At 64.8% G+C, this 114674-nt stretch carries 104 protein-coding genes and 1 tRNA gene (1 of these 105 running past the window's edge); 62 read left to right on the forward strand and 43 right to left on the reverse strand.

Annotated features, from left to right (window positions below):
* The first annotated feature begins 230 nt into the window (after positions 1-230).
* Complete coding sequence (gene gmhB / locus ACGTN6_RS03565; protein WP_394589886.1) at positions 231-797, forward strand: D-glycero-beta-D-manno-heptose 1,7-bisphosphate 7-phosphatase; 567 nt, start codon at positions 231-233, stop codon at positions 795-797.
* A 143-nt stretch (positions 798-940) separates the two neighbouring features.
* Here gmhB and gyrB read toward each other — a convergent pair whose 3' ends face one another.
* The 4 genes from gyrB to dnaA form a co-directional block, all read right to left on the reverse strand.
* A complete protein-coding gene (gyrB, locus tag ACGTN6_RS03570) occupies positions 941-3361 on the reverse strand; it encodes a DNA topoisomerase (ATP-hydrolyzing) subunit B (RefSeq protein WP_394589887.1) in 2421 nt (806 codons plus the stop codon).
* Between the two features lie 11 nt (positions 3362-3372).
* The gene (gene recF, locus ACGTN6_RS03575; protein WP_394589888.1) at positions 3373-4488 is read right to left on the reverse strand and encodes a DNA replication/repair protein RecF; all 1116 of its coding nucleotides are present in this window, start codon (positions 4486-4488) and stop codon (positions 3373-3375) included.
* Positions 4489-4506: 18 nt separating this feature from the next.
* Complete coding sequence (gene dnaN / locus ACGTN6_RS03580; protein ID WP_394589889.1) at positions 4507-5610, reverse strand: DNA polymerase III subunit beta; 1104 nt, start codon at positions 5608-5610, stop codon at positions 4507-4509.
* A 70-nt stretch (positions 5611-5680) separates the two neighbouring features.
* Positions 5681-7150 carry a chromosomal replication initiator protein DnaA gene (gene dnaA, locus ACGTN6_RS03585; protein ID WP_183388125.1) on the reverse strand — a complete coding sequence of 490 codons (1470 nt, stop codon included), beginning with the start codon at positions 7148-7150 and terminating at the stop codon, positions 5681-5683.
* A gap of 516 nt (positions 7151-7666) precedes the next feature.
* Between dnaA and rpmH the strand changes: the two genes are divergently transcribed.
* From rpmH to mnmE, 4 genes are all read left to right on the forward strand, one after another.
* Positions 7667-7801: a 50S ribosomal protein L34 gene (gene rpmH / locus ACGTN6_RS03590; RefSeq protein WP_008959105.1), complete on the forward strand. Its 135-nt coding sequence runs from the start codon at positions 7667-7669 to the stop codon at positions 7799-7801.
* Positions 7802-7812: 11 nt separating this feature from the next.
* Positions 7813-8205, forward strand: a complete 393-nt coding sequence (gene rnpA / locus ACGTN6_RS03595) for a ribonuclease P protein component (RefSeq protein WP_183388124.1) — start codon at positions 7813-7815, stop codon at positions 8203-8205.
* 206 nt (positions 8206-8411) lie between these two features.
* Positions 8412-10091 (forward strand): membrane protein insertase YidC, encoded by a 1680-nt coding sequence (yidC, locus tag ACGTN6_RS03600; protein WP_394589891.1) that lies wholly within the window; start codon positions 8412-8414, stop codon positions 10089-10091.
* 114 nt (positions 10092-10205) lie between these two features.
* Complete coding sequence (mnmE, locus tag ACGTN6_RS03605; protein ID WP_394589892.1) at positions 10206-11576, forward strand: tRNA uridine-5-carboxymethylaminomethyl(34) synthesis GTPase MnmE; 1371 nt, start codon at positions 10206-10208, stop codon at positions 11574-11576.
* A 134-nt stretch (positions 11577-11710) separates the two neighbouring features.
* Here the strand turns inward: mnmE and ACGTN6_RS03610 are convergent, their stop codons facing one another.
* The 4 genes from ACGTN6_RS03610 to rdgB form a co-directional block, all read right to left on the reverse strand.
* Positions 11711-12553: a 23S rRNA (adenine(2030)-N(6))-methyltransferase RlmJ gene (locus ACGTN6_RS03610; protein ID WP_394589893.1), complete on the reverse strand. Its 843-nt coding sequence runs from the start codon at positions 12551-12553 to the stop codon at positions 11711-11713.
* 82 nt (positions 12554-12635) lie between these two features.
* The gene (locus ACGTN6_RS03615; protein WP_394589894.1) at positions 12636-13307 is read right to left on the reverse strand and encodes an OmpA family protein; all 672 of its coding nucleotides are present in this window, start codon (positions 13305-13307) and stop codon (positions 12636-12638) included.
* A gap of 37 nt (positions 13308-13344) precedes the next feature.
* On the reverse strand, positions 13345-14517 hold the full coding sequence (gene hemW, locus ACGTN6_RS03620; protein ID WP_394589896.1) for a radical SAM family heme chaperone HemW: 1173 nt from the start codon (positions 14515-14517) through the stop codon (positions 13345-13347).
* Positions 14514-15122, reverse strand: a complete 609-nt coding sequence (rdgB, locus tag ACGTN6_RS03625) for an RdgB/HAM1 family non-canonical purine NTP pyrophosphatase (RefSeq protein WP_394589897.1) — start codon at positions 15120-15122, stop codon at positions 14514-14516. Before rdgB ends, hemW begins: the two co-directional genes overlap by 4 nt.
* Before the next feature lie 380 nt (positions 15123-15502).
* Between rdgB and ACGTN6_RS03630 the strand changes: the two genes are divergently transcribed.
* From ACGTN6_RS03630 to ACGTN6_RS03640, 3 genes are all read left to right on the forward strand, one after another.
* Positions 15503-16177 (forward strand): LuxR C-terminal-related transcriptional regulator, encoded by a 675-nt coding sequence (locus ACGTN6_RS03630; RefSeq protein WP_394589898.1) that lies wholly within the window; start codon positions 15503-15505, stop codon positions 16175-16177.
* A 127-nt stretch (positions 16178-16304) separates the two neighbouring features.
* Positions 16305-17747, forward strand: coding sequence for a sigma-54 dependent transcriptional regulator (locus tag ACGTN6_RS03635; protein ID WP_394589899.1), 1443 nt, complete (start codon positions 16305-16307; stop codon positions 17745-17747).
* Positions 17748-18024: 277 nt separating this feature from the next.
* Positions 18025-19101 (forward strand): transporter, encoded by a 1077-nt coding sequence (locus ACGTN6_RS03640; protein WP_394589900.1) that lies wholly within the window; start codon positions 18025-18027, stop codon positions 19099-19101.
* A gap of 87 nt (positions 19102-19188) precedes the next feature.
* On the opposite strand, the gene ACGTN6_RS03645 is transcribed toward ACGTN6_RS03640, so the two are convergent.
* From ACGTN6_RS03645 to ACGTN6_RS03685, 9 genes are all read right to left on the reverse strand, one after another.
* A complete protein-coding gene (locus ACGTN6_RS03645) occupies positions 19189-19965 on the reverse strand; it encodes a hypothetical protein (RefSeq protein ID WP_394589901.1) in 777 nt (258 codons plus the stop codon).
* Between the two features lie 23 nt (positions 19966-19988).
* Positions 19989-20702 carry a C39 family peptidase gene (locus tag ACGTN6_RS03650; protein WP_394589902.1) on the reverse strand — a complete coding sequence of 238 codons (714 nt, stop codon included), beginning with the start codon at positions 20700-20702 and terminating at the stop codon, positions 19989-19991.
* Between the two features lie 94 nt (positions 20703-20796).
* Positions 20797-21189, reverse strand: a complete 393-nt coding sequence (locus ACGTN6_RS03655; protein WP_394589903.1) for a hypothetical protein — start codon at positions 21187-21189, stop codon at positions 20797-20799.
* 108 nt (positions 21190-21297) lie between these two features.
* Complete coding sequence (locus tag ACGTN6_RS03660) at positions 21298-22491, reverse strand: hypothetical protein (protein ID WP_394589904.1); 1194 nt, start codon at positions 22489-22491, stop codon at positions 21298-21300.
* A gap of 541 nt (positions 22492-23032) precedes the next feature.
* Positions 23033-24274 (reverse strand): AAA family ATPase, encoded by a 1242-nt coding sequence (locus ACGTN6_RS03665; protein ID WP_394589905.1) that lies wholly within the window; start codon positions 24272-24274, stop codon positions 23033-23035.
* A gap of 35 nt (positions 24275-24309) precedes the next feature.
* Positions 24310-25599, reverse strand: coding sequence for a glutamate-1-semialdehyde 2,1-aminomutase (gene hemL, locus ACGTN6_RS03670; RefSeq protein WP_394589906.1), 1290 nt, complete (start codon positions 25597-25599; stop codon positions 24310-24312).
* A 199-nt stretch (positions 25600-25798) separates the two neighbouring features.
* A complete protein-coding gene (thiD, locus tag ACGTN6_RS03675) occupies positions 25799-26626 on the reverse strand; it encodes a bifunctional hydroxymethylpyrimidine kinase/phosphomethylpyrimidine kinase (RefSeq protein ID WP_394589907.1) in 828 nt (275 codons plus the stop codon).
* Between the two features lie 11 nt (positions 26627-26637).
* Complete coding sequence (gene hemJ, locus ACGTN6_RS03680; protein ID WP_394589908.1) at positions 26638-27069, reverse strand: protoporphyrinogen oxidase HemJ; 432 nt, start codon at positions 27067-27069, stop codon at positions 26638-26640.
* Between the two features lie 9 nt (positions 27070-27078).
* The gene (locus ACGTN6_RS03685; protein WP_394589909.1) at positions 27079-28854 is read right to left on the reverse strand and encodes a chloride channel protein; all 1776 of its coding nucleotides are present in this window, start codon (positions 28852-28854) and stop codon (positions 27079-27081) included.
* Between the two features lie 106 nt (positions 28855-28960).
* Between ACGTN6_RS03685 and argC the strand changes: the two genes are divergently transcribed.
* From argC to ACGTN6_RS03810, 25 genes are all read left to right on the forward strand, one after another.
* On the forward strand, positions 28961-29995 hold the full coding sequence (argC, locus tag ACGTN6_RS03690; RefSeq protein WP_394589910.1) for an N-acetyl-gamma-glutamyl-phosphate reductase: 1035 nt from the start codon (positions 28961-28963) through the stop codon (positions 29993-29995).
* Positions 29996-30121: 126 nt separating this feature from the next.
* Positions 30122-30475, forward strand: coding sequence for an iron-sulfur cluster insertion protein ErpA (gene erpA / locus ACGTN6_RS03695; protein ID WP_394589911.1), 354 nt, complete (start codon positions 30122-30124; stop codon positions 30473-30475).
* A gap of 114 nt (positions 30476-30589) precedes the next feature.
* Positions 30590-31351: a transporter substrate-binding domain-containing protein gene (locus ACGTN6_RS03700; RefSeq protein ID WP_394589912.1), complete on the forward strand. Its 762-nt coding sequence runs from the start codon at positions 30590-30592 to the stop codon at positions 31349-31351.
* A gap of 146 nt (positions 31352-31497) precedes the next feature.
* Complete coding sequence (locus ACGTN6_RS03705) at positions 31498-32169, forward strand: amino acid ABC transporter permease (protein ID WP_394589913.1); 672 nt, start codon at positions 31498-31500, stop codon at positions 32167-32169.
* A gap of 12 nt (positions 32170-32181) precedes the next feature.
* A complete protein-coding gene (locus ACGTN6_RS03710; RefSeq protein WP_394589914.1) occupies positions 32182-32955 on the forward strand; it encodes an amino acid ABC transporter ATP-binding protein in 774 nt (257 codons plus the stop codon).
* Positions 32956-33483: 528 nt separating this feature from the next.
* A complete protein-coding gene (mnmG, locus tag ACGTN6_RS03715) occupies positions 33484-35379 on the forward strand; it encodes a tRNA uridine-5-carboxymethylaminomethyl(34) synthesis enzyme MnmG (RefSeq protein WP_394589915.1) in 1896 nt (631 codons plus the stop codon).
* Positions 35376-36020, forward strand: a complete 645-nt coding sequence (gene rsmG, locus ACGTN6_RS03720; RefSeq protein WP_394589916.1) for a 16S rRNA (guanine(527)-N(7))-methyltransferase RsmG — start codon at positions 35376-35378, stop codon at positions 36018-36020. The genes mnmG and rsmG overlap by 4 nt, the downstream gene beginning before the upstream one ends.
* A 56-nt stretch (positions 36021-36076) precedes the next feature.
* Complete coding sequence (locus ACGTN6_RS03725) at positions 36077-36847, forward strand: ParA family protein (protein ID WP_394589917.1); 771 nt, start codon at positions 36077-36079, stop codon at positions 36845-36847.
* A 37-nt stretch (positions 36848-36884) separates the two neighbouring features.
* Positions 36885-37808: a ParB/RepB/Spo0J family partition protein gene (locus ACGTN6_RS03730; protein ID WP_183388097.1), complete on the forward strand. Its 924-nt coding sequence runs from the start codon at positions 36885-36887 to the stop codon at positions 37806-37808.
* A gap of 222 nt (positions 37809-38030) precedes the next feature.
* Positions 38031-38417, forward strand: coding sequence for a F0F1 ATP synthase subunit I (locus tag ACGTN6_RS03735; protein ID WP_183388096.1), 387 nt, complete (start codon positions 38031-38033; stop codon positions 38415-38417).
* Positions 38418-38431: 14 nt separating this feature from the next.
* Positions 38432-39295 (forward strand): F0F1 ATP synthase subunit A, encoded by an 864-nt coding sequence (gene atpB / locus ACGTN6_RS03740; protein ID WP_183388095.1) that lies wholly within the window; start codon positions 38432-38434, stop codon positions 39293-39295.
* Positions 39296-39365: 70 nt separating this feature from the next.
* Positions 39366-39614 carry a F0F1 ATP synthase subunit C gene (gene atpE / locus ACGTN6_RS03745; protein WP_071943354.1) on the forward strand — a complete coding sequence of 83 codons (249 nt, stop codon included), beginning with the start codon at positions 39366-39368 and terminating at the stop codon, positions 39612-39614.
* A gap of 64 nt (positions 39615-39678) precedes the next feature.
* On the forward strand, positions 39679-40149 hold the full coding sequence (locus ACGTN6_RS03750; RefSeq protein ID WP_183388094.1) for a F0F1 ATP synthase subunit B: 471 nt from the start codon (positions 39679-39681) through the stop codon (positions 40147-40149).
* Between the two features lie 11 nt (positions 40150-40160).
* Entirely contained in the window at positions 40161-40700 is a 540-nt protein-coding gene (locus tag ACGTN6_RS03755; RefSeq protein WP_183388093.1) for a F0F1 ATP synthase subunit delta, read from the forward strand.
* A 16-nt stretch (positions 40701-40716) separates the two neighbouring features.
* Positions 40717-42261, forward strand: a complete 1545-nt coding sequence (gene atpA / locus ACGTN6_RS03760; protein ID WP_394589918.1) for a F0F1 ATP synthase subunit alpha — start codon at positions 40717-40719, stop codon at positions 42259-42261.
* Positions 42262-42333: 72 nt separating this feature from the next.
* Positions 42334-43215 (forward strand): F0F1 ATP synthase subunit gamma, encoded by an 882-nt coding sequence (gene atpG, locus ACGTN6_RS03765; protein ID WP_394589919.1) that lies wholly within the window; start codon positions 42334-42336, stop codon positions 43213-43215.
* Between the two features lie 66 nt (positions 43216-43281).
* Complete coding sequence (gene atpD, locus ACGTN6_RS03770) at positions 43282-44658, forward strand: F0F1 ATP synthase subunit beta (RefSeq protein WP_394589921.1); 1377 nt, start codon at positions 43282-43284, stop codon at positions 44656-44658.
* Between the two features lie 24 nt (positions 44659-44682).
* A complete protein-coding gene (locus ACGTN6_RS03775; RefSeq protein ID WP_394589922.1) occupies positions 44683-45111 on the forward strand; it encodes a F0F1 ATP synthase subunit epsilon in 429 nt (142 codons plus the stop codon).
* 87 nt (positions 45112-45198) lie between these two features.
* Entirely contained in the window at positions 45199-46569 is a 1371-nt protein-coding gene (gene mgtE / locus ACGTN6_RS03780; RefSeq protein WP_394589923.1) for a magnesium transporter, read from the forward strand.
* A gap of 80 nt (positions 46570-46649) precedes the next feature.
* Positions 46650-47447, forward strand: coding sequence for an undecaprenyl-diphosphate phosphatase (locus ACGTN6_RS03785; RefSeq protein WP_394589924.1), 798 nt, complete (start codon positions 46650-46652; stop codon positions 47445-47447).
* Between the two features lie 110 nt (positions 47448-47557).
* A complete protein-coding gene (locus ACGTN6_RS03790) occupies positions 47558-48682 on the forward strand; it encodes an FAD:protein FMN transferase (RefSeq protein ID WP_394589925.1) in 1125 nt (374 codons plus the stop codon).
* A gap of 32 nt (positions 48683-48714) precedes the next feature.
* Positions 48715-50082, forward strand: a complete 1368-nt coding sequence (gene glmU, locus ACGTN6_RS03795; RefSeq protein WP_394589926.1) for a bifunctional UDP-N-acetylglucosamine diphosphorylase/glucosamine-1-phosphate N-acetyltransferase GlmU — start codon at positions 48715-48717, stop codon at positions 50080-50082.
* A gap of 10 nt (positions 50083-50092) precedes the next feature.
* Positions 50093-51928, forward strand: a complete 1836-nt coding sequence (gene glmS / locus ACGTN6_RS03800; protein ID WP_394589927.1) for a glutamine--fructose-6-phosphate transaminase (isomerizing) — start codon at positions 50093-50095, stop codon at positions 51926-51928.
* A gap of 55 nt (positions 51929-51983) precedes the next feature.
* Positions 51984-52814 carry a DUF72 domain-containing protein gene (locus tag ACGTN6_RS03805; protein WP_394589928.1) on the forward strand — a complete coding sequence of 277 codons (831 nt, stop codon included), beginning with the start codon at positions 51984-51986 and terminating at the stop codon, positions 52812-52814.
* 323 nt (positions 52815-53137) lie between these two features.
* Complete coding sequence (locus ACGTN6_RS03810; protein WP_394589929.1) at positions 53138-54478, forward strand: sodium-dependent transporter; 1341 nt, start codon at positions 53138-53140, stop codon at positions 54476-54478.
* Positions 54479-54606: 128 nt separating this feature from the next.
* Here the strand turns inward: ACGTN6_RS03810 and ACGTN6_RS03815 are convergent, their stop codons facing one another.
* Positions 54607-54816, reverse strand: coding sequence for a PA3496 family putative envelope integrity protein (locus ACGTN6_RS03815; RefSeq protein ID WP_394589931.1), 210 nt, complete (start codon positions 54814-54816; stop codon positions 54607-54609).
* A 193-nt stretch (positions 54817-55009) separates the two neighbouring features.
* Between ACGTN6_RS03815 and hexR the strand changes: the two genes are divergently transcribed.
* The 3 genes from hexR (at position 55010) to ACGTN6_RS03830 (ending at position 59578) form a co-directional block, all read left to right on the forward strand.
* A complete protein-coding gene (gene hexR / locus ACGTN6_RS03820; RefSeq protein WP_183388080.1) occupies positions 55010-55867 on the forward strand; it encodes a transcriptional regulator HexR in 858 nt (285 codons plus the stop codon).
* A gap of 216 nt (positions 55868-56083) precedes the next feature.
* A complete protein-coding gene (uvrD, locus tag ACGTN6_RS03825; protein ID WP_394589932.1) occupies positions 56084-58288 on the forward strand; it encodes a DNA helicase II in 2205 nt (734 codons plus the stop codon).
* Positions 58289-58480: 192 nt separating this feature from the next.
* A complete protein-coding gene (locus ACGTN6_RS03830; RefSeq protein WP_394589934.1) occupies positions 58481-59578 on the forward strand; it encodes a TRAP transporter substrate-binding protein in 1098 nt (365 codons plus the stop codon).
* Between the two features lie 46 nt (positions 59579-59624).
* On the opposite strand, the gene ACGTN6_RS03835 is transcribed toward ACGTN6_RS03830, so the two are convergent.
* On the reverse strand, positions 59625-60032 hold the full coding sequence (locus tag ACGTN6_RS03835; protein ID WP_394589935.1) for an acyl-CoA thioesterase: 408 nt from the start codon (positions 60030-60032) through the stop codon (positions 59625-59627).
* A 150-nt stretch (positions 60033-60182) separates the two neighbouring features.
* On the opposite strand from ACGTN6_RS03835, the gene ACGTN6_RS03840 reads away from it, so the two are divergent.
* The 6 genes from ACGTN6_RS03840 (at position 60183) to cysZ (ending at position 66409) form a co-directional block, all read left to right on the forward strand.
* Positions 60183-61130, forward strand: a complete 948-nt coding sequence (locus ACGTN6_RS03840; protein ID WP_394589936.1) for a phosphate ABC transporter substrate-binding protein — start codon at positions 60183-60185, stop codon at positions 61128-61130.
* 67 nt (positions 61131-61197) lie between these two features.
* Complete coding sequence (locus ACGTN6_RS03845; protein WP_394589937.1) at positions 61198-62424, forward strand: ABC transporter permease subunit; 1227 nt, start codon at positions 61198-61200, stop codon at positions 62422-62424.
* A complete protein-coding gene (pstA, locus tag ACGTN6_RS03850; RefSeq protein ID WP_394589938.1) occupies positions 62421-63983 on the forward strand; it encodes a phosphate ABC transporter permease PstA in 1563 nt (520 codons plus the stop codon). The genes ACGTN6_RS03845 and pstA overlap by 4 nt, the downstream gene beginning before the upstream one ends.
* Before the next feature lie 29 nt (positions 63984-64012).
* Positions 64013-64825, forward strand: a complete 813-nt coding sequence (gene pstB / locus ACGTN6_RS03855; protein ID WP_394589940.1) for a phosphate ABC transporter ATP-binding protein PstB — start codon at positions 64013-64015, stop codon at positions 64823-64825.
* A gap of 24 nt (positions 64826-64849) precedes the next feature.
* Positions 64850-65575 (forward strand): phosphate signaling complex protein PhoU, encoded by a 726-nt coding sequence (phoU, locus tag ACGTN6_RS03860; RefSeq protein ID WP_394589941.1) that lies wholly within the window; start codon positions 64850-64852, stop codon positions 65573-65575.
* Positions 65576-65659: 84 nt separating this feature from the next.
* Positions 65660-66409, forward strand: a complete 750-nt coding sequence (cysZ, locus tag ACGTN6_RS03865) for a sulfate transporter CysZ (RefSeq protein ID WP_394589942.1) — start codon at positions 65660-65662, stop codon at positions 66407-66409.
* A gap of 85 nt (positions 66410-66494) precedes the next feature.
* On the opposite strand, the gene phoR is transcribed toward cysZ, so the two are convergent.
* The 4 genes from phoR to ACGTN6_RS03885 all read right to left on the reverse strand — a co-directional run bounded on the left by phoR (position 66495) and on the right by ACGTN6_RS03885 (position 70214).
* Positions 66495-67841 carry a phosphate regulon sensor histidine kinase PhoR gene (gene phoR, locus ACGTN6_RS03870; RefSeq protein WP_394589943.1) on the reverse strand — a complete coding sequence of 449 codons (1347 nt, stop codon included), beginning with the start codon at positions 67839-67841 and terminating at the stop codon, positions 66495-66497.
* A 1-nt stretch (position 67842) separates the two neighbouring features.
* Entirely contained in the window at positions 67843-68532 is a 690-nt protein-coding gene (gene phoB, locus ACGTN6_RS03875) for a phosphate regulon transcriptional regulator PhoB (protein ID WP_394589944.1), read from the reverse strand.
* A gap of 85 nt (positions 68533-68617) precedes the next feature.
* Positions 68618-69511 carry a 4-hydroxybenzoate octaprenyltransferase gene (gene ubiA / locus ACGTN6_RS03880; RefSeq protein ID WP_394589945.1) on the reverse strand — a complete coding sequence of 298 codons (894 nt, stop codon included), beginning with the start codon at positions 69509-69511 and terminating at the stop codon, positions 68618-68620.
* A gap of 226 nt (positions 69512-69737) precedes the next feature.
* Complete coding sequence (locus ACGTN6_RS03885; RefSeq protein ID WP_394589946.1) at positions 69738-70214, reverse strand: chorismate--pyruvate lyase family protein; 477 nt, start codon at positions 70212-70214, stop codon at positions 69738-69740.
* Positions 70215-70361: 147 nt separating this feature from the next.
* On the opposite strand from ACGTN6_RS03885, the gene ACGTN6_RS03890 reads away from it, so the two are divergent.
* The 3 genes from ACGTN6_RS03890 to ACGTN6_RS03900 all read left to right on the forward strand — a co-directional run bounded on the left by ACGTN6_RS03890 (position 70362) and on the right by ACGTN6_RS03900 (position 72453).
* Positions 70362-71522: an FAD-dependent oxidoreductase gene (locus ACGTN6_RS03890; protein WP_394589947.1), complete on the forward strand. Its 1161-nt coding sequence runs from the start codon at positions 70362-70364 to the stop codon at positions 71520-71522.
* Positions 71523-71719: 197 nt separating this feature from the next.
* Positions 71720-71995, forward strand: coding sequence for an HU family DNA-binding protein (locus ACGTN6_RS03895; protein WP_394589948.1), 276 nt, complete (start codon positions 71720-71722; stop codon positions 71993-71995).
* Positions 71996-72096: 101 nt separating this feature from the next.
* The gene (locus ACGTN6_RS03900) at positions 72097-72453 is read left to right on the forward strand and encodes a hypothetical protein (RefSeq protein WP_394589949.1); all 357 of its coding nucleotides are present in this window, start codon (positions 72097-72099) and stop codon (positions 72451-72453) included.
* Positions 72454-72627: 174 nt separating this feature from the next.
* Here the strand turns inward: ACGTN6_RS03900 and recG are convergent, their stop codons facing one another.
* Both recG and ACGTN6_RS03910 read right to left on the reverse strand, forming a co-directional pair.
* Positions 72628-74709, reverse strand: a complete 2082-nt coding sequence (gene recG, locus ACGTN6_RS03905; RefSeq protein ID WP_394589950.1) for an ATP-dependent DNA helicase RecG — start codon at positions 74707-74709, stop codon at positions 72628-72630.
* The gene (locus tag ACGTN6_RS03910) at positions 74706-75626 is read right to left on the reverse strand and encodes a hydrogen peroxide-inducible genes activator (protein ID WP_394589951.1); all 921 of its coding nucleotides are present in this window, start codon (positions 75624-75626) and stop codon (positions 74706-74708) included. Before ACGTN6_RS03910 ends, recG begins: the two co-directional genes overlap by 4 nt.
* A 100-nt stretch (positions 75627-75726) precedes the next feature.
* Here ACGTN6_RS03910 and ACGTN6_RS03915 point away from each other — a divergent pair, with 100 nt between their 5' ends.
* Positions 75727-76599 carry an SDR family oxidoreductase gene (locus tag ACGTN6_RS03915; RefSeq protein ID WP_394589952.1) on the forward strand — a complete coding sequence of 291 codons (873 nt, stop codon included), beginning with the start codon at positions 75727-75729 and terminating at the stop codon, positions 76597-76599.
* Positions 76600-76618: 19 nt separating this feature from the next.
* Here the strand turns inward: ACGTN6_RS03915 and ACGTN6_RS03920 are convergent, their stop codons facing one another.
* The 12 genes from ACGTN6_RS03920 to ACGTN6_RS03975 all read right to left on the reverse strand — a co-directional run bounded on the left by ACGTN6_RS03920 (position 76619) and on the right by ACGTN6_RS03975 (position 89857).
* A complete protein-coding gene (locus tag ACGTN6_RS03920; protein ID WP_394589953.1) occupies positions 76619-77119 on the reverse strand; it encodes an acyloxyacyl hydrolase in 501 nt (166 codons plus the stop codon).
* Complete coding sequence (thpR, locus tag ACGTN6_RS03925) at positions 77086-77643, reverse strand: RNA 2',3'-cyclic phosphodiesterase (protein WP_394589954.1); 558 nt, start codon at positions 77641-77643, stop codon at positions 77086-77088. Before thpR ends, ACGTN6_RS03920 begins: the two co-directional genes overlap by 34 nt.
* A gap of 171 nt (positions 77644-77814) precedes the next feature.
* Entirely contained in the window at positions 77815-78204 is a 390-nt protein-coding gene (locus ACGTN6_RS03930; protein ID WP_183388059.1) for a RidA family protein, read from the reverse strand.
* 85 nt (positions 78205-78289) lie between these two features.
* Positions 78290-80422, reverse strand: a complete 2133-nt coding sequence (locus ACGTN6_RS03935; protein ID WP_394589955.1) for a RelA/SpoT family protein — start codon at positions 80420-80422, stop codon at positions 78290-78292.
* A 54-nt stretch (positions 80423-80476) separates the two neighbouring features.
* Positions 80477-80737 carry a DNA-directed RNA polymerase subunit omega gene (gene rpoZ / locus ACGTN6_RS03940; RefSeq protein ID WP_183388057.1) on the reverse strand — a complete coding sequence of 87 codons (261 nt, stop codon included), beginning with the start codon at positions 80735-80737 and terminating at the stop codon, positions 80477-80479.
* A 177-nt stretch (positions 80738-80914) separates the two neighbouring features.
* Positions 80915-81529 (reverse strand): guanylate kinase, encoded by a 615-nt coding sequence (gmk, locus tag ACGTN6_RS03945; RefSeq protein WP_394589956.1) that lies wholly within the window; start codon positions 81527-81529, stop codon positions 80915-80917.
* Positions 81530-81615: 86 nt separating this feature from the next.
* Positions 81616-82812, reverse strand: a complete 1197-nt coding sequence (locus ACGTN6_RS03950) for an MFS transporter (RefSeq protein ID WP_394589957.1) — start codon at positions 82810-82812, stop codon at positions 81616-81618.
* Between the two features lie 126 nt (positions 82813-82938).
* Positions 82939-83904 carry a glutaminase B gene (gene glsB / locus ACGTN6_RS03955; RefSeq protein WP_394589958.1) on the reverse strand — a complete coding sequence of 322 codons (966 nt, stop codon included), beginning with the start codon at positions 83902-83904 and terminating at the stop codon, positions 82939-82941.
* 97 nt (positions 83905-84001) lie between these two features.
* On the reverse strand, positions 84002-85468 hold the full coding sequence (locus ACGTN6_RS03960; protein WP_394589960.1) for an alanine/glycine:cation symporter family protein: 1467 nt from the start codon (positions 85466-85468) through the stop codon (positions 84002-84004).
* 333 nt (positions 85469-85801) lie between these two features.
* Complete coding sequence (locus ACGTN6_RS03965) at positions 85802-87232, reverse strand: sigma-54-dependent transcriptional regulator (protein ID WP_394589961.1); 1431 nt, start codon at positions 87230-87232, stop codon at positions 85802-85804.
* Positions 87229-88941: a transporter substrate-binding domain-containing protein gene (locus tag ACGTN6_RS03970; protein WP_394589962.1), complete on the reverse strand. Its 1713-nt coding sequence runs from the start codon at positions 88939-88941 to the stop codon at positions 87229-87231. Before ACGTN6_RS03970 ends, ACGTN6_RS03965 begins: the two co-directional genes overlap by 4 nt.
* A gap of 52 nt (positions 88942-88993) precedes the next feature.
* Positions 88994-89857 (reverse strand): YicC/YloC family endoribonuclease, encoded by an 864-nt coding sequence (locus tag ACGTN6_RS03975; protein ID WP_394589963.1) that lies wholly within the window; start codon positions 89855-89857, stop codon positions 88994-88996.
* Positions 89858-89970: 113 nt separating this feature from the next.
* Between ACGTN6_RS03975 and rph the strand changes: the two genes are divergently transcribed.
* Positions 89971-90708: a ribonuclease PH gene (gene rph / locus ACGTN6_RS03980; RefSeq protein ID WP_394589964.1), complete on the forward strand. Its 738-nt coding sequence runs from the start codon at positions 89971-89973 to the stop codon at positions 90706-90708.
* A gap of 134 nt (positions 90709-90842) precedes the next feature.
* On the opposite strand, the gene ACGTN6_RS03985 is transcribed toward rph, so the two are convergent.
* Positions 90843-91610, reverse strand: coding sequence for an exodeoxyribonuclease III (locus ACGTN6_RS03985; RefSeq protein ID WP_183386729.1), 768 nt, complete (start codon positions 91608-91610; stop codon positions 90843-90845).
* Between the two features lie 91 nt (positions 91611-91701).
* Between ACGTN6_RS03985 and pyrE the strand changes: the two genes are divergently transcribed.
* The 3 genes from pyrE to rep all read left to right on the forward strand — a co-directional run bounded on the left by pyrE (position 91702) and on the right by rep (position 95097).
* Positions 91702-92382, forward strand: a complete 681-nt coding sequence (gene pyrE / locus ACGTN6_RS03990) for an orotate phosphoribosyltransferase (RefSeq protein WP_394589965.1) — start codon at positions 91702-91704, stop codon at positions 92380-92382.
* Positions 92383-92491: 109 nt separating this feature from the next.
* Entirely contained in the window at positions 92492-93043 is a 552-nt protein-coding gene (gene trmL, locus ACGTN6_RS03995) for a tRNA (uridine(34)/cytosine(34)/5-carboxymethylaminomethyluridine(34)-2'-O)-methyltransferase TrmL (protein WP_394589966.1), read from the forward strand.
* Positions 93040-95097 carry a DNA helicase Rep gene (gene rep / locus ACGTN6_RS04000; RefSeq protein ID WP_394589967.1) on the forward strand — a complete coding sequence of 686 codons (2058 nt, stop codon included), beginning with the start codon at positions 93040-93042 and terminating at the stop codon, positions 95095-95097. The genes trmL and rep overlap by 4 nt, the downstream gene beginning before the upstream one ends.
* 147 nt (positions 95098-95244) lie before the next feature.
* Here rep and ACGTN6_RS04005 read toward each other — a convergent pair whose 3' ends face one another.
* Complete coding sequence (locus ACGTN6_RS04005; protein WP_394589968.1) at positions 95245-96030, reverse strand: c-type cytochrome; 786 nt, start codon at positions 96028-96030, stop codon at positions 95245-95247.
* 232 nt (positions 96031-96262) lie between these two features.
* Between ACGTN6_RS04005 and ACGTN6_RS04010 the strand changes: the two genes are divergently transcribed.
* A tRNA-Arg gene (locus tag ACGTN6_RS04010) sits at positions 96263-96339 on the forward strand.
* A gap of 162 nt (positions 96340-96501) precedes the next feature.
* On the forward strand, positions 96502-98184 hold the full coding sequence (locus ACGTN6_RS04015; RefSeq protein WP_394589969.1) for a sensor domain-containing diguanylate cyclase: 1683 nt from the start codon (positions 96502-96504) through the stop codon (positions 98182-98184).
* Between the two features lie 24 nt (positions 98185-98208).
* Here ACGTN6_RS04015 and ACGTN6_RS04020 read toward each other — a convergent pair whose 3' ends face one another.
* A complete protein-coding gene (locus ACGTN6_RS04020; protein ID WP_394589971.1) occupies positions 98209-100314 on the reverse strand; it encodes a putative bifunctional diguanylate cyclase/phosphodiesterase in 2106 nt (701 codons plus the stop codon).
* A 238-nt stretch (positions 100315-100552) separates the two neighbouring features.
* Here ACGTN6_RS04020 and ACGTN6_RS04025 point away from each other — a divergent pair, with 238 nt between their 5' ends.
* Entirely contained in the window at positions 100553-101296 is a 744-nt protein-coding gene (locus ACGTN6_RS04025; protein ID WP_394589972.1) for a sulfite exporter TauE/SafE family protein, read from the forward strand.
* Between the two features lie 75 nt (positions 101297-101371).
* Here ACGTN6_RS04025 and iolB read toward each other — a convergent pair whose 3' ends face one another.
* From iolB to ACGTN6_RS04040, 3 genes are read right to left on the reverse strand one after another with little or no spacing between them, the layout of a single operon-like run.
* A complete protein-coding gene (iolB, locus tag ACGTN6_RS04030) occupies positions 101372-102175 on the reverse strand; it encodes a 5-deoxy-glucuronate isomerase (RefSeq protein ID WP_394589973.1) in 804 nt (267 codons plus the stop codon).
* A gap of 17 nt (positions 102176-102192) precedes the next feature.
* The gene (iolG, locus tag ACGTN6_RS04035; RefSeq protein WP_394589974.1) at positions 102193-103188 is read right to left on the reverse strand and encodes an inositol 2-dehydrogenase; all 996 of its coding nucleotides are present in this window, start codon (positions 103186-103188) and stop codon (positions 102193-102195) included.
* A gap of 49 nt (positions 103189-103237) precedes the next feature.
* Positions 103238-104107 (reverse strand): MurR/RpiR family transcriptional regulator, encoded by an 870-nt coding sequence (locus ACGTN6_RS04040; RefSeq protein WP_394589975.1) that lies wholly within the window; start codon positions 104105-104107, stop codon positions 103238-103240.
* Between the two features lie 205 nt (positions 104108-104312).
* Here ACGTN6_RS04040 and ACGTN6_RS04045 point away from each other — a divergent pair, with 205 nt between their 5' ends.
* From ACGTN6_RS04045 to ACGTN6_RS04085, 9 genes are all read left to right on the forward strand, one after another.
* Entirely contained in the window at positions 104313-105251 is a 939-nt protein-coding gene (locus ACGTN6_RS04045) for a sugar ABC transporter substrate-binding protein (RefSeq protein ID WP_394589977.1), read from the forward strand.
* A 52-nt stretch (positions 105252-105303) separates the two neighbouring features.
* Positions 105304-106434, forward strand: coding sequence for an ABC transporter permease (locus ACGTN6_RS04050; protein WP_394589979.1), 1131 nt, complete (start codon positions 105304-105306; stop codon positions 106432-106434).
* 1 nt (position 106435) lies between these two features.
* The gene (locus ACGTN6_RS04055) at positions 106436-107293 is read left to right on the forward strand and encodes an ATP-binding cassette domain-containing protein (RefSeq protein WP_394589980.1); all 858 of its coding nucleotides are present in this window, start codon (positions 106436-106438) and stop codon (positions 107291-107293) included.
* Positions 107294-107309: 16 nt separating this feature from the next.
* Entirely contained in the window at positions 107310-108107 is a 798-nt protein-coding gene (locus ACGTN6_RS04060) for a TIM barrel protein (protein WP_394589982.1), read from the forward strand.
* Between the two features lie 97 nt (positions 108108-108204).
* Entirely contained in the window at positions 108205-110157 is a 1953-nt protein-coding gene (locus ACGTN6_RS04065; protein WP_394589983.1) for a bifunctional 5-dehydro-2-deoxygluconokinase/5-dehydro-2-deoxyphosphogluconate aldolase, read from the forward strand.
* The gene (gene iolD, locus ACGTN6_RS04070) at positions 110154-112001 is read left to right on the forward strand and encodes a 3D-(3,5/4)-trihydroxycyclohexane-1,2-dione acylhydrolase (decyclizing) (protein WP_394589984.1); all 1848 of its coding nucleotides are present in this window, start codon (positions 110154-110156) and stop codon (positions 111999-112001) included. The genes ACGTN6_RS04065 and iolD overlap by 4 nt, the downstream gene beginning before the upstream one ends.
* Positions 112002-112082: 81 nt before the next feature.
* Positions 112083-112985, forward strand: coding sequence for a myo-inosose-2 dehydratase (iolE, locus tag ACGTN6_RS04075; RefSeq protein ID WP_394589985.1), 903 nt, complete (start codon positions 112083-112085; stop codon positions 112983-112985).
* A gap of 18 nt (positions 112986-113003) precedes the next feature.
* Positions 113004-114506 (forward strand): CoA-acylating methylmalonate-semialdehyde dehydrogenase, encoded by a 1503-nt coding sequence (locus ACGTN6_RS04080; RefSeq protein WP_394589986.1) that lies wholly within the window; start codon positions 113004-113006, stop codon positions 114504-114506.
* Between the two features lie 74 nt (positions 114507-114580).
* Positions 114581-114674, forward strand: partial view of a Gfo/Idh/MocA family protein gene (locus ACGTN6_RS04085; protein WP_394589987.1) — the start only. 1031 nt of this gene lie beyond the right edge of the window; only the first 94 of its 1125 coding nucleotides appear in the window; it begins with the start codon at positions 114581-114583; its stop codon lies off the right edge, out of view.

Below are 114674 nucleotides of genomic sequence, written 5' to 3' on the forward strand. Positions count from 1 at the left end.
GGGCTGCGGGCTGCGGGCTGCGGGCTGCGGGCTGCGGGCTGCGGGCTGCGGGCTGCGGGCTGCGGGCTGCGGGCTGCGGGCTGCGGGCTGCGGGCTGCGGGCTGCGGGCTGCGGGCTGCGGGCTGCGAAGATCTTCCAGCGACGGACGCAGTCCAGGCAAGCTTGGCATTGCCTGTTCCACGTGAAACACTCCCGACTCAGACTATCTGACATCTAGCCTGGAGCGCGATATGCCGCTTGCCGAGAAACTCGTCATCCTCGATCGCGATGGCGTGATCAACCAGGATTCCGACGAGTACGTGAAGACACTCGACGAGTTCCTGCCCTACCCCCAGGCCATCGAAGCCATTGCTCGACTCTCCAAGGCGGGTTGGACGGTGGCGGTGGCCACCAATCAGTCGGGGATCGCCCGAGGCTACTACGACGAGGCGACACTGGCAGCCATGCATGACCGGTTAAACGCCCTCGTCGTCCAGGGCGGCGGCGAGATTGCCCATATCGTGCACTGCCCGCACGGTCCTGGCGATGGCTGTGATTGCCGTAAGCCGCTACCCGGATTGCTCAAGCAACTGGGTGTCGAGCTCGAGATCGAGAACCTCGCGGGCAGCTGGATGGTCGGCGACAGCCTACGCGACCTGGAAGCCGGCGAATCGGTGGGCTGCCGACCCGTCCTGGTTCGTACCGGCAAAGGTGAAAGGACCCTGGCCAAGCATCCCGAACTTGCCGACGACGGCAGGACGTGCCTGTTCGACGACCTGGCCGCTTTCGTCGATTGGCTGCTCGAGAAGCATCCGTAAGCTGCGGGCTGCGAATCAGCAGTATGAAATCGACCGCAGTAACAGAAAACCCCGAAGGCTGAACCTTCGGGGTTTTCTTGTCGCTCGACGCTTGCAGCCCTGTTGGGCTAGAAGCGTTTCACGTGAAACATCGCCTCGCCCGGTTAGACGTCGAGATTGGCGACCAGGGCGTTACGTTCAATGAAGTCGCGGCGCGGCTCAACCTCGTCGCCCATCAGGGTGTTGAACATCATGTCGGCGGCCACAGCATCCTCGATGGACACTCGCAGCATGCGACGCGTTTCCGGATCCATGGTCGTTTCCCAGAGCTGATCGGGGTTCATCTCACCCAGCCCTTTGTAGCGCTGAATCGAAAGGCCGCGCTGCGCCTCGCTCATCAGCCACTCCAGGGCATCGTAGAAGCTGGCGATAGAGTGCTGCCGCTCGCCGCGGGCCACAAAGGCTCCCTCCTCGACCAGCCCGTCGAGAGTCTCGCCCAGACTGGCGATGGCACGATAATCGGCGCTGGTGAAGAAGTCGACGCCCCAGACATAGTCGGTGGTCACGCCATGGGCGGTGAGGCTCACCGCGGGAAGATGGAAGCCGCGCTCGTTGTCTTCCTCAAGGCGGAAGGTATAGCGAGGGCCGCCCTCGTAGGCCACCTGGGCATCCATCTCGGCCTGGAGATGTTCGATCCAGCTCTGCATGGTAATGCGATCACGCAGGCTCTCTTCGCCCTCGAGGTGCGCCGCATGCACGATCTTGCGCAGCACCACATCGGGATAGACACGCGACAGGCGGTCGATCCGGCGCATGACGTCACGATACTGATCCACCAGAGCCTGTAACTGCTCGCCAGCGATTCCCGGGGCATCGGCATTCACATGGAGACGCGCGCCATCCATGGCGGTAGTGGTCAGATAGTCGGTCAGTGCCTGTTCGTCCTTGAGATAGCTCTCCTGTTTGCCTCGCTTGATCTTGTAGAGCGGCGGCTGTGCGATGAATACATGGCCGCGCTCGATCAGCTGCGACATCTGCCGGAAGAAGAAGGTCAGCAGCAGGGTCCGGATGTGCGAGCCGTCGACGTCCGCATCGGTCATGATGATGATGGAGTGATAGCGCAGCTTGTCGGGATTGAATTCTTCACGCCCGATGCCGCAACCGAGCGCGGTGATCAGCGTTCCCACCTCGGCCGACGACAGCATCTTGTCGAAGCGCGCTTTTTCGACGTTGAGGATCTTGCCCTTGAGCGGCAGGATCGCCTGGGTACGCCGATCGCGCCCCTGCTTGGCGCTGCCGCCTGCCGAGTCACCCTCCACCAGGAACAGTTCCGACAGGCTAGGATCCTTCTCCTGGCAGTCCGCCAGCTTGCCAGGCAGCCCGGCGATGTCCAGAGCCCCTTTGCGCCGCGTCATATCGCGCGCCTTGCGTGCCGCCTCCCTGGCCCGAGCCGCATCCAACATCTTGTTGACGATGGCCTTGGCTTCGTTGGGACGCTCGACCAGATATTCCGAGAGCTGGCGGCCCATCTCCTGCTCGACGGCGGTCTTCACCTCTGAGGAGACCAGCTTGTCCTTGGTCTGGGAGGAGAACTTGGGATCCGGCACCTTGACCGAGATGATCGCGGTCAAGCCTTCCCGAGCATCGTCACCGGATGTGTTGACCTTGGCCTTCTTGAGCAGCCCCTCGGCCTCGATGTAATGATTCAGACTTCGGGTCAGTGCGGCACGAAAGCCGGCCAGGTGCGCACCGCCATCCCGTTGAGGGATGTTGTTGGTATAGCAGAAAATATTCTCTGCAAAGGTGTCGTTCCACTGCATCGCCACCTCTACGCCGACCCCGTCCTCACGCTCCACATTGAAGTGGAACACCGGGTTGAGCACCGTCTTGTTGGTGTTCAGATGATCGACGAATGCCTTGAGGCCGCCCTCATAGTGGAACAGCTCTTCCTTGCCACTGCGCTCATCCATCAATCGGATGGCCACACCTGAGTTGAGGAAGGAAAGTTCGCGCAGTCGCTTGGCCAGCACATCGTAGTGGAACTCGATGTTGTGGAAGGTCTCGGGAGATGGCTTGAAGTGGACCCGACTGCCGGCCTGCTCGGTCTTGCCTACCACGCCGAGAGGCGCCTCCGGCACGCCATGGCGGTACACCTGCTCGTGAACCTGCCCGTTGCGCCAGATGGTCAGCTTGAGCTCTTCGGACAAGGCATTGACCACCGAGACGCCGACGCCGTGCAGACCGCCAGACACCTTGTAGGAGTTGTCATCGAACTTGCCGCCGGCATGCAGCACCGTCATGATCACTTCGGCCGCCGACACACCCTCTTCCTCGTGCACGTCGGTCGGAATGCCGCGACCGTTGTCGCTGACGGTGATCGACTCGTCTGGATGGATCACCACCCGAATCTCGCTACAGAAACCCGCCAGAGCCTCATCGATGGAGTTGTCCACCAGCTCGAACACCATGTGGTGCAGGCCTGTCCCATCGTCGGTATCGCCGATGTACATGCCGGGCCGCTTGCGTACCGCATCCAGCCCCTTGAGGACCTTGATGCTCGATGAGTCGTAAGCCTGTTCGCTCATTGACTACTCCGTCATGAAGTCTGTCTGTCCGTTGGCAGCAGCTGCCCCTGCCCCGAATCAGTGCGTTTCACGTGAAACATCGCTACCGGCGTCTGCGTGCTCCACGAGCCGGCCAGAGCCTCCGGGTCGACACTGGTGATGAATGCCTGGCAGCGCATTTTCTCCAGCCAAGCGCAGAAAACCCGGCGGTGCGTGTGATCCAGTTCGGCGGGAAGATCGTCGATCAGATAAACGCAGGACTGGCCAGTAGCCTGCTCCAGCAGCCTTCCCTGGGCCAGCTTGAGGGCACTCACCACCAGCTTCTGCTGGCCTCGCGACAGCACCTCGACGGCAGGTCGCCTGTCGAGGCGAATGCCCAGGTCGGCCCGCTGAGGGCCCTGCTGAGTGAACCCCATCTGACGATCGGTCTCTCTTCCCTGATGCAGCACCTCCGCCAGGCAGCGCTTGCGATCCCACCCCCGTGAATAACGCAGGCTCAGGCCCGGAAGCTCTATCAGTCCAGCCAGGGTCTCGCTGAATACCGGTTGGAAGTCCGCCATCCACTCACGTCGCAAGGCATCCATCCGTTCGCCCCACAGCACCAGTTCCTGCTCCCAGGCATTCAGTGAAGCATCGTGTATTCTACCATGCCTGAGCAGGGCATTCCGATGCTTAAGGGCTTGGCGATAGCGCCGCCATGCATCGAGAAAGTCGTGTTTCACGTGAAACACACCCCAATCGAGAAACTCTCGGCGGCCAGCCGGGGATCCCTCGAGCAAGCGAAATGCATCCGGGTTGATCAGTTGCAATGGCAGCACTTCGACCAGCCCGGAAAGGCGCTCCAGCCGCTCACCGCCCAGGCGCAGCTCGAGTTCGTCGGCCTCTCGGTGGCGGCGCACGCCGATCGGCAACGGTGGAGTGCCCATCAGGCGCCCATGGAGGGTCAGGCTCTCGGCCTCATGGGAGATGGCATGGCGCAGCCGCCTCGTGCGGAAGGAGCGCCCCATCCCCAGCACGTGAATGCCTTCCAGCAGGCTGGTCTTGCCGCTGCCGTTGGTACCCACAAAAAGATTGATCCCCGGCCCTGGACTGAGCTCCAGGGCCTGCAGGTTACGCAGACCCTGAAAGACGAGACGATCTAAGGGCATGCAGAATCGACGCTGGCGTCAAAGACGCATCGGCATGACGACATAGAGCGCGTCGCCACCACCCGGCTCTTCCATCACCGCACTGCTGTTAGGGTCGGCCAAGGTCATCTGCACCCGATCCTCGTCAAGCACGTTGAGCACGTCCACCAGATAGCCGACGTTGAAGCCGATCTCCATGGCCGAACCGGCATACTCGATGGCCACGTTTTCCTCGGCCTCTTCCTGCTCGGGGTTGTTGGCCATCACCCGCAGGTTGCCTTCCTCGAGATTGAGGCGCACCCCACGATATTTCTCATTGGAGAGAATGGCAGTCCGCGACAGCACCTGGCGCAATTCGGCACGCTCGGCGATGAATACCTTGTCGCCGCCACGGGGCACCACCCGCTCGTAGTCGGGGAACTTGCCATCAACCAGCTTGGAGGTGAAGGTAAAGTCGCCGGTATGGGCTCGGATGTGGGTGGCGCCGAGGGTCAGGCTGACCGGTTCTTCTCCGTCGTCCAGCAGTCGCACCAGCTCGAGTACCCCTTTGCGCGGCACGATCAATTTCTGGGACGGCTCCAATTGAATATCGGCCGGCCGGGAACAGACGGCCAGGCGGTGGCCATCGGTCGCCACGGTGCGCACCAGGTTGGTAGCGAACTCCAGCAGCATACCATTGAGGTAGTAGCGTACGTCCTGCTGCGCCATGGCAAAGGAGGTCGCATCGATGAGATGCTTTAGAGTGCCACGAGGCAGGCTCAACTCTACGCTGCTCTGGCCGTCCTCGATGCTGGGGAATTCGGCGACCGGCAGAGTCGACAGGGTAAAACGCGAACGGCCGCTGCGCAGAACCGCCCTGCCCTCTTCCACGGACAGCTGAATCTCGGCCTGATCGGGCAATGACTTGCAGATGTCCATCAGCTTTCGTGCCGGTACGGTGATGCCGCCGGGCTGCTCCACCTGGCTTGCCACGGTACGCCCGATCAGCTCGACCTCGAGGTCGGTGCCGGTCAACGAGACTTGGTCCTGCTCGACCTGGATCAGCACGTTCGACAGCACCGGCAGGGTCTGGCGGCGCTCCACCACGCCGGCGACCAGCGCCAGAGGGCGCAGCAGCGCTTCACGGGAGATGGAAAATTTCATGTCGACTCCACTTCTCTTGTCCTGGAGGAATTGAGGCCGGCGACCCGACCGGTCGATCGCATATGGAGAATCAGCTGGTCAGCAGACGCAGTAGATTCTTGTAATCCTCGCGGATATCCGCGTTCTCTTCCTGAAGCGCCTGCACCTTGCGGCAGGCATGCAGCACGGTGGTGTGATCACGCCCGCCGAAGGCATCGCCGATTTCCGGCAGGCTATGATTGGTCAACTCCTTGGCCAACGCCATGGCAACCTGCCGAGGCCGAGCCACAGAGCGCGATCGGCGTTTGGAGAGCAGATCGGCGAGCTTGATCTTGTAGTACTCGGCCACGGTGCGCTGAATATTATCGACGCCTACCTGCTTGTCCTGAAGGGCCAGTAGGTCCTTGAGTGATTCGCGGATGAAGTCCTGGGTGATCGGCTTGCCCATGAAGTGGGAGTCGGCGATGACCTTCTTGAGTGCGCCTTCCAGCTCGCGGACGTTGGAGCGGATCTTCTGGGCGATGAAGAAGGCCGCATCATGAGGCAGGTCGACCTTGGCCTGATCGGCCTTCTTCATCAGGATCGCCACCCGGGTCTCCAGCTCCGGCGGCTCGATGGCGACCGTGAGCCCCCAACCGAAGCGGGACTTGAGCCGCTCCTCGACCCCGCTGATCTCCTTGGGATAGCGGTCCGAGGTCAGGATCATCTGCTGCCCCCCCTCGAGCAAGGCGTTGAAGGTGTGGAAGAACTCCTCCTGCGAACGCTCCTTGCCGGCGAAGAACTGGATATCATCGATCAGCAGCGCATCGACACTGCGATAGAAGCGCTTGAAATCGTTGATGGCATTAAGCTGCAGCGCCTTGACCATGTCGGCGACGAATCGCTCCGAGTGCAGGTAGACGACCCGGGCATTCTCCCGCCGCCCTGCCAGGGCATTGCCAACCGCATGCATCAAGTGGGTCTTGCCGAGACCGACACCGCCATAGAGGAACAGCGGGTTGTAGGCGCCGCCGGGATTCTCCGACACCTGGCGCGAGGCGGCCCGAGCCAGCTGGTTGGACTTGCCCTCGACGAAGGTCTCGAAAGTGAAGTTGGGATTGAGGCCGCTATTGTGCTTGAGACTACCCTCGACCTGCACCTGGCGCTCACCACCAGGCCGTCGAGCGGGCTCCGCCCCTTCGTCACGAAGCCGTTCGATCTCACTCTCGTCGGCGACATCCCCGCGCGGAGGCGTACGCACCGCCGGAGCACGCGGCGCGGCGGACACCGGATCGCCCAGCTCGCGGGGCTGCGGGGCAGGCGCCGCAGCGGCTCGGCGACTCCCCACGGTCAACACCACCTTGGGGGGCTTGGCAGGGGCGAGCTCGCGCATGAGCTCGCTGATCCGCTTGGCATACTTGTCACTCACCCAATCGCGCACGAAACGGTTGGGAGCCAGCAGCCGCAGCTGGTTGGCTTCCCCTTCCTCCGCCTGCAGCGGACGGATCCAGGTATTGAACTGCTGGGAACTCAGTTCGTCCTGCAGGGTATCGAGACACTGTTGCCAGAGAGCGAGCGACACGCGACCTCACCATTGGGTTGAAGAACGACCGGGCATTGTATCGTGCGATTGCCAGGTTATCCACATGAACCCAAGATTCCACCACGCCTGTGGATAATATGGCCTGGAAGCGCGGGAGAGAATGCGTGACACCTGGGCACATCCTCCGGCCTGTGGATAATGTCCGCAGACGTACACCGCTCCTCCACGGGGCCTCCACCTTTTTCCAATAGCCTATCCACACCAGATTGAATCGCTTAATTATTTGTATTTTAATTGAAAATCATGCTTATCCACAAAATCCTTCCCCATTAATAATAACAGGGTTTAATAAAAAGACTTATTTAGTAACTGTAGTAGCCATATGGGCCGATCATGGCCGGTGCCGCCGCTGGCGTCGCCAAGGAAAAATTGCGCCGCGGGCACAAAATCACTACAATTTCCGGTCCTGAGCCGAATCTACCCGGATTCCCCACCGGAACCCGGGCGCCTCTGAATCGCCGATTTGTTCCAAAAACCACGTGGGAATAACGAGTTATGAAACGCACCTTTCAACCCAGCGTTCTCAAGCGCAAGCGCGCGCACGGCTTCCGTGCTCGTATGGCCACCAAGAACGGTCGTGCCGTCCTGGCACGTCGTCGTGCCAAGGGCCGCAAGCGCCTGAGCGCCTGATCGCGGACCTCGTGTCCTGTCAGGGCTTTCCCCGGCGGCTGCGATTGCTGACCGCCGGGGACTATCGACGTGTCTTCGAGACGGCGGCCTTCAAGGTCCATGGCAAGGGATTAATGGCCCTGGCCTCGCCCAACCCCATGGGACATCCTCGCCTCGGGCTGATCTTCAGCAAGAAGAACGTGCGTCGAGCCGTCGACCGCAACCGTCTCAAGCGCCTGGCGCGCGAGTCCATCCGCCTGAGCCAGCATCGACTCCCTCCTGTGGATATCGTGCTGCTTGCCAGACGCGGCGTTCATGAACTCGATAACGCCACCGTCCATCGCCAGCTTCATGGCATGTGGCGACGGCTGGAACGCGAGGCTGCCAAGGCGGCGAAACATGATGCCCCTACGGCAAGTCAGTGATAATGCGCCTGCACACTGCTGTCGGCACCGCCAGGAGCCAACATGCGCATGATCATGCCAGACGCCCCCCTGCTTGACGCCGCCGCGCTTCCAAGGGACGCTCGGCGAGCCGACGATAGCCTGCCCTCGGCAGGCTTTTGCGTATGTCGGACCGTCGAGTGGCATCGTGCCATCGGATTGTTCACCACCCATCGAGCAGACCCCTCATGGATGTAAAACGACTCTTACTGCTGATTCCCCTGGCGGTCCTCGCCTACCTGATCGTCGTGCAGTGGAATCAGGATTACGGTCAGGTGGCTACCGCCCCCGAGGCCCCGGCCATTTCAAGCGCGGGCCAGGCGCCCTCGGCGTCTTCCGGCGATGATCTTTCGGTGCCTGCCAACCAGCAGGCGACGGCAGACATGGCCGGCAGCATTCCCGGCCAGGCCCCGGTCAGCAACAGCCGCGACCTGGTGGCCGTCGCCACCGACGTCCTGGACGTGCGCATCGATCCCCAGGGCGGCGACATCGTTTACGCCGCCCTCCCCCAGCATCAGTACGCCCTCGATTCCGGCCAGCCCTTCGTACTGCTCTCCGACAACCAGTCGCGCAGCTACGTGGCCCGCTCCGGCCTGCAGCTGGAAGGCCATCAGGGCCGCCTGACCTTTACCCCCGAACAGACCGAATACCGACTTGGAGATGGCGCGAACCAGTTGCAGGTTGACCTTACTGCCCAAGTCAACGGCGTCGACGTCATCAAGCGCTTCACCTTCGATCGCGACAGCTACGCGGTGAAGGTCGACTACCTCGTGGACAACCAGGGCGAGACCCCGGTCACGGCACGCTTCATCGGCCAACTGGTTCGCGATAACAGCAGCGACCCCTCGACCGGCCCGAAGATGGGCATGCGCTCCTATCTGGGCGCCGCCTACTCCACGCCCGAGGACAGCTACCTGAAGGTCGACTTCGAAGACATCAAGAACGGCAACTTCGAAAACCGCGACGTCGAAGGCGGCTGGGTCGCCATGATCCAGCACTACTTCACTTCGGCCTGGGCGCCGCCCCAGGACCAGAAGAACCTCTACTATGCGACCACCGACTCACAGGGACGCAACGTGGCGGCGTTCGCCGGAGCCTCGCAGAGCGTGGCCCCGGGCAGCGCCGCCGACCTGAGCGCCACCCTCTACATGGGTCCCAAGGTCCAGGATCGTCTCGAGGCGGTCGCTCCCCATCTGGAACTGACCGTCGACTTCGGCTGGCTGTGGTTCATCGCCAACCCGCTGTTCTGGCTGCTGGACCACATCCAGGACCTGATCGGCAACTGGGGCTGGTCGATCGTCATCCTGACCCTGCTGGTCAAGACCGCCCTGCTGCCGTTGTCCGCCAAGGCCTACAAGTCCATGGCACGGATGCGCAAGCTGGGTCCGGAGATGCAGCGCCTGAAGGAGCAGTACGGCGACGACCGCCAGAAGATGTCCCAAGAGATGATGAAGTTCTACCAGAAGGAGAAGATCAATCCTCTGGGCGGCTGTCTGCCGATCGTGGTGCAGATGCCGGTGTTCATCGCCCTGTACTGGATGCTGCTCGAGTCCGTGGAGCTGCGCCACGCACCCTTCATGTTCTGGATTCAGGACCTCTCGGTGAAGGATCCCTACTTCGTGCTGCCGATCCTGATGGGCGCCTCGATGTTCGTACAGCAGCTGCTGAACCCGACGCCGCCGGATCCGACCCAGGCGAAGATCATGAAGCTGCTGCCGGTGGTCTTCACATTCTTCTTCCTGTGGTTCCCGGCCGGTCTGGTGATCTACTGGGTGGTGAACAACATCACCTCCATTGCCCAGCAGTACTTCATCACGCGTCGGATCGAGGCCGATCCCAACGTCGGCAAGGGCATGAAGACGAAGTAACGGCAAGCCCCGTAGCGGCGTCTTCGCTCCTGCTCCAGACCCCCGCCTCGGCGGGGGTCTGGCGTTTGAGGGGCCGGATACGGACAATAGCGACGTCTCACCGAGGAGTCACCGATGGCCGAAAGCCTCTATCCACAGGACACCATTGCCGCCCTGGCTACGCCTCCCGGTCGTGGCGGCATAGGCATCATTCGCGTCTCAGGGCCCGCCTGCCGAGCGATCGCCGCCAGCCTGCTGGGGCACTGCCCAGCCCCGCGATACGCCCTCTATGGCCCCTTCCGGGGCGAACACGGCATGATCGACGAGGGGATCGCGCTGTTCTTCGAGGGACCGAACTCATTCACCGGCGAGGACGTACTGGAGCTGCAAGGGCATGGCGGCCCGGTGCTCATGGATCTGCTGCTGGAGCACTGCGTGCGGCTGGGAGCTCGCCTCGCTCGTCCCGGCGAGTTCTCCGAGCGCGCCTTCCTCAACGACAAGCTGGACCTGGCCCAGGCCGAGGCGATCGCCGACCTGATCGAGGCCAGTTCGCGGGGCGCCGCCGAGAACGCCCTGCGCTCGCTGCAGGGTGAGTTCTCGCGGCGAGTCGAGACACTGGTCCAGCGTCTGATCGAGCTGCGCATGTACGTCGAGGCGGCCATCGACTTCCCCGAGGAGGAGATCGACTTCCTGGCCGATGGCCATGTGGCGGGCAAGCTGGCCGAGGTGCAGAACGAACTGGGCGAAGTGCGCGCTGCGGCAGCACAGGGGGCGCTGATGCGCGAGGGCATGAGCGTAGTGATTGCCGGTCGCCCCAACGCCGGCAAGTCCAGCCTGCTCAATGCCCTCACCGCCCAGGAAACCGCCATCGTCACCGAGATCGAAGGCACCACCCGGGACGTGCTCCGCGAGCACATTCACCTGGACGGCATGCCGTTGCACGTCATCGACACCGCCGGCTTGCGCGATACCCCGGACGCCGTGGAACGCATCGGAGTCGCCCGAGCCTGGGAAGAAATCGCCAAGGCCGATCGAGTACTGCTGATGGTCGATGCCGCCACCACCGAGGCGCTCGATCCCATGGCCATCTGGCCAGAATTCGTCGAGCGCCTGGCGGACCCTTCTCGCCTGACCCTGGTTCGCAACAAGGTGGATACCAGCCACGAAACGCCCGGTCTCGACTTGTCCACAGCCACCCCGGTGGTGCGGCTGTCGGCGAAGACCGGCGAGGGTGTGGATAACCTGAAGGAGCATCTCAAGGCGATAATGGGATACTCGACGACCACCGAGGGACGCTTCTCGGCCCGGCGGCGTCATTTGGATGCCCTGGACCGCGCCGGACAGTCACTTTGTAACGGTGAGGCGCAGCTATCGGGTTACGGGGCCGGGGAGCTGCTCGCCGAAGACCTGCGCGACGCCCAGCAGGCGCTTGGGGAGATCACCGGCGAGTTCAGCGCCGACGACCTGCTGGGGGAGATCTTCGGCAGCTTCTGCATCGGCAAATAGGGCGCAGAAGTCGGGGCCTGGCACCGGCTTTCCGCCCCCCGCCGGGCGAGATCCGCGACAGCTCCTGCCTCGGCAAGCAAGCGAGTCGCTAGCGCCCGGCACACGCTCCGGCGTCGGGCATGCTCGCCACAATACTATTCTTCCACCCACCAGTCGCCGCGATGCCGGGCGGTGGGTCCCCACAGCGGCAGCAGCGCACCCATGGCCTCATTGATCCGCTCGCCGAGGCCCCAGGGCGGATTCACCACCAGCATGCCGCTGCCGTACATGCCGTGCCGCTCACCGGGATCGTCCAGCGTCAGTTCGCTGCGCCAGATCTTGCGCAGCCCGCCGTCGCGCAGGCTTTCCAACAGCACCTGATGGCGTCCGGCGGGCAGCAGCGGGTACCAGATCATGACTACGGCATGGCGCGCCTTGCGCATGGCCGAGAGCACGGTCTCGGCCACCTCTTCATACTCCGCCTTGCGCTCATAGCTGGGATCGATCAGCACGCACAGCCGCGGCGTCTTGACGGGCAGTGCTGACAGCAGACCCGCCAGGCCATCCCCATGGACATACCTCACCCTGCTGGCAAAGGCCTGACCGGAAAGATGCTCGTGCTCTCCGGGATGCAGTTCGAACAAGCGCAGCTGGTCCTGTTCCCGAAGCCGATGCGATAACCACCAGGGAGAGCCAGGGTAGTGATCGAGCGAAGCACCGGATTGGGCTTCGGCCAGTGCGGCCAACCAAACATCCAGCAGAGGGGTGCCGGCAAGCCTCGAGCGGGCCTCCCATAGACGCGCGACACCGTCCTGGTACTCCTGTAGCCGTGCCGTCTCAGCTGCCGCCAACGGATAGAGCCCGCGACCCGCATGAGTATCCATATACGTAATGGGTGTTTTTTTACGTAAAAGGTACTCGCCGACGGCATAAAGCGTCAGATGCTTGTGAACGTCGGCGAAGTTGCCGGCATGGTAGGCGTGCTGGTAGGAAAGCATGGCGGATATCGGGTATTCAGCAAGGAAAAGGCCCGCCCCCACGAGGGAGACGGGCCGGCGACGGGCGGCATGTGAGGCCTGATCAGCCCTGGTTGATGGGCGTCAGGGTGATCTCCACACGACGGTTCTGGGCCCGCCCGGATTCGGTGTCGTTGCTCGCTACCGGCTGGTTTTCGCCATAGCCGTTCATGTAGAGACGGTTGGATGCGACACCGGATTGCGAGAGGTAGCCGCCGACAGCCTGGGCACGGCGCTCAGAGAGACGCTGATTGTAGGCTGCATCGCCGGTGCTGTCGGTATGGCCGGCGATATTGACGCGCGTCTCCGGATATTGCGTCAGCACCGAGGACACGTCATTCAGGGCATTGCGCGCCTGCATGGTCAGCTCGCTGGAATCAAAGCCAAAGGTCACGCTGCTCGGCATGTTGAGGATGATGTCGTTGCCCTGTCGTTCGACACCGATACCGGTCCCTTCCATGCTTTGCCGCAGCTGCTCTTCCTGCTTGTCCATGTAGGCGCCGATACCGCCACCGGCGGCGGCCCCAACGGCGGCGCCGATCAGCGCGCGATCGCGTCGACTGGTGCTGCCGTCGCCACTGAGGGCCCCGGCGGCGGCACCGACCACGGCGCCGATGGCCGCTCCGGTACCGGTCTTGCTGCGCTGGGTCTGGCCGGAATAGGGGTCGGTGGTGGTACAGCCGACCAGGAGGACGGCGGCCGCCAGCGGCGCGATCATGCGAACGGTCTTGGTCATAATGTCGTCGACTCCATGTTGACGTATGGCAACGCGTCTAGCCCGTCTCATCGATCAGGGCCAGCAGTTCATTCAAGAATAATAGACCCTGAGGTGAGGCTCGAAGCCATTCCTCGTCTTCCACCAGAAGTCCTTTTTTTCTCGCCGCCTGGAGACAGGTCAGCAGCCGATCGACAGGATGCCCCGTATGGGCCTTCCAGATCGACAGTGGCACACCTTCAACTAGCCTGAGCGCGTTCATGGCGAACTCCAGCGGCAGCTCCCTCGGCGCGATGGCTTCACGCCCGGCCAGGAAACCACGGGGATCATGCTGTCGACGCAGATAGGCATCCGGCTGCCGGGTTTTCCACCGCCTCTCCATGTCAAGGCCTGAATCGCCCCAACGGCTAAGCTTGCCATGAGCGCCGGCACCGATTCCCAGGTAGTCACCGAAGCGCCAGTAGTTCAGGTTATGCCGCGCCTGACGACCAGACCGGGCGTAGGCGGAAATCTCGTAGCGTTCAAGCCCCGCCGCTTCCAATCTCTCGTGGCCCAGATCCTGAATGTCCCAGAGGATCTCTTCCTCGGGCAGCCGAGGTGGGTGCGAATGAAATTCGGTGTTCGGCTCCAGGGTTAACTGATACCAGGACAGGTGCTCTGGTGCCAACGACAAGGCTGTCTCCAGGTCTGTCATGGCCAGCTCAGGCGTCTGCCCCGGCAGGCCATGCATCAGGTCCAGATTGAGGTTGTCAAAGCCCGCCGCACGAGCTTCACCAACTGCGGCAAGCGCATCATCACCGCTATGGATACGACCAAGAGCGGTCAGTTGGGCGTGCTGGAAGCTCTGTACTCCGATCGAAAGGCGATTGATACCTGCCTCGCGATAGCCGGCAAAGCGACCGCGCTCCAGCGTTCCGGGATTCGCTTCCAGAGTAATCTCCATGTCCGCTGCCCACGGCAGTCGCGCCGACACGGCTTCCAGCAATCGTCGATAGAAGCTGTCCGACATCAGGCTGGGCGTACCACCGCCGATGAAGATGCTGACCAGCTCTCGACCCTCGGCCAGGGCGAGATCAGCGTCCAGATCGGCGATCAGCGCCGACAGATAAGCATCTTCCGGCAGATTCGCCGACGCACCCACGCCATGTGAATTGAAATCGCAGTAGGGGCATTTGCGTACGCACCAAGGAACGTGAACGTAGAGGGCGAGGGGTGGCAACGGCATGTTCATGCTGATAGCGACTGAGCATCGAGCTGAGTGACCAGGGCACGCAGGGCACGACCACGGTGACTCAAGCGATTCTTCTCTTCGCCAGGAAGCTCGGCGGCCGTCATGCCCCGCTCCGCTACCCAGAACAGCGGGTCGTAACCAAACCCACCATCACCACGGGCCTCAGTCAAAATGCTGCCATCCCAGCTCCGTTGAACGATCAGCGGGACGGGATCCTCCGCATGACGCAGCAGGACGAGGACACACCAATAGCGAGCCGTGCGTCTGTCGGCGGAGACTTCACTCAGGGCCTCGAGCAGATACGCGTTATTGCGCTCGTCATCCTTCGGCTCACCGGCGAAGCGTGCGGAATAGATTCCGGGACGCCCCTGCAAGGCATCAACGGCCAGCCCGGAATCGTCGGCCAGTGCCGGCAATCCACTGACACGGCTGGCTTCTCGAGCCTTGAGCAAGGCGTTCTCGACGAAGGTCAGCCCGGTTTCCTCGACGTCGGATACCGCGTAATCGGCCTGGGGCCGGACCTCGAAGCCCAACGGTTCGAGCAAGCGCCCGAATTCGCGCAACTTGCCAACATTACCACTGGCTAGCACCAGGGGAGTATTCATTCGTGCACCTCGCCCATCATGTTCATGGGGGCACATTCTAGGGCGAGGGGAGGAGGTAGAGGAAGGGAGTCAAGCTGGCATTGCTCAGATGGCTGGTGGATTCAAAGGCAAACGAGCCTGCACGGTGTGCAATTCTTCATATTGCAGGAATGAATAACTTCATACACCACTAGGACAAATCGCCTATAACACACTGATAATGCTGAGATGATTTATCAAAAACAGTTAATATTATAAAAAATATTGTCCATATAGCTAAAAGTTAGTAACAAAAGCTTACATTACGTCCGACACTTGAGATCAGAAGAAAATGAGCCATGAGCGGCAATGCTCGTGAAGGAGCATGAGCTACCTCAAACTCAGCCCCTTGAGGTTACAAAATGGTACAAGATAAGCGCCTGATCTTGCTGGTGACCGAGTCGAATCCGCAGTCACAGCTATTTGCCGACTATCTACGCCAGCAGCTAGGATGCTCGGTCAGCATCACTGCGCCGGGAACCGCCTGGAAGCCGCGCGATACCAACGATGTGCTGGTGCTTCTCGACGTTGACCATATGGCGGATACAACCATGCAGGCATGGCAGTCCCGTGCTGCAGAAAGGCCTCATACCTCACTGGCCGCATTCAATCTTCGTAATGAAGATCATGGCGTTGAAACGCTGTCCTGCATGCATCTCCAGGGCATTTTCTACCGTGATGATCCGTTGCCACTGATCTGCAAGGGGCTAAGCACGTTACTGGAAGGCCATCTGTGGATGTCGCGCTCGCTCATGGGTCGCATGCTGGAATTCTATCGCCAGCACCAGATCAATGCCTACCGCCCGGCATGCGGGCTCACCCAGCGGGAACTAGAAATCATAGGGCTACTCGGCTCAGGGGCTTCGAACATGGAGATCGCCGATCGCCTCTTCGTCAGTGAGCATACGGTCAAATCTCATCTCTACAATATCTTCAAGAAAATCGATGTTCACAATCGATTACAAGCTGTCAATTGGGCTCGCCAGAACTTGGGGGCACCGCCGCCGCTAACGGCCAGGAGGGCCAACGGAGAATGAGAGAGCCCAATGAGAAAAACCATCTGATGACATTTATCCAGCGATGCTAGCTTATCACGCTGGAGAAAGAATATTCTCAGATTCCATTTTCACTAATCAATCAAAGCCCTCATTCCAAGGTTATGCTATGAAAGCGACAAACGATTTGATCGTTGTTGGAAAAATGGATGGCCACCTTGATGAGATAGTCTCAGGACTCAAGGACAGAGACTGGAATATCACTCACGTCGAAAACATACAGAAGAGCCAGCGCACCCTGCACAATAAACAGGGTTTTCTTGTCGGTATCATTTACTTGGATACGGCATGTTTCGAAACACTATGGAGCATAGAGGGGATCCTCAACGAATTTTCTACTCGCTGGATTGCCGTCACTCCAGAAACGGTGATCAAGGATGCGTCGGCCTGCAGGATGATAAGCCGACTATTCAGTGGTTATCACACCATCTCGACCGACCTGGACAAGCTACATCAGTCGCTTTCCCATCAGCATTCGTTTGCCAGCCTGGTACTTGCACACCACGATGACGATAGGCTCGAGGAATGCCAGGATTGCCATATGGTAGGTGCTAGCCCTGCCATGAAGGCCCTGTATCGCACTATTCATAAGGTCTCCACGGTCGATGCCCCGGTTTTCATCCAGGGAGAATCGGGTACCGGCAAGGAATTAACGGCGCGAGCGATTCACGAAGAGTCTCTCAGGGCCAGTGCTCCTTTCAATGCTATCAACTGCGGTGCTCTGCCAGCCAATCTGATTCAGTCGGAACTCTTCGGGCATGAAAAGGGCGCCTTTACCGGTGCCAGCCAGCGCAAGGTCGGGATCATAGAAGGGACTGAAGGTGGGACCCTATTTCTCGATGAGATCGGCGACCTTCCCTTGGATATGCAGGTCAATCTACTGCGTTTCCTTGAGAATCGGACGATTCAGCGTGTCGGGGGGTTAAAGGAAATTACTGTGGATGTTCGCGTACTGGCTGCCACTCATGTGAACTTGGAAGAGGCCGTCGAGAAAGGAACTTTTCGCGAAGACCTGTTCCACAGGCTGAACGTCCTTCATATCAAGATTCCACCGCTACGGGAACGTGGAGATGACATAGAGATCCTGGCGAGACACTTCTTCGATCAGTTCGCCAATGAAAAGTCCATACAAGTGCGGGGGTTCACCAGGGAAAGTCTGGCCATCATGCGCCTTTATGAATGGCCGGGAAACATTCGTGAGCTCATCAATCGGATTCGCCGCGCAATGGTGATGTGCGAGCATTCCTTGATCAGGCCGACAGATCTCGGGCTCGAGCGCCGGCAATCAGCCTCGCGGTATGCCGAGAGCCTGGAGGAAGCACGAGACATCGCCGAACGCAGCGTCGTGATGGCAGCGTTAGCGCGAAACTCGTTCAATATTCAGCATACCGCTCGTGAGCTTGGCATCTCTCGGGTCACCCTCTATCGTCTGATGGATAAGCATGATATCAACCGTGGTAACGAAGCCACTGGCGGCAAGGGAGAATCCTGGAGACGGCATAGCACTTCTTCGAAAATCTTGCACCTGTCCAGCGTCAGCAAGAGCCGATAATGCCTTTTTGACCACTGCTTATCTTTTTGAAAGCCAAGGGATTATCCAATAAACGGTACTACAACATCACGTCAACGGTCCCATATGCCAGACTTCGTTCGAGGGGGCTTCACTCTTCCAATTGGCATCATGTTCATGATCATTCGAAATAACTAAATTGCTAATGAACAAGATCCAAAATTTGTTCTAGTCTCCTACTGAGGGGGATGGCTCTTCGATTCAGACGGAGCCATGAGCGCCACTCGGTCTCATACCAAAGGGATAGAGGGACAGCATAATGAAGCTTATCCACAGGGGTTTCGCTCTAGCGTGCGGCCTAGTGCCATTCTCACTGGCAAGTCAAGCCTGGGCACAGAGCAACGCTGACAATGACATCCAACCCGTCGGGCAGCGTCCTCCGCCAGCGGAAGAGGCACCAGAGATACAGGCCATTCCGGACATCGGCGGGGTCCTGACCCCCAAGGGGCGCCTGGTCATAGAGCCGGAGTTTCAGTATTCCCATGCCAGCGTCAATCGATTGACGTTTCGTGGGGTTGAAATCCTGAGCACGCTGCAAATCGGTGTGCTGGCTGCCGAGGACATTGATCGCGACACCTTCACCGCTGCCGTCACAGGACGTCTGGGGGTCACGGATCGTCTGGAAATGGAGCTGCGCCTGCCCTATCTGTACCGCGACGACACAGCCAACTTCAGCGTCAATGAAGCCGACGAACCTTTCGATCTCGAGAGAAGCCAGTCCGGTGATGGGCTGGGGGATATAGAGCTGGCGGCGCACTATCAGATGAACAGCGGCCGCGGAGGCGGCCCCTTCTTCGTCGGTAACCTGCGTTACAAGTCCACCACTGGGGAAGGGCCCTTCGACGTTGATCGTGACGACAACGGGATTGAACAGGAACTCGCAACCGGCTCCGGCTTCCACTCCATCGAGCCCAGCGTGACCATGCTGTTGCCATCGGCGCCTGCGGTCTATTTCGCCAACCTAGGCTATCTTTTTAACCTCAAGGATGACATCAACGAAGATGTTGGTGATGTTCGCGTCAAAGAGGTTGATCCCGGTGACGCCGTACGCATCAGTCTCGGCATGTCCTACTCGATCAATCCAAAGTCGTCCTTTACCTTGGGCTACAAGAACGACTTCATTCAGGAGACGGATACCACCTTCGTCAATCCCGATACGGGTAATTCCGTCACCCAGAGCACCCGAAGCCTGAACGTCGGCTCCATGCTGCTGGGATGGTCGTACCAGATGTCCAACGACACGGTCTTCAACCTGGGGCTCGAATTCGGGGTCACCGAGGATGCGCCGGATACGACACTGACCCTGCGGACTCCCATCGGACTTAATGTTTTCTAGATATATCGCTGGAGTGATATACATGAAAAAGGCTGCCAGTGGCAGCCTTTTTCAATACGCTTTTACAACGCTTCCGGCACATTACTTTCAGCGAGGTAATCCTTGGAGCGAGTTGAGAATCATGGCACGCTGTCGGGAAGCCTTCACTTCGCCAATGTTCATGACGTGCACACTGACGTCAACATCATTGCTGATGCTCAGCCCACTGGCAGTCGTCGATAGGCTACTGACGATGGCATTGCGAGTGATACGATGGAGCGCAGCAGTCATCCCACCGTCGGGATCACTGAAAAGCACGCCTGAAAAATCCGACAAGCCCGCCAAGTTAAGCTGACCGCGAATATCGGCAGCATTAACGCTATTGCCGACAGCTGAACTGCTTCCCGCACTTCCTACGCCACCGGCTCCTCCACCTGAAGAGAAGCTACCCCCAGTACCTTGCCCCACTCCGGAACCAGGGGCACCATTTCCGCCACTCGTCCCAATCGGTGTTACGGTCCCGCTACCTAATCCAGATTTTTCCAGTGTGCTGGACAATATCCTTGTTCCAGCGTTGTCGAAAGCCACCTGAGTGATGTAGCGCACCCTGTCGTTGATCATGGTGGTCAGCGTGGCACCGAAGCTCATGTCCATCCCTGCCAGCTTGAATCCGCCACGCAGATCCATCATGCCATCATCAGAAAGGATTTCCCCCCGGTAATAAATATCATGAGTTCCTGCTGAAAGAATTCCCGGCATATCCTCGGATGCGTTACCCGAACCCGCCACGGATATCAAGGAACCAGTCAGCAGGAACACCGCCCACCAGCGACCTCTACCACTTACTTTTCCCGCTGATGGACCACTGTTCATGTACATGCTCATGGTCGGTAACTCCTGTGAGAATATTACCTACCCAACTCGTTGGCACCTGGCAATGTCAGCAAGTATGACCCCACACTTCTGCGTTGTAACCCTGATTCGATGGGAGAAGGGGGACGCACACGCCAGTCCTGCTGATTGTTGAAATTCGCCCGAGCCACTTCCACGTCATTGCGGACACCGAGCACCTTGTTGCTCCACAGGCCTTCGAAGATACTCTTGGGCACCACGACCGTCCCCGCTGCCGGGTCGCCCACCAGTACGTTCTCGGAATCCATCCCCTTAACGACGACAAAGTGCTTGTACCCCCCCGTATTGACCAGTGTAATGGCGGGAACGCCGATCCGAATGAAGTCGTCCAGCGTGATCTCGAAGCCATCGGCATTAAGCCCATGCGTATCAAGGTAGCGCTTCATATCCAGCATGGAGAAACCAAAGGTCTCGATCTGTTCACGATCACCATTGCGGATCATGGTCTCGAAGACATCGGCTTCGGTAGTAGGTCGGTCATAGTGATAGGTCAAAAGGGTAGCGACGGCGGCCGATCCACAGCTGAAATCGTACTGTTGACGAACCACACGTTCCCAACTGATTTCCGAGAGACTCTTGGCTTCAACTTCGAAGTTTCCAAAGGGATTGAAAATTCGAACTGTTCCCGCTTCAGCGGACATGACGAAGCCCTTTCCACTCGCTAATATTAGAGCGAACAGCAGGAAAGAGCCCTTCAATATCTTACGCATTATCACGGCCTCTGGACAAAGATCCATGCGAATGACGACACCCACTTCCCGTATTTAGTACGAGAGCATGACCATCGCTATCGGCTCTCCCACCTCATGGATTGGAAATGTAGACGCTGATGCCAATCGCATTATTGATGGCGTTGGCATTACCCGTCACGCTATTGAAGATGCCAGTACCGCTGTAATGCCCCATGGAACCACTCTCGAAGGTGATATTCCCGGTCGCCATATCGCCGTTGAGCACCTGGAAACTCGACCCGGCAGTAATCGCATCCATGTCCTGAACGCTCTGTACGTTGACGCGCTCCAGGTGAATATTGACGCCATCACGCCCGCGGGTCTGTTCCAGAGATTCCGTCGGCATGACCTCCAGTGCGCCAAAGCCCTCGCCCGGTGCCTCCTCGGCGTGTGCGGTCGACAGCAGACTGGCGGAAAGCACCATGACGCCGACGGCGAACCACTTGGTATGTTCTGAACGCTTCATCTCCCTTGCCTCCACTGACTGAAATCTGGCAGTGCAGGAACTGGCGGAGACCTTCTCCGCCAGTTCCCGGTTGGGACAAGCGGGCCTCTCTCGAGGCCCGAGCCATCATCAGTTGCCGATACTCACACCGCTGTGAGCAGAGATGCTGGTACCGGACAGCTGGGAGTTGTAGAAGCCGGTGGAGTTGTTCATGTTGGCCACGCCACCATAGACGCCTCCGGCCGCCACGGAGATGCTGGCCGCACCGGTACGCAGCACCGCTGCAGCACCGTTGCCTCCGTTGCCTCCGGCGCCACCATTGGCTCCAGTGGCATAGGCCGCACCGGCGACGCCTTGGCCGCCACCGCCGCCGCCGCCATAGCCGGCAGCACCGTTGCCTGCCACAGCGCCAGCCCAGCCAGTGCCGGTTCCGTCGCCGGCCGTGCCGGTGCCGGTGCCGGTGCCGGTGCCAGTCCCTGCACCACCATTACCCGCAGCCGAGGCGGCCGTTGAGCCTGACTGAGAAGCGGCGGTCTGCTCGCCATCCACGGCAGCGCCGATGCCAGCGCCATTGCCTTCACCGAGGCCGAGCAAGCCACCGAGACCCACCCCGGTGCCGGTACCGTCGCCTTCCCCCCAGTTATCCCCATGGTCGAAATTACCGGCCTTGGAACTTGAGGCGCTGAGCGCACCGGAGTCAGAGCTGCCGCCCTTGCCTGCGCCGAGGCCGACGCCGGCGCCGGTGCCGTCACCGCCCTGGCCTGCTCCAAGGCCCAGTGCACCGGCGTCACCGCCGCGTCCGCCATCGCCCTTGCCGCCATCGCCGCCGAGCCCGACACCGACACTGACGGCCGCATTCAGGCCACCATTGCCACCATGGGCGCCATTACCGCCGTCACCGCCAATGACCTTGATACCGCCGCCGATGACCACGGAGCTCATCTTCTGCTCGGAAATAACGCTGACCGCGGTGTTATACGACTCACTCATGGCCCAGGCATCGCCCCCACGACCGACCGGCCCACCGGCACCACCAGCGCCATAGCCAGTTCCAGTAGCAGTCGCATCACCACCATCGCCGTAGCCCTTGCCATAACCCAGGAAGCCATGGCCAGAGCCATTGCCACTGGCATCGGCATTAGCAGCACCGGCCCCTGTACCGTTGCCACCGATGCTATTTCCACCGGCTCCGCCGATGGCTTGCGCATCGGAGTCCACAGCCTGGAAAGCATTCTTACCGCTGTTGGTCGGGTTGGCCTGGGCGGTGGAAATTGCCATGACCAGCGCCAGCAGGGATGTACCCGCAATTGCATAAGCTTTCATGATCACACTCCCGTTCAGTTTCGGCTGAATCCCTTTCGTCCTGCCGGACGATCCGCAGATCGACACCGGCGTCGGTTCTCTCTGCCTGCTCAGCCGAAGGTCTGTCTTGAGCCCTCGAGGATCCCGCTGCAGGCATGTAACACAGAGCACGAGTCATGCCATGTTTTGTTAATTTTTTGATATAAAAGAGAAAATCTACAAAGAGAGGGCAAGGGAGGGGAGTTTTCGGCGGGAATATCGGTGCCATGGCTCAGGCAAGTGTTAGCCTGGTGAAACAGTCAGCGACTTGAAGGGTATGAATTATGGGTAAAAAATCATAAAAAACATAAAGTTAACTTATTGATACAAACAGTTCACAAAGTTGTTTCAGTCTTGACACTGTCGTCGGTGTTTTCTTTATTTCCTTTTTAATCAACAATTTGTATTAAATTCCCAAAAACAGAGATCAGATCGAAAATGACAAGTGGATGTAACACCGCGGCTAACACGAACCATCAGGGAGAGAACGCGGCCGGCATATAGAGACCGGCCACGCCAGGCATCAGCTCCAGTGCATGTGTTCCTGGATCAATCCGGCCAACGTCTCGGCGGCGTTGTCGGCGGTCGTGTCCAGGCGAACGAGGTGAAAGCGCTCCTCGTCAGAGAACGGCTCGAAGGCAGCTCGCTGGCGCGCCAACACGGCCAAGCCATCCTCGACCACGGTTCCCTGTCGTCTGGCACGCTTGGTGATACGTCGCTCGAGAGTCACCTCGTCGGCCTCGAAGCTGACCAGCAGCACCGGCAACCCACGGCTCTCAGCCTGATGCCTCAACCAATCGCGCTGTGAGCGGGTCAGGCAGGTGGCATCCACACAGGCCGGCAGGCCAGCATCCAGCAGGCTCCCCGCACACTGTGCGAGTCGATGGTAAGTGCGTTCGGTGGCCTCTTCGGTAAAGATATCCACAGCCTCATCGCCATCCCTGGCCTGTGGGTGAAGACCATGCTGGCGACGCCGCTCGACATCGGAACCGACTCGGACGGCCCCCAGCCGGGTCACTAGGTTACGGGTGAAACGGCTCTTGCCGCTGCCAGAGACGCCGACCCCGATCACCAACGGAGGAAAACGAAATTCGGCATGCCGTTCAGCCAACTCCAGGTAGCGTCGACAGGCACTCATGGTTTCCGCCAGCAGGGCAGGTCGCTCGTCGTCCCCCTCCACCGTCTCGAGGCGACGCAGGGCGCGCCGCGCGCCGGCCAGGCACTCCAACACCCGGAATGCAGACAGCAGCCGAGCAGCCTCATAGTCGCCGCTGAAACGTAGATAGAGATCCAGGAATTGGCGGGCGAGTCGCGCTTCGTCGCGAACTTCCAGTCCTACCAGCAATGACGCCAGGTCCGCGGCGGGATCCTGGACGACCTCGGCACCGAAGCCCTCGAGATCGCGGTCGATGGCGTTGGCCATCAGTACCCGCCCCTCGTCCAGCAGGCGGCTGTCACGGTGATCGCAGGCCCAGCTACGCGGCAGCCGCCGGGCCTCTCGGGCATCCAGTACAGGAGCTAATCGCTCGAGGTTCTCTTCCAGCCAGCGGGCCAGGACCCGAAGGCGATGACGATCCTCGTCACCGCCCATCAGCGACGCCAAGGCCTGCACCTCGTTGGTCACTCTTTGCTGCAGTGCCTCCCGAAGAGCGCCTGGTTCGGTCCGATCCGTTGCATGCTCGGCCTGCCAGGCACCTAACTCCTCGACCAGCGTCTCCAGGCCCAAATCGCGGCCTGAGCTTCCTGGGGCGTGTCGCTGATTCATCGTTGGTCTCCTTTACGCAGCCATCGCGCCGGCCCTCAGGCCTGTCGCATCGCGGCGAAGGCGGCCTCGGCCGCGTCCAGGGTCAGTTGAATGTCCTCGGGGGCGTGAGCGCTGGACATGAAGCCCGCTTCGAAGGCCGAGGGCGCCATATAGATGCCATGCTCCAGCATTGCGGCGAAGAAACGGCGGAAGGCATCCCCATCACAGGCGGTGGCCTGAGCAAAATTGTCGACCCGGCTCTGGCCGGTGAAGAAGACGCCAAACATGCCACCTGCTCGCTGGGTGATCATGTCGATACCGGCGGCATCGGCCCGCTCCTGGAGACCATGGCACAGGGTCTCGACGCGCTGCGCAAGGGCATCATGGAAGCCGGGCTCCTGCAGCTTGGTCAGCAGGGCGATGCCCGCCGCCATGGCCAGTGGATTTCCCGCCAGGGTACCGGCCTGGTAGACAGGACCCAGCGGCGAGATGTTCTCCATGATGCTACGGCGGCCGCCGAAGGCCCCTACCGGCATGCCACCGCCGACGATCTTGCCCAGGCAGGTGAGATCCGGCTCGATGCCGTAATAGGCCTGGGCTCCGCCCATCGCCACCCGGAAGCCGGTCATCACTTCGTCGAAGATCAGCACGCTTTCATGGCGATCACAGACTCGACGCAGGGTCTCGAGGAAACCCGGCTGTGGAGGAATGCAGTTCATGTTGCCGGCCACCGGCTCGACGATGATGCAAGCCACTTGGTCGCCGATCTCCTCGAAGCACTGCTCCACCGCGTCAGCATCGTTGTAGGCCAGGGTCACGGTGTGCTCGGCTAACGCGGCGGGAACACCGGGAGAGCTGGGCTCGCCATGGGTCAAGGCGCCGGAACCGGCCTTGACCAACAACGAGTCGGAGTGGCCGTGATAGTTGCCCTCGAACTTGACGATCTTGTCACGACCGGTATAGCCACGAGCCAGACGGATTGCCGACATGGTGGCCTCGGTGCCGGAGTTGACCATGCGCACCATCTCGATGCTGGGGATCATCTCGCAGATCAGATCGGCCATGGTGGTCTCGATGGCCGTGGGCGTGCCGAAGGAAAGCCCGTTATCGAGCCGCTCGCGGACCGCCGCCAGCACCTCGGGATCCGCATGGCCAGTGATCATCGGCCCCCAGGAGCCGACATAATCCACATAACGCTTGCCCTCTACATCGAAAAGGTAAGCGCCCTGAGCCCGTTCCATGAAGACCGGCGGGCGCTCCAGGCCCTTGAAGGCACGCACCGGCGAATTGACTCCGCCGGGGATATGTCGGCAGGCCCGTTCGAAGAGCTGGGCGGATGTGGTCATGTCAACCTCATTTGCTGTTGAAAGTAAGCGTCGTATCGTGCCGAAGTCCCGCCATGTGGGCATTCGGCCTGTGGATAAATCTTTGGATAATCTCTTGGCGAGCGGTGATTCCCCAGTGAATGTCGCCAAACGCCGCCGAAGGGCCGCCACTGATATTCCTCATTCTCGATGCTGAGCCCGAGGATGACCAGTCCATGGGCTAGGGCCAAACGGAACCGCGCTCGGTCGGCAACCGCCACAGCCGCCGCGGCAACCGCTGCCCGGCACCGGGATGCCAACCATGCGCCAGCGAATCCCAGGTGAAGGCCTGGGCCTGTTCGCAGGCCGTCACCAGACTCTCGCCCAGGGCCAGACGTGCCGCCAGCGCCGATGCCAGGGTGCACCCCGAGCCATGGAAATCACCGACCAGACGCGTCCAGCTCCACTGGCGATCGCCATCCGGCACATGCAGGGTATGCCGCACCTTGTCCTTGGGCACCCGCTCCTCCGGGTCATCGGTGCCGGTGACCAGCACCGCCTGGCAGCCCAGATGCATCAGCTCGACGGCGCGCTCGGTATCGTCCCGGCACGCCGGACCGGCCAGTCGGGCGAGCTCCAGGCGATTGGGCGTCAGGATATCCACAAGGGGAAGCAGCCGCTGGCGGAACGCAGCTTCCAAAGCAGATGTGGACAACTCTTTACCACCACCCGCCTTGAGCACGGGATCGACCACCACCGGCACCCCGGGACGTCGTCGCAGGATCTCCTCGACCGCCTCCAGCGCCGCCTCGGAGGCGACCAGGCCGATCTTGATGGCGGCGATCTCGATCTCTTCCAGTGCCAGAGCCGCTGCCCGGATCAGCTCGGCATCCACCGGCTGCACCTCACGAACGTCACGACAGTTCTGCACCGTCAGCGCCGTGGGAATCGTCAGCGCCCAGCCGCCGCAGGCTGCCACCGCTTCGCTATCGGCCACCAGCCCGGCCCCGCCGGTGGGGTCGTGCCCCGCCAACACCAGCACCGCCGGCAGATGAGGTTGGGTTTCCACATCGGCCCCCATCAAAACGGTTTCAACACGGCGAGAAGCACGATCGCCAGCAGCGCGAGCACAGGCAACTCGTTGAAGATGCGAAAGAAACGATGCGTACGCGTGCATCGATCGGCAGCAAACTGTTTCAGATAAATGAGGCAAACATGGTGATAGGCGACCAGCGCCGCCACAAGCGCCAGCTTGGCGTGCATCCAGCCCTGGGAGAGCCACCCGGGGTTCAGCGCCAACAGGCCGCCGCCCAGCACCAGCACGGCGATCATCGAGGGCGTCATGATGCCGCGATAGAGCTTGCGTTCCATGACGGCGAAATAGTCGCTGGCCTGACGCTCACCGCGGTCCCGGGCCATGGCGTGATAGACATAGAGCCTTGGCAGATAGAACAGGGCAGCGAACCAGGTCACCACGGCCACCAGGTGGAGGGCCTTGATCCAGAGGTACATATCGACTCCTCAGCCGGAGGGAACGTCGCTATAGCGATAGTAACGCTCGATGGCGTCGCGGGTGATGATACCGGAAATCCGCCGCTGCTTCGGGCGATGGCCGTGCTCCACGTAGAGGGCGTCCGCATGCTTGGTGTTGAGACGCTCGAAGGCTTCAGAGAGGGTCGCCTGGAGATGAATCGGGGCCAGGTCGAGACGCTGCCCGGGGATCTCGAGCAGATCCAGGCGGCCCTCCTTGTCGATCAGCTTGTCGTTGGCGTCGTGCTCAAGCATCCAGCGTGCCAGGTCGGCGGCCTTGAGGGCCAGCGTCGGCTTGGCATCGCTGGAGCGCTCGATCACGATCCATTCCGGCTTGGCCTCGAGCAGCGCGCTGGCCTGGTCGAGGCTGATCCGGCGGCGAGTGCGCACCAAGGCACGCTCCATCACCGCTGGTACCGACACCCGGCTGAGCGCCTGCATCAGCGGCTGTTGCAGGGGATGCAAGCCATGGCGGGTGACGCTGATGAAGAAGCCATCGCAACCGCACAGCTGGCGCGAGGTCAGCCCGGCCACCACCACCGCCAGCATGCCCGGCAGGATCAGGTTGGGGTTGTGGGACAGCTCCAGCAGGGCCATCAGTGCAGCCAGCGGCGCCTGTAGCACCGCGCCCATCATGGCGGCCATGCCCAGCATGGCGTAGACGGCAGGCCCCGAGGCGAGCTCGGGCATCAGTTGGGCGCCGAGCAGGCCGCACAGGGCTCCCGCCGCACCGCCGGCCACCAGTACCGGGCCAATGATGCTGACCGGAATGCCGCAGGCCACGGCGAAGGCGGTGATCAACAGCTTGCCGATGGCCACCGCCAGCAACACGTCCAGGCTCAGCGCTCCACCAATGGTCATCCCCAGGGTGTCGTAGCCCATGCCCTGCACCTGGGGATACCACCAGGCCAGGGCCCCCACCAGAGCGCCGGCCACGGCGAAACGGGCCGCGAAGGGCAAGCGCTTGAGTTGCCCTCCGGCGCGCGCCACCCGCACGAAGGCGCCGGCCAGCAGCCCGATGCCCAGTGCGCTGAGTACGATCCACGGCAGGTTGAACAGCGAGCCCAGGGCGATGCCGGTCTCCTCGAAGGGGCGCTCGAAGCCGAACACCGCCTGGGATACCACGGCCCCCATTGTCGAGGCCAGGATCACTGGCATGAAGCCGGTGATGGTGTACTCCATCAGCACCACTTCCATGGCGAAGATGACGCCGGCGATGGGGGTATTGAAGGACGCCGAGATCCCCGCCGCGGTACCGCAGGCCACCAGCACGCGCAGGCTGTTGTGGGGCAGGCGCAGGCGCTGGCCGAGCCCGCTGCAGGCCGCTGCCCCCAGATGGATGGCCGGGCCCTCGCGCCCGGCGGAGAGGCCGCCGAGCACCGAAATCAGGCCCACCCACCACTGGGTGAACCAATTGCGCATCGGGAAACGCCCCTGGTGGTAGGTCAGCCGTTCGATGACATGTGCCACGCCGATCTGGCGTCCCGCGGGGGGCAACCGCCATAGCCAGACGCCGATCAACGCCACCGCCAGCAGTGGCAACAGCGCCCGGGTCACCGGCGCCAGCCCTTCGAAGGCCTCGGGATCGCCATCGGGCAGGAACAGCGCGGCGCCAAGGATGAGCAGTAGTCGGAAGATCACCATCAGCCCACCGGTGATCAGCCCCGACACCACGCCCAGCACGCACAGCTGTGGCAGGGCATCCACGCTGGCCAGGCGCTGGCGGAAACGTTCCAGAGTGAAGCGGGATAGCGAGAAACGCGACAAGATGACCTTCCTGTTCGATCCAGCCCCCCTCCTAGGTGGGAGCCCTCTCCCTTGTGTATCATATCCGTACACATAGGTCCCAGCGTCCACCAATGAGGAGTCCATCGTGATCAAGGTCGGAATCGTCGGCGGCACCGGCTATACCGGGGTCGAACTGCTCAGGTTGCTGGCCCGTCACCCGGAGGTGAGCGTCGAGGTCATCACCTCGCGCAGCGAGGCCGGGCTGGGGGTCAGCGAACTCTACCCCAACCTGCGCGGCCACTACGACGAGCTGCGCTTCAGCGAGCCCGCCCCGGCTCGGTTGGCGGCCTGCGATGCGGTGTTCTTCGCCACGCCCCACGGAGTGGCCCACGCCCTGGCCAGCGATCTGCTCGAGCGCGGCACCCGGGTGATCGACCTGTCGGCGGACTTCCGCCTGCGCGACGCCGCCGAATGGGAACGCTGGTACGGCCAGCCCCATGGCGCGCCCGAGCTGCTGGATGACGCCGTCTACGGCCTGCCTGAGGTCAATCGCGAGCGCATCCGCCAGGCACGCCTGATCGCCGTACCCGGCTGCTATCCCACCGCGGTGCAGCTCGGCCTGCTGCCGCTGCTCGAGGACGGGCTGATCGACGTCGGCCAGGTCATCGCTGACTGCAAGTCCGGCGTCACCGGTGCCGGCCGCGGCGCCAAGGTGCCCTCGCTGCTGGCCGAGGCCAGCGAATCGATGAAGGCCTACGGCGCTTCGGGCCATCGTCACCTGCCCGAGATCCGCCAGGGCCTCGGCGACGCCGCGGGCGGCCCGGTGGGACTAACCTTCGTGCCTCACCTGACGCCGATGATCCGCGGCATCCACGCCACCCTCTACGGTCGGCTCACCGGCGAGGCGGGCAACCTCCAGGCGCGATTCGAGCAGCGCTTCGCCGACGAACCCTTCGTCGACGTCATGCCGGCGGGCAGCCATCCCGAGACGCGCAGCGTCAAGGGCGCCAATGTCTGCCGCCTGGCCATCCATCGCCCCGGCGACGGCGATACCGTGGTAGTGCTCTCGGTGATCGACAACCTGGTCAAGGGTGCCTCCGGGCAAGCCGTGCACAACCTCAACCTGATGTTCGGCTTCGACGAGAATGCCGGCCTCGACGCCCCGGCCATCATGCCGTGAAGTCATCGCCTGCCCCCTCGCCATTGCGTCGGGGCAGGGCGCCCGCCTAAATAGTTGACCCTTTTGCTGGGGGTTATGGATAATCGTCCCCTGCACGACATTCACCGAATTCCGGGGAGGTCACCCATGAGCGGTGCCGCATCCTTCGTACCTACTCCCCTGCTGCTGTCCGACAGCGCCAGGAACCGGCTCCAGGCCCTGATCGCCGAGGAAGGCAAACCCGAGCTCAAGCTGCGCGTCTACGTGACCGGCGGCGGCTGCTCCGGCTTCCAGTATGGCTTCGACTTCGCCGAGACAGTGGCCGATGACGACACCCTGGTCGAGTTCGGCGAGGTCGCGCTGGTGGTCGATCCCCTCTCCTACCAGTACCTGGTGGGCTCCACCGTGGACTACGAGGAGGGGCTGGCCGGTGCCCGCTTCCTGATCCAGAACCCCAATGCCACCACCACCTGTGGCTGCGGCTCCTCCTTCATGGTTTGACGCCAAGCGTTGAGACACCCCTAAATAGCGTCATTTGCCGAGACTTGACGCTCTCACGACAACTCGCCATGGTTGATTAGGTACTCCAAAACAAATCATGCCATGGAGAGTCACATGAAGCGTCAATTTCAGGCGGCATCGCTGGCGTCCTGCCTTGCCCTCGGCCTGAGCGCCACGGCCCAGGCCCAGGACACCACCCTGGACGTCGTCACCGACCCGAGTTTCGTTCCATTCGAGATGATGGATCAGGACTCCGGCGAGATGGTCGGCTTCGACATGGACATCATCGCCGAAGTCGCCGAGCGTGCCGGGTTCGACTACAACCTGCGCACCATGGACTTCAACGGCATCATCCCCGCCATCCAGACCGGTAACGTCGACATCGCCATTGCCGGCGTGACCATCACCGACGAACGTGCCGAGATCGTCGACTTTTCCGATCCCTACTACGACAGTGGCCTGCGTCTGCTGGTCAATGCCAACGACGACAGCATCCAGAGCGTCGAGGACCTGGAAGGCAAAAAGGTCGGCACCAAGATCGGTTCCACCAGCTACGACTTCCTCCAGGAAAGCCTGGGCGACTCCGCCGACATCACCCCCTATCCGGGCTCCAGCGACATGTACATGGCGCTTCTCGGCGGCAGCGTGGATGCCGTCTTCTACGATGCGCCAAACGTCGGCTATTTCTCCCAGACCCAGGGCGAGGGCCGCACCAAGGTCGTAGGCCCGCTCTACGAAGGCCAGCAGTACGGCATCGTGCTGGTCAAAGGCAGCGATTGGGTCGAACCTGTCAACGAAGCCCTGTCTACCATGAAAGAAGACGGCACCTACGACGAGATCCATAGCAAATGGTTCGGCAGCCCCAGCGGCGAATGAACCTCGCGCGAGGCTGACACGGGGTCGGGTCACTAGACCCGGCCCCGTTGCATTAGGCAAGGCCTGAAAAGCGCCTGCGCTCATCGACTTTTCAGACCGTGCCTCGGCCCCGCGTCTCCCCCTTTGTACCCTGACGGAGATCTTTCGTGGACGTCACCTTTCAATTCGACTGGCAGGCCGCCTTCGCCTCCATCCCCCACCTGCTGACGGGGATTCCCTATACCCTGCTGATCTCCTTCTCGGGCCTTGCCCTCGGTTTCATCATCGGCATCGTCTTCGGCCTGTTGCGCATCAGTCCAACGAAATGGCTGAGATGGCCCGCCGTGGCCTACATCGAGATATTTCGCGGCACCCCTGTGCTGGTGCAGGTACTGTTCATCTTCTACGGCCTGCCGCAGCTGCTCGGCGGCCCCATCAACGCCCTGGTGGCCGGTATCGCCGCCATCGCCGTCAATTCCGGAGCCTACATCTCGGAGATCGTGCGCGGCGGCGTGCAATCCATCGAACGCGGCCAGCGCGAAGCTGGACTATCCCTGGGCCTGTCCCGGCGCCAGACCTTTCGTTACATCATCTGGCCCCAGGCCTTGCGGCGCATGATCCCGCCGCTGGGCAACCAGGGCATCATCAGTATCAAGGACACCTCGCTGTTCTCGGTGATCGGCGTAGGCGAGCTGGTGCGTCAGGGCCAGGTCTACATCGCTACCACCTTCAACGCCCTCGAGGTCTACCTGATGGTCGCCATGCTCTACCTGGTGGTCACCCTGTCGCTGTCGGTGGCATTGCGCCTGCTGGAGCGCAAGGGTCTGGTCGGACAATAAGGAATGCGCGAGATGAACCAACAGACGTCCCAATCCGGCGGCGAGCCCATCGTGCGCCTGAGCAAGCTCAACAAGTCCTTCGGCGCCCTTCACGTGCTCAAGGACATCGACCTCACGGTCACTCCCGGCGAGGTCGTGGTAATCATCGGGGCCAGCGGTTCCGGAAAATCGACCTTGATCCGCTGCATCAACGGCCTCGAAGAATTCCAGCAGGGTGAGCTGGAAGTCGACGGCAACCCGCTGAAGCCCCATGGCAAGGCCACCAAGGCGCTGCAGAAGATTCGCACCGAGGTCGGCATGGTGTTCCAGCAGTTCAACCTCTTTCCGCATCTCAGCGTGCTGGACAACGTCACTCTGGCCCCGATGAAGGTGCGCGGCTGGAGCCGCCAGGATGCCACCGAGACCGCCGAACGGCTGCTGGAGCGAGTGGGCATCAGCGACCAGGCCGCCAAGTATCCCACCCAGCTCTCCGGCGGCCAGCAGCAGCGTGTGGCTCTGGCTCGAGCGCTGGCCATGGAGCCCCGGTTGATGCTGTTCGACGAGCCGACCTCGGCGCTGGACCCGGAGATGATCGGCGAGGTGCTGGATGCCATGCGCGAGCTCGCCAACGAAGGCATGACCATGCTGATCGTCACCCACGAGATGGGCTTCGCCCGCGAAGTTGCCGACCGGGTGATCTTCATTCACAAGGGCGAGATCGCCGAAGAGGGGCCACCGGAAACGATCTTCGACTCGCCCCAAGCCGAACCCACCCGAAATTTCCTGTCGCGGGTGCTCAAGCACTGACAGTGTCGCTTCTCCTGCGCGCCTCACCGGGCCCTGTCGTTATCGACAGGGCTTTTTTTTGGCCTGTGGACAAGATTTCTCGACAATGACCGCTGAGCCCCACCATGGCGGGGCCGAAGAGGAATCACCGAGGTTGTTCACAGCCACGGTGACAAGCCCGGTAGAAGCGCGTGGACAAGCCGTGCTCGAGCCGGGCTGTGGGTAACCCTCGCATTCCTCCACAGGCCCCGAACATGCCGTCCGCAGCTCGCGCGCCGCTTTTCCTTCCAGGGGTCAACAATGCAACCTGTTGATAAATAATCAGTAGTTATGGTTATCCACGAGAAATGTCCACACTAGTAGTTACAACCACAACAGAACTTCTTTTTATCTATTTGTTTATTGATTTAAGTGAGTGAAAGGATCGGTGCGCGGCGCTTCCGGGGTGTGGAAAACCCTGACGATTACCCACAAGGGCGTTATACTGGCGGGCTGATTTCATACCCTGATCCGCAACATTCGGCGCGACGGCGCCGATCGAGGTGAACCTTGGAGTATCCCGACCGCTTCGACGTCATCGTCATCGGCGGTGGTCATGCCGGGACCGAAGCCGCCCTGGCATCGGCTCGCATGGGCTGCCGAACCCTGCTGCTGACCCACAACATCGAGACCCTGGGCCAGATGTCCTGCAATCCCGCCATCGGCGGGATCGGTAAGAGCCATCTGGTCAAGGAGATCGATGCGCTCGGCGGTGCCATGGGGCTGGCCACCGACCTGGGCGGCATCCAGTTCCGGGTACTCAATGCCCGCAAGGGGCCGGCCGTGCGGGCGACGCGTGCCCAGGCCGATCGCGTGCGCTACAAGGCGGCGATTCGGGGTCTGCTGGAGAACCAGCCCAATCTGGAGATCTTTCAGCAGGCGGCCGGCGATCTGATCGTCGACGGCGACACCGTGCGCGGGGTGATCACCGAGACCGGCGTGCGCTTCATGAGCGACACCGTGGTGTTATGCACAGGCACTTTCCTTGGCGGCGTTATCCACATCGGGCTGGACAACAGCCGTGGCGGCCGGGCCGGCGATCCTCCCTCCAACGCTCTGGCCGAACGCCTGCGTGCGCTGCCGTTTCGTGTCGACCGGTTGAAGACCGGCACTCCACCCCGTATCGATGCCAAGAGCGTGGATTTCTCGGTACTCGAGGAGCAGCCGGGGGACGCCCCGACGCCGGTGATGTCTTACCTTGGTAGCCGTGACATGCATCCTCGCCAGGTCAGCTGCCATATCGCTCACACCAGCGAGCGCAGCCACGAGATCATCCGCGCCAACCTGGATCGTTCGCCGATGTTCTCCGGCACGATCGAGGGCGTGGGGCCGCGCTACTGCCCGTCCATCGAGGACAAGGTGCACCGCTTCGCCGACAAGGCGAGCCATCAGATCTTCATTGAGCCCGAGGGGCTGGATACCCACGAGCTGTATCCCAACGGTATCTCCACCTCGCTGCCGTTTGACGTGCAGCTGCAGGTGGTGCGCTCGATCAAGGGGCTGGAGAACGCCCATATCACTCGCCCGGGCTATGCCATCGAGTACGATTTCTTCGATCCCCGCGATCTCAAGCACTCGCTGGAAACGAAATTCATCCACAACCTGTTCTTCGCCGGCCAGATCAACGGCACCACCGGCTACGAGGAAGCCGGCGCCCAGGGCCTGCTGGCCGGGCTCAACGCCGCCCGTCGCGCCCGTGAGCTCGAGGCCTGGTGGCCGCGCCGTGACGAGGCCTACCTCGGCGTGCTGGTGGATGACCTGATCACTCTGGGCACCAAGGAGCCCTATCGGATGTTCACCTCGCGGGCGGAATATCGCCTGCTGCTGCGCGAGGACAACGCCGATCTGCGCCTCACCGAGGCGGGCCGTGAGCTGGGGCTGATCGATGACCACCGCTGGGCCGCTTTCAGCGCCAAGCGCGAGGCCATCGAGGCCGAGACCGCTCGACTTCGGACCAGCTGGGTCCAGCCCGGCAGCGAGGCTGCGGCACGAGTGGCCGAGAAGACCGGCCAGCCGCTGTCCCGCGAGTACAACCTGATGGATCTCCTGAAGCGCCCGGAGCTCGGCTACGACGATCTCGCCGATCTGGTCGGTCAGCCGGTCGACGACGAGCGCGTCGCCGAACAGGTTCAGATCCAGGCCAAGTATCAGGGCTACATCGATCGCCAGCAGGACGAGATCGACAAACTCAAGCGCCACGAAGCCACCCGGCTGCCCGATGACCTGGACTACGCGCGAGTCGAGGGACTCTCCAACGAGATCCGTCAGAAGCTCGGCGAAGCCCGGCCGGAGACCCTGGCCCAGGCCTCGCGCATCTCCGGGGTCACCCCCGCGGCGGTCTCGATCCTGCTGATTCACCTCAAGAAGCGTCGCCTGCTGGACGACAGCCGAGTGGCCAACGGATGACCCCGAACGAGACGATCCTCAGAGAACGCCTCGAGCGTGGCTTGGCCGAACTCGGCCTCGACGTGGTGCCGGAACGACGCGAACGCCTGTTGGCCCTGGTGGGCCTGTTGCACAAGTGGAACCGCGCCTATAACCTCACCGCGGTACGCGATCCCGAGGAAATGATCGCTCGGCACCTGCTCGACAGCGCCGCCGTGCTGCCCTTCGTGAAGGGGCCTAGCCTGCTCGACGTGGGGGCTGGCCCGGGCTTGCCGGGACTGGTGCTGGCGATTCTCGCACCGGAACTCGAGGTCACGCTGCTCGACAGCAATGGCAAGAAGGTGCGCTTCCAGCGCCAGGCGGTGATGGAGCTAGGCCTCGAACAGGTCACCCCGGTCCAGGCCCGAGTGGAGGCCTTCGAGCCCCCCGCCGAGGGCTTCGATCAGGTGATCTCGCGGGCCTTCGCCAGTCTCGAGGACTTCATCGCCCTGAGCCAGAGGTTGCCGGGGGAGGGCGGACAATGGCTGGCCATGAAGGGGCCCGCCGTGGAGGACGAACTCGCCGGCCTGCCGGAGGGGGTCGCAGCGGTGGCTTGCCACTCGCTGAGAGTGCCGTTTTCGGCCGGCGACCGCCGCCTGGTGATCCTCGAGCGTGCGCGCTGAGGCGGGATGCGCCGGACGCTGCCGAGAACCCTGTCTCCCAACGCAAGGATGTCGCCGTGACCAAGATTATCGCCTTGACCAACCAGAAGGGTGGCGTGGGCAAGACCACCACTGCCGTCAATCTGGCAGCCAGCCTGGCCGCCCTGGATCGTCGCGTGCTGCTGGTCGACCTGGACCCCCAGGGCCATGCCACCATGGGCAGCGGCGTCGACAAGCACGAGCTCGACGGCAGCGTGCTTGACGTGGTGCTCGGGGAGCGCCGCCCCACCGAGGTGATCCTCGACTGTCCCGAGGCGGGATATGCCCTGCTGCCGGGCAACGGCGACCTGACCGCCGCCGAAGTCGAACTGCTCGACCGTGACGAGGGCCGCGAGCAGAGCCTGGTCAAAGCGCTAAGCGAGGTGGCCGGCGAGTATGACGTGGTGCTGATCGACTGCCCACCGTCGCTCAACATGCTCACGGTCAACGGTTTGACCGCCGCCCACGGAGTGCTGATTCCGCTGCAGTGCGAATTCTATGCCCTGGAGGGGCTGTCGGCGTTGCTCGACACCGTCGAGCAGATCAAGGACAGTGTGAACCCGAGTCTCGAGGTCTTCGGCATCCTGCGCACCATGTTCGACTCGCGCAACAGCCTGACCCGAGACGTCAGCAAGCAGCTGCGCGACTACTTCGGCGACGCCCTGCTCAAGACCACCATCCCCCGCAACGTGCGGGTCGCCGAGGCCCCCAGCCATGGCCTGCCGGTCACCAAGTACGCGCGCTTCTCGCGGGGCAGCCAGGCCCACCGGGTGCTGGCCAAGGAACTGATCCGTCGCCTGTCGTTGTAGCCAACGCCGGCCTGCGCTTACAGATGAGGGAAAGCCGATGACGCGTAAACAACGCGCTCTGGGACGTGGCCTGGACGCCCTGATCGGTGCCGGCGCCCGCCGCCGCGAAAGTCTGGATCTGCCGGGAGGCGAGGCGCCGCCGGAGAGCGAGCTCAACGGTGCCGAGTCGCTGCCGCCTGCCGCCGACGAGCGGCTTGAACGCCTGCCGCTGGGCCAGCTGAGCCGGGGCCGCTACCAGCCGCGCCGCGACATCCAGCCCGAGGCCCTCGAGGAACTGGCCGACTCGATTCGCGCCCAGGGGGTCATGCAGCCGATCGTGGTGCGTCCGATCGGCGAGAAGCGCTACGAGATCATCGCCGGCGAGCGGCGCTGGCGGGCGGCACAGCTCGCCGAGCTGGACGTCATTCCGGCGGTGGTGCGCGAGGTCACCGACGAGGTGGCGCTGGCGCTGGCGCTGATCGAGAACATCCAGCGCGAGAATCTCAACCCCATCGAGGAGGCCATGGCGCTCAAGCGCCTGCTCGACGAGTTCGAGCTGACCCAGCAGCAGGCGGCCGATGCCGTGGGGCGCTCCCGGGCCCAGGTGGCCAACCTGCTGCGCCTGCTGGCGCTGGATCCCGAGGTGCAGACCCTGCTCGAGCGCGGCGATCTGGACATGGGCCACGCCCGAGCGCTGCTGGCGTTGTCCGGACCCAAGCAGCGCCAGGCCGCCCATGAGGTGGTCAACAAGGACCTCACGGTGCGTGCCACAGAAGCACTGGTGAAGCAGCTCGCCAAGGGCGAGCCGAAAAAGGCCGACAAGCCGACGCCGAGTCCCGATGTGGCACGCCTGGAGTCGCGCCTGGGCGACCTGCTGGGGGCTCCGGTCAAGATCCAGCACGGCCGCGGCGGCAAGGGGCGAGTGACCATTCGCTACTCGAGCCTCGACGAGCTGGACGGCATTCTGGGGCACATCAAATGAGTGGGATACGCTCACCGCTAATATTAGTCAGCTAAGCAAAGTGTCGCGGATTTCTCGACTTTTAGTCGTAAGCTGGGGGGATATCGCGCGAAATCGCTCCGTGATCGGTTGAAGCCATCGTGGGGCTTCCCTATAATCCCGCCGGGCCCGCCGTTGGGAAGTGTTCGCACGGCGGAGCGGAGGTAGCGGACGCCTGGCGTCGATATCGTGCACGGAGACCCCATGGCAGCCAGGATCAAGCGTCCCAGCGTACGACGACTGCTGCTGGTGCAGTTCGGCATGGTTTGTCTGGCGAGCCTTCTCGGTGCCTGGTCGGAGGGTGGTCCCGGCGCGCTCTCGGCACTGCTTGGCGGCGCGGTGGCCTTCCTGCCCAATGCCTTTTTCACCTGGCGAGTCTTCCGCTATCAGGGGGCTCGACATACCAGGAACATCGTCAACGGCTTCTATCGCGCAGAAGCCGGGAAGTTCGGTTTGACGGCGGCTCTGTTCACCTTGGTGTTCATCGCAGTGCCCCCCTCAAACCCCGCTTTCTTCTTTGGCGCTTACGTGGTGACGCTGTTCGTCCATTGGCTGGGACCCTGGCTGCTGCGGCGACCGTCACACACCTGAAATCGAGGCAGATCATGGCAGGCAATACCCCGACAGCGACGTCGTACATCCAGCACCATCTGCAGAACCTGACCTTCGGGCACCATCCGGAGCACGGCTGGAGCATCGCGCAATCGGCCGAAGAGGCCTCCGAAATGGGCTTCTGGGCCCTCCATCTGGACACTCTGGGCTGGTCCATCGCCCTGGGCCTGGTGTTCGTGCTGCTGTTCCGCAAGGTGGCTTTGAAGGCCACTACCGGCGTGCCCTCCGGGCTGCAGAATTTCGTCGAGCTGATGGTCGAGTTCGTCGACAACTCCGTGAAGGATACGTTCCACGGCAAGAGCCAGCTGATCGCGCCGCTCTCGCTGACCATCTTCTGCTGGGTCTTCCTGATGAACCTCATGGACCTGGTGCCGGTGGACTTCCTGCCCATGCTGGCGCAGAAGGTCGGCGCCATGTTCGGTGCAGACCCGGCCCACGTCTACTTCAAGGTGGTGCCCACCACCGACGTCAACGCCACCCTCGGCATGGCGCTGTCGGTGTTCGCGCTGATCATCTTCTACACCATTCGCGAGAAGGGCTTCTCCGGCTTCATCGGCGAGTTGACCCTGCATCCGTTCAGCTCTCCCAACAAGCTGGTGCAGGCACTGTTCATCCCGGTCAACTTCCTGCTCGAGACCGTGACCCTGATCGCCAAGCCGATCTCGCTTGCACTGCGTCTGTTCGGCAACCTCTATGCCGGCGAGCTGATCTTCATCCTGATCGCCATGATCGGGCTGTGGCAGCTGCCCCTGCACTTCGCCTGGGCGACCTTCCACATCCTGGTCATCACGCTGCAGGCCTTCATCTTCATGATGCTGACCATCGTCTATCTGAGCATGGCGGTGGAGAAGCACTGACGCTTCACCCTTAACCCTTACCATCAACCCTTAACCACAAACCTCTATAACCTAACTGGAGAGAACCACCATGGAAGCACAAGTTCTGGGTCTGACCGCCATCGCCGTGTCCCTGCTGATCGGCCTGGGTGCCCTGGGTACCGCCATCGGCTTCGGTATCCTGGGTGGCAAGTTCCTGGAAGGCGCCGCGCGTCAGCCGGAAATGATCCCGATGCTGCAGGTCAAGATGTTCATCGTCGCCGGCCTGCTGGACGCCGTGACCATGATCGGTGTGGGTATCGCGCTGTTCTTCACCTTCGCCAACCCGTTTGTCGGTTAACTCGCCGCGGTCGCAAGACCCGACGAGCCCTTAACCCCAAACATGTGACGCGAGAGGTGCTGGCGTGAACCTGAACCTTACCCTGATCGGCCAGGCTATCGCCTTTGCGTTCTTCGTCTGGTTCTGCATGAGGTTTGTATGGCCGCCGGTCATGCAAGCCCTGCGGGACCGTCAGAAGAAGATCGCCGATGGCCTGGACGCTGCCAGCCGTGCTTCACGCGACCTCGAACTGGCCGAACAGCAGGCCAGCGAGACGCTGCGTGAAAGCAAGGAGCAGGCGGCAGAAATCCTGGAGCAGGCCCATAAGCGGTCCAGCCAGATGATCGACGAGGCGCGTGAGCAGGCCCGCCAGGAAGGCGAGCGCATGATCACTCAGGCCAAGTCCGAGATTGAGCAGGAAGTGAACCGCGCGAAGGATGAGCTGCGTAGCCAGGTGTCACGACTCGCCGTCGTGGCCGCGGAGCGGATCCTGGAGTCCTCCATCGACGAGAAGCGGCACGCAGAGCTCGTTGACAAACTCGCCGAAGAGCTTTGAGGAGGTGACCCATGGCGGAACTGTCTACCGTCGCTCGCCCCTACGCCAAGGCGGCTTTCGAACACGCCGTTGAACGCAAGGCGCTCGAGGACTGGTCCGGCATGCTCACCACCGTGGCGCGTGTCGTCGACAACGACGACATGCGCCGTCGAGTGCTGGGCAATCCGCGGCTTTCCAGTGAACAGAAGGTGGCGGCCCTGGTCGACGTCTGCGGCGATGCCGTAAATGACGAGGTCGCCAACTTCCTGCACCTGGTCAGCCACAAGGGCCGTCTGATGGCCCTGCCGGCCATCGCCGCGCAGTTCGAGCTGCTCAAGGCCCAGCAGGAGAAGCGCATGGACGTCGATATCGTCTCCGCTTTCCCGTTGGACGACGCGCAGCAGGACAAGCTCGCGAGTGCTCTGGCCAAGCGTCTGAACCGCGAAATCTCCATTACCACTCAGGTGGATGAGAGTCTCCTGGGGGGCGTGATCCTGCGCGCCGGCGATACCGTCATCGACGGTTCGGTGCGTGGTCGACTCAACCGCCTCCACGAGGCCCTTTCCGTCTGAGCCTGAGGGACATGGCATGCAGCAACTGAATCCTTCCGAGATCAGCGACATCATCAAGCAGCGTATCGAAAAGCTGGATGTCGCATCCGAAGCCCGCAACCAGGGCACCATCGTCAGCGTGTCTGACGGTATCGTGCAGATCCACGGTCTCACCGACGCGATGTTCGGTGAGATGATCGAGTTCCCGGGCGGCATCTTCGGCATGACGCTCAACCTCGAGCGCGACAACGTCGGCGCCGTGGTGCTGGGCGACTACCTGCAGCTCGAAGAGGGCATGACTGCCCAGTGCACCGGCCGCATCCTCGAGGTGCCGGTGGGTCCCGAGCTGCGCGGTCGCGTGGTCGACGCCCTGGGTAACCCGATCGACGGCAAGGGCGAGCTCGGCACCGAGCTCACCGACGCGGTGGAAAAGGTCGCCCCCGGCGTCATCACCCGTCAATCCGTCGACCAGCCGATCCAGACCGGCTTCAAGTCCATCGACGCCATGGTGCCGATCGGCCGCGGCCAGCGTGAGCTGATCATCGGCGACCGCCAGATCGGCAAGACCGCGATCGCCGTCGACGCGATCATCAACCAGAAGGGCACCGGCGTCACCTGCGTCTACGTGGCCATCGGCCAGAAGCAGTCGACCATCGCCAACGTGGTGCGCAAGCTGGAAGAGCACGGCGCCATGGAGCACACCATCGTGGTCGCCGCCGGCGCCGCCGATCCGGCCCCGATGCAGTTCCTGGCCGCCTACTCCGGCTGCACCATGGGCGAGTACTTCCGCGACCGCGGTGAAGACGCCATGATCGTCTATGACGATCTGTCCAAGCAGGCCGTGGCCTATCGTCAGGTCTCCCTGCTGCTGCGTCGTCCGCCGGGCCGTGAAGCCTTCCCGGGTGACGTCTTCTACCTCCACTCCCGTCTGCTCGAGCGCGCCGCGCGCGTCAATGCCGACTACGTCGAGAAGTTCACCAACGGCGAAGTGAAGGGCAAGACCGGCTCGCTGACCGCGCTGCCGATCATCGAGACCCAGGGCGGCGACGTCTCCGCGTTCGTGCCGACCAACGTGATCTCGATCACCGACGGTCAGATCTTCCTCGAGACCGACCTGTTCAACTCGGGCATCCGTCCGGCCATCAACGCCGGCCTCTCGGTGTCCCGTGTCGGTGGCTCCGCCCAGACCAAGATCATCAAGAAGCTCGGCGGCAGCGTGCGTCTGGCCCTGGCCCAGTACCGTGAGCTGGCGGCCTTCGCCCAGTTCGCCTCCGATCTGGATGAGGCCACCCGCAAGCAGCTGGAGCACGGTCAGCGCGTCACCGAGCTGATGAAGCAGAACCAGTACGCGCCGATGTCCGTGGCGCAGATGGCCATCTCCCTGTACGCCGCCAACGAGGGCTACCTGGAAGACATCGAGGTCAGCAAGGTGCTGGATTTCGAGCGTGCCCTGCAGGACTACATGAAGTCCGAGCACGCCGAGCTGCTCGACAAGATCAATGAGTCCGGCGACTACGGCGACGAGATCAAGAGCGGCCTGAAAGCCGGTCTCGACACGTTCAAGGCCACTCAGAGCTGGTGACCCCGTCGGCCCGCTCTCCCCGGGGGGCGGGCCCTGGAGCTTTCTGAGGGCCACGAACAAAGGTAGATCGCTATGGCAGCTGCAAAAGAGATACGCACCAAGATCGGCAGCATCAAGAACACGCAGAAGATCACCAGTGCCATGGAGATGGTCGCTGCGTCGAAGATGCGCAAGGCGCAGGACCGGATGAAGGCCAGCCAGCCCTACGCCCAGCAGATCCGCAAGGTGGTCGGCCACGTCGCCGACGCCAATCCCGAGTACAAGCATCCGTGGATGCTCGAGCGCGAGGTCAAGCGGGTCGGCTACATCGTGGTGTCCAGTGACCGCGGCCTGTGCGGCGGCTTGAACGTCAACATGTTCAAGGCCGTCGTCAAGGAAGCCCGGGCCTGGCACGACAACGGTGCCGAGCTGGATTTCTGTGCCCTGGGCAGCAAGGCCACCGGCTTCTTCCGCAAGTTCGGCGGCAGCCTGGTGGCGGCCAAGAGCGGCCTGGGCGAGGCGCCGGAGGCCGACGACCTGATCGGCAGCGTGAAGGCGATGCTGGATGCCTACGACGAGGGCAAGCTGGATCGCCTGTACGTGGTGTTCAACGAGTTCGTCAACACCATGACCCAGAAGCCGGTGATTCGCCAACTGCTGCCCCTGTCGCCCGACATGGGTGCCGAAGAGCAGAACGAAGAACACAAGCGTCCCGCAAGCTGGGACTACCTGTATGAGCCGGATGCCAAGGAGCTGTTGGATAGCCTGCTCGTGCGTTTCGTCGAGGCGCAGGTCTATCAGGCGGTGGTCGAGAACGTGGCCTGCGAGCAGGCCGCGCGGATGATCGCCATGAAGAGCGCCACCGACAATGCCGGCAATCTGATCGACGACCTGGAGCTGGTGTACAACAAGGCCCGTCAGGCGGCCATTACCCAGGAAATCTCCGAGATCGTCGGTGGCGCCGCCGCCGTATAACGCCGAGGGAGGGTGCGGCCCTTCCGGCAACCGGGTTTCATTTGCAGGTATTTGAGAGGAACCAAGATGAGCGGACGTATCGTACAAATCATCGGCGCGGTGATTGACGTAGAGTTTCCGCGGGACGATGTGCCCAAGGTCTACGACGCGCTGAAGGTCTCCGAGAAGGAGACCGTTCTCGAGGTCCAGCAGCAGCTGGGCGACGGCGTGGTGCGTGCCATCGCCATGGGCTCCACCGAGGGGCTCAAGCGTGGCATGGACGTCACCAACACCGGGGCGGCCATCTCCGTGCCGGTCGGCAAGGCGACCCTGGGTCGCATCATGAACGTGCTGGGCGAGCCCATCGACGAGGCGGGCGAGATCGGTGAAGAAGAACGCATGCCGATCCACCGCAAGGCGCCGGGCTATGCCGATCAGGCGGCCTCCGAGGAGCTGCTGGAGACCGGCATCAAGGTCATCGACCTGGTATGCCCGTTCGCCAAGGGTGGCAAGGTCGGCCTGTTCGGCGGCGCCGGCGTCGGCAAGACCGTCAACATGATGGAGCTGATCCGCAACATCGCCACCGAGCACAGCGGCTATTCCGTATTCGCCGGTGTCGGCGAGCGGACCCGCGAGGGCAACGACTTCTATTACGAGATGGAAGAGTCCAACGTCCTCGACAAGGTGTCGCTGGTCTACGGCCAGATGAACGAGCCGCCCGGCAACCGCCTGCGCGTGGCGCTGACCGGCCTGACCATCGCCGAGAAGTTCCGCGATGAAGGCCGCGACGTGCTGCTGTTCGTCGACAACATCTACCGCTACACCCTGGCCGGCACCGAGGTCTCCGCTCTGCTGGGCCGCATGCCGTCCGCGGTGGGCTACCAGCCGACCCTGGCCGAGGAGATGGGCGTCCTGCAGGAGCGCATCACCTCCACCAAGACCGGCTCCATCACCTCCGTGCAGGCGGTGTACGTGCCCGCGGATGACCTGACCGACCCCTCCCCGGCGACCACCTTCGCGCACCTCGATGCCACCGTGGTACTGGCGCGCTCCATCGCCGAGCTGGGCATCTACCCGGCCATCGACCCGCTGGACTCCACCTCCCGTCAGCTGGATCCGCTGGTCGTCGGCGACGAGCACTACAAGACCGCTCGCGGCGTGCAGGGCGTGCTGCAGCGCTACAAAGAGCTCAAGGACATCATCGCCATCCTGGGCATGGACGAGCTGTCCGACGAGGACAAGCTGGCCGTGGCGCGGGCGCGTAAGATCCAGCGCTTCCTGTCGCAGCCGTTCTTCGTCGCCGAGGTGTTCACCGGGGCGCCCGGCAAGTACGTGTCGCTGAAGGAAACCATCCGTGGCTTCCAGGGCATCCTCGACGGCGAGTATGACGAGCTGCCGGAGCAGGCCTTCTACATGGTCGGCACCATCGACGAGGCCGTCGAGAAAGCCAACCAGATGAAGTAATCCCTCCACCTGGGAGACGTCATCATGACGAAAACCTTCAAGTGCGAGATCGTCAGCGCCGAGGCGTCGATCTTCTCCGGCGAAGCCGAGCAGGTCGTGGCAGCCGGACGTGCGGGGGATCTCGGGGTGCTGGCCGGCCACACGCCGCTGCTCACCGAGCTGGCCCCCGGCCCGGTGCGTATCGTCCGGGGCGGAGGTGAAGAGGATCACTTCTATGTCTCGGGCGGCTTCCTCGAGGTGCAGCCCGAAGTGGTCACCGTGCTCGCCGACACCGCCGTGCGCGCCGATGACCTGGACGAGGCCGCTGCCGAGGAGGCTCGCCAGCATGCCCTCAAGGTCATGCAGGACAAGTCCGCTGAAATGGACTACACCCGCGCCACGGCCGAGCTGGCCGAGGCCGCGGCGCAGCTGCGGACCATCCAGCAGCTGCGCCGCAAGGTGGGTCGCAGCTGACGCTGTTCCCGCCCTGTGCGATGATGGCGCCCCCCGATTCCGTCGGGGGGCGCTTTCGTTTGCGTTGGCACCGCAAGGAATTGGCCCATGCCGCTCGAAGATAGCCTGAATTGTCACAAGGACACTCTGCTCGCCGCCCTGGAGATCGACGACCGCGAGCGCCTGGGTTCCCTGCTGCCGGAGCTGCGCTCCGCGGACATTGCCGAAATCCTGCAGGACTTGCTCGAGGATGAGGATGCGCTACGCGCCCGGGCCTTGCTGGATTGTCTGCCGCTGGAGCGTCAGGCCAGCGTCATCGGCCATCTGCATGGCGAAGAGCAGCTGGCGTTTACGTCCGGCATGGGCGACGACCGCCTTCAGGCGATGCTCGAGGAGATGGGGGCCGACGAGCGGGCCGACCTGTTCAAGGTGCTCGATGATGACCGCCGTGAGGCGCTGCTGCGGCGGATGGCTCACCAGGAGCGCGAGGAGCTCAAGCGCCTGGCGAGTTACGAAGAGGGCACTGCCGGGGCACTGATGACCTCGGACTATGTAGCGATCCCCGCCGGCATGACGGTATCGCGAGCGATGATGCGGGTACGTCAGACCGCGCCGGATGCCGAGACGGTCTACCAGCTGTACGTGATCGACCCCGAGGGGCGGCTGGCCGGCACCATGTCGCTGCGCCAGCTGATGGTGGCACGGCCCGGCGCCCGGGTCGACGACCTGATGATTCACGACGTCATCCATACCACCGTGGACACCCCTCAGGAGGAAGTGGCGCGGATCGTGGCCCGCTACGACCTGCTGGCGTTGCCGGTGGTGGACGAAACGCGGCGTCTGGTAGGCATCGTCACCCACGACGACGCCCTGGACGTGGTGGAGTCCGAGGCCACCGAAGATATCCACAAGGGGATGTCGATCGGAGCCCTGGAGGACGGCGTCAGCCGGGTGCCGCTGTGGAGCCTGTATCGCAAGCGCGTGACCTGGCTGGTGCTGCTGGTGTTCGGCAACCTGCTGTCGGGGGCCGGAATCGCCCATTACGAAGCGACCATCTCGGCCCAGGTGGCCCTGGTATTCTTCCTGCCGCTGCTGATCGGCAGTGGCGGCAATGCCGGTGCCCAGGCCGCCACCCTGATGGTGCGGGGTATGGCCACCGGCGATGTCGGGGTGCGCGACTGGGGCAAGCTGCTCGGCCGCGAGCTGCTGGTGGCCGGCTCGCTGGGGCTGACCATGGCGCTGGCCGTGGCGCCGATCGGGGTGTTACGCGGCGGCGAGGCGGTGGCACTGGTGGTGGCGATCAGCATGATCGCCATCGTGCTGTTCGGCAGCCTGCTGGGCATGTGCCTGCCGTTCCTGCTCGATCGGCTGGGCTGGGATCCGGCCACCGCCTCGGCGCCGCTGGTGACCACGCTGATCGATGCCTCTGGGGTGCTGATCTACTTCAGCATCGCCACCCTGGTGCTGTTCGGCGGCTGAGGGGGCGGACAGGGGCCCCCGGGACCTGTATGCTCTGGAACGCGAATCGAACACTGTTTCTACTCACCGAGAACCGTCCCATGGATTGGCTACAGATCATCCTGCTCTCCCTGGTTCAGGGATTGACCGAGTTCCTGCCGATCTCCAGCTCCGCCCACCTGATCCTGGTCCCGGTGTTTACCGACTGGCCCGACCAGGGCCTGGCCTTCGATGTGGCCCTGCACCTGGGCAGCCTGGCGGCGGTGGTGCTCTATTTTCGCCAGGAGCTCGTCGCCATGCTGGGCAGCTGGTGTCGAAGCGTGTCCGGTCGGGGCACCGACGCCGACGCCCGACTGGCCTGGTGGGTGATCCTGGCGACCATACCGGTTGGCGTGGCGGGGCTGGCTCTGAAGGATCCCATCGAGTCGGTGATGCGCTCGCCGCTGGTATTGGCCGGGGGACTGATCGTGTTCGGGCTGGTGCTTGGCATTGCCGACTGGCGTCACCGCGGCAGCCGCGACGAGTATCGGATGTCCTGGCGCGATGCCCTGTGGATCGGCATGGCTCAGGCCCTGGCGCTGATTCCCGGAACCTCGCGCTCCGGCATCACCATGACCGCGGCGCTGATGCTGGGGCTGACCCGTGAGGCGGCGGCACGCTTCTCCTTCCTGTTGTCGATCCCGGTGATCGTACTGGCCGGAGGTCTAGAGGCCCTGGACCTGGTGGAGAAGCCGCTGGCAGTGGCCTGGGGCGATCTGGCGGCGGGCACCCTGCTGGCAGGCATCAGCGCCTACCTGTGCATCCACTTCTTCTTGGCCTTCATCCGCCGCATCGGCATGCAGCCCTTCGTGATCTATCGGTTGATGCTGGGTGTTGCCCTGATCTGGCTGTTTGGCTGAGGAAGCACTGATTTATTGTCGCGCTCGACGACCCACGTGGACGAGGGAAGTGCGTTGGTTCGTCGGAAACGCACCAGGCGATTCTGGATTATTTATTTGTTGGAGCTCCCATGTCACTCCCACGCTTTCCCATAGCCTTCCTGACGCTGCTGCTGATCGCCCTGCTGGCCGGCTGCTCGGAGCGGACCCTGGACACTCCGGTCACGCTCGAGGGCGATATCTTCGGCACCTTCTATCAGGTGAGCATCGCCGACCCGATCACCGCCGAGCGTCGTGATGCGCTGGAGGACGGCATCCTCGACGAGCTCGAGAGCGTCGATGCCTCCATGTCCACCTATCGCGATGACGCCGAGCTGGTGGCCTTCAATCATGCTCCCCTGGGCGAGTGGCATACGCTGTCTGCACCGCTGATCAAGGTATTGTCGATCGCCCACCAGGTGGGCGAAGCCAGCGGTGGCGCTTTCGACGTCACCGTGGGAGGGCTGGTCAACCTGTGGAGTTTCGGGCCCGAGGCACGTCCCCGCGCGATACCGGAGGACGAGCTGATCGAGCAGCGGCTCGCCGAAGTGGGCATGGATACCCTGGAGCTCGATGTCGAGGCGAATCGCGCACGACGACTGAAGGACGTGTTCGTCGATCTGTCCGGGGTGGCCAAGGGGTATGCCACCGACCGAGTCGCGGCCTATCTGGCCGATCAGGGCATCGACGATTATCTGGTCAACATCGGTGGCGAACTCGAGGTGGCCGGGCATCGGGACGGCGAAGCCGAGCCTTGGCGCATCGGCGTCGAGATTCCACACGACGGTCGGCCCCAGGCCAAGTTCGTGCTGCCGCTCGAGAACATCTCGGTAGCCACTTCCGGCGACTACCGAAACTACTTCGAGCAGGATGGGCGGCGCTACTCGCACACCATCGATCCGCGCACCGGGCGGCCGATTCGCCACCGTCTGGCTTCGGTGACGGTGGTGGATGCCTCCAATGCCAGGGCCGACGCCTGGGCCACGGCCATGTCGGTGCTCGGTGAAGACGAAGGCATGGTACTGGCACGCCAGCACGATCTGGCCGTGCTGATGCTGGTACGCAACGATGCCGGCGACGGCTGGTGGAGCCAGGCCAGCCCGTCCTTCGCCGCTCGCTTCGGCCGCGACAGGCTCGAGGAAATGGGCATCCGGGTGGCCGATGGCTCAGGCGACGCCGCTGGCGTGGATGCCGAGGCCTCCGACGCACTAGAATGAACCGATTCAAGATTGATCGACAAGGAGTCACGATGAGCCTCGACGTGGTGATACTGGCGGCCGGGCAGGGGACCCGGATGCGTTCGACCCTGCCCAAGGTGCTGCACCGCCTGGCCGGCAAGCCCTTGGTGCGTCACGTGATCGATACCGCCGCCGGACTCGAGGCCGAGCGGACGCATGTGGTGGTCGGCCATGGCGCCGAGCATGTCCGCGAGGCGCTGGCCGACTGTCGGGTGCGGTTTGCTCGTCAGACCGAGCAGAAGGGCACCGGGCACGCCGTGGCCCAGGCCCTGGAGGGCCTGGGGGAAGGCAAGGTGCTGGTGCTCTACGGCGACGTGCCGTTGATCCGGCGCGAGACCCTGCGCGACCTGCTGGCACGCGTCGACGAACAGCACCTGGGGCTGCTTACCGTGACCCTCGAGGATCCCAACGGCTATGGCCGAATCCTGCGCGACGAGGCCGGCGAGGCGGTGGCCATCGTCGAGCACAAGGACGCCTCCGAGGCCGAGCGCGCGGTGCGCGAGTGCAATACCGGGATCATGGCGATGACCGCCGCCCAGCTGCGCCGCTGGTTACCGCGGCTGTCCGCCGACAATGCCCAGGGCGAGTACTACCTGACCGACGTCATCGCCATGGCCGCCGCGGAGGGCGTGAAGATCGCCACCGCCCAGCCGGCTCGGGCACTGGAGGTCGAGGGCGTCAATGACCGTGCCCAGATGGCACGCCTGGAGCGGGCCTGCCAGCGCGATTCCGCCGAGGCGTTGATGGCTGCAGGGGTGGCCCTGACCGACCCCGAACGTCTGGACGTGCGCGGCACCCTGCGCTGCGGTCACGACGTGGAGATCGACGTGGGCTGCGTCTTCGAGGGTGACGTCGAGCTCGGGGAGGGCGTGCGCGTCGGCCCCTACTGCGTGATCCGCGACAGCCATGTCGGGGCTGAAACGGTCATCGAAGCCCACAGTGTCCTCGAGGGCGCCGTGGTGGCCGGCCACAACCGCATCGGCCCCTTCGCCCGGCTGCGCCCCGGGTCGCGCCTGGCAGTGGGCGCCAAGGTCGGCAACTTCGTCGAGACCAAGAACGCCGAAGTGGGCGAGGGCAGCAAGATCAACCACCTCAGCTATGTGGGCGATGCCCGTTTGGGCCGCGAGGTCAACGTGGGCGCAGGAACCATCACCTGCAACTACGATGGAGCCAACAAGCATCGTACCGAGATCGGCGACGGCGCCTTCATCGGTTCCAACACCGCCCTGGTGGCGCCGATCAGCGTAGGAAAGGGCGCCACCGTGGGGGCCGGTTCCACGCTCAGTCGTGACGTGGCCGACAACACCCTGGCAGTGAGCCGGGGGCGCCTGATCAACAAGGAAGACTGGCAGCGGCCGGTCAAGAAAGACGACCTCTGAGGAGCGAACCATGTGTGGCATCGTCGGCGCCGTCGCCCAACGCAACGTCCAGGGCATCCTCCTGGAGGGGCTCAAGCGACTGGAGTATCGCGGTTACGATTCCGCCGGCATGGCCGTCTCGGGCCATGACGGGCAGCTCGCGCGTTGCCGTGCCCTGGGCAAGGTGGCAGCCCTGGAGGAAAAGCTTGCCGCCGCGCCCCTGGCGGGCCATACCGGCATCGCCCACACTCGCTGGGCCACCCATGGCCGGCCCAGCGAGGGTAACGCCCACCCTCACCAGTCCGGCGAGCGCCTGGCGCTGGTGCACAACGGCATCATCGAGAATCACGAGGCCCTGAGAGCCGAGCTCGAAGCCGATGGCTATGCCTTCACCTCCGAGACCGACACCGAGGTGATGGCCCACCTGATCGCCCGTGAGACGGGGTGTCAGGGTGACCTGCTGGTAGGCGTGCAGCGCGTGCTGGCGCGTCTCGACGGTGCCTACGCGCTGGGCGTGGTCCACGCCGATGCGCCCGGCGTGGTGATCGGCGCCCGTCAGGGCAGCCCGCTGGTGGTCGGCGTCGGCATCGAGGAGGCCTTCCTGGCCTCCGATCCGCTGGCGCTGCTGCAGGTCACCGACCGCTTCATCTATCTGGAGGAGGGCGACGTGGTGCGCCTCTCCGACGGCGGCAGAGTCGAGGTCTTCGACGCCCAGGGCGCCGCGGTGGAGCGGCCGGTACAGACCTTCGAATATGGCGACGGTGCGGCCAGCAAGGGGGGGTATCGCCACTTCATGCTCAAGGAGATCCACGAGCAGCCAGCGGTGATCGCCGCGGCCCTGGAGGGCCGGCTGGGCGAGCGCAGCGCTCTGGTGGAGAGCTTTGGCCCCGAGGCCGAGACGCTGTTCGGCAAGGTGCGCCAGATCCATGTCGTGGCGTGCGGTACCAGCTACCATGCCGGGATGGTGGCGCGCTACTGGCTGGAGCGCTACGCGGGGGTGCCGGTGCAGGTCGAGGTGGCCTCGGAATATCGCTATCGTCGCGTAGTGGTGCCCGAGGGCACGCTGTTCGTGACCCTATCCCAGTCTGGCGAGACCGCCGACACCCTGGCGGCGCTGCGTTTTGCCAAGCAGCTCGGCTATCTGGGCAGCCTGGCGATCTGCAACGTGCCGGGGAGTTCTCTGGTACGCGAGTCGGACCTGACGCTGATGACCCAGGCGGGTCCCGAGATCGGTGTGGCCTCCACCAAGGCCTTCACTACCCAGCTCACCGCGCTGATGCTGCTGACGCTGGCGCTGGGACGCATGCGCGGACAGGACGCCGACGAGCAAGCGGCCCTGGTCGAGGCTCTGCGAGGCCTGCCGGCCCAGGTGAGTGAAGTGCTGGCCCTGGATCCGGCCGTCGAGGCGCTGTCTGCCGCCTTCGCCGAGAAGCATCACGCCCTTTTCCTCGGACGCGGGGCCGAATTCCCGGTGGCCCTGGAGGGCGCGCTGAAGCTCAAGGAGATCTCCTATATCCACGCCGAGGCCTATCCGGCCGGAGAGCTCAAGCACGGCCCGCTGGCGCTGGTCGACGGTGAGATGCCGGTGATAGCGGTGGCGCCCAACGATGCCCTGCTCGACAAGCTCAAGTCCAACCTCCAGGAGGTCAGGGCCCGAGGCGGCGAGCTGTTCGTGTTCGCCGACGAGGGCGTGGCGCTGGAGGACGGCGAAGGCATCCGCGTGCTGCGCCTGCCGCGGGTGAACGATGCCCTGGCACCGATTCTCTATACGGTGCCCCTGCAGCTGCTGTCGTACCATGTCGCCGTGCTCAAGGGCACCGATGTCGACCAACCCCGCAACCTGGCCAAGTCCGTGACCGTTGAGTGAGGGCGCCGCTGCCCCCGCTGACGACGTCGGGACGCGCCTGCACCTGGGCCTGCCGATGTGGGCCAATCCCGACTGGCGAGGCGGCCTCTATCCGCCCCATGGGGGCAGTGAACGCCTGCTGGATGACTATGCTCGGGTGTTTTCCGCCGTGGAAGGCAACACGACCTTCTACAGCGGTGCGCCCCGTGCCGAGACGGTCGCCGCCTGGGCGCGCCAGGTGCCTTCCGGATTTCGCTTCTGCTTCAAGCTACCGGCCGAGCTGACCCACCAGCAACGCCTGGCCGACATCGAGGCAGCGTTCGACGACTTCCTGGAGGCCCTGGCGCCACTGCATGATCGACTGGGGCCGCTGCTGGTGCAGTTGCCCCGCGATTTTGGTGCCGAAGAGCTACCGCGTCTGCAAGCCCTGCTGTCACGGTGGCCGAGCTGGTTGCCCTGTGCGGTCGAAGTTCGCCACAGCGAATTTTTCCACAAGGGCGACGCCGAGACAGTTCTCAACAGGTTGTTGATAAGTCATGGGGCGAACCGGGTGATGCTTGATGTTCGCCCTTTGTTCTCCACTCCCGCCGGCGACCACCCAGGGCTGCAAAAGGCTCAGCATGAAAAGCCGAAACGCCCGTTACACGTGATTTCCACAGGGGATTTTCCGGTGGTGCGGTTTATCGGCCATGTTGACGAAGCCACTAACCTCGACTATTTCCAGCCTTGGATCGAACGGCTTGTGCTGTGGATAAAACAGGGGAAAACCCCTTTCCTCTTTGTGCATACTGCCGACAATCTCCGGGCACCGCAGCTGGCGCGCCGACTCTTCGACGCTGTGGCGACGCGGGCTGGCCTGCCGGCGCTGACGGCGTTCCCCGGCGAATGCCAGGCCTCTCTGTTCTGAGAGTCGTCGTACGCTCAGGTTTTGCCCCATGACTGGCCACCAAGCGTATGATCGGATATTTTTACGCCTCGATCGTCACTTGCCATTGGATATTGTCGTCTTTCACGCCTATCCGGCGTGATTCGTCACGATATCTCCACGAGGTTTTCGCCGTTCACCAACTCGGCGGAAGCGTTGCCTCGGCAGCGATCCTGCTTGGCGTGCGTTATGCCCTTGAATGCGGTCCGCCGTGATCCGGCGCCCCGCGGACGTGGCGACTACAACCACAACCTCTGTCATCGCATCCGATCGATCGATGACGACACGCTTTATCAAGGTGAAACATGTCGAAATCTACCCACGCACAGTGGTCATCCCGACTGACCTTTATCCTCGCGGCCACCGGGTCCGCGGTCGGTCTGGGCAATATCTGGAAATTTCCCTACATGGTGGGCGACAGTGGCGGCGCGGCCTTCGTGCTGGTCTATCTGCTGTGTATCGCCCTGGTGGGCCTGCCGATCCTGATCGCGGAGTGGCTGGTCGGCCGCCGCGGACAGAAGAACCCGGCCAACGCCATGGCCGATCTGGCCGAGGCCTCGGGGCGCACCCGAGCCTGGATGCTGGTGGGCATCAGCGGGATTCTGGGCGCCTTCCTGATCCTGTCGTTCTACAGCGTGATCGGTGGCTGGTCGCTCTACTACACCCTGAGTTCCGTGACCGGGGCCTTCAGCGGACAGAACGCCGACGGCATCGGCGGCCTGTTCAACGACATGCTGGGCAATCCCGGCCTGCTGCTGGCCGGTCACTCGGCGTTCATGCTGCTGGTTATCGGCATCGTCGCCCGGGGCGTGACCAAGGGCCTCGAGGGCGCCGTGCGCAGCCTGATGCCGGCGCTGGGCGTGCTGATGCTGGTGCTGGTCGGCTACGGCATGACCACCGGCCACTTCGGCGAGGCGTTGAGCTTCATGTTCAACCCCGACTTCGGCGCCTTGAACGGCGGCGTGGTGCTGGCCGCCATGGGCCAGGCCTTCTTCACCCTGTCGCTGGGCATGGGCATCATGATGGCCTACGGGTCCTACCTGGGCGAAGAGGTCAACCTGCTCAAGACCGCGCGGACCGTGATCATCCTCGACACGCTGGTGGCGCTGGTGGCCGGCCTGGCGATCTTCCCCATCGTCTTCGCCAACGGTCTCGACCTGAGCTCCGGCCCGGGGCTGATCTTCGTCACCCTGCCGCTGGCCTTCGGCAACATGGGCGGCGGCGTGATCCTGGGGCTGTTCTTCTTCCTGCTGCTGACCTTCGCTGCCCTGACCTCGGCCATCTCGCTGCTGGAACCGGTGGTGGAGTTCGTCGAAGAGCGCACCCCGCTGTCGCGTGTCGGCGCTACCCTGGTGGCCGGCGTGGCGACCTGGGCGCTAGGCATCGCGGCGCTGTTGGCCTTCAACGTCTGGAGTGATGTGCTGATCTTCGGCCTGAACGTCTTCGATCTGCTGGATACCGTGACCAGCAAGTTCCTGTTGCCGCTCACCGGCCTGATGGCCGTAGTTTTCGTGGCCTGGTTCCTGGATCGCGACAGCGTGCGTCAGGAACTCGGACTCGGCGACACCGCCGCGATGGTATGGACGATCGTGTCCCGCTTCGTCGCCCCGATCGGCGTGATCGCGGTCTTCGTGTCCAGCCTCTGAGCCTGCAAGTCGCCCCGGGCGACAACACCATCGACGAGCCCCGCCCCGTGCGGGGCTCGTTGCGTTTGCCGGGGCCAGCCGAGCTTGACCGCTCGACAACGCCGATCAGTGCCAGGCCCTGCGGGGACCTAGTGCATTTCGTCGTCGCTGCCCTCTGGCAGGTCGGCGATGTCCTGGCTCAGCCGCTTGAATTCCTCGTGGAGCTCGATGCCGCGGCGGGCGCGCAGGTTACGCTGGGCCGCGGTGCGTGAGCGTTGTTCGTGTTCGGCGACTTCCATGCTCATGAAGATGTCGAGAAGTTCGCTCTTTACGGAGGTTAACCGTTCGACATTGCGCATGATCGACTCTCCTGTCTGCAGTGAGGGTGCCGCATCGATGGCGCTCGCGACACTGCAATTCTTACTATACCCCACTTGACAGAATGATGAATATCGGAGCTCCAACGCCCACACGGTGCCCCGGAGTGCCCATCTCGGGAGTGCTGGGGCATACTGTAGCGAGAATTCCCGATCCACCGACGAGGAGTGCCGTGTGAGCCTAGGCCTGTTCGATGAGATGAGACGCCGCATGGAGCACTTCCGCCGCTCTGAGCAGAAGGTGGCGCGTTTCGTGCTGCGCAACCCCGATGAAGTGATCCACATGCGCATCGTCGACCTGGCCACCGAGGCCAAAGTCAGCGAGCCGACGGTGGTGCGCTTCTGTCGGGCCCTGGGCTGTAACGGCTTCCAGGACTTCAAGCTCAAGCTGGCGCAGATGCTGGCGACCGGCAGCCAGTTTGCCCAGTTCTCGATGAACGACAGCGACTCGGTAGCCGAATTCTCGCAAAGCATCTTCGACTCTACCGTGGGTACCCTGCTCTCGGTGCGCGACCGACTGGACAATGACGCCTTGAGCCGCGCGATCAATGCCCTGGGCATGGCCAATCGGGTGGAGTTCTACGGCTTCGGTGCTTCCGGTGCGGTGGCCTTCGATGCCCAGCACAAGTTCTTTCGCTTGCAGATCTCCACCGCCGCCTACACCGACCCGCACATGCAGAACATGTCGGCGGTGACCCTCCGGGAAGGCGACGTGGTGGTGGCCATTTCCCAGACCGGGCGCACCCGGGCGCTGGTGGCCAGCGTGCGCCTGGCCCGAGAGGCCGGCGCCACGGTGATCGGACTGTGCCCCAGCGGCTCGCCGCTGGCCGAGGAAGTGACCCTGCCGCTGTATATCGATGTCCACGAGGACACCGAGATCTACACCCCGATGAGCTCGCGGATCGCCCATCTGGTGATGATCGACGTGCTGGCGGTCGGCGTGGCCAAGTCCCGCGGACCCAGGCTCGCCGAGCAGCTCAAGTCGGTGAAGAAGAGCCTCAACTCGCTGCGTTACCCGGAGCAGGAACCGTAAGCATTAGGAGCCGGGCTACGCCCGGAGCTGTAAGTTATAAGTTTGAAGCTGGAAGAAAATCCTTGACCCCATGAGGGCAGGGTTCATGTTGCCTTCCAGCTTCCAGCTTCCAGCTTCCAGCTTCCAGCTTCCAGCTTCCAGCTTCCAGCTTCCAGCTTCCAGCTGGGGGGATATGGTAAGCTGTTCGGCCATTTCCCGAGCAGCGATGCCTTCCCCATGGACGACGTCACGGCGATTCTCGACCACATGAACCCGGCCCAGCGCGAGGCCGTCAGCGCCCCCCAGGGCAATATGCTGGTGCTGGCCGGTGCCGGCTCGGGCAAGACCCGGGTGCTGGTGCATCGTATCGCCTGGCTGATGCAGGCCGAGGGGCTCTCGCCCTACGCCGTGCTGGCGGTGACTTTCACCAACAAGGCGGCTCGCGAGATGCGCACCCGCCTGGAGGCCCTGCTCGGCATCTCGCTGCGCCACGTGTGGGTCGGCACCTTCCACTCCATCGCTCATCGCCTGCTGCGCACCCACTGGCAGGACGCGCGGCTGCCCCAGCACTTCCAGATCATCGACAGCGATGACCAGCTGCGCCTGATCAAGCGGCTGCTCAAGGACCACCGTATCGATGACGAGCGCTATCCACCGCGCCAGGTGCAGTCCTTCATCTCCGGCTGCAAGGAGGAAGGCCTGCGTCCGCATCAGGTGGACGCCCACGGCGACGCCTACATGACCCAGATGGTCGAGCTCTACGAGCGCTACCAGCTGACCTGCGAGCGTGGCGGTCTGGTGGACTTCGGTGAGCTGCTGCTGAGAAGCCTCGAGTTGCTGCGCGACAATCCCGCGCTGCTGGCCCACTATCAGGAGCGCTTCGCCCATGTGCTGGTCGACGAGTTCCAGGACACCAATACCCTGCAGTATGCCTGGCTGAAGCTGCTCACCGGCATGAAGACGCCGATGACCGTGGTCGGCGACGATGACCAGTCGATCTACGGCTGGCGCGGCGCGCGGATCGAGAACATCCGCCGCTTCGAGGACGAGTTCCCCGCCACCAAGACGGTGCGCCTGGAGCAGAACTACCGCTCGACCAGCGCCATCCTCGACGCCGCCAACGCCCTGATACGCCATAACTCGGAGCGCATGGGCAAGGAGCTGTGGACCGCCGGCGACCGCGGCGAGCCGATCTCGCTGTACGGCGGCTTCAATGATCTCGACGAGGCGCGCTTCATCGTCGACACCATCCGCGAGAAGGTCGATGAGGGCATGACGCGCCGCGAGATTGCCATCCTCTACCGTTCAAACGCCCAGTCGCGGGTGATCGAGGAGACGCTGATTCGCCAGGGCGTGCCCTACCGTATCTATGGCGGCCAGCGCTTCTACGAGCGTCTGGAGATAAAGAACGCCCTGGCCTACCTGCGGCTGCTGCTCAACCGCGATGACGACGCCTCGCTGGAGCGGGTCATCAACGTGCCGGCGCGCGGCATCGGCACCCGCACCGTGGAGGTGTTGCGCGAGCGTGCCCGACAGACGGGCATCTCGCTGTGGCAGGCGCTGCACGACGCCCAGCTTGACGGCTCGCTTAAGGGCCGCGCGGTGTCCTCGCTGACGGCCTTCGCCGATCTGATCGAACGGCTCGACGATGAAACTTCCGGTATGGCGCTCCACGAGATCATCGATCACGTCAACGAGCGCACCGGGCTGGTCGAGCACCACCGCAACGAGAAGGGCGAGAAGGGCCAGGCGCGGGTCGAGAACCTCGAGGAGCTGGTCACCGCCGCCAAGGCCTTCACCCAGGGTGAGACCCTGGACACCGTGGAGGCCGGTGAGGGTATGGCCGCCCTGGAAGCCTTCCTCGCCGAGGCGGCGCTCAACGCCGGCGAGCACGAGGCCGACGAGTTCGAGGACTGCGTGCAGCTGATGACCCTGCACTCGGCCAAGGGCCTGGAGTTTCCGGTGGTCTTCGTCGCCGGCGTGGAAGAAGGGCTGTTTCCCCACAAGATGTCGCTGGAGGAGCCCGGCCGCCTCGAGGAGGAGCGCCGGCTATGCTACGTGGGCCTGACCCGAGCGATGAGGAAGCTTTACCTCACCCACGCCGAGCTGCGCCGGCTGCACGGCAAGGAGACCTTCCAGCGGCCGTCGCGCTTTCTGCGCGAGCTGCCCGAGGAGTTTCTCGAGGAGGTGCGTCTGCGCGGCCAGGTATCGCGGCCGGTCACCGCCTCGCGCCCCGCGCCGGGGCTGCGGCAGACTGGCGTCGACGGTGGCGCCGATCTGCCTTCGCTGTCGCTGGGGCAGCGTGTCAGTCACCCGGTGTTCGGTGAGGGAGTGATCCTCAACGCCGAGGGCGAGGGTGAGCGCGCCAGGGTGCAGGTCAGCTTCGAGGGCGAGGGCGACAAGTGGCTGGTGCTAGGGTTCGCCAAGCTGACGCCTCTCTAGTGATCCCACACCGAGAGACAAGGTCTTCGATGTGGTGAGGAGCCCCGTCGACGGATCAGCCCCGAGCGATTCCCTGTTCATGGCGCGATGGTCGTTCGCTTGCTGATGAATTCAGCTTTCGCGCATACTGCCGAACGGACACGCGTGCCGCCGGCACGCGGCATAAAAGAACATCAAGGAGCCGCCCTCGCCATGGAGCGTCGCAACTTTCTCAAGACCAGCCTCAAGACCCTGGGCGCCGGCACCGCCGGCGTCGTCGCCGCCCCCTTCGTCAACACCGCCAGCGCACAGGAGACCATCACCTGGAATATGGTGACCTCCTGGCCCAAGAACTTCCCGGCGCTGGGCACCGGCGCCAATGACCTCGCCGAGCGCATCGAGCGCATGTCCGGCGGCCGCATGCGGGTACGCGTCCACGGCGCCGGCGAGATGGTGCCGGCGCTGGAGGTGTTCGATGCGGTGTCCGCCGGCACCGCCGAGATGGGCCACTCTGCCTCTTACTACTGGCGCGGCAAGGTCGCGGCCGCCCAGTTCTTCACCGCGGTGCCCTTCGGCATGACCACCACCGAAACCAACGCCTGGCTCTACTACGGCGGTGGTCAGGCGCTGTGGGACGAACTCTACGCCGAGCACAACCTCAAACCCTTCGCGGTGGGGAATACCGGCACCCAGATGGCCGGCTGGTTCAAGAAGGAGATCAACTCCCTCGACGACATGCAGGGCCTCAAGCTGCGCCTGCCGGGGCTTGCCGGAGAGGCGATGAGCGGCATCGGCGTGACCACCATGACGATTCCCGGCAGCGAGATCTTCACCTCCATGGAAACCGGGGTGCTGGACGCCGCCGACTGGGTTGGTCCATACAACGACCTGGCCTTCGGTCTGCACCAGGTGGCCGACTACTACTATACCTCGGCCTGGAACGAGCCTAGCGCCATCCTCGAGGGCACCGTCAACCTGGAGGCCTGGAACGCCCTGCCGGACGACCTCAAGGCGGTGGTTACCGAGGCGGCCCGCGCCTCCAACTTGGCGATGATCAGCGAGTTCGCCTTCCGCAACGCCGAGGCGCTGCGTTCGCTGGTCGACGAGCACGGCGTCAAGCTGCGCAGCTTCCCCGATGACGTCATGGCGGCGCTGCATGAGTCGTCCAAGCAGGTCATTCAGCGCCAGGTGGAGAGCGACGAGGCATCCAAGCAGATTCACGATGCGTACCGTGACTTCCAGCAGAAGGTGAGCCCCTTCACCGACGTGGGCGAGTTTGCCTACCTGAAAGCGCGGGAAGGCCTGGCCTGAGCCGAGGAGCCGTCCGCTCGCTGCGTGCCGGTATGCGGCGGGTGGCTCAGCCGGCTTGACGAACCGCCCGGATGCGCCCGTTGTCGTCCAGGGCGACCGTCACGAAACGGGCCTCGGTGACCTTGTGCAGCTCATCGGGGTCGCGCTCCTGGGGCGAACGGCTCCACACCTCGACGTCGATCTTGATCGAACTGTGGCCGATCTCACGGACTTCGGTGAAGATATTGACCATCGAGCCCACTCGCACCGGGCATAGGAAGTCCATGGCCTCGATGGCCACGGTGGCGGTGCGTCCCCTGGCTTCGCGGCCGGCGGCCAGCTCGGCGGCCTGGTCCATGTGGCTGACCAGCCATCCGGCGGAAATGTCGCCGTGGAAGTTGGTATCCTGGCGGCTGGCAACCAGCTTGAGGGTCAGTCGGCCGCGCGGGGCCGGGATGTCGTCGAGTTCGCTCATGGCACGGGCTCGCCTGGCTTGTTGTTGTGCGGGGATCGCGGGAGGGCCGTATCGGCCCGAGATCGGTGAATCATCATAAACGCCAAGGGAGTGGCCACTCCACCCTTGTGAGCCGCGCCCGCGCGACCCGCCGCCGCGGGAGGAGACAGCATGCTGCGACCCCTTCGACGATACCTCTCGGCCTGGCTACTGGCGCTGGTCGCCGCCTGGAGTATACCGGCCACGGCCGACCACCACCTCGGTACCCTGGACACCGTGGGCTCCGACACCATGGCAGGCCTGATGCTGCGCTGGGGAGAGCTGCTGGGACGACGCTACCCGGGGCTGCGGCTGCAGCTCCAGGCTAGCGGGTCGGCCAGCGCACCACCGGCCCTGACCGCTGGGACCACCCTGTTGGGCCCCATGTCGCGCCCGATGACCGAGCCCGAACGTGAGGCGTTCGTCGACCGCTTCGGCTACCCGCCGCGGGAAGTGGTGGTGGCCCAGGATGCGCTGGTGGTGGTGGTGCATCGACACAATCTCCTGCCGAGCCTATCGCGTCGCCAACTCGATGCCATCTTCTCCGATTCCCGACGCTGCGGGGCCGCCGAGGGTATTCGCCGCTGGCGGGCTCTGGGGCTCGAGCGGCCCGCCGGGCGCATCGTGCTGCATGGCCGCAACGCCGTCTCCGGCACTCATGGGCTGTTCCGGCGTGAGGCGCTGTGCGGCGGCAGTTTCCGTCCCGAGGTCAACGAGCATCCGGGCTCGGCCGCCGTGGTGGCTGCTGTGGCCGATGATCCCCTGGCCATCGGCTATGCCGGCCTCAATCACTTGACGCCCAGCGTGCGCGCGGTGCCCCTGCGCGATGCGGCGGGGCGGCTGCATGCTCCCGATCCCCAAGCGGTGCGCCGCGGCGTGTACCCCCTGGCGCGGGATCTGCGCCTCTACGTCAATCAGCCCCCGGGAGAACCGCTGCCGCCTGCCGAACGGGCCTTTCTCGCGCTGGTACTTTCCGACGAGGGGCAGGCCGTGGTCGATGAGCTGGGCTTCGCGTCGTTATCGGCCTCGACCCTGGCACGCCAGCGGCGAGAGCTCGGGTTAGTGGATGACGGGGCGTGACAGTGTCACCCGATTGTCATGACAATGTCGTATCGTTCCGCTACCCCCTCGAGTGCCGCCGCCCATCATGCCCGAATCGTCCTCCTCACCGCTGCTGCGACGCCGCCTGCGACAGGGCCGTGACCGCCTGGCCACGGCGCTGATCACCGCCGGCGGCATCGGCGTCATCGCCGCGGTGATGGCGATCGGCGTCTTTCTGGTGGTGGAGGTCCTGCCGCTGTTCTGGTCGGCCTCGCCCGAGGCGCCGCAGGTCGACCTGGATGCGCTGTGGCAGCCCCAGACATATCCAGGTCTGGAGGCCCCCGCCCATCGCTGGCAGCCCGCGCTGCCGGATAGCGACCCGGGGCCGCGCTTCGGCATGGCGCCGCTGGCCTGGGGCACCCTGGAGGCGGCGGCCTGGTCGCTGGTGATCGCGGTGCCCCTGGCGCTCGGCGCGGCCGCCCACTCGGCGCTGTTCATGTCGCGTCGCCTGCGGGCCCATCTCAAGCCGACCCTGGAGCTGATGGAAGCCTTGCCCGGTGTGGTCATCGGCTTCCTCGCCGGCCTGGTGCTGGCGCCCTGGCTGGAGCGTCACCTGGGGCTGGGCCTGACCCTGCTGCTGGTGTTGCCGCTTGGATTGGTACTGGGCGGTGCCCTGTGGAGCCGATTGCCCCCGCGGCTTCGGCGCTGGCTGCCGCTGGGCTGGTCGGCACTGTGGCTGTTGCCCTGGCTGCTACTGCTCTGGGCACTGGCCCGTTGGCTGGCCCCCGGTCTCGAGGGTTGGTGGTTCGGCGGCGACCTGCGCGGCTGGCTCGCCGCTACCCTGAGGCTCGACTATACCAATCGCAATGCCATCATCGTTGGCATGGCCATGGGCTTCGCGGTAATGCCGAGTATCTACGCCCTCGCCGAGGATGCCCTCTCCGGAGTGCCATCGAGCCTGTCCGAGGGCGCCCAGGCATTGGGCGCGACGCGCTGGCAGACCCTTTGGCGGGTGGTGCTGCCCGCGGCCGGCCCAGGCGTGTTCTCGGCGGTGATGATCGGGGCTGGGCGAGCCGTTGGCGAGACCATGATCGTGCTGATGGCCAGCGGCAACACGGCGCTGATGACCGCCAGTCCCTTCGACGGCCTGCGCTCGATGGCCGCCAGCATCGCCATCGAGCTGCCCGAGGCCGCCCCGGGAGGCACCCACTATCGTCTGCTGCTGCTGGCCGCACTTCTGCTGTTCATTTTCACTTTCATGGTCAATACCTTGGCAGAAGTGGTACGCACACGCCTGAGGCGTCGCTATCGGCGCCTGGGGGATCCCTCATGAGGTGGCCATGGCGGCGAGCGACCCGCGCCCGGCTGCCCCGTGGCGAGGGGCCCTGGGCCTGGCTGGCCGCCGGCAGCGTGTCGCTGTCGGTGCTGTTGCTGAGCCTGTTGCTGGCACTGCTGGCCACGCGGGGGCTGGGGCACTTCTGGCCGAGTGACGTGGACCAGCTGACCCTGGCCGATGGTCGCACCCTGGCCGGCAGTGTGGTGAAACAGGTGCCATTGCCCGGCGGCGAAGGCGATGAGCGGTTATATCGCACCGACAATCGTGGCCTGGACGGCGCCATCTGGACCTGGGTGCCGGTAGCGGACATCGAAACGCTGGCCCAGCCCCGCGATCTGGTGGTACTGGAGCGCCGCCGCTGGGGCGCCTTCATCGGTCGGCTGGTCGCCTGGCTGCCTGCCGAGGGCGAACGCCGCGAGGGGGCGGCTGCCTGGGACGCCCTGCAGACGCGTCTGGCGGTCTTCGAGCGTCAGCGCGAGGAGATCGAGCGGCTACGCGAGGACGAGCTGCTGCCCCTGGCCCGGCGGATCGAAGCCGAGGGTGAGCGCCCCGAGACGTCCCGTGCCCTGGCGGACCTCCAGGCGCGGATCCGTGCCATGCGCGAGGCCATGGCGGGGGACACCCTGGTGCTGGAGAGCGCCGACGGCCGACGCCTGCGTCAGCCGGTCGAGGAGGTGCTGCGCGCAATTCGCCCCAACGCCATGGGGCCCGTTGCCAAGCTCGCTGCCTGGGGTGAGGGCGTGTGGCGCTTCCTGTCGGAAGGGCCACGGTCGGCCAATGCCGAGGGCGGCGTCTGGCCGGCGATCTTCGGCACCATCCTGCTGGTGATGCTGATGTCGCTGGTGGTCACGCCCTTCGGCGTGCTGGCGGCGGTCTATCTCAACGAGGTGGCCCATCAGGGGCGCCTCACCCGGCTGGTGCGCATCGGGGTACGCAACCTGGCCGGCGTCCCCTCCATCGTCTATGGGGTGTTCGGCCTGGGGGTGTTCGTCTATGGTCTCGGCGGCCACCTGGACCAGTGGTTCTTCGAGGACTCGCTGCCTTCGCCGACCTTCGGCACCGGCGGCCTGCTGTGGGCCTCGCTGACCCTGGCGCTGCTGACCCTGCCTGTGGTGATCGTGGCCACCGAGGAGGGCCTGGCGCGGATTCCCGACCGACAGCGAGAGGGGGCCCTGGCGCTGGGCGCGACCCGTCTGGAGATGCTGAGCCGAGTGGTGCTGCCCATGGCCGCCCCGGCAATGCTGACCGGCATGATCCTGGCGGTGGCCAGGGCCGCAGGCGAAGTGGCACCGCTGATGCTGGTAGGGGTAGCCAAGCTGGCCCCCCAGGTGCCGGTGGACGGCGAGTTTCCCTTCCTGCATCTTGAGAGGAAGTTCATGCATCTGGGCTATCACATCTTCGATGCCGCCTTCCACGGCAACGACGTGCAAGCGGCGATGCCGCTGGTCTATGCCACGGCGCTGCTGCTGGTGTTGGTGATCCTGGTGCTTAACCTGACTGCAATATTTCTGCGCCATCATCTGAGATCGCGCCACGGCAGCCTCTCGCGTCACTGAGATCTCGTCGTGGCAGTAAGGGGTATGCGATGCCGGTCAAGCGAGACACGGCTCCGCGACGCGGAGCCTTCGTCGATTTCACGTCCGAGGCCTCCTGCCTGGAAATCTCGGGACTTGGCTTGCGCTATGGTGACAAGCCGGCCTTGCGCGACCTGAGCTTGCGGGTGCCGCGTCATCGGGTCACCGCCTTCATTGGCCCCTCGGGATGCGGCAAGTCGACGCTGCTGCGCACCCTCAACCGGCTGCACGACCTCAACGAGGACGTGCACCTTGAAGGCGAGATTCGCCTCGAGGGGCAAGACATCCATGCCCCCGAGGTAGCGGTGGCCGAGCTTCGCCGTCGGGTGGGAATGGTGTTCCAGGCGCCCAACCCCTTCCCGATGTCGATCTACGACAACGTAGCCTTCGGGCTACGGCTGCAGGGCGGGCTACGCAAGCGCCGCATCGACGATATCGTCGAGTGGTCGCTGCGTTCGGCGGCCCTCTGGGAAGAGGTGAAGGGTCGGCTCCAGGCCTCGGCCTGGTCGCTGTCCGGCGGCCAGCAGCAGCGCCTGGTGATTGCCCGCACCCTGGCGGTGGAGCCCGAGGTATTGCTGCTCGACGAGCCGGCCTCGGCCCTGGACCCGATCTCGACGCTCAAGGTGGAGGAGCTGATCCGCAACCTGAAATCGAGCCTGACCCTGGTGCTGGTCACCCACAACATGCAGCAGGCGGCGCGAGTCTCGGACTACACCGCTTTTTTGCAGGATGGCGAGCTGGTGGAGTACGCCCCCACCGACACCCTGTTCACCAATCCGCGCCTGAGGCGCACAGAGAATTACATCACTGGACGCATGGCCTGACGCCAGCGCCCTCAGGAGAGTCTCATGGACATCACCAGCGATATCCACAGCCAGCATATCTCGCGGCAGTTCAATCATGAGCTCGAAGAGCTCAAGACCCACCTGATGGCCATGGGCGGCCTGGTCGAGAAGCAGGTGCAGGACGCGGTCCGCTCGCTGCTCGACGGTGATTCTGCCCTGGCCGAGCGGGTGGTCGACAATGATCGTGCCGTCAACGACATGCAGATCAAGATCGACGATGAGTGCACCCGAGTACTGGCGCGCCGCCAGCCCGCCGCCTCCGACCTGCGCCTGGTGCTGGCGGTCATTCGTGCCGCCTCCGACCTGGAGCGCATCGGCGACGAGGCCAGCAAGATCGCCCGCAATGCCCTGGAGCTGGTCGAGAGCCACAACGGCAGCCGCGGCTTCGTCGAGGTGCGCATCATCAGCGAACACGTGCGTAAGATGGTGCGCGACGCCCTGACCTCCTTCGCCCGCTTCGATACCGAGCTGGCGCTCCAGGTGGTCCAGGAGGACGACCAGGTCGACAGCGAGTACCAGTCTGCGATGCGCTCGCTGATGACCTTCATGATGGAGGACGCCCGCTCGATCTCGCCGGTGCTCGGGATCATGTGGATCCTGCGCGCCCTGGAACGCGTCGGCGATCACGCCAACAACCTGGCCGAATACGTGATCTATCTGGTCAAGGGGCTCGACATCCGCCACACGGATCCGGATGATCTCGGCGACGAGGTGCACGGCGACCGCTGAACCCCGGTCGTCCGGCGCTGTCCATGAGTCGGCCGTCGCCCCTGGCGACGGCCGACGTCGTCGTGTATGGAGGAAATGACACCGATGCTGGATGCCTTCACGGCGCTGTCCCGGGGGACCCGCCTGGTCTACACTCCTGGCCTGCGCCGCTACGTGTTTCTGCCGATCCTGGCCAACCTGGTGGTCTACGCGGCCATGCTGAGCTATGTGCTGACCCACTTCGGCGGCTGGCTGGACGGCTGGATGGCCATGGTGCCGAGCTGGCTCGACTGGCTATCGTGGCTGATCTGGCCGCTGTTCGTGTTCAGCCTGGGGCTGATGGTGTTCTTCAGCTTCACCCTGGTGACACAGCTGATCGCCGCGCCCTTCTATGGCTTGCTGGCCGAGAAGGTAGAGGGCGAGGTCACCGGGCGGCCGCCGCTGGACGATCGCGGCTTGGTGCGCACCGGCGTCGATGCCCTGGGCCGCGAGCTGGTCAAGCTGGGCTATATCCTGCCGCGTATGCTGGTGCTGTTCGTGATCGGCTGGATTCCGCTGCTCAACCTGGCCGCCCCGCTGCTGTGGCTGCTGTTCTCGGCGTGGATGGTGGCGGTCACCTACCTCGACTACCCGATGGACAACAATAAGGTGACCTTCACCGACATGCGCCGCCGGCTCGCGGCGCGGCGCTGGCCGACGCTCACCTACGGCGCTTGGGTGATGCTGATCACCTGGCTGCCGCTGGCCAACCTGTTCCTGCTGCCCGGCGCGGTGGCCGGGGCGGTGCTGATGTGGGACAGCCACTATCGTGCGCTGGCGCCAAGTGCCGGCAAGGCGACGCCGCCGGTACGGTGAAGGCTGGAGGGCGGTGTGGCCTCGGCTTATCCACAGCCGTCGTGCGCTTTGGGTTGTGGATAGTTGCGCGGAAGCGAGCGCCGAATCAGCGAGCGTTGCCGGATCGGGGCAGGCCCAAAGTCGACTCCTCCCCCGCAGCAGTGGCTGCGGTCAGGCGCTCGGCGGGGAAGATGCAGCGGAAGGTCGCGCCCTCGCCGAGACGCGAGTCGATCTCCAGTCGGGCGCCGTGTCGCAGCAGCACATGCTTGACGATCGCCAGCCCCAGGCCGGTGCCGCCGGTGGCGGTGCTGCGGCCCTTGTCGACGCGGTAGAAACGCTCGGTCAGCCGCGGGATGTGCAGCGGATCGATGCCTTCGCCGTCGTCTTCCACCTCCAGGCAGGCGCCGCCCTGCCAGGGGCGCCAGCGTAGTACGATGCGGCTGTCCTCGCCGGCGTAGCGCACGGCGTTGAAGGCCAGGTTGGAAACGGCGCTGTGCAGTTCCTTCTCTGAGCCGAGCAAGCCGCGGGGCTCCTCGACCTCGACCTCGAACCGGTGCCGACCGTCGGACAGCACCTCGGCGTCGCGGCGCACTGCCTCGAGCAGGCTGGCCGGGTCGAGACGAACGTCGTCCTGGCCGCCCCGGTCATTCTCCAGGCGCGACAGCAGCAGCAGGTCGTTGACCAGGTTCTGCATGCGCTGGGTCTGGCTCTGCATCTGTCCGATGCCCCGGGCGAGCCGATCGGGCAGCAGCTCGGCCATGTCGCCGTAAGTCTCGAGGTAGCCTGCCAGCACGGTGAGCGGGGTGCGCAGCTCGTGGGAGACGTTGGCCACGAAGTCGCGGCGCATCTGCTCGAGTCGGTGAAGGCGGGTGATGTCGCGGGCCATCAGTAGCCGCTCGTCGTCGCCGTACAGGGTGATCTGAAACTGCAGGATCATGTTCTCGTCGATCGGCGACGACAGCGTCAGCGGCTCGCGGTAGGCCCGGGCGTGGAAGTAGTCGACGAAGCGCGGGTCGCGCAGCAGGTTGGTGATGTGCTGGCCTCGGTCGTGAGCCGGTTGCAGGCCCAGCATGCGCTCGGCGGCGCTGTTCCACCACTCCATGTCGCCGTGGCGGTCGAGCATCACCACGCTGTCGCGCATGGCCTCGGAAGACTCCTGGATGCGCCGCAGGGTATCGCGCAGGCGCCGCTGGGTGATGCGCTGGCCTTTCTGGTAGCGGTATAGCCTGTCGAACAGTTCGCCCCACAGTCCGGATGCTGCAGGGGGCTCGTCATGGGGATGGTGGGTCAGCCATTCCTGCAGGGCGTGCAGCTGGCGCAGATGATAGAAAAGATACAGGCCCAGCCCCACGGCGATGCCGACGCCGATCAGGGCGAAGGGCCAGCCGACCAGGGCGCCGGCGGCCACCAGGGCCCCCAGCCGCCACAGTTCGCGTCGCCACAGCCGGCCCACGTCAGCCCTTGGTGGAGAAGCGGTAGCCGGTACCGCGCACGGTCTGGATCAGCTGCTGGTGCGGTTCGCCCAGGGCCTTGCGCAGGCGGCGAATATGTACGTCCACCGTGCGCTCCTCGACGTAGACGTTGCCGCCCCATACCTGGTCGAGCAACTGGCCGCGGGTGTAGGCGCGTTCCTGATGGGTCATGAAGAACTGCAGCAGCCGATACTCGGTGGGGCCGATCTCCAGGGAATGGCCGTCGATGCTGACGCGGTGGCTCACCGGGTCGAGCATCAGCCCCTCGACTTCCACCGGCTCCTCGACGCCTCGCGGAGTGGCCCGGCGCAGCACCGCCTTCAGGCGGGCCACCAGCTCCCGCGGGGAGAAAGGCTTGGTGATGTAGTCGTCGGCTCCCGATTCCAGCCCCTGGATCTTGTTGTCCTCCTCGCCCTTGGCGGTGAGCATGATGATCGGAAGCTCGGCGGTGCTCTCCTCGCGCTTGAGCCGGCGGGCGAGCTCGATACCGCTGGTGCCGGGCATCATCCAGTCCAGCAGCACCAGGTCGGGTTGGTGGTCGACGACGATGGCATGGGCGGCCTGGGCATTGTCCGCCTCGAGGACGCGATAGTCGGCCATCTCCAGCGCCACGGCGATCATTTCGCGGATCGGCGCCTCATCATCGACGATCAGTACGGTCTTGGCGGTCATCCCGGGGCCTCATGGTCAAGGTCAATGACAGGTTGGTGACGATGACAGCATGTCCTTGTGACAATACCGTGACAGCCGTCGTCTGTCAGGCGCCCATACCGGGCCATAGCGAGAGCGCGATACCGGCGAATAGCAGCAGTCCCGACCAGTGGTTGTTGAGGAAGGCCTGGAAGCAGCGCTCGCGTTCTCGATGGCGGATCAGTCGCTGCTGGTGGACGAAGGTGGCCGCCATGGCGGCGAGCCCCAGCCAGAAGAAACCGCCCAGTTCGAGCCGCTGCCCGGCCCAGGCCAGCAGGGCGAGGGTCGCCAGCTGCAGCAGGCCGATGATCAGCTTGTCGGCGCGGCCGAACAGCACCGCGGTGGACTTTATGCCGATGCGCAAGTCGTCGTCGCGGTCGACCATGGCGTACTCGGTGTCATAGGCCACGGTCCACAGCACGTTGGCGGCGAACAGCAGCCACGCCTCGAGAGGCAGATGACCGAGCACCGCGCCAAAGGCCATGGGGATCGCCCATGAAAAGGCCGCCCCCAGTACCACCTGGGGCAGGTGGGTATAGCGCTTCATGAAGGGGTAGACGAAGGCCAGGATGATGCCGCCCACCGAGAGCATCACGGTGAAGGGGTTGGTGAACCACACCAGCGCGAAGGCTGCCAGCACCAGGGACACGAACAGCGCCTTGGCTTCGCCCTCGCTGATGCGCCCGGTGGCCAGGGGGCGGTCCTTGGTGCGTTTGACATGGCCGTCGAAGTGGCGGTCGGCGTAGTCGTTGACCACGCAGCCCGCGGCGCGCATCAGATAGACGCCGGCGACGAAGATCAGCAGCAGCCGTCGCTCGGGAATCCCCTCGGCGGCCACCCAGAGGGCCCATAGTGTCGGCCACATCAGCAGCCAGGTGCCGATGGGGCGGTCGAGCCGGGTCAGGTGCAGGAAATCGGGCAGCCGGGCCAGCCCCCTGGGGCGCATCAGCGAACGTTCCATTCGGGTCTCTTCTCGATGGGTCGGGTCGGACGACACGGGTTTCAGTCGATGCCTGGGAGCCTGTCGGATTTGATCGATCGTCGCGAGAATCATGGATTTCGCGACAAGTTTATCGATCTGATGAAGCGAATAGCCCGCTATTCAACGAATCAGATCGAATGAATGTGGCCGACAGCCCGGGCTTCGTAGCAGATCAGCGTTAAGTCCGACAGGCTCCTGGAGCAGCCTACCGTGCCGGAAGCGCCAGGTCATCCGCCATGTCGTCGAGGAAGAACTCCTGGACCAGCACCGCGAAGTGGCCATGACGCAGCACCGAGCGGCGGCCCCAGGGGCCTGGCGATGTTCGAAAGGGGGCCGGGTCGGCGCTGACCTCGATGGGGCCTCGCTCCAGGCCTGGCTGGCGGAACAGCCAGTGCCCCAGTGAACGCTCGCCCAGGCGCTCGAGCCGCTGGCCGCGGAGGCTCCGCAGCGGGGCCACCGAGCGGGCGACCACCCAGGGGCGGTCGTCGAGACACAGCGCCACCTCACGTAGCCAGACTTGTCGGCTGGGCGATATCCGCAGTGCCAAGGCTTCGTCGCGTCGCGGCCGGCCCAGGCGCTGATCGAGCAGGCAGACCCGGAAGTGGCGTGGGGCGCCTGCCTCGATCAGTCGCTGGGTCAGCGAGTCGCGAGAGGCAACCCAGTGCCACCAGTCCGCGCTCATGGCCGGTCGGGCCGCCGCCAGGGGACGCCATCGTGGGGCGAGGGCCGGGCCGTGCTTCACGTCGTGCTCCGCATCCAATCCAAAGGGCGGCTAGTGTACCATGGCGCGCCGACCGGCCACCCCAAGCGCTCCCGCAGCGAGGACTCCATGACTGCACCCCTGACCATCATCGGCTCCGGCATGGCCGGGCTGGGCCTGGCGCGCCAGGTTCGGGCCCGACAGCCCGAGCGTGCCATCACCCTGATCACCGCCGACGGCGGCGACGACTACTCCAAGCCGCTGCTCTCCACCGGCTTCGCCAAGCGTCTGCCTCCAGAGCGTTTGGCGGCTCGCAGTGCTCTGGAGGCGGCGGAGCAGCTAGCCCTGGTGATGCGCACCCATACCCGCGTAGCAGGCATAGACCCCGCCGAGCGTACGCTCGCCATCGGCGCCGAGCGACTGCCCTACGGTGAGCTGGTGCTGGCGACCGGCGCCGTGCCTGAGCCGCCCTTCGCTATTCCGGAGGCGCTGGCCGGCCGAGTCCATACCATCAACGATCTCGACGACTACCGTGCCTTCCACACCGCCCTGGCGGCGCTGGGTCGGCCGGCCCGGGTGGCCATCGTCGGCATCGGCCTGGTGGGCTGCGAGTTCGCCAACGACCTGGCCGCCGGGGGCCACCGGGTTGAGCTGATTGCGCCGGAGGCGGCGCCGCTGCCGAGGCTGCTGCCCGAGCCGCTGGGACATGCCCTTGGCGAGGCTTTTGTCGAGGCCGGCATCGTGTTGCATACCGGACGCCTGGTCGAGAAGCTGCATGAGAACGGGAGTCGAGTGGGACTGGGGCTGAATGACGGCACGACGCTCGAGGCCGACCTGGTGTTGGTAGCCACCGGCCTGCGCCCGCGCACGCAACTGGCCGAAGCGGCCGGGCTCGAGGTGGGGCCGGAAGGCATCTGCACGGACCGCTATCTGGCGACCTCGGCACCGAGCATCCATGCCCTGGGTGACGTGGCCTGCGTGGAGGGTATCAATGCCATGTACGTCCAGCCGCTGCAGGCCGGTGCCAAGGCGTTGGCCGCCACGCTCGCCGGCTCGCCCACCGCGGTGCGCTATGGGCCCTGGCCGGTGCTGGTCAAGACGCCGCTGCTGCCGGTAGTGTCGCTGCCGCCCACCGGGAGGCCCGCTCGCTGGCGGGTCGAGGGCGAAGGCCGGGATCTGAGCGCTCTGGCCGAAGATGAAGACGGACGTTTGATAGGATTTGCGTTGACAGGCGCCTGTGTACGTCGGAAAGTCGAACTGGCGCGGGCTGCACCGCCATTGCTAGGCTAGTGACGTCAACGACGGCGCCCCCGGTTCCCGGCGAGGCAGCAGCGTTGCATCACGGCGTCATTCGCATGCCGCTCCCTCGGGCGAGCCGGAAACCATGCTCGACCGGGCCGCATGCGAGTGGGGCAACACCCAGAATCACTGCGTACAACAATGTGGCCGATGGGATCATCGGCAGGATGTCAAACCAGGAGGGCTGTATGCGCAAACCTGAACTCGCCGCGGCGATCGCCGAGCGTGCCGATCTTTCCAAGGACAAGGCCAGCCAGGTGCTGAACGTCATTCTCGATGAGATCACCGGCAGCGTGTCTGGCGGCAAGGACGTGTCGCTGATCGGTTTCGGTACCTTCACCGTGCGCGAGCGTGCCGCCCGCACCGGCAAGAACCCCCAGACCGGCCAACCCCTGACCATCCCGGCCAGCAAGACCGTGGCCTTCAAGCCGGGCAAGGGGCTCAAGGACGCCGTCTCCAAGTAGGCAAGGTCCGCCGGCTTTTCAGACCCCGCCTGAGACGCGACGCGGCCCGCTTGGCGGGCCGCGATTCCCTCTCTTACCTTATCCCCATTGACGGAGCCGTCATGAAGCTACGCCTGATGCTCTGGGTACTGGGCGTTATGCTCAAGCGTGCCTTGAAGCGCAAGGCCGCGTTTCGCGAGCGCCTGGCCGATCTGCGAGGCCTCGATTGGGGCATCGGCACCGAAGATCTTCGCATTGCTCGTTACTATCGAATGTCTCCCCGCGGCATCGAGACCGGGACCGGGCTACCGGTGGATCTCGACCTGGAGCTGCGTTTCGATGACGTGGACAGCGCGGTACGGGTGCTCAGGAAACCCACCCAGAAGGCCTTCCTCGACGGCATGATGGCCGGCCATGTGCGATTGGTCGGCGATGCCAAGGATCTCGAACGGCTGCAGGGGCTGCTCAGGCACTTGTAAAGCTTGAAGAGCGACGCTTCGCGCCTGGAAGGGCTGGGCTTCGCCCGGAGCTTGAAGTCATAAGCTTGAAGCTGGAAGAAAACCCTTGACCCGATAATGGCGGGGTTCATGCTGTCTTCCAGCTTCCAGCTTCCAGCTTCCAGCTTCCAGCTTCCAGCTTCCAGCTTCCAGCTTTCAGACCTGCCCATAACGCCCGGCTTCCTCGCCCAGCCAGCGGCGAATCAGCGGCCGGCTGGCCTCGGGGTGCTCGGCCAGCAGCGACTCGGCCAGCGGCGAGACTCGCGGCAGCAGGTCGGCGTCGCGCTCCAGGTCGGCGATCTTCATCTGCGCTAGGCCCGTCTGGCGGGTGCCCAGCACCTCGCCGGGACCGCGGATCTCCAGGTCCTGCTCGGCGATGCGAAAGCCGTCGGTGGTCTCGCGCATCACCGTCAGTCGCTTACGCGAGTGATCCGACAGCGGCGGGTGATAGAGCAGCACACAGAAACTCTCGGTGGCGCCGCGGCCGACCCGACCGCGCAGCTGGTGAAGCTGGGAGAGCCCCAGTCGTTCGGGATTCTCGATGATCATCAAACTGGCGTTGGGCACGTCGACGCCGACCTCAATCACTGTGGTGGCCACCAGCAGGTCCAGCTCGCCGGCCTTGAATTCGGCCATGACCTCGGCCTTCTCGGCGGCCTTCATGCGCCCGTGGACCAGGCCGATGGCCAGCTCCGGCAGCGTCTCCACCAGCTCGTCTCGCGTGGCTTCGGCGGCCTGGCACTGCAGCGCCTCCGACTCCTCGATCAGGGTACACACCCAGTAGGCCTGGCGGCCCTCGGCGCAGGCATGACGAATCCGTGCCACCACCTCGGGGCGGCGCTCGTCAGGCACGACCACGGTCTTCACCGGGGTGCGCCCGGGAGGCAGTTCGTCGATCACCGAGACGTCCAGGTCGGCGTAGGCGCTCATCGCCAGGGTGCGAGGAATGGGCGTGGCGGTCATCACCAGCTGGTGAGGCGTCAGGCCACCGGCTTCGCCCTTCTCGCGCAGCGCCAGGCGCTGATGGACGCCAAAGCGATGCTGCTCGTCGATGACCGCCAGGCCCAGGCGCTGGAAGTGCACGTCGCCCTGGAAAAGGGCATGGGTACCGATCACCATCTGCGCCCGGCCGTCGAGGATCGCTGCCTTGGCATCGAGCCGCGTCTTGCCCTTGAGCTTGCCGGCCAGCCAGGCCACCTCGATGCCGAGTGGCTCGAACCAGGCCTTGAAGGCGCGATAGTGCTGTTCGGCGAGGATCTCGGTGGGGGCCATCATCGCTGCCTGGCAGCCGCCGGCGATGGCCGATAGCGCTGCCATGGCGGCGACCACCGTCTTGCCGGAGCCCACGTCGCCCTGCACCAGGCGCAGCATGGGACGTTCCTCGGCCAGGTCGGCGCGAATCTCGTCCAGCACGCGGCGCTGGGCGGCGGTCAGCGAGAATGGCAGCTGGGTGAGGAAGCGAGCCTGCAGGCCGCGGCCATCGGGCAGCGAGGGGGCGCCGTCCTCCTGAATCCGTAGGCGTACCTCTCGCAGGCTCAACTGATGGGCCAGCAGCTCCTCCATGGCCAGGCGTCGCACGGCGGGATGTTGCCCCGCGGCCAGTGCCTCTGGGTCGGCATCGGGCGCCGGGTGGTGCAGTGCGCGCAGGCAGCCGTGGAGCTCGGGCAGCTCGAAGCGGCGCCGCAGCGGCTCGGGGATCCATTCCGGCAGCGCCTCGGGAGCGGCGTCCAGCCGCGCCAGGGCCTGATCGATCAGGGCCCGCAGGCGCGTCTGGTGCAGGCCCTCGGTGGTCGGGTAGATCGGCGTCAGATGGTCTTCTACCGGCGGGGCGCCCTCGCCAAGCAGGCGATATTCCGGATGGTAGAGTTCGAGCCCGGTGGCGCCGGCCCTGGCCTCGCCGAAGGCGCGCACCCGGGTTCCCGGACGGAACTGCTGCTGCTGGGCCGGCGAGAAGTGAAAGAAGCGCAGGCTGAGAATGCCGGAGCCGTCGCGCAGGCGGATCAGCAGGCTGCGGCGCCGGCCGCGCACCACGTCGGCGGCCATCACCTCGCCTTCTACCACCGCCTCGTCGCCGGAGCGCAGAGTGGCGATGGGCGTGATGCGGGTGCGGTCCTGATAGCGCAGCGGCAGATGGAACAGCAGGTCGGCGACGACGTCGATGCGCAGCCGGGCCAGCTTCTGGGCCAGTGCCTCACCGACGCCCTTGAGCTCCGTGACGGGGGCGTCGAGGCCGCTCATGCCGGCTCGGGCGCCGCCGCGCGACAGTGGGCGATGGCATCGGTGATCGCATCGATGGCCTGGGGACGCGGAAAGCTGGCACGCCAGGCGATGGCCACGGTGCGTCCCGGCCCCGGAGGCGTGAAGGGTCGACTGGTCAACAGGCCGCTTTCATAGTGCCCGGTGCCGATCGCCGAGCGCGGCAGTACGGTGATGCCCAATCGCGAGGCCACCATATGGCGAATGGTTTCCAGCGAGCCGCCCTCGGCGGTCAGAGTGTTGTTGGGGCTATTGAGCTTCTGACTGATGGCCGGGCAGGCCTCGAGGATCTGGTCGCGGAAGCAGTGGCCCTCGCCGAGCAGCAGCAGCCGTTCTTCGAGCAGTGCTTCCTTGTCGATGGTCTGACGCTCGGCCCACGGATGGTCGGCCGGCATCAGCACCTCGAAGGCTTCCTCGTAGAGCGGCTTGGTCACCACATCGGTCTCGGTGAACGGCAGCGCCACGATGATGGCGTCGAGCTCGCCGCTGCGCAGCTTGCGGCGCAGATCGCCGGTGAAGCCTTCCTCGATGTAGAGCGGCATCTGCGGTGCGCGCCGAGTCAGTTCCGGGACCAGGTGCGGAAACAGGTAGGGGCCGATGGTGTAGATCGCGCCGATGCGCAGCGGACTCGCCAACTGGTCGCGTCCGGCAGTGGCCAGCTCCTTGATCACGCTGCTCTGTTCCAGCACGCGCTGGGCCTGCTCGACGATCTTCTCGCCAAGCGGCGTCACCTGTACGGTGGACTTGGAACGCTCGAACAGCGCCACGCCGAGCTCTTCCTCGAGCTTCTTGACGGCCACCGAGAGGGTTGGCTGGGACACGAAACAGCGCTCGGCAGCGCGACCGAAGTGGCGCTCCTGGGCCAGGGTTACGATGTAACGGAGTTCTGTTAGAGTCATTTCGGTGCCGGGGCTACCTCGATAGTGCTGAATGTCGCGGGCCCCATCCCAGGGCACCCCATCGGGTCATAGGGACTTTTTATCAGGGGGCGAAGGAAAGGTGAAGACAACGACGCTGATTCTGGGCTGTGGAGACATTGGAACGACGCTGGGAGGCGAACTCAAGGCATCCGGACAGCGGGTGATTGGGGTGCGCCGCGATGCTGCCAGGTTGGCCGAAAGCGGCCTGGAGGGCGTATCGGCGGACCTGAACGACGCGGCGGCCCTGGCCGAGCTGCCGGACGCCGACATCCTGGTCTATGTGGTCAGCGCCGATCGCTTCGAGGAAGCGGCCTATCGGGCCGCCTACCCGGACGGTCTCAAGGCGGTACTGGACGAGTTCGGTGGTCGTCAGCGTCCGCCGCGGCATGTCTTCTTCGTTTCCTCCACCAGCGTCTATGCCCAGCAGGAGGGCGAGGTGGTCGATGAGGACAGCCCCACCGTGCCCACCGGCTTCTCCGGGCTGCTGATGCGCGAGGCCGAGCAGACACTGATCGACCATGTCCTGCCCGGTACCGCGGTGCGTTTCTCCGGCATCTATGGGCCGGGTCGTGATCGTCTGATCCGCCAGGTCGGCGAGGGTCGCATCGCCGCGGCGACCCCGGCGATGTACTCCAACCGCATTCACCGCGACGACTGCGCCGGCGTCTTGGCCCATCTCATCGCCCGTGCGCTCGACGGGGAGGCCCTGCACGAGCTGTACCTGGCCAGCGACTGCGAGCCGGCGCCCCTCCACGAGGTGATGGCATGGCTGGCCAAGCAGCTCAAGGTCGAGGCCACCGAGACCATCCAGTCGCCGCTGCGCCGCCGGGCCAGCAAGCGTTGCGACAACGCCCGTTTGCTCGAGAGCGGCTATCGCTTCCGCTACCCCAGCTTCCGCGAGGGCTATGCCCAGGTACTTCGTGAGGGCGGTTACCTGCAGCCGACGACTTGAGCGGTGCCGTCCCCCCGATTCAGAGGGCCAGGCGATAGTTCAGCGAATAGACCTCGAAGCCGTCGTTGGGGCGGTCGAGGCTGGCGTTGGAGTAGTGGCTGATGCCGATCCCCAGCTCGCCGCCCCGGTCGAGACGCACGCCCGCCGCCAGGCGGTCCTCGAACTGGAAGGAGGTGGACAGGTCCCGCTCCTCGAGCCGTGTCTCGACGAACAGTGCGCCTCCCACGCCGGCCTCGACATAGGCCCGGCCGTCGGCGAAGCCATAGCGCAGAGCCGGCGTCAGTCGCCAGGCGAGGTTGTCCTGGTAATGATCGCCGGATAGCCACAGCAGGCCGGTGGCGAGACGCAGATCGAGGGCGGGATACCGCGGGAGCAGGCCGAGAAGGGTGTCGAACGTGACGCTTACTGCTGGTGTACTTTCGCTGGTGATCCCGAACTCGATGTTGGGGGCAGCGCTGGCGTGGGCAGTGGCCAGCGCGCCGAGCATCAGGATGGTCCGTGGGGCGACTCTGGGCGACATGGCGACTCCTCGGGATGAGCCGTTCGCGCGAGGCAGCGGTAGCGGCTGCCATCATGCGTGATCGTTGACTGTATTAGCTCAACCTGAGTGTAGTCCCATGCCAGGGAAACGGCGGGCAGTTCCGCCGCCGAGGGCTGCGTCGCCTTGCGCAGCAGTGTGATATGGGGCACGAAGCGTTCGGGACGCGTGCCGGCGCCGAGTCGCTCCAGGCCGTCCCACAGCTGGCATTGCAGGCTCGCCAGCGCTGGATCGACGTGGGTGGCTCCGACCCAGACGATGCCGGGTCGACGGAACTGGCCCCAGCAGTCGAGCCGCCAGCGGCCAGGCAGCAGGGTCACGCCCGCCAGCCAGTCGGCGATGGCCGTGGCCCGCGCCGGTGGCTGCTCGCCGAGGAAGGCGAGCGTGAGATGGATGCTGTCGTCCGGCATGCGTTGGCCGCCGCAGCGGGCTCTGGCGGCATCGGCCAGAATGCCGAACCGCCGGCGCAGGACTGGCGGCGGAACCAAGGCCAGAAACAGGCGCATGGAGTCTTTGCTCTCTGCGTCAAACAGTATGCCCAACCTCGAAAGTCTGATGGGCGGCGGCAAGGTGTAGCGAGGATCCTACGCCAGGGATGGGTTCACAGCGCCCTCGCAATGGTCCGGCATTCCGGAGCTTGTCGCCGCCTTGCTCTGCTCTTGGCCGGGGAAAGGCTATCAGTCGCCGATGACCAGCACGGCCTCAGCTTCGACCTGGCTGCCCTTGGGCAGCGCCTTGACGCCCACCGCGGCGCGGGCCGGATAGGGGGCGTCGAAGAACTCTTCCATGATGCCGTTGACGATGGCGAAGTTGTCCAGGTCCACCAGATAGAGGTTGAGCTTGACCACGTCCTTGAGGCCGCCAGCGGCCTCATCGGCAACGGCTTTCAGGTTGGTGAAAACCTGGCGCGCCTGGGCCTCGAAGTCGTCGGAGACGATTTCCATGGTGGCCGGGTCCAGCGGAATCTGGCCGGAGAGGTAGACGGTGTTGCCGGCCTTGATGGCCTGGGAATAGGGGCCGATGGCGGCGGGTGCCTGGTCGGTGTTGATGACGGCCTTGTTGCTCATGGTGTGCTCCGTATTGTTGGCGATGAGGGAATGACCAATGAAAGCTCCCGCCCGCCGCCAAGGCGGCGGGCGGGAGCGGAAGGATTCAGTTGCCCAGGCGAGTGATCTTGCCGACGTGGGACAGGTTGCGCAGGCGCTTGATGATCCGCGCCAGGTGCACGCGGTTGCGTACGGACAGGGTGAGGTTGACGATCGACAGTCGGGCGTCACGCTCCTCGATGCCGATGCGCTCGATATTGGCGTCGGCATCGGTGACCAGGCTGGCCAGTTCGGCCACCAGGCCCCGGCGGCTCTCGATCTCAAGGCGCAGCGGCACCGGGAAGTCTTCGTCGGACTGCTCCGACCACTCGAGGGCGAACAGCTTGTCCGGGTCGCTCCTCAGCTCGGCCAGGTTGCGGCACTCGACGCGGTGGACGACGATGCCCTTGCCCACCGAGAGGTGGCCGATCACCGGGTCGCCGGGCAGCGGATGACAGCAGCGGGCGAACTTGATCACCATGCCCTCGGCGCCGCTGATCACGATCGGGCCCTGGTGGTGCCCTGCGTCCTGGGTCGGCGCCTGGTCGCCGTGCTGGAGGTCCGCCAGGCGGCGAGCCACCACGTGGGCGACGCGGGTGCCCAGGCCGATGGATTCCAGCAGCGTGTCCTCGCTCTTGAGCTCGAGCTCGGCCAGCAGGCTTTCCAGTGGCTTGGCCGGCAGCTCCTCGAGGCTGGTCTCGAACTCCGCCAGTGCCTTGTTGAGCAGCCGGCGCCCCAGTTGGACGGCTTCGGTGTGCTGCTGGTGCTTGAGCGCGTGGCGGATCGCCGAGCGTGCCTTGGCGGTGACCACTACGTTGAGCCAGGCCAGGTTGGGCCGGGCCCCGGGCGCGGTGATGATCTCCAGCGTCTGGCCGCTCTGCAGGCGAGTGGAGAGTGGCGCAAGGTGGCGATCGATGCGGCAGGCGATGCAGCTGTTGCCGATGTCGGTGTGCACGCTGTAGGCGAAGTCGATCACCGTGGCGCCCTGAGGCAGCTCCATGATGTCGCCCTTGGGCGTGAACACGTAGATATCGTCGGGGAACAGGTCGTTCTTGACGTGTTCGATGAACTCCAGCGAATCCCCGGCATGGCGCTGCATCTCGAGCAGGCCCTTGACCCAGGCCCGGGCCCGGGCATGGCTGCCCTCGGCGATCGGATGCTCGGTCTGGCCGGCCTTGTACAGCCAGTGGGCGGCGATGCCGTTGTTGGCCATGGCCTCCATCTCGCGGGTGCGGATCTGCACCTCGATGGGCATGCCGCCGCTGCCGAACAGCGTGGTGTGCAGGCTCTGGTAGCCGTTGGCCTTGGGGATGGCGATGTAGTCCTTGAATCGCCCCGGCACCGGCTTGTAGAGGTTGTGCACCACGCCAAGGATGCGATAGCAGCTATCGACGTCATCGGTGATGATGCGGAAGCCGAACACGTCCATGATCTCGGCGAACGACTTCCGCTGATCGCGCATCTTTCGGTAGATCGACAGCAGGTGTTTCTGGCGACCCACCACCGAGCCGGTCAGCCCCTCGTCGTCGAGGCTGTTCTGCAGGCTGTTCTGGACCTGGCGGATCGCCGAGCGGCGGTGGCCACGGGCGCTGGCCACGGCGCGCTTGATGCGCTCGGCGCGCATCGGGTGCAGGGCCTGGAAGGACAGGTCCTCGAGCTCCACGCGGATGGTGTTGATGCCCAGCCGGTTGGCGATCCGCGAGTAGATCTCCAGGGTCTCGCGAGCGATGCGGCGCTTCTTCTCCGGGCGAAGTGCTCCCAGGGTGCGCATGTTGTGCAGCCGGTCGGCCAGCTTGACGATGATCACCCGGATGTCCCGGGACATCGCCAGCACCATCTTCTGGAAGTTCTCGGCCTGGGCGACCGCCTTGTCCTCGAAGGTGATCTGGGTCAGCTTCGAAACCCCGTCGACCAGCTCGGCCACCGGCTCGCCGAACTGCTCGCCGAGGGCCTGCTTGGAGACACCGGTGTCCTCGATGACGTCATGCAGCATGGCGGCCATCAGGCTCTGATGGTCCATGTGCATGTTGGCCAGGATGTTGGCCACCGCCAGGGGGTGGGTCACATAGGGCTCACCGGAGCGCCGGCGCTGGCCGTCGTGGGCCTGCTCGGCGTAGTAGAAGGCACGCTTGACCTGCTGAATCTCGTCCGGGGGGAGGTAGCCGCCGAGGCGGTCGGCCAGGTCATCGATGGTGAACATGCGGCGCGCCCTGAAGGTTGCATGATGGCCGTGCGGATGGCGACGACGGCGGCATCACTCCTCGGCGGGGATGCCCGGCTCGCCTTCGGGGCGAGGACGCACGGGGGCCTCGATGGGCTCGTCCAGCACGCTGGAGTCGACCAGGCCTTCGGCGATTTCACGCAGCGCCATCACGGTGGGCTTGTCGTTCTCCCAGGGCAGCAGGGCATCGCGGGAGCCGCGGGCCAGCTGTCGCGCACGCTGGGTGGAGATCATCACCAGCTTGAAGCGGTTTTCGACGTTTTCCAGACAATCTTCGACTGTGACTCGCGCCATGAATGCCTTCCTGAATGCTGACGGGCGAAACCCCGGCTGGCGTCGCTGCGCCCCAGGGATTCACCGATGAATAGATCGAATAGATTACTCGACGCCCGGTTCCCTTGACAAGCGCTGCGGTCGGCTCAGGACCAGCGCCTGCGGCTGAGCGTCATGACAAGCGCCCGCGGCGGAGGGTCATGACAACAGCGCCGCCAGCAGCGTGGCGTGGCGTTCGTGCATGCGCTCGGCGGCCAGTCGCCGAGCGATGACCAGCGACTGCAGCTCGCGCAGGGCGGTGGTGAAGTCGTCGTTGATCACCAGGTAATCGTATTCGTTGAAGTGGGACATCTCGCTGACGGCCTCGCGCATACGCGAGGCGACGACCGCATGCTCGTCGGTGCCGCGGCTCGACAAGCGGCGCTCCAGCTCCTCCCGTGACGGCGGCAGGATGAAGATCGACACGGCGTCAGGCACCTGTTCGCGGACCTGGCGGGCCCCCTGCCAGTCGATCTCGAGGATCACATCCTGGCCGGCGGCCAGCAGGTTCTCCACGGCGCGCCGCGACGTGCCGTAGTAGTTGTCGAACACCCGGGCGTGCTCGAAGAAGTCGCCTTCCCCGATCATCCGCTCGAACTCGGCCTGATCGACGAAGTGGTAGTTCACGCCGTCGACCTCACCCTCGCGGCGTGGCCGGGTGGTGTGAGAGACCGAGACCTGGATGCCGTCGAGGCTTTCGATCAGTTCGCGTACCAGGCTGGTCTTGCCGGCGCCGGAGGGGGCGGAAACGATGAAGAGCGTACCTTGGGGCATGACGGATCCTGCGATATCGACGGCTGCGGAGAGGGCGCGAAGTATCGCATACTTGGCGCCCATCCCCTATCCCCCATCCGCCGGGGTCAGGCCGCGGCGGCTTGGGCCTCGCGGCGCTCCAGGTGGCGTCCCACGATGAACACCGCTAGCCCGCCGAGCGCCAGCACGGCGCCGACCAGGCCGCTGGCCGACCAGGGCGCCCCGCCCTTGATCACCACCGCCGCCAGCCAGGCGCCGAGGGCATTGGCGCAGTTGAAGGCGGCATGGTTCATCGAGGCGGCCATGGTCTGGGCATCGCCAGCGACATCCATCAGCCGGGTCTGCAGCGCGGGGCCCAGTGCCATGCTGGTGCCTACCAGGCCAACGAACAGCAGGCCGGCGATCAAGTGGTTGGCGGCGAAGAAGAAGCCGCCCTGGACCAGCAGGCACCACACCAGGATGCGGGGGATCGCCTTGAGCAGGTGCTTGTCGGCGAGGCGGGCGCCAATCAGGTTGCCGAGGATGGTGCCGATGCCGAAGATCGCCAGCACCCAGGGGCCCACCGCCTCGCTCATGCCGGCCTGGCTCGAGAGGGTCGGCACCACATAGCTGAACACCGCGAACATGCCGCCGAAGCCGATGCTGGCCACACCCAGGGTGAACAACACCCGCCGTTTGACCAGCGCGGTGAGCTCCCGACGGGGGCTGGCGTCCGGGTTGTGGGGCTGGCGAGGGACCCACAGGCGGATCAGCACGGCGGTGGTCAGGGCGATCACGCCGACGCCGAGGAAGGCGCTTTGCCAGCCCAGCCACTGGCCGGCCCAGGTGGCCAGCGGCGCGCCGATCACGATGGCGCTGGTCAGGCCCAGCATCACCCGGCTGATCGCCTGGGCGCGCTGCTCGACCGGCACCGCGGCAGCGGCCACCAGGGCGGCCACGCCGAAGTAGGCGCCGTGGGGCAGGCCGGCCAGGAAGCGTAGCCCCACGAAGGGCCAGAAGGACGTGGCCATGGCGCTGGCGATGTTGCCTACGGCGAACACCAGCATCAGCACGATGAGCAGGGTGCGGCGCGGCACCCGGGCGGCCAGCGCCGAGATCAGCGGTGCGCCGACCACCACGCCCAGCGCATAGCTGGAGATGGCGTAGCCGACGTCGGCGGCGGTGACCTGCAGATCGCCGGCCACGCGCTCCAGCAGGCCCATGATCACGAACTCGCTGGTGCCGATCCCGAAGCCGCCGAGGGCCAGCGCCAGTTCAGCCAGGCGGGGGTGGCGCGCGGTGGCGCCGGACGGGGTGGTCGACATGGCGAACCTCCTGGGCAGCGCCCGATCTAGTACGAGTGAAGCCAGGAATCTTACTCTTCATTTGCGACCAAAGTCTAAATTTCGGCGCCAATTGCGCGAATTTTTGCCTTTATAAAAGTAATAAAACTACATAATGGGCGTCATCTTGCCACCCGAAGTCAAGCCGGCGGGGATGATACCGGACCAGCGGCCCAGGTCGTCGGCGAGCAATTCGAGGGCATATTGGGCGGCTACCGAGTTACCGCGTTCATCCAGCGCCGGCGACCAGGCGCAGACCGAGAAGCGGCCGGGCACGATGGCGACGATGCCGCCGCCGACGCCGCTCTTGGCTGGCAAACCGGCCCGGTAGGCGAAGTCGCCCGCCGCATCGTACATACCGCAGGTGAACAGCAGCGAGTTGATCCGCCGTGCCAGGTCGGGGGCGATGAAGCGTTCGCCTGCGGACAGGGCATGACCCTCGGCGGCCAGGAAGTTGAAGGCGCGGGCGAGATCGACGCAGCTCATGGACAGCGCGCAGCAGGCGAAGTAGGCCGTCAGGACCTCGTCGACCTCGTTGTCGAGGTGGCCGAAGGCCTTCATGAGGTAGGCCATGGCGGCGTTGCGGGACCGATGTTTCCACTCGGAAGCCTGCACGGCATCGTCGATGTGAATCGCCGAGTTGCCGGACAAGCGGCGGGCGACGTCGCGCAGGTGCTTCGAGGGCGTGGCGAAGGCGCCGACCAGGCGGTCTGTCACCGCGATGGCACCGGCGTTGATGAAGGGGTTGCGGGGCTTGCCGCCCTCCGCTTCCAACTGGGTCAGGGAATTGAAGGGCATACCCGAGGGGTTGCGGCCCACGCGCGTCCACAGGGCATCACCCTGGACGCGCAGGGCCAGGGTCAGCAGCAGCACCTTGGCGATGCTCTGAATCGAGAAGGGCACCTGGGCCTCGCCGGCGTGGTAGATCTCGCCCTGATTAGTACAGATCGCGATGCCGAACCGATCGGCGTCCTGCTCGGCCAGCGCCGGAATGTAGTCGGCGACGCGGCCGTTGCCCAGGCGGGATCTGGCGCGGCGTTCCAGGCTTTCCACCCATTGCTGCATGGTTTCCATGAAGTCTCTCCGATGGGCTCGTGTCGAGAGGAACCAGGACGCGACGGCCCGGCGGCGGAGTTCTCCGCGGCCGGGCCGTCGTGCTGGGGGAGGCTCGCTACGCCTCGGTGGTCGCTGCCGCCGTGGAGCGGCGGACGCGCTCGCGATCCTCGGGCTCGATCTCCCAGGCCGTCGGATCGACGTTCAGGTCGCTAAAGCGCTCGGCGTCGAAGATCGGCTGTGTCACGCCCGACCGGATCTGGCCATCGAAGTCGCGCAGGATGCGCAGTCCCGGCTTGAACAGCATGGTCAAGGCGATGAGGTTGGCAAGTGCCAGGAAGCCCATGGTGGTGTCGGCGAAGGCGAAGACGGTGCCCAGGTCGGTCATCGCCCCCCAGGTGCACAGGCCGATGATGGCGAGTCGGAAAGCGTTGAACAGGGTGCGATTGCCGCGGCTGAAGAAGTCGAGGCTGTTTTCGCCGAGGTAGTAGTTGTAGAGGATGGTGCTGAAGCCGAACAGCAGCAGCGCGATGCTGACGAAGCTGCGGCCCCATTCGCCGACGTGGTCGGCCAGCGAGGCCTGGGTCAGGGCGATGCCGTCGATGCCGGCGCCGGCTGCCGGATCATAGGCCCCGCCGAGCAGGATGATGAAGGCGGTGGCCGAGCAGATGATCATGGTGTCGATGAACACCGAGAAGGCCTGGACGATGCCCTGATTGACCGGGTGCGGCACGTAGGCCACTGCCGCCACGTTGGGCGCGCTGCCCAGCCCGGCCTCGTTGGAGAACAGGCCGCGCTTGACGCCCATCATGATCGCCGCGCCGATGCCGCCGCCGATGGCCGGCTCGAGGCCGAAGGCGCTCTTGACGATCAGCCCGATGACGTCGGGCAACTGCGTCACGTTCAGCGCCAGGACCGCCAGGGCGATCAGCAGGTAGCCGCCTGCCATCACCGGGACCAGGACCTCGGTGACCCGGGCGATGCGCTTGACCCCGCCGAAGACGATCAGGCCGACCAGCAGGGCCAGTCCGAGCCCGGTGTAGCGGGCCGGGATGCCGAAGGCATCGTCGAAGGAGGTGGCTACGGCATAGGACTGCAGGGCGGTGAAGGCGAAGCCGAAGGTGGCCAGCAGCAGCACCGAGTAGAGGCCCGCCAGCCAGTTCCAGCGGCGGCCGAGGCCGCGGGCGATGTAGCGGGCCGGGCCGCCGCGGTAGGTGCCGTCGGGCTCGGCGGTCTTGTAGGTCTGCGCCAGGGTGCACTCGAGGAAGCTGGTGGCCATGCCCATCAGGCCGACCACCCACATCCAGAACACGGCGCCTGGGCCGCCCAGCGTGATGGCCACGGCGACGCCGGCGATGTTGCCGCCGCCGACCCGGCCGGCCACCGACAGCAGCAGCGCCTGGAAGGAGCTCAGGTGGCCGTGCCTGTCGCGTTTGAAGGCCTGGCTGGCGCTGAGAATGCGGAACATGCGGCCGAAGTAGCGGAACTGCACGCAGCGCGAGGCGAGGGTGAAGCCGATGCCTACGGCGATCAGCAAGGCGATCAGCACCTTGCCCCACAGCAGGTCGTTGATCAGCGCGAGCATGCGGCACCTCCCACGTTGGCGATCATCATGGTGGGGGAGGCGGTCGCGGCCGGTGTGGCCGCCTTCGTTGTTGTTGGCATTGGTCGTCGAACCTCTTGCTCTTGGAATGTGGTGGCTCCCGTGAGGGGCCACTTCCGATGGAGCAAGGCGCGTGCCAGATGGTTTAATTTACATTAACTAATTGTTTTATATAGATTAATGGGTGTTTCATGGGGTGGCGAACGATGGTGAAGGGGTATAACTTCGCGACATACCGTGGCGCTATTTTTGAGGCAATTAATTGAAAATAAAGAAAATTGTGGCGATATAACCAAGGTTATCCGAGCGTACGGGTTATAGGGGTTCCGAGCCGGCTTCGCGCAATTTTTTCAGCCGCTTGCTGAGCGCCGGCTGGGAGATGCCCAGCAGTCGCGAGGCGATCGACTGGTTGCCCTCGGCTCGGCGCATTGCCTCGCGGACCAGCAGGTCGGCGACCTCGTGCAACGTTGGCAGGGGTTCGTTCGGGGTGAAGACGTGACGTTCGACACAGGCCTCCGACGGCTCGGGGGCCGTGCGCCCCGGATCGATGGCGCGCCGGAACACCTCCATGGAAAGCGTCCGCGAGCGATGGACGCTCATGGCGTCATAGGCCATGGCACGCAGTTCGCGTACGTTGCCGGGGAAGGGGTGGTTGGCCAGCAGTACCGGCAGCTCAGGAGGATAGGTCGGCCGCGGCTTGCCGAGCTCGTCGGCGGCCTCGGCGAGGAAGTGGTCCAGCAGCAGCGGGATGTCGCCGTGGCGCCGTCGCAGCGGCGGAATCCACACCTGGTGGGTACGCAGGCGGTAGTAGAGGTCCTTGCGGAAATCACCTTCCCGCTGGCGTGCCTCGAGGTCGTGATGCGTCGCCACCACGATGCGCGCCCGCGCTCGCTTGGGGCGGTCGCTGCCCAGTGGGTAGTATTCCCCCTCCTGCAGCAGGCGCAGCAGCTTGACCTGGGAAGCCGGACTTAGGTCGCCGATCTCGTCGAGGAACAGGGTGCCGTCCGCGGCCTGCTCGACCATCCCGGCGCGGGGACGATCGGCTCCGGTGAAGGCGCCCCTCTCGTGACCGAACAGGGTGTCGGCGAAGACGCCGTCGTCCAGCCCCGCCGCGTTGACGCAGACCAGCGGCCCGGGCCGACCGCTCAGGTCATGGGCCGCCCGTGCGATCAGTTCCTTGCCGACGCCGCTCTCTCCACTGATCAGCAGCGGCTGACCGCTCGGGGCCACCGACTCGAGGTACTGGAAGACCGAGCGCATGCCCTTGTCGTCGGTGACGATGTCGGCGAACGCCTCGGGATGCTCCAGAGTGTCGTTGAGAAAGCGACGCCGCAGCTCCTGGTTCTCCTGGCGCAGTTCCTGCAGGCGGATGGCCCGCTTGATGCCCTCGATCAGCCGGCTCTGCTCGTCGGTCTTGACGAAGTAGTCGAAGGCGCCGTGCTTGATGCAGTCGACGGCGGTCTCCACCTGGTTCAGGCCGCTGATCACGATCACGCCGACGTCGGGATGCTCCTCGACGATCTGCCGCAGCAGTGTCTCGCCCGACAGGTGGGGCATGGTGAGGTCCAGCGTCACCAGTCCGATGTTCTCCCGCGCCAGGATGTCCATCACCTGGCGGCTGTCCTCGCAGCGATGGAGGTGATTGATACCGCCGCTGCGCTCCAGGGCGATGCTCAGGCTACGCAGGAAGGAGGGCTCGTCGTCGACCAGCAGCAGGCCGAAGGCGGGATAGAGGTTCATGCTCATCGCTCGTTCTGATGGAGAGTGGCAGCGTCGTCAGGCGGGGCCACGGGCAGCGTCAAGGTGGCGATGGTGCCCTCGCCTGGACGCGAGGCGAAGGCCAGGTCGCCGTCGTGCTCGCGGACGATGCCGGCGGAGACGGATAGCCCCAGGCCGGTGCCACCGGACTCCCGCCGAGTGGTGAAGAAGGGATCAGTCAGCCGGGACAGCGCCGCCGGGTCGATGCCCCGGCCTTCATCCTGCACTTCCAGGGTCACGGTCCCGTCGCCAGGGAGAAAACGGGTCGTCAGGCGGATGCCCTGATCGCGATTTTCGAGAGCCTGGCAGGCGTTCAGCACCAGGTTGATCACCACCTGTTCGATGCGCTGGGCATTGCCCCGCACGGCGGGCAGGTCGCCCGCATAGTGCGCCTCGAAGCGGTCGGTGGCCTGACGGATCGAGTTGTCGACCAGCCGCACCGCGGTCCTGGTCACCTCGTCGAGGTCGAGGCGTTCGCCGAGATCGCGGCTGCCCTGACGGGCGAAGTCCTTGAGATCACCGACGATGCGCTTGATGCGTTGGGTGCCTTCCAGCATTTCGTCGAGCATCAAGGGCACCTCGTCGCGCATGCGCGAGTAGGGCAGGCCGCCGAACGGGAAGTCGCCGTGCTCGCGATAGTGGGCCTCGAGAATGGGTCGGGCGTCGTCGTGCGCATCCCGCAGCACCGGCAAATTCAGCAGCAGCAGGCCGCTGGGGTTGTTGATCTCGTGGGCCACGCCCGAGACCAGCACGCCCAGCGAGGACATCTTGTCGGCCTGGATCAGCTGCTGTTGCTGGCGCTGGAGTTCCTCGGTGCGGCTGGCCACCTCGCGCTTGAGCATGCGATTCCAGACCACGATGCCGCCCAGGATCAGCAGCAGCAGCGCCGAGGCGATCGCCCCGATCAGGCCCAGGCGCTTCCACGGCAGGCCTTGCCCCTGCACCAGGGGGCCCAGCCACTTGTCGTAGATGGCCTGATGGCGGCCGGTGTTCTTGAGGATCGCCAGTCCCTCGCTGAACTGGGCGAGTACGTCGGCGTTTCCCTCCTTGACCGCATAGCCGTAGCGCAGCGAGAAGGGACGGGCGACCGGCACCAGGTTGGTCAGCCCCAGCTCGCGGCTCAGGTACAGCGCCGGGAGATTGGCCACCAGGGCGTAGTCGTGCTGGCCGGCGGCGAGGGCGCGCAGGGCATCGGCATGGGTGTCGGTGGTGAACAGCTCGGCCCCGACGTCCTGCTCGATCAGCAGGTCCTGCATGATGTCGCCGCGCTGGACGATGACCGCCTTGCCGCGGAGTTCCTCCAGGCGTTCCACGGGAGGCGTTCCGCGACGGGCGAAGATCGACTGGTGGACGATGGCGTGGGGCGGGGCGAAGTCGAAGCTGGCGTCACGGCCCTCGGAGTAGGACATGCCCTCCAGGGCGTCAATCTCGCCGCTTTCCAGCTTGCGGCGCATCTCGCTCCAGGGGCCCAGCTCGATGCGCACCTCGATGCCCATTACCTCGGCGATGGCTCGGGTCAACTCGACGGCATAGCCGGTGGGGCGACCGTCCTCGTCGAGGAACTCGTAGGGCGGGTGGTAGTGGTCGCCGCCGACCACGATCACGTCCCCGTTGCCACGCGGGTCTCCCGCCGTGCCCGGCGTGGTCTGGCCGGCGACCGGCCAGGCGACGAGGCACAGTGAGACCAGTAGGGCCAATCCGAGGCCCGTCGACAGGGGGGAGGCGCTCGATAGCACGGGCATCGCGAAGCTACTCGATGTTCTGGATCTGCTCGCGCATCTGCTCGATCAGCACCTTGAGCTCCACGGCGCAGCGGGTGGTGTCGGCGACCACCGATTTCGACGATAGCGTGTTGGCTTCGCGGTTGAGCTCCTGCATCAGGAAGTCCAGGCGCCGGCCGATCGGCCCCTTCTGCTTGAGCTGGCGCTCGACCTCGCCGACGTGGGTCTCCAGGCGGTCGAGCTCCTCGGCCACGTCGGCTTTCTGGGCCAGCAGCACCAGCTCGGCCTCCAGGCGCTGGGGCTCGAGCTCGGTGCGCATGTCGGCCAGGCGCTCGAGCAACTGACTGCGCTGGCGCTCGAGGATCCCGGGCAGCAGGCGGCGGACCTCGGCGACCTGGGTGCGAATACCCGTCAGCCGCTCGCGGATCAGCGCGGCGAGCTGCTCGCCCTCACGGGCGCGGCCGGCGACCAGGTCGTCCAGGGCCACGTCGAACAGGGCGCGTGCCTCGGTCTTGATGGCCTCGAGATCGAGCCCGGGGGCCTCGAGCACGCCAGGATGGTCGAGCAGCGCCAGGGCATCGGGCAGCGGCGCCTCGGGAATGGCCTCGCGCACCTCGCCCAGCGCCGCACCCAGGGCGCGCAGTCGGTCGTGATTGACGGCGGCGTCGGCGCTGCGCTCGGCTGGGTCGAAGCGCAGCGTGCACTCCACCTTGCCGCGGGCCAGTTGGCTTCGCAGAGCGTCGCGGAGGCCGGGCTCCAGGTCGCGCAGGGCCTCTGGCAGGCGGAAGTGGGGGTCGAGGTAGCGCTGGTTGACCGATCGCAGCTCCAGCTGCAGCCGACCCCAGTCGGCATCGCGGTCCTGCCGCGAGAAGGCGGTCATGCTGTGCACCATGGAGTGAGCTCCTGTGGAACGGTCGATGTCGGGAAACGGGTCAGTGTAACTGATTCCCCCGGTAGTCCGTGTAGAATGGCCGGCCATCCATTCCCGATTGCGAGAGAGGTGCCATGTCTCCGGACTTCCGGCGTCCCAGCGGACGCACCCCCGACCAGCCCCGCGACATCCGTTTGACCCGCGATTACACCCGCCATGCCGAGGGGTCGGTGCTGGTGGAGTTCGGCGATACCAAGGTGCTGTGCAATGCCAGTGTCGAGGCCGGCGTGCCGCGCTGGCTGCGCGGCAAGAAGCAGGGCTGGGTGACCGCCGAGTACGGCATGCTGCCCCGTGCGACCCACACCCGCGGCGGTCGCGAGGCGACCCGCGGCAAGCAGGGCGGTCGCACGCTGGAGATCCAGCGGCTGATCGGACGCTCGCTGCGCGCGGCGGTGAACCTGAAGAAACTCGGCGAGTTCACCATCACCGTGGACTGCGACGTCATTCAGGCCGATGGCGGCACACGTACGGCATCCATCACCGGCGGTTGCGTGGCGCTGGTCGATGCCCTGCGCTACCTGCAGCGCGAGAAGCTGATCAAGAGCGATCCCTTCCATCAGCTGGTGAGCTCGGTCTCGGTGGGCATCTTTCAGGGTGTGCCGGTGGTCGATCTGGACTATCCCGAGGACTCCCGCGCCGGCACCGACATGAACGTGGTGATGGCCGAGGGTGGCGGGCTGATCGAGGTGCAGGGCACCGCCGAGTCGGGCACCTACAGCCGTGCCGAGCTCGATGCCATGCTCGATCTGGCCGAGAAGGCCGGCAGCGAGCTGTTCGATCACCAGCGCGAGGCGCTGGGCATCCGCCGCTGAGGTGGAGGAGACGGATTGATTTCCGCACTTGGCGGGAGCGCAGCAATAATCCGTGTTCTCTTAACGCAACACGCCGGCCCAGGGCCGGCGTGTTGCGTCATGCCTGGAGCATGACGGCGACGAAGGGAGGCGACTCAGAGCGGCAGGTCGTACTCGACGATCAGCGGCGCGTACTCGGAGAAGGTCGCGTCGTAGTCGATCCAGGCGTCCACCACGTGGCGGCGGAAGTTGGGGCCGACCAGCTGGTAATCGATGCGCCAGCCTTCCTGGCGCTCGCGGGGCTGGTCTTGATCCAGCGCCGGCCACCAGGTGTACTCGCCGGCGTCGCGGTTGATCTCGCGAAAGGTGTCGATGAAGCCGGTCGGGCCGAGCACCTGGTCCATCCAGGCGCGCTCCTCGGGCTTGAAGCCGGGGGTCGTCTGGTTATCGGCCCAGTTCTCCAGGTCGATCGTCTTGTGGGCGATGTGCCAGGTGCCGCAGATGATGTACTCGCGGCGCTTGCGAGCCATCTTGGCCAGGTACTCCTGGTACTGGGCCATGAACGACTGCTTGGCGGCCGGATCACTGCCGTCGGGCATCAGGAAGCTGGCGATGCTGAAGCGGTCGTAGTCGGCCTGCAGGAAGCGTGCTTCGTGGTCGCACTGGGGGAAACCCAGGCCGTACATGATCGCCTTGGGAATCTTGCGGCAATACAAGCCGACGCCGGAGAAACCGTCCTGTTCGGCATCGAGGAAATAGCCCTCGTAGCCTTCCGGATAAAGGATGCTGTCGTCGAGCTCGAAACTCTTGGCCTTGAGGTTCTGCACGCAGACGACGTCGGCATCCTGGTTGGCCAGCCAGTCGAGGAAGCCTCGGCCGACCGCCTCGCGGATGCCATTGACATTGATGGTGGCGATTTTCATACATGGTCCCTTTTGCGTCGCGCGTGTATGATACCCGACGTTTCGACGTTTGGGTAAATGGCGTCCGCCAATAAACGTGATAGGAGGCTCCGTGGCCGCATCGACCCTGCAACCCTACCAGCAGGCCTTCATCGAGTTCGCCATCGAGCAGGGCGTGCTGCGTTTCGGCGGGTTCACCCTCAAGTCCGGGCGCGTCAGCCCCTATTTCTTCAACGCCGGCCTGTTCAAGACCGGCCGCGCCCTGGCCGAGCTGGGCCGTTTCTACGCCCAGGCCATCGCCGACAGCGGCCTCGAGACCGACGTGCTGTTCGGCCCGGCCTACAAGGGCATTCCGCTGGCCGCTTCCACCGCGGTGGCCCTGGCGGATCATCATGACCTCGATCTGCCCTATGCGTTCAATCGCAAGGAGGCCAAGGCGCACGGCGAGGGCGGTAACATCGTCGGCGCCGAGCTTGCCGGCCGCATCCTGATCATCGACGACGTCATCACCGCCGGCACCGCCATCCGCGAAGTGATGGGGCTGATCGAGGGCGCCGGGGCCGAGGCCGCCGGTGTGGTGGTCGCCCTGGATCGCCAGGAGCGCGGCGGTGACGACAGCGATCCGCGCAGTGCCATCCAGCAGGTCGAAGCCGCCTACGGCATGCCGGTGTTGAGTATCGTCACCCTGGACATGGTGCTCGAGTACCTCGAGGTGCATGCCGGCGAAGCGCTGCGCGGCCATGCCGAGGCGATTCGCGCCTATCGCGACCGCTACGGCGTGGCCAAAGGCTGAACGGTCGCCGCGCCCGGGGGTATATGCCCCTGCCTCGTCGCCGAGCCGGTTTCTCGGGCCCCCGTCGGGGCCCGAGCGCGTTGTCGGTCCAGTATATCAGGAGTCATCGATGCTCGACGTGGTGCTCTACCAGCCCGAGATTCCCCCCAACACCGGTAACCTGATCCGGCTGTGCGCCAATACCGGCTTCCGGCTGCACCTGATCGAGCCGCTGGGCTTCACCCTCGACGACAAGCGGCTGCGTCGCGCCGGCCTCGACTATCACGAGTGGGCCCGCGTGCGAGTGCACCGGAGCTGGGAGGCCTTCCTCGCGGCGGTGGCCCCGACGCGGGTATTCGCCGTCTCGACCCGGGGGCGCGTCGGCTATCACGAGCCCGCCTACCGGGAAGGCGACGCCCTGGTATTCGGCCCCGAGACCCGCGGCCTGCCCCAGGCGATGCTGGATGCCTTGCCCGAGGGGCAGCGACTGCGTATCCCCATGCTGCCCGAGAGCCGTAGCCTGAACCTGTCCAACGCCGCCGCGGTGCTGGTCTTTGAAGCCTGGCGCCAGATGGGATTCGTGGGGGCCGGCCATCCGGGGGCCGGTCAGCAGAAAGCCGGCCATCCGGAGGCGGCACTGTCCAAGAGCGAACCGGCCGCCACGCCGAGGAGCGACGCATGACCCAGAGCATCGCCAGCCGCATCGCCAAGCTCAATCCGCGCCAGCAGGAGGCGGTGCGCGCCATCGACGGCCCCTGCCTGGTGCTGGCCGGAGCCGGCTCGGGCAAGACCAGCGTGATCACCACCAAGATCGCCTACCTGGTGCAGGAGTGCGGCATGAGCGCCCGTCGCATTGCCGCCGTGACCTTTACCAACAAGGCCGCCCGGGAGATGAAGGAGCGGGTGGGCAAGATGCTCCAGGGCCGCCAGGGTCACGGCCTGACGGTGTCGACCTTTCATACGCTCGGCCTCAACATCATCCGCGGCGAGCTCAAGGCGCTGGGCTACAAGCCGGGCTTCTCGCTGTTCGACCCCGAGGATGCCAAGGCGCTGCTGCGCGACCTGATGAACAAGGACGCCCAGGTCGATGCCGAGGCGATCAATCAGGTCCAGGCGACCATCTCCAACTGGAAGAACGACCTGGTGCTGCCCGGCCAGGCGCTGTCGCACGCGGCCAGCGAGGATGAGCTGTTCGCCGCCCGGGTCTATGAGGCCTACGGTCGCCACCTCAAGGCCTACAACGCGGTCGACTTCGACGACCTGATCCTGCTGCCGGTGACCCTGCTGCGCGACGACCCCGAGGCCCTCTCTCGGTGGCGCAAACGCATCCACTACATGCTGGTGGACGAGTACCAGGACACCAACGTCAGCCAGTACCAGCTGGTGCAGCTGCTGATGGCCGAGCGCCAGACCTTCACCGTGGTCGGCGACGACGACCAGTCGATCTACGCCTGGCGCGGCGCGCGGCCCGAGAACCTGGTGACCCTGGGCGAGGACTTCCCGCGCCTGAACGTCATCAAGCTGGAGCAGAACTATCGCTCCACCGGTACCATCCTGCGTGCGGCGAACACGCTGATCGCCAACAACCCCCACGTCTACGAGAAGACCCTGTGGTCCGATATGGGGCAGGGCGCGGCGATCCGCGTGGTGGTCAACCGCCACGAAGAGGCCGAGGCCGAGCGGGTGGCCAGCGAGATCCTCACCCGGCGCATCAAGGAGCGCGCGGAGTGGCGTGACTTCGCGGTGCTCTACCGCGGCAACTTCCAGGCCCGGCTGCTGGAGCTCAAGCTGCAGCACTACCAGATTCCCTACAAGCTCTCCGGCGGCACCTCCTTCTTCTCGCGCAACGAGATCAAGGACGCCATGGCCTACCTGCGGCTGCTGATCAATCCCGCCGACGACAACGCCTTCCTGCGCATCGTCAACGTGCCGCGCCGCGAGATCGGGCCGACCACCCTGGAGAAGCTCGCCAACTATGCCACCGAGCGCGGCGGCTCGTTGTTCGCGGCCTGTCAGGAGCTGGGGCTGGCCGAACAGCTGCCGGTCAGAGCCGTCGAGCGCCTGGGGAGGTTTACCCACTTTATCGAGGGCGTGCGTCGGCGCATGGACCAGGGCGACGCCATTTCCGCCATCCGCGAGATGCTGCGCGACATGGACTACGAGGCCTGGCTCTACCAGAACGCCAGCGCGCCGACCATCGCCGAGCGCCGCATGGCCAACGTCTGGACGCTGATCGACCAGCTCGAGAAATCGATGGGCGCCGATCCCGAGGAGGACACCTCCAGTGCGGCCACCGAGACCGACGGCGTGGAGGCGGCGATCTCGCGGCTGGTGCTGCGAGACATCCTCGAGCAGCAAGCCGAGGAGGACGACTCTGACCGCGTCCAGCTCTTGACCATGCACGCTTCCAAGGGCCTGGAGTTTCCCCACGTTTACCTGATGGGCCTCGAGGAAGAGCTGCTGCCGCATCGCAACGCCATCGAGGTGGGCACCGTCGAGGAGGAACGCCGCCTGGCCTACGTGGGCATCACCCGTGCGCGGCGCACACTGACCATGACCCTGGCGCGCCAGCGCAAGGCCTACGGCGAGCTGATGGACTGTACGCCGAGCCGCTTCCTCGACGAACTGCCGGAAGACGCCCTGGAATGGGAGGGGCGGGCCGATCGCGAGGATCCGGAGAAGAAACAGGCGCGCGGCAAGGATGCCTTGGCGGGGATTCGCTCGCTGCTGGGATGATCGTGGCTGCGGGCTGCGGGCTGCGGGCTGCGGGCTGCGGGCTGCGGGCTGCGGGCTGCGGGCTGCGGGCTGCGGGCTCGCGACGCATCCTAGGGCATGGCAGAACGCCAGCGGGGCGCCGATTGGCGCCCCGTGGCATGGCGGGCCTTACTCGGCCTGGCTCACCATATAGTCGACGATCGCCTTGATCTCCTCGTCGGGCAGGCTGGCGCCGCCCTTGGGCGGCATGGTGCCGATGCCGTTGAGGGCGCTGTCATAGAGGGTCTCGATGCCCTTGTCGAGGCGCGGCGCCCAGGCCTCGGTATCGCCGATCTTCGGCGCCCCGGCGATGCCGGCGGCATGGCAGGCAGCGCAGGGGGCGCTGGCATAGAGCGCCTCGCCATCGAGGCCCTCGTCGGCCGGGGATGCGGAGCCCCCGGCTGCCCCGCCGGTGTCGGCAGCGCTGGTATCCGAGGTAGGCTCATCCTCGGCCTGGGCATTGCCCTCGGCGGCGGGCGGCACATCCATCACTGGCTCGACCAGATAGGCCACCGCTGCGCGAACCTCCGCATCGGAGAGGTTGGGGTTGCCGCCGCGGGCCGGCATGGCGTTGATGCCGTTGAGGGCGTGATCCAGAAGGGTCGCGAAGCCCTGGCCGGTGCGTTCCGCCCAGGCCGCCTCGTCGCCACGCACCGGGGAGCCCGCGGCGCCGGTCTCATGGCAGGCCATGCAGACGCTGTTGTAGATGGCCTCGCCGTCGACGGCACCGCTGCCGCTGTCCGCGCTGTCGCCGGCCGAGGCCATGGCGGTGCCGCAGTCCTCGCCCTGGACGCACAGCTGGCCCACCGGGGCCAGGCGTTCGGCGATGGCTGCGCGATCCCCGTTGTCCTCGGCGTGCGCTGTGGCCAGGCCGAGGATGGACAGGCATCCCAGGATCCGCATGCTGAATTTCACTCTCACCACCTCATTTGTGTTCTTGTCATCGAGTCACGGTCGGCGCCACGACGGCCGAGAGGCGCTTCGAAGCGCGATGCGCGCCAGTATAGCGGCAACCCCGAGAGCGGGAAAATGTCGCCAGTCAACTCCGGCGCGCACGGTACGGGCCCGCAGCGCCAACCCGGCTGGACAGCGGAAGGGTGGCGAGGTAGGATGGCGCACGCTCGATGGGGAACCCTTCGGGCACCGCGCGCCCTTAGCTCAGCTGGATAGAGCGTCGCCCTCCGGAGGCGAAGGTCAAAGGTTCGAATCCTTTAGGGCGCGCCAAAGAATTCAAGGGCTTACGGTTATCCGTGAGCCCTTTTCTTTTGCCTGTCATCCGCTTGGCGACCTTCTCCCCTGCCAACCGTCTCGCCACGCCCCCCATGTCACGGTACGCTCGACGCTGCACCTGCAGATCGATAGGCACCGACAAGGAGAAGTGGCGTCGTGACACAACCAGCCTGGTGGGACGAAGTCCTGGCCCTCTCGCATTGCGCCTACCTGCATTTCTCGCGGAGTCAGCGGATCATCGATGTCATGGGAGATACCCGGGCGCTGGTCGGCCGCGCGCCGGAGGCGCTGCTCGGGCTGGCGCTGACCGAACTGAAGGACATCCGCACCCAACTGGGCGGTGCCGTCGCCGAGTGCCTGAACCGGCGAGAGATAAAGCCGGGCGACACCTGGGCCTTCGAGGATGGTGCCGTGTGTTATTACGGTCTCGCCGATGGCAGCTTTGTCGTCAAGCTGATGTCGGCGGAGCCCGTCGACCAGGGAATCGTGGGGCGGTTCGCCGACCAGCTGCCGGTCATGGTGGCGTATGTCGACCGGGAGGAGCGCTTTCGCTTCAATAACCAGGCCTACCTGGATTTCCTCGGTGTCGAGCGCGAGGCCCTCTACGGCCAGCCGGTGTCCTCGGTGCTGGATGCGGCCTCCTTCGACAAGGTGCGGCCACGCTTCCGACAGGCGCTGGCGGGGAAGGAGGTCAGCTACGAGGATCGGCTGGTGCTGGCGGATGGCCGTACCTTCTACTTCAAGGTGGATTACATACCCGATGTTCTGGCGGGCGAGGTGGTGGGGTTCTACGCCATCATTCAGGATGTGTCCGAGTACCGGGCCATGATTCAGCTGCTGCGCGATGTCCATAGCGGCGTGAACCGCACGGATATCGGCACGAGCGAGATCATTGCCACCCTGCTGCGCGATGCGTTGGCCTATCTCTCCCTGGATATCGGCCTGGTCAGCCGGATCATCGGCGACCAGTACATCGTCAAGTGGGCCGCCTCCGAGATCGCGGACATCTCCCCGGGTGATCGTTTCGCCCTGGGAGATACCTATTGCCGCTTGATGCTCGATGCCGAGGACGTCTTCTGGACCGTCGAGGCGGGCCAGGACGATCGCATCAAGGGCCATCCCTGCTACCAGCAGTTCGGCCTGGAGAGCTACATCGGCACTCCGCTGTGTCTCAACGGCGAGGTCTGGGGCACCCTCAACTTCTCCAGCCCCGAGCCCCGCCGACAGCCCTTCACTCGAGTGGAGGTCGAGCTGGTGCGGCTGATCGCCGATGCGGTGGAACGCGTCATCACCGATGAAGCTGAGATCGAGCAGGTACGCCAGGCGCTCGATCTCATGACCTACAAGGCCTCGCGGGACTACCTGACCCGGTTGCCGAACCGGGCCTACCTGGACCAGCAGGTGGAGGCGCTGATCCGTGCCCATGACGACCGGGACACGACGTTCTCGATCGCCCTGGTCGACATCGACCACTTCAAGCGAGTCAACGACACCCATGGCCACGATGTCGGGGATGCCGTGCTCCAGTGGTTGGGGAGACGGATCTCCGAGTGCCTGCGCGATGGCGATGTGGTGGCCCGTGCCGGCGGCGAGGAGTTCGTGGTGGTGATGAAGGGAGTGGAGGGCGCGGAGGCTGCAAAGGCCATGGAACGGGTGCTCGAGCACGTGCGGTCCGGCAGGATCACGCTCCAGGATGGCCAGAAGCTCGGCATCACCGTCAGCGGTGGCCTCGGCGAACACCGCCAGGGAGAATCCTTCGCGTGCCTGTTCAAACGCGCCGATACGGCTCTGTACGCAGCCAAGCAGGACGGGCGGGACCGGCTGCACGTCGCACGTTGACACCGCGGCTCGCTGGCGGGCGCGTCAGCCCTCCTGAAGCTCGCCGAGGGCTCCGGCCACTGCCCGTCGATCCGCCAGCAGGCGCCTCAACTCGTCGCCGGGGAGCGCCCGGCTGTACAGGTAGCCCTGGTATTCGTGACTCTGCAGCTGGCGAACCAGGCTCAGCTGTTCTTCGCTTTCGATGCCCTCGGCGACGACCTTCAGGTCGAGGCTCCTGGCCAGGGCCACCACGGCGCGCACGATGGCGGCATCCTGCAGATTGGTGACCGCATCGGTCATGAAGGTACGGTCGATCTTGAGGCGGTCGATGGGAAAACGCTTCAACTGGGCCAGGTTCGAATACCCGGTGCCGAAGTCGTCTATGGACAGCACCACCCCGAGGGCGCGCAGCTCGGTGAGGGTCTCCAGGGCGTGGTCCGGGTTCTGGATCAGTGCGCTCTCGGTCAGCTCGAGCTCGAGACAGGATGCCGGTAGCCCGGTGTCCGCCAGCGCTTGGCGGACGGTGTCGACGAAGTGGCGGTTGTTCAGCTGAATGGCGGAGATATTGACCGCCATCGGCATCGGCCGGCCGTCTTCTCTTCCCCACTCCCTGGCATACCGGCAGGCGGTGCGTAGCACCCATTCGCCGATCGCCAGGATCAGGCCGGAGTCCTCGGCGAGCGGAATGATCTCGTCCGGCGCCACCGTGCCGAGTTCCTCGTCGTCCCAGCGCAGCAGGGCCTCCACGCCGGTGATGCGGCCCGTCTCGACGTGTACCTTGGGCTGATACGCCAGGCTCAGGGTCTCGTTGTCGATCGCCAGCCGCAGGCGCCGCTCCAGCTGGGCGCGCCGCTCGGCGTGGGACGACATGTCGGGTTCGAAGTACTGGAAGTTGTTCCTGCCCATCTGCTTGGCGCAGTACATGGCGGCGTCGGCGTGCACCATCAGCTCGTGCTTGTCCCGGCCATGATCGGGATAGAGGCTGATGCCGACGCTGGACGAGATGCTCACCACGCTGTTGCCGACCTGGAACGGCTTGTCCAGGGTGCTGACGATGCGCTTGGCCAGGCCGGTCACGATATCGGGCGCCGCGCCGCTTTCCACCACCACCATGAACTCGTCGCCGCCGACCCGGGCGACGGTATCGGAGTCGCGCACGGCCGCCTGTAGTCGCGCCGCCGCCTGCTGGATCAGCTCGTCGCCTACGTGGTGACCCATCGAGTCGTTGACGTTCTTGAAGCGGTCCAGGTCGACGAAGAACACCGCGAAGGCCTGTTGGCTGGCGTCGAGCAGGGCATCCAGGCGCTCCTCCAGCAGCAGCCGGTTGGGCAGCTGGGTCAGGGCGTCGCGATAGACCATGTTCTTGAGTTCGTGGTTGGCCTCGCGCAGCGAGTCGGCGAGCCGGGCGTTGCGCGATGACATATGGGCATCGAAGAGCGAGATCATCATGGCGGCGAGCATGATGCAGGTCGAGACCAGCGCCACGGTGATGGCGAGCTGGTGGGTCGAGAGGCCGCCGGTGGCCGGTTGCATGCCGCCTTCAGGGTAGATGGCGGCGGCCATTCCGGTGTAGTGCATGCCCGAAATGCCGATCGCCATGATCAGCGCGGCCAGGCCGCGTTGCCAGATCGGAGAACGGGCCCGGGTATGGGTTGGATTCAGGTGAAAGGCCAGCCATAGTGCCGCCGCCGCGGCCGAGACGGCAATGCCCACCGAGATCAGAAACAGGTCCCATCGATAGTGCAGGGCACCTTCGGTCTGCATCGCCTCCATGCCGACATAATGCATCAGGCATACGCCGAGCCCCATGACCAGGGCACCGACACTCAGGCGGAAACGGCTCAGCCGTCCCGCCTGGACGATGGCCAACGCCAGCGCGGAGGAAAAGATCGCGGCCAGCAGGGAGATGACGGTCAGGGGCACGCCGTAGCCAACGTCGGCCGTCATTTCCATGGCCAGCATGCCGATAAAGTGCATCGACCAGATGCCGGTGCCCATGGCGAAGGCGCCGCCGACAAGCCAGGCGTGGCCGGCCAGGCCCGTGCTGGCGCGCACCCGGCCGGCGAGGTCCAGGGCGGTGAGGGAAGCGATGGCGGCGACGCCGAACGACAGGGCGACCAGTGCCAGATTATAGGAAGCCTCGTGCTCCATGGCGTTCAGTTCTATGGTGGCGGCAAAGGGAAGCAGTCTGGTGAAGCGCTACGTGGAAGGCAAGCCCGGCCGGGTGGGGCTGTCAGGGCATAACGTGATCGATCTTGGGAAAAGGGCGAGCCAAGTCCGGTATGATCGTTCCATAATCTTTCCCATTGGAATTCTGTCGGCGGTGTCTCGTCGTCCTCGGTTCGGCGGCCGGAGGCGCCTGCCCGGATGACGCGCAAAGGAGCTGCTCATGCTGCCCGACTACTCCTGGCTCGCCTGGACGCTGATCGTCCTTTCCACCTATCTCACCGGTATCTCCAAGGGCGGCTTTGCCGGTGGCTTCGGTACGCTGTCGGTGCCGCTGATGGCGCTGGCGATCGGCCCCATCGAGGCCGCGGGCCTGCTGCTGCCGTTGCTGCTGGTGATGGATGTGCTGGCGGTGAAGGCCTGGTGGGGTCATCAGGACATGGCCGAGGTGAAGCGTCTGGTGCCCGGCCTGGCTATCGGCGTGGTGGCCGCGACATTGGTGGCGGGCAGCCTGGACGAGGACCATGTGCGCCTGCTGCTGGGCGTGATCTCGCTGCTGTTCGTCGCCTACATGATCGCCAAGCCCGCCGCGTCACGGCCGATCCGCGCCTTCTGGGCCTGGCCCGCGGGGATCGCTACCGGCATCACCAGCTTCATCGCCCACGCCGGGGCACCGCCGATGAATCTCTACCTGGTCCCGCGGCGCCTGCCCAAGATGACCTTCATCGCTACCACCACCCTGGTGTTCGCCGCGGTGAACCTGATGAAGCTGCCGCCCTATCTGTGGCTCGGCGAGATCAATCTGACCAGCGCCTGGGCCTCGCTGGCGCTGGTACCGGTGGCCTGGGCCGGGGTGCGCAGCGGCCTGTGGCTGCAGCACCGGGTCAACGAGCGGTTGTTCTATCGGCTGGTGGTGCTGGCCATGGCGATCGTCGGCGTGCAGTTGATCGTCAAGGCGCTGGGGTAGCCGCCGGACAAAAAAGCCCCGCCTGTGCGGGGCGAAGGGACGTCAGGATGCCTTGGGCAATGGCAGGGAGGGTCGTCACTGCTGGACGATCCACTCGTGTGCCGGGTCGTTCTGGAATTTCCATTGGCGCTTGGGGCCGGCCATCACGTTGAGGTAGTAGAGCTCGTAGCCGTGGGGAGCGCCGACCGGGTGGTAGCCCCGCGGCACCATCACGCAGCAGCCGTTCTCCACCGCCATGGTTTCGTCCAGGCTGCGGTCGTCGGTGTAGACCCGCTGGAAGGCGAAGCCCTGGGACGGGTTCAGGCGGTGGTAGTAGGTCTCCTCGAGGATCGACTCCTCGGGCAGGTTGTCCACGTCGTGCTTGTGCGGTGGGTAGCTGGACCAGTTGCCCGCGGGGGTGTAGACCTCCACCACCAGCAGGCTGTCGGCCGGCTCGGTCTCCGGCAGGATGTCCTGGATATGACGGGTATTGGTTCCGCCACCGCGGGTGGTCTGCTTGACCTGGTCGGGGGCGATCAGCCGCGGCTGGTGGTTGCCGTGCCCCGGTGCGCTGCACACCGCAAGCTCCATGTCGGTGGTGGCCTCTACCTCGAAGCTGACCTCGTCGGGCAGGTAGACGGCGTAGGGCGGCACCTTCTCGAAGATGTCCATGCGCTTGCCGATATCCTCCCAACGGTGCTCGCCGCAGGTCACGGTGGCACGGCCAGTCAGCAGCACCAGGCAGTGCTCGCGGCCGCCGGTGTTGGCCTCGAGGCGTTGGCCGCGGGACAGCCTGTGCACCCGGAAGCCGACGTGTTCCCAGCCGGCGGATTGCGGCGTGATGTCGAGTACCGTGCCCTGGTCGTCGGGCGCATGGGGGCGTACCAGCAGTGAGGTCATGGGTCGCTCCTGTCGAGTCAGTGAATGTCTGCCAGTGCGATACGGCGGCCTTCCCGCAGCGAGCGCTCGGCCGCTTCGGCCAGGCGTAGCGCTTCCAGGCCATCGCGGGCGCCGGCCAGCGGCTCGCGCCCTTGCCGCCAGGCATCGACGAAGTCGTCGATCTCGCGGCGATAGGCCTCGGCATAGCGTTCCAGGAAGAACCACTTGGGCTTGTCTTCCACCTGGCCGGGCTCACCCGTGAAGCGCAGGCGGGTCTCGCTCTCGTTCTGTGCCTGCAGCATGCCGGCGCTGCCGAAGGCCTCGATGCGCTGGTCATAGCCGTAGCTGGCGCGGCGAGAATTGTTGATATGGCACAGGCGACCGCTGGCCGTGGTCAGGGTCACCATGGCGGTATCGATATCCCCTGCTTCGCCGATCGCGGGATCGATCAGGCAGTTGCCCTGCGCCTGCACCTGGACGATGGGCTCGTCGAGCAGCCAGCGGGCCATGTCGAAGTCGTGGATCATCATGTCGCGAAACAGGCCGCCCGAGGCGCTGACGTACTCGGCGGGCGGCGGCGCAGGATCTCGGCTGATGATGGATAGAGTCTCCAGTTCGCCGATCCGCCCTTCCACCACGGCGCGCTTGAGGGCCGCGAATTGCGGGTCATGGCGACGGTTGAAGCCCAGCGCACAGGTCACCGGGTGTGCCTCGAGGACTCGCAGCGCCTCGCCGGTGCGGGCCAGGTCGAGCGCGATCGGCTTCTCGCAGAGCACCGCCTTGCCGCCGCGGGCGGCGCGTTCCAGGTAGTCGGCATGGGTCGGTGTGCTGGAGGCGATCAGCACGGCATCCACCTCGGCGTCCTCGAAGACGGCCTCGGGGCCGACGACGCGGGCGTCGTACTGGCGGGCGAGGGCTTCGGCGGCCTCGGCGTGGTAGTCGGCCACGGCGGCCAGGGTGACGCCCGGGTGGGCGTCGATGGCTCGGGCGTGTACCTGGCCGATGCGGCCGGCACCGATCAGAGCGAGTCTCATGGCGTGTCCTGTGGGTCGGGGGAAGGGGAAGCGCTAGCCCGTCATGCGATCAGGCGCGCTCTTCGTCGTCTTGTTGCTGCTGGGCGCAGCGCTCGCGTGCCTTGTCCTGGCGCACGCCCAGCGAGATGGCCAGCGTCTGCGTCAGGCACAGCGACGCGGTCAGGCCGCGAAAACTCTTGACCTCGGCCTCGTGGACCACCAGCGAGACGTCGGCGATGCGAGACAGCGGGCTGAGGTTGGAGTCGGTGATCACCACCAGTGGAATGCCGCGTTTGCGGGCCTCGTCCGCCACCTCTCGGGATTCCTGGGCATAGGGCGAGAAGCTGACCACCAGCAGGGCATCCTGGGGCTCGATGTTGCGGATCTGCTCGCCGTACATGCCGCCCAGGCCATTGACTAGGAAGGTGCGCTTGTCGATGTGGTGCAGGGCATAGGTCATGTAGCTGGCCACCACGAAGCTGCGTCGCGCGCCCATCACATGGATGGCGCGAGCCTGCTCGAAGATGTCCAGGGCGCGTTCCAGGTGGCGAGGGTCGATGCGCCCCGGCAGCTGGTCGAGCACCTCGCGATTGGCCTCGGCGAACTCCCACAGCAGCTGAGTGCTGTCCGGCGTCTCGCCGGTGGCGGAACGTACGGCGCGAATACGCTCGTTGTAGTTGGGCAGCTCGTCCACCAGCCGTGAGCGAAACAGCTGTTGCATCTCGGAGAACCCGGAGAAGCCGAAGTGGTTGGCGAAACGGATCAGGGTCGATGGGGTGACGCCTGTCTGCTCGGCCAGTTTGGCCACGGTGGCGAAGGCCACCTCCTGGGGATGATCGAGCAGGAAGCGGGCCGTCTGCTGGAGGCGGCGGCTCAGCGACGGGTAGTCCGCCGTGATGCGGGTCTCCAGTGCCTCGAAGTCCTGGGGCGTCTGATTCATGAGAGGGTCCTCGTCTTCGCCGCAATGGCGTTGACTGCCGATGCGTTCGTCTATTGGCAGTCTAGGCGAAATGGAATGATTGTTCTAATAATACCAAAGTATAGAACATTTTATTTGTAAAATTCTCAATTTGGAATCTATATTCCATAGCGTCATCCCGCTGGCGTATCCACCACACAACGACAAACAAGAGAGGAATTCCTCCATGGCACGTCTATCTCACTGGTTGCTGGCATCAGCCACTGCTGCGGCGCTCATGGCCGGCACCGCCCAGGCACAAGAATCGAATCGCTTCGTCATGGTGACCCATGGCGTTCCCTCCGATCCCTTCTGGTCTGTGGTCAAGAATGGCGCCGAGGCCGCGGCTGAAACGGTAGGAGCGGAGTTGGAATATCGTGCGCCATCCACCTTCGACATGGCCAAGATGCAACAGCTGGTCGAGGCGGCGGTGGCCTCTGACCCGGACGGTCTTATCGTCTCCTTCACCGATGAAGATGCGCTGGGAGGCGTCATCCAGGAGGCCTCAGACAACGGCATTCCGGTGATTACCATCAACTCCGGTGGCGACGTCGCGCACAAGTATGGAGCTCGCCTGCATGTCGGTCAGAGCGAATACGAGGCGGGCAAGCGGGCCGCCGAGCGCATGCAGGAGATGGGCGTCGAGAAGGCGATTTGCGTCAACCATGAACAGGGCAACCAGGGCCTCGACCAGCGTTGTGACGGCTTCCTCGAGGGCTTCGACGGCAACGCCGAACAACTGGCGACGACCTATGATCCGACATCGATCCGCAATGCCATCGTGGCCTACCTCAATGAAAACAGTGATGTGCGTGGTGTCTTGACGCTGGGGGCGCTGGCCGCCGAACCCATGCTCCAAGCCATGCGCGAGCAGGGGGCCACCGACATGTTTACTCTCGGCACCTTCGATCTCTCACCCGGCATCCTTGAGGCCCTGGAGGCCGACGAGCTGGATTTCGCCATCGACCAGCAACAGTACCTGCAGGGCTACCTGCCGGTGATGTTCCTCGAGCAGCATGCCAAGAACGGCTTGCTCCCTGCGGGAGATGTGGCCACCGGCCCCGGCTTCGTGACACCGGAGAACGCCGCGCAGGTGCTCGAGCTGAGTGAGCAGGGTATCCGCTGAACACCATCACGCATGTAGGGGCCCGTCTGGCGGGCCCTGGGAGTCGATCGTCATGAAGTCCAATGCATCCCCCAAAGCCGAAGCCGGCGCTGTGGAACCACAGGACGAGCGTATCCAGAAGGTATCGTTCTGGAAGCAGGCATTGAGCCGTCCTGAGTTTGGCGCACTGGCCGGTACTGTCCTGGTGCTTGCTTTCTTTCTCGTCGCTGCCAGCGGCACTGGCATGTTTACTCCGGCAGGTATCGTCAACTTTCTCGAGGTGGCGGCCCAACTGGGCATCATTGCTACCGCCGCCGCCCTGCTGATGATCGGCGGCGAGTTCGACCTCTCCATCGGTTCGATGATCGGCCTGGCTGGCATTCTGATTGCCATTCCCGCCGTGGAGTATGGCTGGCCCTTATGGGCGGCCATTCTGTTGGCTTTCTCCTGTGCAGCTCTCGTGGGATGGATCAATGGCAACCTGGTCAACAAGACGGGACTGCCGTCGTTCATCGTGACGCTAGGCTTTCTGTTTATCCTGCGGGGCTTGGCGATCGGCGTCAGTCGATTACTGACCGGTCGTACCCAGATCGGAGGTGTTCACGACCATATCCCGGGTGACTGGTTTGCCAGCCTTTTCTCGGGAGAGGTGGCCACGGGGCTCTTCTCCTGGATGGCCTCTCAGGGTTGGATTGCCACCAACTTCGCCGGCAACCCGGTGGTGACAGGCATTCCAGTGTCTATCGTCTGGTGGCTGGCCTTGACCGCCCTGGCGACTTGGGTGCTGCTCTGTACACCTTACGGCAACTGGATCTTCGCCAGCGGTGGTGATGCCAATGCTGCGAGAAACTCCGGCGTGCCGGTCCATCGCGTCAAGATCTCGCTATTCATGTTCACCGCCTTCTCCGCGACCATCTTCGCCTGCCTGCAGGTAATGGACACCGGTTCGGCAGATACCATTCGCGGTCTCCTCAAGGAGCTGGAGGCAATCATCGCGGTGGTCATAGGTGGCGCCCTGCTGACTGGCGGCTATGGGTCCGCCGTCGGTGCGGCGCTGGGTGCACTGATCTTTGGCCTGGTGCAGATGGGCATTTTCTATACCGGTGTCAATACCGACTGGTTTCAGGTCTTCCTTGGCGTGATGCTGCTGGTGGCCGTGCTCTTCAACAATTTCATGCGCAAGAAGGCGATGGAGGCCAAGTGAAATGAGCGAACGTACGCCTATGATCGAGATGCGCAACGTCAGCAAACACTTCGGCAGTGTCATCGCCCTGAGTGATATTTCAGTGAAAGTCCATTCCGGTGAGGTCATGTGCCTGCTGGGCGACAATGGTGCCGGCAAGTCGACACTGATCAAGACCCTTTCGGGTGTCCATCAGCCGACTCACGGCGAGATGCTGCTGGGGGGAGAGCCGGCCCGATTCAAGTCGCCGGCCTATGCGCTCGATGCCGGTATTGCCACGGTTTTTCAGGACCTGGCGATGATCCCTCTGATGTCGATCACCCGGAACTTCTTCATGGGGCGCGAACCCACGGTGGGCTGGGGGCCGTTCAAGCGCATCGACTGGAAACTGGCCGATCGTATCGCCAAGCAGGAGATGGCCAGGATCGGGATTGACGTGCGGGATCCCAGCCAGCCGGTGGGTACGTTATCTGGCGGTGAGCGGCAATGTGTCGCGATCGCCCGGGCGGTCTATTTCGGCGCCAAGGTGTTGATCCTCGATGAGCCCACCTCGGCACTGGGGGTCAAGCAGGCATCGGTGGTGCTGCGCTACATTGCCAAGGCTCGAGCCGATGGCTTGGCGGTGATATTCATCACCCATAACGTTCATCATGCCTATCCGGTAGCGGATGCCTTCACCCTGCTCAAACGTGGCGGCAGTCTCGGGACTTTCCGCAAGGAAAACATATCTCGCGAAGAGGTGCTGAACATGATGGCAGGCGGTGCAGAGCTGGAGAGCCTGGATGCCGAACTGGCCGAGTTCCAGCGCAACGATAGCGAGCAGAACACTGACATCGAGGAAACCGATACCTCGAATACTCGCCTTGCGGCCGGTCAGTGAGAGGAGTACGGCAGCCATGATGGAACGCCATGATGCGACACCCTTCACCCTGGCGGCTTGTGCCGAAATGCTGTTTTACGACCTGCCGATTACCGAAAGGGTCAGGCGGATCGATGCCCTGGGCTTCCAGGTGGAAATCTGGGACTGGACTCGCCATGACATCCAGGCTCTGGAGCGTACGGGAGCCACCTTCTCCTCAATGACCGGCTATATCGAGGGAGCCCTGGCGGACAAGGAGGGGGCCGATCGTCTGGTACAGACAGCCCGAGAATCGATCACCGTGGCCAAGCAACTGGGTATTCCTCGCCTCAACCTTCATGGCACCGGGCTGGATGGAAAAGGACTGCCGGTCAAGCCGGCCAGCCAGGTGTCGGGAGCGATGTGGATTCGGGCTCACGACACGCTCAATCGACTGGCTGACCTGGGTGAGGAACATGGCGTGACCTTTGTGTTGGAGAACCTCAACACCGTCGTCGACCATCCTGGCGTGCCCTTTGCCCGTGCCGAGGACGTGCTGGAGTTGGTGGCCAGCGTCGAGCGCCCGGAGGTGAGGATGATGCTGGATCTCTATCACGCCCAGATCGGCGAGGGGAACCTGATCGAGCTGCTGCGCCGCTCCGCACCCTATATCGGCGAGATTCAGGTCGCCGATGTGCCGGGCCGCTGTGAACCGGGCAGCGGAGAGATTCACTATCCGGCCATCGCTCGGGCGCTGAACGACATGGGCTATCGAGGCACCGTCGGTCTGGAAGGGTGGGCATCAGAAGAGGATGAACTGGCCCTTCAGCGTTTCAAGGATGCTTTCACCCTTTGATCACTGATCGGAAATAGCGTCGTAGCGCCGAGGCAGTGTTCCACCACGTCACCTTCTCGGGATTAGGCGCGACTCAATCGCGACGCGGAGAGACGATATGCAAGAAGCAAATACCAACAACAGACCTCTGGATCTGATCTGCCTGGGCCGCGTCGCCGTCGACCTCTACTCGGAGCAGCTCGGCAGCCGCCTGGAAGACGTTTCGAGCTTTGCCAAGTATTTGGGCGGCAGCTCCGGGAACATGGCCTACGGCACCGCGCGCCTGGGGCTCAAGTCGGCGATGCTTTCGCGGGTCGGCAACGAGCAGATGGGCGGCTTCGTGCGCGAGGAGCTTGAGCGAGTGGGCGTCGATACCAGCGCGCTGCAGACTGACCCCGAGCGCCACACCGGCCTGGTGCTGCTGGCACTCAAGGATCGCGACAGCTTTCCGCTGCTGTTCTATCGCCGCGACTGTGCCGACATGGCTATCGACGCCGAGGCCATCGATCCGGCCTTCATCGCCCGCGCCAAGGCGCTGGCCATCACCGGTACTCACCTGTCCACCGAGACCACCGCGCGGGCCTGCCGCAAGGCGCTGGACGCCGCCGCCGAGCACGGCGTCAAGCGGGTGCTGGACATCGACTACCGCCCGGTGCTGTGGGGCCTGACCACTCCCGGCGATGGTGAGACTCGCTTTATCGCCGACGACAAGGTGACCGACGACCTCCAGGCCTGGCTCGGCGACTTCGACCTGATCGTCGGCACTGAGGAAGAATTCCACATCGCCGGCGGCAGCACCGACACCCTGGAATCCCTGCGGGCGGTGCGCCGGGTCAGCGGTGCCACCCTGGTGTGCAAGCTCGGTGCCCTGGGCTGCGTGGTCTTCGAGGGCGAGATTCCCGATCGCATCGAGGACGGCATCCTGGTAGAGGGCGTCAAGGTCGAGGTGCTCAACGTGCTGGGCGCCGGCGACGCCTTCATGAGCGGCCTGCTCCGGGGCTGGCTGCGCGGCGAAAGCTGGGAGACCAGCGCCAGCTACGCCAACGCCTGCGGCGCCCTGGTGGTCTCGCGCCACGGTTGCGCCCCGGCCATGCCCACCGAGGAAGAACTGTTCGACTACCTGGACCGCCGTGCCACGGTGCCGCGCCCCGATCAGGACGAGCGCCTCAATCACCTGCATCGGGTCACCACCCGGTCCCCCGCCGACTGGCCCCAGGTCTGCGGCCTGGCCTTCGACCATCGTCGCCAGCTCACCGACATGGCTCGCGACGTCAAGGCCGATCCGGCACGCATCCCGGTGCTCAAGCAACTGCTGGTCCGCGCCGCCGAGGAGGGCGCCCGCCGCACCGGGCTCACCAAGCCGGCGATCCTGGTCGACGACGTCTTCGGCCAGGATGCGCTGAACGACGCCACCGGCAAAGGCTGGTGGATCGGCCGCCCGGTGGAGCTGCCGAGCTCCCGGCCGCTGCACTTCCAGCATGGCGACGATCTGGGCAGTGAACTGCGCCACTGGCCGGCGGAACACATCATCAAGTGTTTGGTGTTCTATCACCCGGACGACCCGGTTTCGCTGCGGCTCGAACAGGAGGCCCGCCTGCGTCAGCTGTATCAGGCGGCCTGTGCCAACCACCTGGAACTGCTGATCGAGGTGATTCCGCCCAATCAACGTGGGGTCGATGACCGGACCCTGTCGCGCTCGCTGCTGCGCTTCTACAACCTGGGCATCCGGCCCGACTGGTGGAAGCTGCCGTCCATGTCCGACACCGCCTGGGACGCGGTCTGTCAGGCGATCGAGGAGCAGGATCCGCACTGCCGCGGCGTGGTGCTGCTGGGACTGGACGCGCCCATGGACGACATGAAGCGGGGCTTCGCGGCCGCCGCCCGCCATCCTCAGTGCAAGGGCTTCACCGTGGGCCGCACCCTGTTCGCCGGGCCCAGTCGCGAGTGGCTGGCCGGCGCGATAGACGATGCCCAACTGATCGACAAGGTCGCCGGCAACTACGCCGAACTGATCGAGGAATGGCAACGGCTGCGCGCCGCCCAGCCCACTGCAGAGGATGTCCTGTCATGAGCACCATTCGACTCACCATGGCCCAGGCGCTGGTCAGATACCTGGCGGCACAGCGCATCGAGGATCAGGGCCAGGAGTTCCCGCTTTTCGAAGGCGTCTTCGCGATCTTCGGCCACGGCAATGTGTCCGGCCTGGGTGAGGCCCTCTACCATGCTCGCGAGGCATTGCCGACGTTCCGCGCGCACAACGAGCAGACCATGGCGCATGCCGCCATCGCGTTCGCCAAGGCACACGGTCGGCGCCGGTTGATGGCCGCGACCAGCTCCATCGGCCCGGGGGCGACCAACATGGTCACTGCCGCAGGCTTGGCGCACGCCAACCGACTTCCGGTTCTGCTGCTGCCCGGCGATACCTTCGCGACCCGCGACCCCGATCCTGTGCTGCAGCAGGTAGAGCACTTCGGGGATCCGACCATTACGGTCAATGACTGCTTTCGCCCGGTATCTCGCTATTTCGATCGCATTACCCGGCCCGAGCAGCTGCTGACCAGCCTGCCCCAGGCCATCGCCACGTTGCTCGACCCGGAGCATTGCGGGCCGGCGACACTCGCGTTGCCCCAGGACGTCCAGACCTTCGCCCACGACTTCCCGGAAAGTTTCTTCGCACCTCGGGTACATCGCATCCGTCGCCCACAGCCCGACCCCCGAGAGCTGGAAGAAGCCCTTAGCGCCCTGGCTCGCGCCGAGCGCCCGCTGATCATCGCCGGCGGAGGGGTGCATTACGCTGGGGCTTGTGAGCGGCTCGCCGAGTTCGCTCGGACTCATGGGGTGCCGGTGGCCGAGACCCAGGCCGGCAAGGGGGCTTTGCCCGATGCTCATCCCATGGCGATGGGGGCCATCGGCGTTACCGGTAGCGAGGCGGCCAATCGCCTGGCCGAGCAGGCGGACCTGATTCTTGCCATCGGCACCCGGTTGCAGGATTTCACCACCGGGTCACGGGCGCTCTTCGAGCGCGATGAGCTGACGCTGGTGGCGCTGAACGTGGGGCGCTTCGATAGCCACAAGCACCATGCTATGCCGGTTGTCGGGGATGCCAGGGATGGCCTTGCTGCGCTGTCGGCAGGCCTGGACGGCTGGCGCACCGACGATGCCTGGCGGGAAAAGGCCGGGGGCCTGAAGCGCGACTGGACCCAGGTGGTGGCAAGGGTCACCGCCGATGAGGGGCGCGAGCTGCCCACCGATGCCCAGGTGATCGGGGCCGTGAATCGTCAGTCCGGTGAGGATGGCACCGTGGTCTGTGCTGCCGGAGGCCTGCCAGGCGAGCTGCACAAGCTTTGGCAGTGTGCCGGGCCTGGAAGCTACCACGTGGAATACGGGTACTCCTGCATGGGCTACGAGATCGCAGGCGGGTTGGGCGTGAAGATGGCTCATCCAGAACGCGAGGTGTTCGTGATGGTGGGCGATGGCTCCTATCTGATGCACAACTCGGAGCTCGCTACCTCGGTGATGCTGGGCCACAAGCTGATCGTGGTGGTGCTCGACAATCGAGGGTTCGGGTGTATCAACCGCCTTCAGCAGGCTACCGGCGGCGCCGGCTTCAATAATCTGCTCGAGGACTGCCGCACGGCCCCAGAAGGAGCTCCCAAGACCGATTTCGCCGCCCACGCTCGTTCTCTGGGATGCCGGGCCGAGCGCGTTCGCGGCATCGCCGAGCTGGAGCAGGCGCTGGTTCGGGCGCGCCAGGCGGACAGTACCTACGTCCTTACCCTGGATACCGACCCTCTGCCCAGTACCGCCGAAGGTGGCGCCTGGTGGGAGGTGGCCGTACCGGAAGTGTCCTCACGCGAGCAAGTACATAAGGCCTACCAAGGCTATCGCGAGGCCAAGCGGGGCCAGCATCGCTGAACGGCCAGCCTCGTTGCCGACTCTCTCCACTTTTACGAACCATCCAGGCAGGCCTTGCGGCCGCCTGACAGGAGCAAGCCCATGTCCACCGTACGCCTGGGAATCAACCCCCTGACCTGGACCAACGACGACCTGCCGAGCCTGGGCGGTGACACCCCGCTCGAGGTATGTCTTTCGGAGGGCCGTGTGGCCGGCTTCAGTGGCTTCGAGCTGGGCCACAAGTTTCCGCGCACCCCGGATGCCCTGTCCCGGGTGCTGGGCGAACACGACCTGTCGCTGGTCTCCGGCTGGTATTCCAGCCGGCTGCTGGAGCGCAGCCCGGAGGAGGAGATCGAGGCGCTCAAGGATCACCTCGAACTGCTCAAGCAGTGCGGGGCCACGGCGATGGTGTTCTGCGAGGTCTCCCGCTGCGTCCACGGCGACCAGGGCACTCCGCTGTCCCGCCGGCCGCACCTCAGCGACGCCGACTGGCATCGCCTCACCGAGGGGCTGAACGTGGTCGGTGACTACCTGAAGGAGCAGGGGGTTCACCTGGCCTATCACCATCACCTGGGCACGGTGGTGGAGAGCCAGGCCGACGTGGAGCGGTTGATGGACAACACCCGCGACTCGGTGGGGCTGCTGCTCGACTTCGGCCACCTGGTGGGCGCCGGCGGCGACCCGCTGGCCATCGCCCAGCGCTATGCCTCGCGCATCAAGCACGTGCACTGCAAGGACATGCGCCTCCCGGTGCGCGAGGCGGTGCGCAATCGCGACAAGAGCTTCCTGGACGGGGTTCTCGACGGCATGTTCACCGTGCCCGGCGACGGCGATATCGACTTCCTGCCCGCCCTCGAGCATCTCCGCGAGACCGGCTACCGGGGCTGGCTGGTGGTGGAGGCCGAGCAGGACCCGCAGGTCGCCAACCCGCTGACCTATGCCCGCCTGGGCTACGACAACCTGCGTTCCCTGGCCGAAGGGGCCGGCTTCACCATCGAGCAATAAGCACCAGAAGGTAACGTCATGAACCAGATTCACCACTATCTCAACGGCCGCCACGTCGACGGGCGCAGCGAACGCTTCGCCCCGGTCTACAATCCCGCCACCGGCGAGCAGAGCGCCCAGGTCGCCCTGGCCTCCGCCGACGAGACCCGCGAGGCGATCGCCTCCTCCGAGGCGGCCTTCGCCGGCTGGTCGAAGCTCTCGCCGCTCAAGCGCTCGCGTATCATGTTCACGTTCAAGGCGCTGGTCGAAGAACACGCCGACGAGCTGGCCGCGATGATCTCCCGCGAGCACGGCAAGGTGTTCTCCGACGCCAAGGGCGAGGTGACCCGCGGCCTGGAGGTGGTCGAGTTCGCCTGCGGCATCCCGCACCTGCAGAAGGGCGAGCACTCGATGAACGTCGGCACCGGCGTCGACAGCTACTCGATGATGCAGCCGCTGGGTGTGTGCGCCGGCATCTCGCCGTTCAACTTCCCGGCCATGGTGCCGATGTGGATGTTCCCCATCGCCCTGGCCTGCGGCAATACCTTCATCATGAAGCCGTCCGAGAAGGACCCGTCCACGCCGATGCGCCTGGCCGAGCTGCTCAGCGAGGCCGGACTGCCCGACGGCGTGTTCAACGTGGTCAACGGCGACAAGGAATCGGTCGACGTGCTGCTCACCGACGAGCGTGTCCAGGCGGTGAGCTTCGTCGGCTCCACGCCGATCGCCGAATATATCTATGCCACCGCCTCGGCGCATGGCAAGCGCGTCCAGGCGCTGGGCGGGGCCAAGAACCACATGGTGGTGATGCCCGACGCCGACCTCGACCAGGCGGTGAGCGCGTTGATGGGCGCGGCCTACGGCTCCGCCGGCGAGCGCTGCATGGCGATCTCGGTGGCCGTGCCGGTGGGCGAGGAGACCGCCGAGCGGCTGCGCGCCAAGCTCGTCGAAGCGCTCGGCAAGCTGCGCGTCGGCCCGGGCCTCGTCGAGGGGCCCGACAACGACATGGGCCCGCTGGTCACCCGCGAGCACCTGGAGAAGGTCAAGGGCTATATCCAGGCCGGGGTGGACGAGGGCGCCGAGCTGGTGGTCGACGGCCGTGAGGCGGTGATCGACGGTGCCGGCGACGGCTACTTCGTCGGTGGCACCCTGTTCGACCGCGTCACCCCGGGCATGCGCATCCATTCCGAGGAGATCTTCGGGCCGGTGCTGGCCATCGCCCGGGCGGCGAGCTTCGACGACGCGGTGGCGATGATCAATGACCACGAGTACGGCAACGGCACCGCCATCTTCACCCGCGACGGCGATGCCGCGCGCCAATACTGCGAGCAGATCCAGGTCGGCATGGTCGGCGTCAACGTGCCGATCCCGGTGCCCATGGCCTTCCACAGCTTCGGCGGCTGGAAGCGCTCGCTGTTCGGCCCGCTGCACATGCACGGCCCCGACGGTGTGCGCTTCTACACCCGCATGAAGACCATCACCCAGCGCTGGCCGAGCGGCATCCGCGAAGAGACCAACCACTTCACCATGCCGACTCTCTAAGCTACGCCAACCTACTACCCGTGCGGCGTCGGGCCGAGAGGTCCGGCCTCGCCATGCCATGTAAGGACGACGGGATGGCAGATCTTTCGTTTGGTTTGATTGGTACTGGCTTCATGGGCAAGGCCCATGCCATCGCTCTCAAGGCGGCGCCCACTGTCTTTTCCCTGC

This window comes from Halomonas sp. B23F22_20 (assembly GCF_043496985.1).
Taxonomy (GTDB): domain Bacteria; phylum Pseudomonadota; class Gammaproteobacteria; order Pseudomonadales; family Halomonadaceae; genus Halomonas.

Bases quoted from the DNA above. Each gene is read 5' to 3' on its own strand.
- mnmE (WP_394589892.1), top strand. From the start codon at position 10,206: ATGGCCGAAAGCCTCTATCCACAGGACACCATTGCCGCCCTGGCTACG.
- ACGTN6_RS03665 (WP_394589905.1), bottom strand. From the start codon at position 24,274: ATGAATCAGCGACACGCCCCAGGAAGCTCAGGCCGCGATTTGGGCCTG.
- recG (WP_394589950.1), bottom strand. From the start codon at position 74,709: ATGAGCGGCCTCGACGCCCCCGTCACGGAGCTCAAGGGCGTCGGTGAG.
- ubiA (WP_394589945.1), bottom strand. From the start codon at position 69,511: ATGGAACGTTCGCTGATGCGCCCCAGGGGGCTGGCCCGGCTGCCCGAT.
- ACGTN6_RS03895 (WP_394589948.1), top strand. From the start codon at position 71,720: ATGCGCAAACCTGAACTCGCCGCGGCGATCGCCGAGCGTGCCGATCTT.
- ACGTN6_RS03835 (WP_394589935.1), bottom strand. From the start codon at position 60,032: ATGAGCGAACTCGACGACATCCCGGCCCCGCGCGGCCGACTGACCCTC.
- hemW (WP_394589896.1), bottom strand. From the start codon at position 14,517: ATGAACATGCCGTTGCCACCCCTCGCCCTCTACGTTCACGTTCCTTGG.
- ACGTN6_RS03635 (WP_394589899.1), top strand. From the start codon at position 16,305: ATGAAAGCGACAAACGATTTGATCGTTGTTGGAAAAATGGATGGCCAC.
- ACGTN6_RS03755 (WP_183388093.1), top strand. From the start codon at position 40,161: ATGGCGGAACTGTCTACCGTCGCTCGCCCCTACGCCAAGGCGGCTTTC.
- glmU (WP_394589926.1), top strand. From the start codon at position 48,715: ATGAGCCTCGACGTGGTGATACTGGCGGCCGGGCAGGGGACCCGGATG.
- ACGTN6_RS04040 (WP_394589975.1), bottom strand. From the start codon at position 104,107: ATGAATCAGACGCCCCAGGACTTCGAGGCACTGGAGACCCGCATCACG.
- pstB (WP_394589940.1), top strand. From the start codon at position 64,013: ATGCCGGTCAAGCGAGACACGGCTCCGCGACGCGGAGCCTTCGTCGAT.
- ACGTN6_RS04050 (WP_394589979.1), top strand. From the start codon at position 105,304: ATGAAGTCCAATGCATCCCCCAAAGCCGAAGCCGGCGCTGTGGAACCA.
- ACGTN6_RS03615 (WP_394589894.1), bottom strand. From the start codon at position 13,307: ATGACCAAGACCGTTCGCATGATCGCGCCGCTGGCGGCCGCCGTCCTC.
- ACGTN6_RS04060 (WP_394589982.1), top strand. From the start codon at position 107,310: ATGATGGAACGCCATGATGCGACACCCTTCACCCTGGCGGCTTGTGCC.
- ACGTN6_RS03810 (WP_394589929.1), top strand. From the start codon at position 53,138: ATGTCGAAATCTACCCACGCACAGTGGTCATCCCGACTGACCTTTATC.
- ACGTN6_RS03640 (WP_394589900.1), top strand. From the start codon at position 18,025: ATGAAGCTTATCCACAGGGGTTTCGCTCTAGCGTGCGGCCTAGTGCCA.
- rdgB (WP_394589897.1), bottom strand. From the start codon at position 15,122: ATGAATACTCCCCTGGTGCTAGCCAGTGGTAATGTTGGCAAGTTGCGC.
- atpG (WP_394589919.1), top strand. From the start codon at position 42,334: ATGGCAGCTGCAAAAGAGATACGCACCAAGATCGGCAGCATCAAGAAC.
- ACGTN6_RS03985 (WP_183386729.1), bottom strand. From the start codon at position 91,610: ATGAAAATCGCCACCATCAATGTCAATGGCATCCGCGAGGCGGTCGGC.
- atpE (WP_071943354.1), top strand. From the start codon at position 39,366: ATGGAAGCACAAGTTCTGGGTCTGACCGCCATCGCCGTGTCCCTGCTG.
- phoU (WP_394589941.1), top strand. From the start codon at position 64,850: ATGGACATCACCAGCGATATCCACAGCCAGCATATCTCGCGGCAGTTC.
- dnaN (WP_394589889.1), bottom strand. From the start codon at position 5,610: ATGAAATTTTCCATCTCCCGTGAAGCGCTGCTGCGCCCTCTGGCGCTG.
- ACGTN6_RS04025 (WP_394589972.1), top strand. From the start codon at position 100,553: ATGCTGCCCGACTACTCCTGGCTCGCCTGGACGCTGATCGTCCTTTCC.
- ACGTN6_RS03630 (WP_394589898.1), top strand. From the start codon at position 15,503: ATGGTACAAGATAAGCGCCTGATCTTGCTGGTGACCGAGTCGAATCCG.
- erpA (WP_394589911.1), top strand. From the start codon at position 30,122: ATGAGCGGTGCCGCATCCTTCGTACCTACTCCCCTGCTGCTGTCCGAC.
- ACGTN6_RS03730 (WP_183388097.1), top strand. From the start codon at position 36,885: ATGACGCGTAAACAACGCGCTCTGGGACGTGGCCTGGACGCCCTGATC.
- uvrD (WP_394589932.1), top strand. From the start codon at position 56,084: ATGGACGACGTCACGGCGATTCTCGACCACATGAACCCGGCCCAGCGC.
- ACGTN6_RS03965 (WP_394589961.1), bottom strand. From the start codon at position 87,232: ATGAGCATGAACCTCTATCCCGCCTTCGGCCTGCTGCTGGTCGACGAC.
- ACGTN6_RS03930 (WP_183388059.1), bottom strand. From the start codon at position 78,204: ATGAGCAACAAGGCCGTCATCAACACCGACCAGGCACCCGCCGCCATC.
- ACGTN6_RS03950 (WP_394589957.1), bottom strand. From the start codon at position 82,812: ATGTCGACCACCCCGTCCGGCGCCACCGCGCGCCACCCCCGCCTGGCT.
- ACGTN6_RS03830 (WP_394589934.1), top strand. From the start codon at position 58,481: ATGGAGCGTCGCAACTTTCTCAAGACCAGCCTCAAGACCCTGGGCGCC.
- yidC (WP_394589891.1), top strand. From the start codon at position 8,412: ATGGATGTAAAACGACTCTTACTGCTGATTCCCCTGGCGGTCCTCGCC.
- iolE (WP_394589985.1), top strand. From the start codon at position 112,083: ATGTCCACCGTACGCCTGGGAATCAACCCCCTGACCTGGACCAACGAC.
- ACGTN6_RS03890 (WP_394589947.1), top strand. From the start codon at position 70,362: ATGACTGCACCCCTGACCATCATCGGCTCCGGCATGGCCGGGCTGGGC.
- ACGTN6_RS04065 (WP_394589983.1), top strand. From the start codon at position 108,205: ATGCAAGAAGCAAATACCAACAACAGACCTCTGGATCTGATCTGCCTG.
- ACGTN6_RS03710 (WP_394589914.1), top strand. From the start codon at position 32,182: ATGAACCAACAGACGTCCCAATCCGGCGGCGAGCCCATCGTGCGCCTG.
- ACGTN6_RS04020 (WP_394589971.1), bottom strand. From the start codon at position 100,314: ATGGAGCACGAGGCTTCCTATAATCTGGCACTGGTCGCCCTGTCGTTC.
- mgtE (WP_394589923.1), top strand. From the start codon at position 45,199: ATGCCGCTCGAAGATAGCCTGAATTGTCACAAGGACACTCTGCTCGCC.
- recF (WP_394589888.1), bottom strand. From the start codon at position 4,488: ATGCCCTTAGATCGTCTCGTCTTTCAGGGTCTGCGTAACCTGCAGGCC.
- ACGTN6_RS03610 (WP_394589893.1), bottom strand. From the start codon at position 12,553: ATGCTTTCCTACCAGCACGCCTACCATGCCGGCAACTTCGCCGACGTT.
- rsmG (WP_394589916.1), top strand. From the start codon at position 35,376: ATGACCCCGAACGAGACGATCCTCAGAGAACGCCTCGAGCGTGGCTTG.
- rph (WP_394589964.1), top strand. From the start codon at position 89,971: ATGTCTCCGGACTTCCGGCGTCCCAGCGGACGCACCCCCGACCAGCCC.
- thpR (WP_394589954.1), bottom strand. From the start codon at position 77,643: ATGCGCCTGTTTCTGGCCTTGGTTCCGCCGCCAGTCCTGCGCCGGCGG.
- atpA (WP_394589918.1), top strand. From the start codon at position 40,717: ATGCAGCAACTGAATCCTTCCGAGATCAGCGACATCATCAAGCAGCGT.
- phoB (WP_394589944.1), bottom strand. From the start codon at position 68,532: ATGACCGCCAAGACCGTACTGATCGTCGATGATGAGGCGCCGATCCGC.
- ACGTN6_RS03920 (WP_394589953.1), bottom strand. From the start codon at position 77,119: ATGTCGCCCAGAGTCGCCCCACGGACCATCCTGATGCTCGGCGCGCTG.
- ACGTN6_RS03700 (WP_394589912.1), top strand. From the start codon at position 30,590: ATGAAGCGTCAATTTCAGGCGGCATCGCTGGCGTCCTGCCTTGCCCTC.
- iolG (WP_394589974.1), bottom strand. From the start codon at position 103,188: ATGAGACTCGCTCTGATCGGTGCCGGCCGCATCGGCCAGGTACACGCC.
- gmk (WP_394589956.1), bottom strand. From the start codon at position 81,529: ATGCCCCAAGGTACGCTCTTCATCGTTTCCGCCCCCTCCGGCGCCGGC.
- glmS (WP_394589927.1), top strand. From the start codon at position 50,093: ATGTGTGGCATCGTCGGCGCCGTCGCCCAACGCAACGTCCAGGGCATC.
- ACGTN6_RS03815 (WP_394589931.1), bottom strand. From the start codon at position 54,816: ATGCGCAATGTCGAACGGTTAACCTCCGTAAAGAGCGAACTTCTCGAC.
- ACGTN6_RS04080 (WP_394589986.1), top strand. From the start codon at position 113,004: ATGAACCAGATTCACCACTATCTCAACGGCCGCCACGTCGACGGGCGC.
- rpoZ (WP_183388057.1), bottom strand. From the start codon at position 80,737: ATGGCGCGAGTCACAGTCGAAGATTGTCTGGAAAACGTCGAAAACCGC.
- ACGTN6_RS04055 (WP_394589980.1), top strand. From the start codon at position 106,436: ATGAGCGAACGTACGCCTATGATCGAGATGCGCAACGTCAGCAAACAC.
- ACGTN6_RS03910 (WP_394589951.1), bottom strand. From the start codon at position 75,626: ATGACTCTAACAGAACTCCGTTACATCGTAACCCTGGCCCAGGAGCGC.
- ACGTN6_RS03650 (WP_394589902.1), bottom strand. From the start codon at position 20,702: ATGCGTAAGATATTGAAGGGCTCTTTCCTGCTGTTCGCTCTAATATTA.
- ACGTN6_RS03775 (WP_394589922.1), top strand. From the start codon at position 44,683: ATGACGAAAACCTTCAAGTGCGAGATCGTCAGCGCCGAGGCGTCGATC.
- glsB (WP_394589958.1), bottom strand. From the start codon at position 83,904: ATGGAAACCATGCAGCAATGGGTGGAAAGCCTGGAACGCCGCGCCAGA.
- ACGTN6_RS03735 (WP_183388096.1), top strand. From the start codon at position 38,031: ATGGCAGCCAGGATCAAGCGTCCCAGCGTACGACGACTGCTGCTGGTG.
- gyrB (WP_394589887.1), bottom strand. From the start codon at position 3,361: ATGAGCGAACAGGCTTACGACTCATCGAGCATCAAGGTCCTCAAGGGG.
- trmL (WP_394589966.1), top strand. From the start codon at position 92,492: ATGCTCGACGTGGTGCTCTACCAGCCCGAGATTCCCCCCAACACCGGT.
- hemJ (WP_394589908.1), bottom strand. From the start codon at position 27,069: ATGTACCTCTGGATCAAGGCCCTCCACCTGGTGGCCGTGGTGACCTGG.
- ACGTN6_RS03645 (WP_394589901.1), bottom strand. From the start codon at position 19,965: ATGAGCATGTACATGAACAGTGGTCCATCAGCGGGAAAAGTAAGTGGT.
- ACGTN6_RS03785 (WP_394589924.1), top strand. From the start codon at position 46,650: ATGGATTGGCTACAGATCATCCTGCTCTCCCTGGTTCAGGGATTGACC.
- ACGTN6_RS03935 (WP_394589955.1), bottom strand. From the start codon at position 80,422: ATGTTCACCATCGATGACCTGGCCGACCGCCTCGGCGGCTACCTCCCC.
- gmhB (WP_394589886.1), top strand. From the start codon at position 231: ATGCCGCTTGCCGAGAAACTCGTCATCCTCGATCGCGATGGCGTGATC.
- ACGTN6_RS03960 (WP_394589960.1), bottom strand. From the start codon at position 85,468: ATGCTCGCGCTGATCAACGACCTGCTGTGGGGCAAGGTGCTGATCGCC.
- ACGTN6_RS03845 (WP_394589937.1), top strand. From the start codon at position 61,198: ATGCCCGAATCGTCCTCCTCACCGCTGCTGCGACGCCGCCTGCGACAG.
- ACGTN6_RS03655 (WP_394589903.1), bottom strand. From the start codon at position 21,189: ATGAAGCGTTCAGAACATACCAAGTGGTTCGCCGTCGGCGTCATGGTG.
- ACGTN6_RS03900 (WP_394589949.1), top strand. From the start codon at position 72,097: ATGAAGCTACGCCTGATGCTCTGGGTACTGGGCGTTATGCTCAAGCGT.
- ACGTN6_RS04045 (WP_394589977.1), top strand. From the start codon at position 104,313: ATGGCACGTCTATCTCACTGGTTGCTGGCATCAGCCACTGCTGCGGCG.
- atpD (WP_394589921.1), top strand. From the start codon at position 43,282: ATGAGCGGACGTATCGTACAAATCATCGGCGCGGTGATTGACGTAGAG.
- ACGTN6_RS03660 (WP_394589904.1), bottom strand. From the start codon at position 22,491: ATGAAAGCTTATGCAATTGCGGGTACATCCCTGCTGGCGCTGGTCATG.
- ACGTN6_RS03805 (WP_394589928.1), top strand. From the start codon at position 51,984: ATGTGGGCCAATCCCGACTGGCGAGGCGGCCTCTATCCGCCCCATGGG.
- rpmH (WP_008959105.1), top strand. From the start codon at position 7,667: ATGAAACGCACCTTTCAACCCAGCGTTCTCAAGCGCAAGCGCGCGCAC.
- ACGTN6_RS03790 (WP_394589925.1), top strand. From the start codon at position 47,558: ATGTCACTCCCACGCTTTCCCATAGCCTTCCTGACGCTGCTGCTGATC.
- rep (WP_394589967.1), top strand. From the start codon at position 93,040: ATGACCCAGAGCATCGCCAGCCGCATCGCCAAGCTCAATCCGCGCCAG.
- ACGTN6_RS03975 (WP_394589963.1), bottom strand. From the start codon at position 89,857: ATGGTGCACAGCATGACCGCCTTCTCGCGGCAGGACCGCGATGCCGAC.
- atpB (WP_183388095.1), top strand. From the start codon at position 38,432: ATGGCAGGCAATACCCCGACAGCGACGTCGTACATCCAGCACCATCTG.
- ACGTN6_RS03840 (WP_394589936.1), top strand. From the start codon at position 60,183: ATGCTGCGACCCCTTCGACGATACCTCTCGGCCTGGCTACTGGCGCTG.
- cysZ (WP_394589942.1), top strand. From the start codon at position 65,660: ATGCTGGATGCCTTCACGGCGCTGTCCCGGGGGACCCGCCTGGTCTAC.
- pstA (WP_394589938.1), top strand. From the start codon at position 62,421: ATGAGGTGGCCATGGCGGCGAGCGACCCGCGCCCGGCTGCCCCGTGGC.
- iolD (WP_394589984.1), top strand. From the start codon at position 110,154: ATGAGCACCATTCGACTCACCATGGCCCAGGCGCTGGTCAGATACCTG.
- iolB (WP_394589973.1), bottom strand. From the start codon at position 102,175: ATGACCTCACTGCTGGTACGCCCCCATGCGCCCGACGACCAGGGCACG.
- ACGTN6_RS03885 (WP_394589946.1), bottom strand. From the start codon at position 70,214: ATGAGCGCGGACTGGTGGCACTGGGTTGCCTCTCGCGACTCGCTGACC.
- hemL (WP_394589906.1), bottom strand. From the start codon at position 25,599: ATGACCACATCCGCCCAGCTCTTCGAACGGGCCTGCCGACATATCCCC.